The sequence below is a fragment of the Glutamicibacter sp. GQ173 genome (genome assembly GCF_059759215.1).
The window spans coordinates 1-112760 of sequence record NZ_JCAXDT010000002.1 but is presented as its reverse complement, the minus strand read 5'-3'; the positions used below and the strand labels follow the sequence as shown (position 1 = coordinate 112760).

Genomic DNA, 112760 nt, shown 5'->3' with positions numbered 1-112760 from the left:
GACGCAAGTGATGACACCGGCGGCTTCGGTGCGCAGCATGATGAAAAATGGATCGCGGTTAAGCGGTGATACGCTGGCGAGCCACCCGGTTCCGAATGAGCCAAAAAGTAGCAGCGATGCACCAATGACGCCGCTGAGCAGCGTCCTGTTAATGCCAGCCTCGGGCTGGGAGCGCACTGCTTCTACGTTGCTGGATGACACACTGACACCTCGTGCTGTAGCGGACAAAAATCTGGTAAAACTTGGCCAACCACGCATCGGGATTCGCCATGCGAACAGGTGATTCAACGGCCGGGAATCTCAGACGATTTTAGCATCGCACCGCCTCTCAAAGCAGGTAGGACACTATTTCCAAGCGCGCAATCACGCCGTGCGCTGCCCCACAGCCTGCCAGCGCGTGTAGATTGGTCATGTGGCTAGTAATTCAGAAAAAATTGTATGGATCGACTGCGAGATGACCGGCCTGGATCTGGTTAACGACGCATTGATCGAGGTAGCAGTACTGATCACCGACTCAGAGCTGGTGGTCGTTGATGAAGGAATCCAGGTAGTCATCAAGCCTGAGCCCGCGGCATTGGCCCAGATGGACGACTTTGTACGCAACATGCATACAGTCAGCGGCTTGCTCCCCGAGCTTGAGCAGGGCATCACCATGGACGAAGCCCAGCGCATCGTCCTCGACTACATCAAGCAGCATGTGCCCGAGGCCAAGAAGGCCTTGCTCGGCGGCAACTCGGTGGGTACCGATAAGAACTTCCTGGCACGGGACATGCCAGAAGTCATCGAGCACCTGCACTACCGAATCATCGACGTCTCCACGCTGAAAGAGCTCAGCCGACGCTGGTACCCGACTACCCACCTCGAAGCCCCGGTGAAAACCGGCAACCACAGGGCGCTGGGTGACATCCAGGACTCCATTGACGAACTTCGCTACTACCGCGAGTCCATCATGGTTCCAGCCCCTGGCCCCACCGTGGAAGAAGCCCGGTTGATCGCTTCCAAGATTGCTCCGAACAGCTAGCAGCAGCCGCGATTGGGCTCCTGGGGTGCAGGTGACGCACTGCACAGCACCTTCAGGAGCTTCCAATTGGCATACAGCCGAGAATTATGTGTATAGTATTTCTCGTTGCCAGATACTGATCCAGCGTTCAAAAGCGTTCTGACTAGTATCGAAGCAAACATGGTGGGTATAGCTCAGTCGGTAGAGCGTCTGGTTGTGGTCCAGAAGGTCGCGGGTTCAAACCCCGTTACTCACCCCAGGTCAGAAGGCTTGATTCGAAACTCCGGTTTCGAGTCAGGCCTTCTTTGCTTTCCCCGGAGCCTTCGCCAGCAGATTCCGCCCAAGAATAAACCCAGACGATTCAAGAGCAGTTACGGCCTCGGAGGCGCCATCCGAGAAGCGGATCAACAAATTCCAGACGATGCAGCCGGGTCCAAACGCTTTCATTCAAAAAACTTTGCATCGATGTCGGATAACCAAAAATTCGATGCGCCCGGCGGAAATCCCCATTGGGCAATTCAATAATTGAGCTGCTGGTCACATGCAGCCCGATCCCCCCATTCCTGATTGGTATTCAACCCGCAATTACGTGTATAGTATTTCTCGTTGCCAGATACACGACTTTTAGCCCTAAAGCTTCTGACTAGTATCGAAGTAAACATGGTGGGTATAGCTCAGTCGGTAGAGCGTCTGGTTGTGGTCCAGAAGGTCGCGGGTTCAAACCCCGTTACTCACCCCAGATCAAAAGGCTCGATTCAGAACTCCGGTTTTGGATCGAGTCTTTTGCTTTCCCGGCCTATCGCACCGCACCCAAGAATCGCAGGTCAAACCTACCCTGCCGTCGTGCCCGTGCCAGAAGCTCGGCCCCGCGTCCCCTTCCGAAGCATCAGCAAAACGTAAAGCACCCGGATAGTTGCAAGGGCAACGACAATTCCGATTGCACCCCAGAGCATCGACGGATCAGCGGCATAAAGAGTCGGAATCACCCGACCGGGCGCGAAAACAGCAATAGCCCCGGCGGCCATGGCGCCGATCCACGAAACAATCGTGTTTCCGATATGCCCAGGAATATTGCCCCGACGAATATTTACCATTCCGAAAGTTGTTGTTCCAAAAGTAAAAATTGCCAGCGCCTGGAAAATCGTGAATCCCCCGCTAATGGTATAGATGAACATCCCGCTCACGCAGACAAAATACATGGATATAACCCATGTGCGTCCGACCACCCGGTCGCGGAAGTCCTTGCGCCTACGACGAATTCTGACCGGCGCCAGCAGAATAACGAGACTGGCTGAAATCGCATGAACAGCAATAATGATGTTCTCCATGGCCATAATGTAATTCCGATCGGTTCGACGCGCACCCTTGCCAGCGCAATCCGATGGCTCGGTGAATGCACAGCTCCCGTCGCTTCGCCACCAATAGGTACAACTGGCGCACTATCATGGCAACCCTCGGCGAGCGCCATGCCGTCCTAACAGCGCCTGTTGGGCGCACCGCGTCATTGGCACAAATGAAGTCGCGAAGAACTTTGTGATTATCTACCCGACTCGCTCTGGTTGCCCCGAGGTCTACAGCCAGTACCAGTGTCCAGATGCCCACTGCCATTACTCGTAAACTCTTGGCCGCGCTGGACATCAAAGAAATTGTCCAGCCCCTTAGCTCCCCCCGACGTTCGGCCTTTAGGCCACGCCGTGATTCAAGCCCGCCACCTGGCCAGGTTGCCATCACCCGCTGTTCGGCAAGCGCGGGCTTGAATCGATTTCATAGCTGGTCCATTGGACCTTTCCCGCAGGTTAAGTCATATTTCAGAAACCTGCAGACGGCATTCGAAACTGTATTCGAATGCGTTGTGCTTTTGGGTCTAACCCCGTATTTTTCGAGACATCTGGCGTTATTTGGCGACTTGAGCACGTGGGTTAGCGATTCTATTAGCCATGAATTCGTGCAAACAACCATAATGGAACTTGTACTTTGGCAAGTCTCTGAGTTGATTGCCTGCGTCCTATCCACTGAAAGGTACTCCCCCTGTGAAACGCGCGCTTTTTGAAGAGGACCACGAACAGTTCCGTGAGTTGGCTACGGAGTTCAACACCCGTGAAGTCTCTGGCAAATACGCCCAGTGGGAGAAGGACCACCAGATTCCTCGCGAGGTATGGCAATCAGCAGGCGAGAATGGCTTGCTGGGCTTGGCGGTTCCCGAGGAATTCGGCGGCATGGGCATTGATGACTACCGCTTCCGCGTGGTCATGGACGAGGAGTTTGTGCGTGCTGGCCACCTGGCTGTCGCGTTGGCCTTCCACTTGCACGACGATCTCGTGCTTCCATACCTGCTGGCCTACGGCTCTGCGGAGCTCAAGGCCAAGTGGCTGCCTCGCATGGTTGATGGCTCCACGATCACTTCCTGCGCCTTCACGGAGCCGGGGGCTGGGTCGGATCTGCGCGCGGTGCGCACCAAGGCGGTGCGTGATGGCGAGGATTGGCTGCTGAGCGGCCAGAAGACTTTCATCGGCAACGGAGCCTTCGGCGATGCCGCTCTGGTCCTTGCCCGCACCGACGGCCAGAGCAGTCGCGCGTCCGAGGATTCCTTCTCCCTGTTCATGGTGGAGCGCGCTGAGGGCTACACCAACGGCAATCCGTTCGACAAGATGGGTCTGCGCGCTTCGGATACTGCCGAATTGTTCTTTGACGAGGTCCGGGTATCTGATGCGGACCGCATTGGCGAAATCGGCCAGGGGCTTCGCTACGTCAAGGAGCAGTTGCCACAGGCTCGCCTGGCAATCGCCGTGGCAGCAGCAGCCATCTGCACTGCGTCTTTCGAGCAGGCCCTGGAGCATGCGAAGAACCGATCGACCTTCGGGCAGGCGCTGACCCAGTACCAGAACATCAGGTTCGAATTGGCTAATCTGAAAACTGAGTCCCATGTCACTCAGGCTTTTGTTGATCAAGCAGTACTGGCGTTCAACGACGGCGAATTGGACGCGCACGAAGCGGCTGAAGTGAAGCTTTGGGCTAGTGAGAGCGCAAAAAAGCTATCCGATAAGGCCCTGCAGATCCATGGTGGCTACGGCTACATCATGGAATACCCCATTGCCCAGTCATTCACCGCGGCCCGCCTGTTGACCATTTTTGGTGGCACAAGCGAGATCATGCGTGAAACTATTGGACGAGCACTTTAAGCACTTTTGAAAGGACCTGATCACGTGCCTATCCGGCAGATCACAGTTTACGGAGAACCTGTTCTACATCGTCGCGCGGTGGAAGTCACCGAGTTCGACGACGAACTTCGCCAGCTCGTTGCAGATATGCATGTGACCATGGACGAAGCACACGGCGTGGGACTGGCCGCTCCGCAGATTGGCATCGGTCTACGCCTTTTCACCTACGTCTATGCCGACCAGGACTCTGCTCCTGAGCGCGGTGTGATCATCAACCCCAAGCTGACCCTCTCCAAGGTTTCACAGGCGCCAGCTGATTTTGATGACGAGTCCGAAGGCTGCCTGTCCGTACCCGGGCTGAACTACCCGCTCAAGCGTGCCGAATACGCCAAGGTGGAGGGCTTTGATGAATTTGGCCAGCCGATCGCTTTTGAAGCCCACGACTGGTTCGCCCGCATCATGCAGCACGAATACGACCACCTTGATGGCTTTCTGTATGTAGACAAGCTGCAGCCGCGCTGGGATAAGCGATGGAAGAAAGCCAAGAAGGCGCTGGGCTGGGGCGTACCAGGGAACACCTGGCTGCCCGGGACCGATGAGGATCCTTTCGGCCATTAGCCTTCCGGCTGCCTATGCAGTATTCCTGAAGTCGATATACCGCTGATGTAGCGCCGCACCGAGAGCATCGGTCGGCGCTACATTTGCATTCCATAGGCCACGGGCCCTGCCTTGTTCAAGCCAGAAGGCGTTGAACATTCCATTCTTCCCTGGCGTGATCTGCTTCTGCATCGATTCATCGGCCATCAGGCTGCGATCGGCCCAGGAGAGATAGTACTCGTCAAAGGGTCCGAGCAAACGAGTGGGAAGGTGCGGGGCGCCTGATGATTCGCAGGCTTGATGCGCTGCTGAGCCCTGGACCACAAAAAAGTCCTCGCCGCGCTCGTTCTTTCCCACGCTGACCAGTTCCCGACCCAGTTCTGCGGCCGCCGTGCGGATGGTTGTCAGCGTTTGCCCGGCATACCAGGCGGCATCACGCAAGGTGGCAGGAGCATGGGAGCCCAGGTAGCGCAACAGCAATTCCTGTATCGGGCTATCGGGAACATGATGCTTGCTGATCCATTGCCCTGCGAGCACGAAGTCCTGGGCTGCCAACTTGGCGCCTTCCGGAATCGGGCCGAGGCAAATCAAGCCGTGCAGCACCAATGCGAGCAGCAAGTGCGTGCCACGCTGATTGCGCGTGCCGATTCCTTGTTGCTCCAGCTGCTCAAAAATCGCGGTCCTGCTGGCCTGCCCCGCTTCCGCCAGATAGGAGTGGATGATCCGGGCTGCTTGTTCAATGGCCGCAGGGTCAATCTGCAATTCTCGATGCCTGGCAGCAGCTGAACGCAAGGTGCGTTCCTTGGCCAGTTGCACCAGCCATTGTGCGTCTTGGGGCAGGCAGCAATGCAGGGTTCCGCGCATGGTCCATGAGCGCACGAGCAGGCCGTCATTAAAGAGCTGGTCGACCTGTGCCCTGCTTGGCATCGGATCAACGCGCTGGGCCAGCGCATAGCGACCAGCAATAAAGTCTTGCGACTGGGCAGCCATCAGGTGCCCGGCGGCTTCTAGCGTGGATCTGGCAGGCGCGGATAGCAATTGGCTGGCCATCCGGGCCGATAAGAGCCTTTCGCGTTCCATCTGCCTGCCTTCCGCCATGGTCCCTGGTACAGAGCGTAACAGCCAGGGGCGCTTGGCAGTGCCGGCGGGATCTTGCCGCGAGGATGCCACGGCTGGTTAAAAGACTTCGGGACCATGCACCTGCGCACTGTGCGCGGGCATGGTCCCGAGGTTATGGCGATACGGCCTTAGACGGTGACTGCTTCAGCCTTCAGGGCTGGAACTGCTACCGGATGGGTGCCGGCGATCGTTTCGATCACGCGCACCACCTGGCAGGAGTAGCCGAACTCGTTGTCGTACCAAACGTACACAACAGCGTTCTTGCCCGAGACGATGGTAGCCAGGCCGTCGACGATGCCGGCACGGCGCGAGCCGACGAAATCGGTGGAAACAACCTCAGGCGAGTCGATGTAGTCGATCTGCTTGTGCAGGTTCGAAGTCAGCGAAGTTTCGCGAAGGTAGGCGTTCAGCTCTTCCTTGGTGGTTTCGCTCTCCAGGTTCAGGTTCAAGATGGCCATGGAGACATCCGGGGTTGGTACGCGGATGGCGTTGCCGGTCAACTTGCCTTCGAACTCTGGCAGGGCCTTGGCCACAGCTTTGGCAGCACCGGTTTCGGTGATCACCATGTTCAGCGCAGCGGCGCGGCCGCGGCGTTCGCCCTTGTGGAAGTTGTCGATCAGGTTCTGGTCGTTGGTGAACGAGTGAACGGTCTCGACATGTCCGTGGCTCACGCCGAACTTGTCGTTCAGCGCCTTGAGCACTGGGGTGATCGCGTTGGTGGTGCACGAGGCAGCGGTAACGATCTTGTCCTCGGCGGTGATCCAGGAATCATTGATGCCGTGAACGATGTTCTTCAAGTCGCCCTTGCCCGGTGCGGTCAGCAGAACGCGGGCAACGCCCTTGGCCTGCAGGTGCTGGGACAGGCCGGCTTCATCGCGCCAGCGGCCGGTGTTGTCGACGACGATGGCGTTGTCGATGCCGTGCGCGGTGTAGTCGACGGTGGTCGGGTCATTCGAGTAGATGACCTTGATCAGGGTGCCGTTGGCGAGGATGGTGTTGTTCTCCTCGTCGACGGTGATCGATCCTTCGAAGCGGCCGTGGACCGAGTCGCGGCGCAGCAGCGAAGCGCGCTTGACGATGTCATCGTCCGAGCCCTTGCGGACCACGATGGCGCGAAGGCGCAGGCCGTAGCCCCCGCGTTCGATGAGGATGCGGGCGAGCAGGCGGCCAATGCGGCCGAAGCCGTAGAGGACGACGTCCTTTGGTTCTGCATCAGTGGCACCCGACTGGCCAACTTTGTCGCCAAGTTCGTTGCTCAGGAATGCGTTCAGGTCAACAGAGCCGGATTCCTTGAACTTCTTGTTCAAACGGCCAAGGTCAACGGATACCGATCCAACATTCAGCGTCTCGATCTCGTCGAGGATTGCTTTGGTTGCCTTCAGGCTTAGCTCTTCGCCATCAATGCGGCGTACTACGCGGTGCGCCTTGATGATGTCGATGGCGGACTGGTTGATCAGCTTGCGGCCATATACGGAGGGCACCACATTGTTCTTGCGGTACAGGCGTCCGATCAGTGGAATCATGGCCTCGGCGAGCTCTTCGCGCCCGCTCCATTCTTGCTGGGCAACGACAGACTGCTGGGTCACAGAAAATCCTTCCAATTCAGCCGACTCGCAGATCCATAAAGTCGGTTGGCACCGTGGGAAGCACCATTGCTTTTGCGGTGGTACGAGGTCTACAGGATCATCCTCGCAAGTACTAAGTACGCCTTCCATTCTAAACGGCGCAGAAAAATTCAGAGCACGGGGCACTGTGAAACTTCTCACCCGAATGTCTGGAGGGGATGAATGGGATGGCCGATACGCCGGGTTTTGTCGCGCCGAAGCGGGACGGTCATCTATCTACGACTGCCGTTGCCGGCAGCCTCTAGCGGTCCACCCGACTGCATGGGGCGAACAGCCCTCATAACGCAGTCTGTCTGACCTTGCTCCGAGTGGGGTTTACCGAGCCATTCCGGTCACCCGGAACGCTGGTGGTCTCTTACACCACCGTTTCACCCTTACCAGGAAGCCTGGCGGTCTATTTTCTGTGGCACTAGCCTGCGGGTTACCCCGAGTGGGCGTTACCCACCACCCTGTTCTGTGGAGCCCGGACGTTCCTCGGGGCAATAACTTGCCACGCGACCGTCTGGCCATCCCATTCGTTAACCATTCTAGCCCCGGCAGTTCGCCCCAGCTAACAGCAGCTGCGAGCCTTTCGACACAGGCGAAGTCAAATGCCGCCTGGCCAAAGGGTCAGGTCGTGCCGTTATTCATCAACAGGGATTCCTCGCTGTCCTCGGATAAGCTGGAAGGCGTGCTTATTTTGTTGCCACCTTCAGAAGGTAAAACCGCTCATGCTGAAGGTTCCCCGTTCGACCTGGCTGACCTCTCGTTTCCTGAACTGAGCGATGATCGCCATCAAGTGCTCGGAGCCTTGGCAGAGGTTTCTGCCCGGGCGGATGCCATGGACGTCTTGGGTGTTGGTGCTTCTTTGGCAAACGAAGTCGCTCGCAATATCAATTTGCACATAGAACCTGCCGCCAAAGCCCACGACATTTATTCTGGCGTGCTCTTTGAAGCGCTGGGCTATTCGACGCTCAGCCCTGAAGCGCAACGGCGCGCTGATCAGAGCATCGTCGTAATTTCCGCACTATGGGGTGCGGTGCGCTTTGCCGACCGCATTCCCCCATACCGGCTGTCCATGTCCGTGAAATTGGAGCCCCTGGGCAAGCTCGCCAGCTGGTGGAAAAAGCGGCTCGCCGCGATTCTCGATGAAGCCGCTGCAGACCAGTTGGTCGTTGACGCCCGCTCCAGCACTTATGCCGCCGCCTACAAGCCAAGTAACGGCAACAGCGTTGCCATCAATGTTTTCCAGTTGCGCAACGGCGTGCCGAAAGTCGTTTCCCATTTTGCCAAGCACACCCGCGGCGAAGTTGCCCGGTTCCTGGTTCAGCAAGAGACCGAGCCAGCGACTGCCAATGAGCTGGTCCAGCTGATTAGAACCAGGTGGGAGGCGTCCCTCGTTGAGGACAAGAAGGGACGAGCACTGAACATCTTGCTGCCCGAGGACCATCAGTTCACCACCGCCAAATAGCTCAGCGGACTCCGGCCGTTTCCTGAAGATTCCGCTGGGACGGCTACGCCCATCGTCGGCAAGGCGCAAAACCGCCGGGCCTTTTAGTTTTCACCTGAGGCCGGTGCTGCGACCAGCTCCACTTCGAAGCCGGCTTGATCCTCTAAATAGGCCGCGTAGTGATCGGGGCCTCCGGCATGCGGATGCTTATCCGCAAACATCATGGTGAATCCATGGTTCAGTGCATCAGCTGCAACGGTTTCAACTAGCTGTGCGCTCGGCAGGCTAAAAGCCAAGTGGTTCAACCCCGGCAAACGCCGATCATGAATTACATGCCGGACATCCGGCCCTGATTCCAAAATGATGTAATGGCTGCCGTGCTGATAGCTTATGCCGTTGTCCCATTGCGATTGGATGCGATAGCCAAGTCGCGTCAGCAGCCAGCCCAGCGATGCCGTACTGGTTGCTAAATCGTCGACCCAGATTTCCAAATGATGCAGCATGCCCCTGCCCAACCAAGTAGTCCGTCTAGTGGCTAATGATGCCACGCCATTAGGCCTGCGACCGGTACAACCAATCGATCGCCATCGCCGGGCAGTCAACCAGGGGGTTGATCCGCCGATGCCTTGGCGCCTAGCACTCAATACCGGTCAGTTAATCCAGGCTAACCGTTCTCATGCTTTGCACGATGCGAGTATTCGAAGTCTTCTGCCTGTGATTCACTGTCAAAAATTGGACTCACCGCTCCGCATTCCGGACAGAAGCCCTGACTCCCTCCCGGAAGTGAATCCAGGAGGGTATCCAGAAGCTTTGCTCGCGGCGATCTCAAGCCGTTTCTCATGAGGAGCAGCCAGACAATCAAGTTGACCGCTTTTATGCCCAACTATGGAGTCAGGACAAAGTCCCATGGATCGCTATTGACCTGTGAAATTTCAATCTCCACGGCATGCCCCAAATCATTGAGCACGTTCCCCAGGGCGCGGGCTCCCGCCGAGAGCCACACCCACTCGGAGGCAAAGTGCGATACATCGATGAGGTACGGGAACCCGCCATTGGCTGCTTCGCGTGCTTCGCTCGCCGGGTGGTGGCGCAAATCTGCCGTGACGTATACATCGGCTTGGTGTGAACGCACTGCGTCAAAGAGCGAATCGCCGGCGCCGCCGCATAGCGCGACTTTTCGAATAATCCCGGTACGGTCTCCGGCAACACGCACACCACCGGCCACAGCCGGCAGCACCGTGTAAACACGTTCCGCGAAATCCTCGAGCTTCATCGGCTTCTCCAAGAAGCCCACACGGCCCAAGCCTTCTTCAGGCAGGCCGTCCTTCGAATCGACCAGCGGCACGCAATCCTTAAGCCCAAAGGCATCGGCCAGCGCGTCGTTTACTCCCCCGATGGCGCTATCGGCATTTGTGTGCGCTGTCAGCAATGCGGTCCCAGTTTCGATGAGCCGATGTATAGCTTCGCCCTTGAAGCTCGTGCCAGCCACCTGGGTCACACCACGCAGGAGCAGCGGGTGGTGAGTAATCAGCAGATCGGCCCCACGCTCGATCGCATCTTCAATCACTTCCAGCGTTGGGTCCACTGCCATGACGACCTTCGAGACCGGCTGGCCGGTACGACCGGTTACCAGTCCTACGGCGTCCCAGTCCTCGGCCAGGGAATGTGGCCAAAGCTCTTCCACTGCCTCAAGGACATTACCCAAAGTAGTTGGCGCCGAGGATGTGGATTCCTCGGACTGCATCACTTCTTCATCGGTAACGGGCTTAAGCGCAGCAGCGTCCGGGTTTTGATTCTTCTTCCCCGGTTCTTGCGAGTTATTTGCCTTGCTCTGCATATCAACAACCCTACGCGTTGCCAGCAGGGTTGGAACAGAATGCAACGCCGCATCGTTATGAACTATGTGAGTATTCTCAGCCTTCAATCACCCCATCATTTCAGTCCATCACTGCAGCTCGAAGACACCAAGCTGACGACCTTCGTCCTGGCCGGCGGTTGCTTCTGGTGCCTGGATGCGGTTTACCAGCGCACGCGTGGCGTCCATGCAGTCATCTCCGGATACATCGGCGGGCACACCAGCAATCCGGACTATCGACAGGTCTGCTCCGGAACCACCGGCCACGCCGAGGGCGTTGCCGTCATCTTTGATCCACAGATCGTGCCCGCTGAAGTCATCTTGGACATGTTCTTCACCGTTCACGACCCAACTACGCTCAATCGCCAGGGCTACGACGTGGGCACCCAATATCGTTCGGCGATGTTCCCGCTCGATGATCAGCAGCGCGAGCAATTCATTGCGGCGAAGGACAAGTTTGCGTCCTTTTACACTAATCCGATCGTCACTACCATAGAAGAGTCCAAAGATTTCTACCCGGCAGAGCAAATACACCAGGATTATTACTCTGCGAACCAAGATGTCGGATATTGCCGCGTGATTATTGACCCGAAACTCGCAAAGGTCAGGAAATATTACGCTCAATGGCTAAATGAAGCCTAGCTTGACGAATCGACTACTAGGGTTGGATATGAACCTCCAAGGTGTCCGCGCTATTGAGCCGGCATCTGCAAGTAACTCGCCGCCAGCAATCGCGGCCGCAATGAGTCACGTAAGGACTGCATAGAAGATGGGCAAAATCTACAACAACGTCACCGAAGTTATCGGCCGCACCCCGCTGGTGAAGCTGAACCGACTTGATGAGGGCCTGGCCGGCAACATCGCCGTGAAGCTGGAATTCTACAACCCAGCCAACTCCGTCAAGGACCGCATCGGTGTAGCCATCGTTGACGCCGCCGAGAAGTCCGGGGCACTGAAGCCAGGCGGCACCATCGTTGAAGGCACTTCCGGCAACACCGGTATCGCCCTTGCCATGGTCGGCGCCGCCCGTGGCTACAAGGTCATCCTGACCATGCCAGAGACCATGTCCACCGAGCGCCGGGTCATGCTGCGTGCCTTCGGCGCAGAGATCGTGCTCACTCCGGGTGCCGACGGCATGCGCGGAGCAGTGGAGAAGGCCAAGGAAATCGTTGCGACTTCTGACAACGCCGTTTGGGCACAGCAGTTCGCCAACACCGCCAACCCGCAGATCCACTCGGACACCACCGGCCCAGAAATCTGGGACGATACCGAAGGCAAGATCGACGTCCTGGTCGCAGGCATCGGTACCGGTGGCACCATCACCGGCGCCGGACGCTTCCTGAAGGAAAAGAATCCGGACCTGAAGATTGTTGCTGTGGAGCCCAAGGATTCTCCAATCCTCAACGGCGGCAAGCCAGGCCCGCACAAGATCCAGGGCCTGGGCGCGAACTTCATCCCAGAGGTTCTGGACACCGAATTGTACGACGAAGTTCTTGATGCCAGCATCGAGGACTCGGTTTCCACCGCCCGCGCGCTGGGCGTCAAGGAAGGCATCCTCGGCGGCATCTCCGCTGGTGCGGCGGTATGGGGCGCACTGCAGATTGCTGCTCGTGAAGAATACGCAGGCAAGCAGATTGTTGCCATCATTCCAGACTTCGGTGAGCGCTACATTTCCACCCTGCTGTTTGATGACATCCGCGGCTAAATAAGTTTCGGCAAACTAGAATAAATCGGCGCGAGCCACCGTTGGGTCTAATGAGAGACCTAAATCGGTGCGGCTCGTGCCGATTTGCTGTGTGACGTCTTCGGATTCCAGCGCAGCGAACCGCAACCCCTAAGGTAGTTTCCATGAGTTTTTTCTCCCGGCTGCGTGAAGACCTGGCCACAGCTCGACAGCATGATCCTGCGGCGCGCAGTGATACCGAAAACTTTTTCGTGTATTCAGGGTTGCACGCCATCTGGATGCATCGGCTGGCCCACAAGATGTGGCAAAACCCGTCCCTGAGGTGGCCGGCACGCTTGCTGTCCCAGGCGACCCGTGCGCTCACCGGAATCGAGATCCACCCAGGCGCCACCATTGGCCGCCGCTTCTTCATCGACCACGGCATGGGCATCGTCATCGGCGAGACCGCTGAAATTGGCGAGGATGTCATGATTTACCACGGCGTCACCCTCGGCGGCCGATCTCTGGCCAAGGTCAAGCGCCACCCGACCATTGGCGACCGCGTTGTCATCGGCGCTGGCGCCAAAGTGCTCGGCCCAATCGTGATCGGTGCCGATTCGGCAATCGGCGCCAATGCCGTAGTCGTCAAGGATGCGCCAGAGGGCTCGATCGTCACCGGAATCCCTGCGCAGAATCGCCCGCGCAAGCCCGAGGAGCGCAAGCCCGCGGTTGACCCGGCAGAGTACATCGATCCAGCAATGTGGATCTAGCCCCACAGCAGGCAAACAAGTAATGGCCGATGTTCGCACCTAATGGTGCGAACATCGGCCATTGCGTTGCCAGCGCTACTCGCCTAGCTGGTGAGCTTTGTTCTGGCTGCCATCAGCCAGTTCAACGATTTCATCTTCGTCGCTTTGCGGCTGTGCCCCGAGCTTGCCCTTGGTCAGTTTCTGCATGATCATCGCTACGGCGCCATCACCGGTCACGTTGGTTGCGGTGCCGAAGCTATCCAAAGCAATGTAGGCGGCGAACATCAGGCCGACTTCCACTTCGCCGAAGCCGAGCATCTGCCCCAGCAGGCCCGCGGCGGCGGCAATCGCGCCGCCAGGAACGCCAGGGGCGGCAATCATCATGACGCCGAGCATCAAGATGAACGGGAAGTAGGCTCCGAAGTTGACGTCTCCACCGGTAAGCAGGAGAACCGCGATGGAGAAGCAGGTAATCTTCACCATCGAACCCGAAAGGTGGATGGTGGCGCACAGCGGAATGACGAACCCGGCTACTGCGTCGGATACACCGTTCTTTTTCGCCGAGGCCAGTGTGACCGGAATGGTCGCTGCCGACGACGAGGTGCCCAGAGCGGTGAAGTAGGCATCGCGCATGCCCCACAAAGCTGCCAATGGGTTGCGCTTGTTCATTGCACCAGCAATCGAGTACTGGACCAGCAGCACTACGAGGGTCAGGGCCAGGGAGACCACTGCGACGAGCAGGAACTTCGAGACGACGGTGATCGCGCTGCCGCTGGCTGAAAGGTCCAGGAAGATGCCGAAAATGAACAATGGCAGAGCTGGAACAACGATGCGGCGAATCACCATTTCGATGATGGTGCGGAATTCAACCACGCCACGGAAGAGCACCTTCGAGCGGAAGGCGGTCATGCCCAGGCCAAGGATGAAAGCCAAGACCAGGGCGGTCATTACATCCAAAGCTGGTGGCAAGACGATTTCGGTCGCCGAGTCCCCCGCGCTCTTGGCAACGGAGACGAATGGCTCGAAACCTGAGCCCGATCCCTCACCGATGGCTTCGAGCCCGCCGCCGGACAGCGACTGGGTAAATACCCAACGGCTCACGAAATAGGCAAGGAGTCCGGCGCACAGAGTGGATCCGTAGGCGATCGCCGCAGTGATGCCAAGCCACTTCCCTGCCCCTTTACCGAGTTCAGCGATGGCCGGGGCAACGAGGCCAAAAATGATCAGCGGAACCACGAAGCCCAGGAAACCCGAGAAAATCGAATTGTAGGTCAGGAACAAGCTTCCCAACCATACCGGCATTACCGGGCCCAGCAGGATGCCTAGGACGATGGCGACTAGCACCCAGCCAAGCAAGGGAATAGATTTCAGCAGCTTCATGAAGGTCCTTTTGATGGTTCGGGATCATGCGTCAGGTCGAGATGCCACTAATGTGTCGTAGCACACGCCTCGATAATGATAATGCGGCGAAGAGCAACCCGGAAATCTTGTGAATCACTAGGGAATTCCAAGGGTACCGCCTATTTTCGAAGATTCGCCACAAGATCTTTGCAATTCATTCGCAATGTTCGAACTTCATCGTCATCGCGTGTGCGCCGCAGAACAAATGAAGCAAAGGATCCACCCGGTTGCCGGCGCAGAATTAAGGAAAAATCCAAAATCTGCACAAGACTTCGATCCTCGCACCCTGACGGCGAGCGCAAACGCCGGGAGGCCAAGGGTCTTCACGAGCGGCAACGGTCATCAGGGTGTCGGTGAAGCCGGGTATCCGCCGGGCTTACCAGTTAGTAAAGTTGGCGTTATGAACCTGCATCCTGCCGACGCCCATGACATGATCCGAGTCCGTCAAGCCAGGGAAAATAACCTCAAAGGCATCGACGTTGATATTCCCAAGCGCCGGATTACCGCATTTACCGGTGTTTCAGGATCCGGAAAGTCCTCGCTGGTCTTCGGGACGATTGCCGCCGAGTCGCAGCGGCTGATCAACGAAACGTACACTTCCTTCATCCAGAACTTCATGCCGTCCATGCCGCGCCCCGATGTCGAGGTCCTGGAAAACTTGTCGGCGGCCATTGTGGTGGACCAGGAGCGAATGGGTTCTAATTCTCGCTCCACGGTCGGCACGGCGACCGATGCCTACTCGCTCTTGCGCGTGTTGTTCTCGCGCTACTCGTCACCGAGCGCCGGCGGAGCGGGAGCGTATTCGTTCAACCTTGGCCAGGGCGCCTGTCCGGTGTGCGAGGGGTTCGGCACGGAAGCCAGCATCGATCTGGATGAGCTCCTTGATTGGGATAAGACCCTGAATGAAGGGGCTATCAAGGCTCCGAACTTCACCCCGGGCGCTTGGCTGTGGCAAACCCTGACCGCTGGCACGCAAGTCGATCTTGATGTGAAGCTCAAGGACCTGTCCAAGCAGATGCTCGATCGGTTGCTCTATGCGGAGGACGGCAAGGTCAAGCTCAACGGTGCGAACATGAGCTATTCCGGGCTGATCACGCGCATCAAGTCCAACTACATTCTTTCCGGCCGTGAAATCAAGCAGGCTCATATCCGCGAGTGGATTGACCGCATTTCCACAACCGCACCGTGTGCTGCCTGCAATGGCTCCCGGCTGGGCGAAAAGGCCCGTGCTTCAAAAATCAACGGCTTGGGCATTGCCGACATGGCGGGCATGCAAGTTTCGGAATTAGCCGGAGAACTGGCGAGGATCCAGATTGCCGATGCTGCTCCGCTCCTCACGAATCTGGGCGCGGTCTTGACTTCGATGGTCGATCTGGGACTGGGCTATCTTTCACTGGATCGGCCTGCAGGCACGTTATCCGGCGGCGAGGCCCAACGCGTTAAGATGATCCGGCATCTTGGCAGTGCGCTGTCGGATGTTACCTATGTCTTTGACGAACCTACCGTGGGATTGCACCCCCATGACATCCAGCGAATGAACGTCCTCTTGGCCAACTTGCGAAACAAGGGAAATACCGTCCTCGTCGTTGAACACAAGCCTGAGGTCATCAGGATTGCCGACCATGTCGTGGACCTGGGTCCAGGTGCGGGTATACATGGTGGCACCCTGTGCTATAGCGGTGACGTGCCCGGCCTACTGGCCAGTGAATCACTGACAGGCCAGCACTTCTCCACGCGTGTTCCGCTCAACTCTCGCCCCCGTACCTCAACTGGCGCCGTGGAAATTCGAGGCGCTTCGACACATAATCTCAAGAATGTGAATGTTGATGTCCCCACCGGTGTGCTGTGCGCCGTCACCGGAGTCGCCGGATCGGGCAAGTCCACGTTGATCCACTCCACAATTTCCAAGCGTGAAGACGTAGCGGTCGTGGATCAGGGCGCCATTCGTGGTTCGCGGCGTTCGAACCCGGCAACCTATACCGGGATCATGGATCCTATTCGCGCGGCTTTTGCCAAAGCCAACTCGGTCAAGCCGGCATTATTCAGCGCAAATTCCGAAGGGGCCTGCCCGAATTGCAAGGGTGTCGGCTTCACCTATACCGATTTGGTGTCCATGGCTGGAGTGGCCCTGCCCTGCGAGGTGTGCGAAGGCACCCGTTTTACCGCTGAGGTCTTGAACTACACTCTGGATGGCCTCAACATCAGCGAGGTTCTGGATTTGAGCATGGAGCAGGCACTGGAACAGCTGAAGATCCCCAAGGCCAAGCCGATGCTGACCAGGCTGAACCAAGTTGGCCTTGGCTACCTCAAGCTTGGACAGCGCTTGAATACGCTCTCTGGTGGAGAGCGCCAACGGATCAAGCTGGCAATCAACCTGGGCAAGGGATCTGGCACCTATGTGCTCGATGAACCAACCACCGGTCTTCATATGGCCGATGTCCAGAACTTGCTGGGCTTGCTCGATGAAATGGTCGACGAAGGCAACACAGTTATCGTCATCGAGCATCACCTCGCCGTTGTTGCCCATGCCGACTGGGTCATCGACCTGGGCCCGGGCGCGGGCCACGAAGGCGGGCAGATCGTTTTTGAAGGCACCCCGGAAGCACTGGCAGCATCCGGCACGCTCACCGGAATCCACTTGAAGCAGTATGCGGACGGCGCAAAATGAGCTACACGCTAAGGAAACCGGAGCTCGAGGATGCCATGGAGCTTGCTGCCCTGCATGTTGCGTGCTGGAAACAGGCCTATAGCGAATTGTTGCCGGAAGGCTTTTTCAATGCCGCCCATCTTCAACAACGAATCGGCATGTGGCAAAGGATTCTTGGCAATCCGAATCCAGAGTTCCATCTTGCCCTGGCCTGCAACGAGGACGGTGAGCTGATTGGCTTTTCCTTCGCTGCACCGTGCTCGCAGGACGCTGCCGGCGTTCCTGAAGGTATCGAACGTCAACTCTACAATCTGTATCTGCTCAATGATCATCACGGGTCCGGCGCGGGCCAACAATTGATCGATGCCGTACTCGGCGATCAGCCCGCCATGCTGTGGGTGGCAGAGCAAAACCCCAGGGCCATCGCTTTCTACAAGCGCAATGGTTTCGAATTTGATGGCCAGGCGGTTCAGGATCCGACGGCCCCGCTGATCACAGACGTGCGCATGGTGCGCCTGCCCGAGCTGGTCTGAACCAGAAGCCACGGCTCCCAGGACATGGGCTAACGAGGCGCGGGGCCAACCAGATGCTTCTGGCTGGCCCCGCGTTTCGCTGCTATTTGGCGCTCGATCTACTAGATGCGAACCAGCATCTTGCCGATGTTGGCTCCACCCATCATGTCCAGGAAAGCCTGAACGGTGTTTTCAATGCCGTCGACAACGGTTTCGTCGTATGCGACCTTGCCTTCAGCGAACCACTGTCCCATCAGCGCGGAGAATTCTTCGCCGTAGTTCAGGTAGCTCGACAGGGTGAAGCCCTGCAGCTTCAGGCCGCGGGTGATCAGGTTGGCCATGTTCTCTGGGCCTGGGGTTGGTTCGGTGGTGTTGTAGCTGGCGATGGCACCGCACAGGGCTGCGCGGCCGCCATCGTTGAAGGCTGCCAGTGCTGCTTCGAGGTGGTCGCCGCCCACGTTGTCGAAGAAAACGTCAATTCCTTCAGGAGCGGCTGCCGCCAGCTGCCCACGAACGTCGCCGTCCTTGTAGTTGAAGGCCGCATCGTAGCCGTATTTGCTGGTCAGCAGCTCGACCTTTTCAGCGCTGCCCGCGGAACCGATGACGCGCTTGGCTCCCATGAGCTTTGCGATCTGGCCGGCTGCGGTGCCCACAGCACCGGCTGCACCGGAGATGAATACGGTTTCGCCTTCAACAAGACCTGCGATGGCCTTCAGGCCAACGTAGGCGGTCAAACCTGTCATGCCCAGAATATGCAGGCGCAGCGAGCTGGGCACGCCCGGCAGGTCAGGGATTTCCTTGAAGCTGGCTGCGGGAGCTTGGACCAGATCCGACCAGCCGAGCTGGTGAAGAACCAGGGTGCCCACTGGAAGGGAGCTGTCTTCCGAAGCGATGACCCGCCCTACCGCGCCGCCGGAGATCTGTTCGCCGATCTGGAATGGCTTCACGTAGGAGCGGGTGTCGTTCATGCGTCCACGCATGTATGGATCAACGGAAATGAATTCATTGCGCACCCGGACTTCGCCGGCCTTCAGCCCTGCGAGTTCGACATGCTCAACGGTGAAGTTTTCATTGGTTGGCCATCCGGTGGGGCGGCTTGCGAGATGGATCTGGGTACTGGTGGTTTCGCTCATGGTGATGAGTACCTTTCCGTAATCGAATTTTTTCGGGTCTGAAAACTTAGAGTGCCAGGCCGGCGACTAGTGCGATGACAGCGAGCAGCGGGAATACGCCTTGCTTGATTGCTGCCGAAGCCTTTGACGGGCTGGAGATGATCAAAACCAAGGCTGCAAGCAGCATTGAGCCGGTTCCTGTGAAGACCAGAGTGGAGCCGATAGCCGGCTGCCCTGCGATGTGGAAGATGATGCCGGCGAATGTGGCGATCGCGAGGAACAGGTTGTAGAAGCCCTGGTTGAACGCCATCTCCTTGGTCGCCTCGGCCTCGGCCTCGGTGGAACCAAATGTGGCGCGAACCTTGGCGGTGGTCCACCACAAGGATTCCATGAAGAAAATGTACACGTGGATCAATGCGGCCACGGCGGCCAACACAAGTGCGGTGATAATCATGAGGCAGAGCTCCTGGAAGTCTGAGAGGAACAAGCATTCTGTAACGTCCATTTCAATATATACTGTAATGGTCGTTTCCGAAAGTAGAGAGGTGTGTGATGGCAAGAACACTAGCCTTCGACAGTTCCGCCGTCGTCAAGAATGCGCGATCGCTGTTTTGGGCCAAGGGATTCGAAGCAGCTTCCATCCCGGAACTCGAAGCAGCCACAGGCCTGAGCCGCTCCAGCATCTACAACACCTTTGGCTCAAAACGAGGCCTCTTTGACGCAGCGGTCCAAAGCTACCTGGACGAAATCGTCCGCCCGCGCCTGCAGCCGCTGACCGCCGACCATGTCGAAGCCAATGCACTCATCGATTACCTGGACGGGCTCAATTCCGTTTTCAGCCAACCAGATGCGCTGCCAACAAGCAATGGATGCTTGTTGATTAATACGGCCAATTCCCCGCTGTCAATTGATTCGCACGTATCCAAAGTCATTCAGGCTTATCGCGAAGAACTGGAAGCCGCATTTAACCGTGGCATTCATGCGAGCCAGAGCGATCTCGATCCAATCGTCCAACAGCGCCTCGCCTCAACGGTCACAGGCCTCGTCGTTGCAGCTTTTGCGCTTGTTCGCATTGCTCCGGCACAGGCCCGCACGTTGCTGGAAGACGCCAAGACCCTTGTCGCCTGCGAACGATAGACCCGGCGCTTTGCCATGAACGGCACTGAACCCCGCTGCCCCAGCTCATGATTGGGGCAACGGGGTTCAGCTACCATGCCAACCCTGCAAGTTATGGATTTTTACTGGCCGCCAGGACCGCCGCCTTGGCCACCCATGCCGCCGCCCATTCCGGACTCGAATTCTCCAGCGGTCGCAGTTGCCACCTTCGTTGCGTCCGTGATGCTGCCGGCCCCCAGACCCGCGTCGACATCGGCCGTTCCTCCGGTGTAGATGCTGTAGGTGTCCCCGTCTGCGATCTCAGAGCTGGAATACACCACGTTGGCTGTTGCCTTTGAAGTCACAAAACTGGCAACCACGCTGCCACTGGAATCAACAATGTGAATGGCGACGCCTGCATCGACGGTCGTTCCCAAGGAAGCCTGGACACCGGACTGCTTTGACGTCTCGCCTAGGCCTTCTGCCATGCCATCGCTACCCGCGGCAAACAGCACACCCCCGTCGACCGAGATATCGCCATTCGAGTCCAGCGCCCCGTTGCCGCCACTGGTTGGGCCATTGACAACAGTAGTGCCACCGGTAATTGAGATGTCCCCATTAGAATCCAACCCGTCGCCCTCGGCTGAGATGGTGACCTTGCCGCCAGAAATATTCAGGTGGGCATCCTGTGCGGCATCCATTGCCCCGCCACCACCCTGAGCAGCATTCTCGGAGCTGCCAGCAGTTGCGTTGACACCGTCGTCACTGGCAGTCACGTTCACCGTTGCGCCGGTCAGATTGATAGTTGGCGCTTCCAGCCCCTCATTTGATTTGGCGACCGTGGCAGCTCCCCCACTGAGCGTCAAAAGCTGCTCGGCCTTGATGCCGTCGTCACCGGCCGAAACGTTCAGCTGACCGCCATACTGATGGAGCCAGCCCCGGTCAGCATCTGTGTCATTTGTTGACTTGATGCCATCCCCAGTGGCGGTAATATCGACGTTTCCGCCAAGCAGCGCGACGTAGTCCTTGCCCTTGATTCCATCATCTGCCGACGTAACTGTCAGTTGGCCCGAAGCGAGCACCAGCCCGTCTTTGCTCACAATGCCGTCATGGTAATTTCCCTTGACATCCAAGGAACCCTCACCAGCAATGGTCAGGTCCGCCATCGAGTAGATCGCTGCATTCGCAGCATCTTCGGCGGTATCTGAATAGGTACTGGCATCCGATACGGAGTTGCTCGTGCCTTCTTCAAGGTAGAGGAGGGTCTCATTGGACTCATTAACCTGGATTGCCGAACCGGTCGAGCTGCTAATCGACGCATTGTCCAAGATAATTCGGACCACGTCTTCCTTGCCGGCAGCAACAACCACCTTGCCGTCGCTGAGCGAACCAGAAAGCCGGTATGTGCCTGCTGCGTTAATGGTGACGGTATCCTCGTCCACGGAGACACTATCCGAGTCAGTCCCCGAAACCTTCGTGCTTCCATCCGAGAGGTCTACTTTAGTTTCCTTATCGGCATCCCACTGCAGATCGTCCTCGTCAAAGTGGGTGTCTTCCGAAACGTCCGTTGCCGAAACCGTTGAATCACCACTCGCCGAGCTAGTGCTTTCGGCGACTTTGGCTGCGCTACTGGCACTGCTGGTTGCATTGATGACATCTGAGACCGTGGTTCCGCTGCCGCTACTCGCACAACCGGTCATTGCCAGTGCAAGCGATAAAGCGGCTACTGAACTTAGTGCCTTGGCTTTAAATGAGTGTTTCATGAGCATTCTTTCTTAATTCAAAAAAAGATTGACAGTAATTTATTACTGTTTGCTGGAGGGTATATGACTATCTTTCAATACCTGTCTGTGGTGAATCTGTATTCACCAAATGCCCCGCTTGTGAATTTTGAATTGGCGCCTCCCGCTGACGTCGCTGTCGAAACAAGAACCGCTTTTGGACTGAGAAACTCGCCAGGAACAAGACAATCTCCGTGACAAACTTTGCGAACAGCAGAGGGATTCCAGCAGTTGAGAGCAGTGAAAGCAACTCATAATTCAACGCCAGTAGCACCAGTGCCAGCAGCGCGTACCGAGCCACAGTTGACCGCATCGGCAACGAACGGCCTTCGGCGAACACCAATTGTCGATTGATCCAATAGTTCACCGCTGCGCTTCCGAGTCGCGCCAGGACCACTGCCGGTAACAAGTTATTGAATATCGCCGTGAACACCATTAGCAGGACAGTATCCACCACGAACCCTGCCAGCGAAGATGCAGAGAACTTCAGCAGTGGCGCATAAATCCGTATCGAATCCCTGATGGGCCGGAAGTGTGAACTCTCATTGTCGTTGAGGTAGATGGTCTGTATCTTGACCGGTTCAAGAGCGATATTCTTCCTGCGCGCTTCAAGGAGCATTTTCAATTCGTATTCATAGCGCTCGCCGTCCACGCTTCCCAGCCATTCAAGTACTTCCGCTGGGAATCCACGCAGTCCAGTTTGGGTGTCATTAAGCCACGCACCGGTGGATAGTGCGAAGAATAATGTGGTGACCTTGTTCCCCAATCGGCTGCGCAGGGGTATTTTCCCGGAGAATTCACGTTCGCCAAGAACGATGCCCTTTTTGCTGCCCACTTCCCTTGCCACAGCGTAAATATCCTCGGCAGCATGCTGACCGTCGCAGTCCGCCGTCACAACATCATGCCCAGGGAAGTTTTCGGCGATGAAGCTGAAACCGGTCTTTAGCGCGGCCCCTTTTCCCATGTTGACCGGATGCTGGATGAGGACCGCTCCTTGGCGCTGGGCGTAGGTGAAAATTTCCTCCGATTCTGCTCCGCTGCCATCGTCAACAAGGACCAGAATCGTTTCGTTGCTCTGCAGTTTTAGCGACTCAATGAGCTGGTTGAGCTTTTCGTCGGGTTCATATGCTGGGATCAGGAGAATCATTGTGTCTCCCCCTGCCCCGCGATAAAGAGAATGTCAGAGGTGCCTCGCTCTTGATCGCGTCCCAGAGGATTGTTAACCAGCTGCCCGTTGAAGAACATGGTCGAAGATCCGCCGCCGTCAATGTTGTAAGCAGTTTCGCACCCGAGATCCAGCATGATTTGGGCCAGTTCCGGCATCGTCACCCCGACGCTATAGCCTTCCGAGCGACCATCGACAACGACGAAAACGAAATGCTTCTCATCAATGATGCCAACGGCAGTTCGTGGTTGTTGACCCTGGATCGAGTGGTTGCCGAAGTTGGTATCAACCTCGACCTGGTCAATGCCGTCAACTTGTTTCGAGTTCTTGACGACGGCAGGGCCGAAAGACAGAGTTTGCCAGACGCCCTCGGAGACCAGCGTGTCTGCGTTGGTAGTGGTTTCGTCGTAAACCTTGGCGCTGCCATCCTTGTAGAATGCCAGTCCTTCACGGGCGCCTTTATCCCTGTAGGCCACGCCGTTGCGAATGACAATGCCCGTGTCCCGGAATCCGTAGTAGTCGCCGTTGATGGCAAATACTGCTGAGTTGTTCTCTGCGATGACACTGGTGGTCTCAGTGATGTTCTCGCCAAAGCTGTCCTTGGCAAAGGCAGAAGCCAGCACGGTTCCTTGTTGAAGCTTGAGATCGGCTGCAAAGTACGTCACTTGATTACTGCCACTGCCCGTGACGGTTTTGGTGATATTGATATTGGCAAGATTCGAGGTGTAGCTGGTATCAGTGACACTTGCCGCAGTCTCGGAAGCGGTCCTCGCAGATGTTGCGGCGGCACTAGTGACACCGGTTTGCTCAACATGCTCGATAACAAATCGATCCAGCGCCCATCCGGCACCACCGCCTGCTGAGGCGAGTACCGCCAGCGAACCAAAGAGAACCGTTCGGCGTGATGGCTTTTTACTCGTAGCCGCTTTTTCGTGGGCTAATTGCTCGGCTCGCGTATTTTGTGATTGAGGAGAATTCGTCATGGAAAAATTTATATAGACGCTACCTGTCAGCAGTTATCGATATACATAGGTGTTTTCCATGAACGGGAATTCAAGAAAGATTTCGTTGGATGTTTCCGGGGGGAAAATTTGCCTTTGTGACACTGATCCTATTAAGAAAAACCGGCCCCCTTTCTAAGTAATTTCTTAGAAAGAAGGCCGGTTTAGGCTGTGAAAACTCTAGTGAGTGTCCTCTGCAGCAATCTCGGAACGGTCACCGCTCCACAGAGTGTGGAAGGTGCCTTCCTTGTCAGTGCGGCGGTAGGTGTGCGCACCGAAGAAGTCACGCAGACCCTGGGTCAATGCTGCCGGCAGGCGGTCGCGGCGCAGGCCATCGTAGTAAGCCAGCGACGAGGAGAAGACTGGTGCCGGAATGCCGAGCTGAACTGCCACGGAGACAACACGGCGCCATGCAGGAACTGCCTTGGCGATTGCTTCGGCAAAGGCTGGAGCGAACAGCAGGTTGACTGGCTTTTCGTCCGCCGAGTAAGCAGCAGTGATGTCCTTGAGCAGGGCCGCACGGATGATGCAGCCTTCACGCCACAAACCTGCGATCTCGTCCAGCTTCAGCTCCCAGTTGTATTCACCGGCAGCCGAGGTGAGCATGTCGAGGCCCTGTGCGTAGGAAACCAGCTTCGATGCGAACAGGGCTTGGCGCACGTCTTCGACGAAGTTCTCTGGCAGGGTGACCTCGGTGGTGTCTGCGGCGAGCACCTTCTGGCCCACAGCGCGGATGTCACGCTGGGAGGACAGCGAGCGAGCGAATACCGATTCGGCGATGGCCGAAACCGGCGAGCCCATATCCAGGCCGGACTGCACGGTCCAGCGGCCGGTGCCCTTCTGGCCCGCGGAGTCCTGGATTACGTCGATCAGCGGCTTGCCGGTGGCAGCGTCGGTGTGGCCCAGGACCTCAGCGGTGATTTCAATCAGGAAGCTGGAAAGCTCCCCCTTGTTCCACTCGCTGAAGATTTCGGCCTGTGCGGCAGGTTCGATGCCTGCAGCGCTGCGCAGCAGGTCGTAGGCCTCGCCGATAACCTGCATGTCGGCGTATTCAATGCCGTTGTGGACCATCTTCACGAAGTGGCCCGCGCCGTCGGTGGAAATCCATGCGCAGCAAGGAGCACCGTCGTCGGCCTTGGCGGAAATCTTTTCCAGCATCGGGCCCAGAGCCTTGTAGGACTCGGCCGAGCCGCCTGGCATGATCGATGGGCCCAGCAGTGCGCCCTCTTCGCCACCGGAAACTCCAACGCCAACGAAGTGGAGGCCCTTTTCGTTCAGGGCTGCTTCGCGGCGACGGGTATCGGTGTAGTGCGAGTTGCCTGCGTCAATGACGATGTCACCTTCATCAAGCAGCGGAACCAGCTGGTCGATGACGGAATCCACCGGACCGCCAGCCTTGACCATAATCAGGACGCGGCGCGGGGTTTCAAGATTCGCGACCAGCTCCTCGAGGCTTTCGGTGCGGATGAAGTCGCCTTCATCGCCATGCGCCTCAAGCAGTGCGTCGGTCTTTCCGACCGAGCGGTTGTACAGGGCGACAGTGTATCCGTTGCGGGCGAAGTTGCGGGCGAGGTTTGCGCCCATCACGGCCAGACCTGTGACACCAATCTGTGCAGGCATAAAAATAAGTCTCCATCAATTACGGGGAGGTGTGCCGTTAACAGAGACCATAAACCATGGCCCCTGAATCACGACCACGTGACCTTCCCATCCTACTAGGCACAGCACCCTGTTTCCCAGAGGACTACCAAAGTTAAAACATATTTATTCTGAGTATTCGGTGGGCGCAACCCTATTTGTTCCTAGCCGTTAGCTAAACTATCCCTATGGCAACTAGTCTGCACGCTCATGTGGTTGAGCATCTCGGCTCCCGCATCGTCAGCGGACAAATCCCCCGCGGCTCGATTATTCTTGCCGCGGATCTTGAGCAGAAGCTCCAGGTCTCCCGTTCGGTGATCCGCGAAGCGGTTCGCGTGCTCGCCCAGTGCGGCCTGGTGACCAGCACCAAGCGCGTGGGCATTCGAGTTCTGGGGGCGGAAAGCTGGAACCCCTACGACGATCACGTCATTCGCTGGCGCCTGGCCGGCGATCAAAAAGGGACGCAGCTCCGCTCCCTGACCGAGCTTCGCATTTCCGTCGAGCCCATGGCCGCTGAACTGGCCGCCGAGGTCGCCCCGGAAGCCATGCGCAAGGAGCTGATGATGATCTCCGCTCAAATGAATCACTATGGACGCCAAGGCGACCTTCGCCGATTCCTGGAACTGGACATTCGCTTCCATGCCCTGGTGCTTGCCGCTTCAGGCAACGAGATGTTCGCCAATCTCTCCACGCCCATTGGCGCGATCCTGCGCGGTCGAACCGAACTTGGACTGATGCCAGAGCGCCCGCACGAAGAGGCGCTGCTCTGGCACCAATCGGTAGCCGATGCCATCTCCAATTCCGATTCGGCCGGTGCCCGCAAGAACATGGAAAGCATCATGCGCCGCACCCATAACGAGATATGCAGCCTCTGGGAGGGCCAGCCGCGCCTGTTTGTCGACCCAGCCAAGGATGCTCGCTAGATCAGCGCACCGATTCATGCTTTCAGGACAACCAAAAATCCGCCGGCCCAACGAATATTCGTTGGGCCGGCGGATTTTTTCGCTAGAGAGGCAGCTTGCTAGGCAAGCGCAGTTGCAATGCCGTAGAGCACCATCACGAAGGCGAAGCCGACAACCGAAACCAAAGCCTGCCCGACCGTCCACACCCGCAAAGTCGTCGATACGTCCATCTGCAGGAAGCGGGACACCAGCCAGAAGCCGGAGTCGTTCACGTGGCCGGCGAACACCGAACCGGCGGCCAACGCCAGAACCATGGTGGCCACCTGGAAAGCGGTCAATGAGCTATCAGCCAAAATTGCCGGCTGAACGATGGCGGCCGCGGTGGTCAATGCCACGGTAGCCGAGCCCTGGGCCAAACGCACGATGGCTGCGATCAGGAAGCCCGCGATGATCAGTGGCATGCCCACCGACTGCAGCGAATCCGCAATAGCATTGCCGATGCCGCTGGCACGAAGCACTCCACCGAACATGCCGCCGGCTCCGGTGATCAAGATGATCGAGCATACCGGGCCGAGAGCCGAGTCAACGACGGTCTCAACCAAGGTCTTGTCCTTGCCCTTGCGGAAGCCGAGCAGGAACATTCCGAGCAAAACAGTGATCAGCAGCGCTACCGGGGTCTCGCCAAACAGGCGAAGCCAGGTAACCCATGACGCTTCTGCATCAACGATGCCGGCGCTGCCGAGCATGTTCAGTCCGGTGTTCATGAAGATCAAGATCAGCGGCAGAAGCAGCAGGCTGAAGACAGTTCCTACCGATGGAGAAGACTTGAAGTCATCCTTGCCAGTGCCGTTGCCCAGTGCTGCATCCAGGATGTTTGGTACTGGGATGTCGAATTTCTTGCCAACGAACTTGCCGAACAGGTGGCCGGAGAAGAACCAAGTCGGGATGGCGACAATTAGGCCCAGAACGAGGACCAGGCCAACATTCGCTTCAAGCAGACCCGAAGCCGCCACTGGGCCTGGATGTGGTGGTACGAAGATGTGCATCACAGAGAATGCAGTTGCCGCTGGAATCGCGTAGTACAGAACAGATCCACCCAGGCGGCGTGCCACGGTGAAGATGATTGGAAGCATGACCACGAGGCCAGCGTCGAAGAAGATGGGGAAACCGAAGAGCAGCGATGCCACGGACAGCGCCAGCGGAGCACGCTTTTCGCCGAACTTGGAGATGAGCCAGTTGGTCATCACCTCGGCGCCACCGCTGGTTTCCAGCATTCGGCCGAGCATCGCACCAAGGCCCACGAGCAAGGCGACGCTCGCAAGCGTTGAGCCGAAGCCGCTGGTCAAAGTGGTGATCACCGATGCCGCAGGAATGCCTGCGGCAATTGCCGTCAGCAAGCTGGTGAGAACCAGAGCCACAAAAGCGTGGATCCGGAAGCGGATAATTAGGACCAGCAGCACGGCGACCGCCGCTACCGCGAGTCCGAGGAGACCGGGCGTACCCAGCGTCCAGTTCATTTCGAGCTCAGTTGTCATTGTCGTCCTTGATCAATGGTTATTCATGCCAGTTACTGGCATGTGGCTTATGAGAGGTGCGCTACTCCGAGGTCAATTACAAGTTGACGCACGATATCCTCAGGAGAATTGGAAATGTCAGCGGTGAGAACCGCTTCATCAGCGGTGGGAAGCTCCAGGGTGGCCAATTGGCTGTCCAGCAGCGAGGAAGGCATGTACTCGTGGGAGCGTGCGTTCATTCGATCGCGAATAACAGTTGGCACACCTGCCAGATGCACAAAAATGGTTGACGGCTCCAAGGAACGAATCAAATCGCGGTAACTGCGCTTCAGGGCGGAGCACGCAATAACCAGCGGTTCTCCCTGGTTGGTTCCTTCAGCAAGCTTCTGGCCAATGACTCGCAACCAAGGTTCGCGGTCCTGATCATTCAACGCTTCGCCTGTGGCCATTTTCTGCTTATTGGATTCGGGGTGCAGGCTATCGCCGTCGACGAATTGACGATTCAGCTCATCCGCCAGCATCTGGCCGATAGTCGTCTTGCCGCTGCCCGAAACACCCATAACGATGATGGCTGGGACCAGTTCACTCATGTATTCACTCCGTCGTGCGCAAACCTAATATCAGACTTAAGGATTGTTTGATTGGATAAAATCTGATTTAACAAGCGTATGAGCGACAGTGACCCGTGTCAACCATTTCACAGGACTCGAACCTTGACTTCTTGAAAGCCGGAGATCAGACATCATTTACAAGTAGAAACATCGCGAACCTTCAAGTTAAACTTGAATCTATGTTGTGAAAAGCCCGAAAATCAACAGGCCTTCTATAGAACCCCAGCTCAAAGCAATGTAATGTCTGGATTAAGTGGTCAAACCCGATCACTAGAGATTCTGACCATTGGAGCGAATCATGGGATTCATTGGATGGATAGTTTTGGGCCTGATTGCTGGCGCTATCGCAAAAGCAATCCTGCCAGGCAAGCAGGGTGGCGGATGGATCGCGACCTTGTTGCTAGGGGTCGTCGGCGCATTGCTCGGCGGCTGGATTGGCAGCCTTATCTTTGACAAGGGAATGAGCGGGTTCTTCTCACTTTGGAGCTGGATCCTGGCCATCGGCGGTGCATTGATTGTCTTGGTCGTTTGGGGATTCATCACCAAGAAGCGCGCCTAGCCGGCGATTTTTATACTTGTCCTCTGCGGCATTGAAGAAACCCGCCCAGTGAACTGGGCGGGTTTCTTCGTGATTGGCATCCTGCGCCAGGCACAGTGGGAACCTAGCATTCTGCCGTAGACTTCGAAGACTGGGGATCGCTCCCCGAGCACTACGTTAAGGACTCCCGTGGCCATTGATCCCATGACCCCCACCGCAGAAAATCGAGCTCCGAAAAAATTCTTGCCCATCGGCACCGAACGAACGCGCTGGCGCGGATTGATTCATGCATGGTCAACTCCGGGAATCATCATCATGAATCTAGTGCTCATCGTCCTGGCCGATGGTCGCCTTGCCGAATGGACCAGCGCAATCTTCGCGATATGCTCCATCCTGCTCTTTGGCACCTCCGCGCTCTACCACCGTGGAAATTGGACCGACAAGGTCATGGGTCTTTTCCGTCGAGCGGATCACGCCAACATATTCCTGCTCATCGCCGGCACCTACACACCGGTTGCAGCGCTGACGCTCCCGGGCAAACAGGCAATCATCGTCTTATCCATCATCTGGGCTGGAGCAATAGCCGGGATCGCCATCAAGACCATCTGGCCCACGGCGCCGCGCTGGGTCGGCGTGAGTCTATACATTCTTCTCGGGTGGGGCGCGCTAATGCAGCTGCCAGCTTTTTGGGCGGCAAATCCGGCAACCATGATCCTGATCCTTGCCGGTGGGCTCGCATATACGGTTGGGGCCGTTTTTTATGCCACCAAACGCCCCAACCCCTTGCCGGCAATCTTCGGTTTCCACGAACTATTCCATGCCTGCACAATCATCGCTTTCCTCTGCCATTGGACAGCCGTTCTGCTCGTCGCGCTTTAGACCGGCACAATACGTAGACTCGTGGCCGCCAACTCACAAGAGCCGGCGGCCACGTGCGCGTTCAGGGGACGCTAGCGCTGAGCGTAGCGCCGACGGACGAAGAACAAGCCGACCAGCGAAATCACGGCGATGGCCATGTAGTAGATACTTGGCGCATCCAGCGAACCGGTCACCTTGAGCAGCCAGGTCAGCACCAGCGGAGCAATGCCCCCGAGCAAGGTCACGCCCACGTTGTAGGCAACTGACAATCCGGAACCACGGATAGCCGCTGGGAACAGTCCCGAGAGCAGCGCGGGAAGCGGTCCGAAGTAGAAGGACATGATGACGCCAAGCAGCGCGATCACCACCACCATGACCCCGACTGTGGGCGTGGAAGTCATCAGCTTGAACAAAGGATAGGCAAGCACGAAAGCGGCTACTGCCGCATAGGTCATCACCTTTGCAGGGCCAACGCGGTCTGCCAGATGCCCGACAAGCGGCACCCCGCACAGCGTGATGACGCCAGCTGCGATGCCGCCCAAGAATGCCGCATCGCCCGGGATGCCCAGGTTATTCACGGCGAAGGTTGGCATGAACAGGATCAAATAGACAGAAATCGTGGCGACACCAATGACCGCAGATCCAGCCAGCAGCCGACCGTAGTGCACTTTGAAGAGGGTCCCCAGCGGGAACTTTTCTTTCACCACGGATGTGAACTCCTCGGTCTCTTCCAGCCGAGCCCTGATGTACAGCCCCACCGGACCAATCAGCAGGCCAACGAAAAATGGCACACGCCAGCCCCACGCTTCCAGATCCTGTGGACTCAGGCCAGTAGTGAGGAAATATCCGAACCCGGAGGCGAGCAACATCGAAGCGCCCTGGCTGGCCACCTGCCACGACGAGTAGTAGGCCTTTTTATGCGGAGCCGTTTCGATCAGGAATGCGGTCGAGGTTCCGAATTCGCCGCCGGCAGAGAATCCCTGAATCAGGCGGGAAAGCAGGATGATCAACGCGCCTGCCACGCCGACCGACGCGTAGGGAGGAGCCACGGCCATGATCAAGGTGCCCACCATCATCAGCCCAAGCGTGAGGGTGAGCGCCTTCTTCCGTCCCTTGCGATCCGCATAGCTTCCCAGCACCATCCCGCCCAGCGGGCGGATCACGTAGGAAATCGCGAAGGTCGCGAAGGTGAGGATCAGCGCGAAAGTCGGATCCGACTCGGGATAGAAAACCTTGGCAATAGTGGTGGCAAAGGTGGCATAAACAATGATGTCGAACCATTCCAGGGCCGCGCCAATGGAACTGGAAATGACCGCCTTGCGGGCCATCGCGATCTGTTGCACGGTGGCTGGACTTGCCGCGCTCATCGGCTCAGCTGCGCAATCAGCGAGTCAATGAAGTTCTCGCACTCGGCGATCTGGTCGAGCAAGATGTATTCATCCGGCGCATGTGCCTGGGCGATGTCTCCGGGGCCGCACACGACGGTCGGAATGCCCGCGGCCGAGAACAAGCCCGCTTCGGTACCGTAGGTTACCTTCTCATCGGTGGCGATCGCCCCGCAGGCTGCCGCGAGCGCGACAATTTCCTCGCCCGGCTCGGTATCCAGGCCGGGAGCACCCGCCTGCTGCTCGAAGCTGACCGAGCACGAAGGATTCTTCTCGCGCATTTGGGCTTCGAGCTTGGCGGCCTCGTCACGGAAGCGGGCCGTGAGCTGCTCGCGATCCACCACAGCCAATGAACGGTACTCGAAGAACACCACCGCTTGCGAAGGAATGGTGTTCACTGCGATGCCGGCATCAAACTTGTTCACGTTCATGGTGGTGGACGGCTCGATGAATGCTGCGTCCTGCGGCCCGCTGGTACGCAGCTCCTGGGACACTTCCTCGACAAAACCGGCAAAGCGCAGCGCGTAGGAAATTGCGTTCACGCCCTCGGAGGGTAGCGACGAGTGCGCGGCGACTCCGTTGAACTGCACGCGGAACACATTCATCGACTTGTGCCCGCGAATCGCCCGCATGCTCGACGGCTCCCCGACAAAGCATCCGCGGGGTGCCAATCCATCGTCCACGATCTTGTCCACCAAACTCACCGCGCCGACGCAACCGACCTCTTCGTCGTAGGACAGCGCCAGGTGAATTGGCTCGGAGAGCTGTGCGCTGGTCAGCTGGTCGAGCTTGGCCAGGATCACCCCCAGATACCCCTTCATATCGCAGGTTCCACGGCCGTACAGCTTGTCGCCTCGTACCTGGGCGTCAAATGGCTCGCTGCTCCAGTCCTGCCCGTCGACCGGCACGACGTCGGTGTGCCCCGAGAGCACAATGCCGCCAGTGCGGCCGCCATCGCTTGCAGGAATGGTGGCCAGCAGGTTGGCCTTGGTGCGCTCTTCATTGAGAATCAACGTGGACTCCACACCGTGCGCTCGAAGTTTTCCGGCGACACTTTCGATCAGCGGCAAATTGGTGTCGCGGCTCGTGGTGTCCACCGCGATCAGCTCGCGGATTTCTTTCATGCTTGCTTCGGTGGGTGCAGCCATTACAACTCCCGGGTACTCGGCTTCGTTACACAGTTTTCATGCTGTCACACCTAGTCACTAGCGCATAGTAGATGTCCAACAATGGCGTTGGGCTCTTGGCCGCCAACCCGTGCGGCTCGCGGATCGCCGCCGAGTACGCCAATGGCACCCGCTCTCGCGGGTGCCATCAGTTCGCTGCTTCTACCTGCCCAGATTATCGCGGGCATCCTTGGCGGCGTCCTTGACTGCTTCACCAGCCTGCTTGGCCTTCGCTGCCGCTTGGTCCTTTATACCCTCGGCTTGCAGCTCCTCGTCGCCGGAGGCATCGCCCGCGGCTTCCTTGGCCTCGCCCGCAGCCTCCTGGGACTTGTTCTTGAATTTGTCTAGCAAACCCATCAGACGTACTCCTCACGCGGTTGGTCCAACGTCGTACGTTCTCGACTTTACCGAGTGAGCACTCGAGCCAGCTGGCCAGCGCCTGCGCATTGGCTGGAATTTTTTCGACGAACCTGCGCCGGCCTCGGTCGGCGGATAAGCTGTGCGCTCGCCGGGCCCCGCGCCCCTAAGCCTGGCCCAGGACCGCCACCAGGAAGTCCTCGCCTGGTTCGCGCAGGGTCCAGGTCGAGTAGCGCTGCTGAACCGCCAGCCCTGCACGTACCGCGTCGGCGGTGAAATCCTCGAATGCATAGCCACGCCCGGCACCAAATCCGATGACCAGGCGGCCATCGGCAGCCAGATGCCCCCGCATTTTCTGCAGTGCCGGCAGGCGTTCAGCCTCGGACAAGAAAGTCACGACATTGCCGGCCGAGACGATCAGGTCGAATTCACGAAGATGCCCGGCACCGTCATCCACGCTGAATGAGGCGAGATTCCCGACCTGCCACTGCGCCAGCGGATAGTCTTCGCTGGCGACGTCGATCAGGTGCGCATCGAGGTCGATCCCGACCACCTGGTGCCCCTGCTCGGAGAGCCAACCGCCGATGCGTCCGGTGCCGCAGCCGGCATCCAGGATCCTACTGCCGCGTTCGGCCATCGCGTCGATGGTGCGCGCTTCACCGAAGATGTCCTTGCCTTCGGCGGCCAGATTCCGCCAGCGCTGCGCGAAGTTCTGGGAATGGTCGGGGTTGGCCCTCAGATTGGCGAGCCAGAGGTTTTCGTCAGGTGCACTCATGCTTCCATTTTCCCACGGCACACCCGTAAACCAGCCGTTGGCTGGCGCTTCGCTTCGGCCCTCTTGGAGGATTTCGCCCTGTCGCGGATGGTCCGCCGCAGACGTTGCGCCAGGGCCCTGCAGGAGCGCGCCGCATTCCACTTATTGGTCTGCACACGTGGCCTTGCGGTTGTAGTCCATGGCGGCACGTACCCAAATAGCAAGCTGGTCATCAGTGACGATGGCTTCAGCGGCAACCTGGATCCAGCCCTGGCCCATGCTGCGGCCGCGCCCCATTTCTGCTTGGGCGGCCCCTGGCCAGCCCAGCACCTCCTCGTGGCGCCCGCCGTCGACTCGCACGAGCAGTCCCCCGTTTTTGTGGACGCTGACGAGCATTTTCTCGTTGACCATCAGGGACCTGCCGCCGAACATCGAGACCTCCCGCACCGCGGGCTCGGCTGCGAGCATTGACCTCAGGCGTGCAACGACCTGGGATTGCTGGGGAGTCATGGCATTCACTTGTTCAGGCCTGCCCGGTCGGCCGGTAGGACATACGGTCAAAAATCAGCACGCTGTGCACGATCAAACCGTCTTCGACGGTGAAATACTCCGCGGCCGGGGTCGTGGCAGTGACGGCGGTCTGCGGGTAGTAGAACAGGGCCACCCGATCGCCTTCGGCGAATTGCGCGATCTCACCAATGCCGGTCAGCATTGGAGCGAAGCCGCCGATGAAGTCCCGGTAGGCGTTGATACCTTTCAGATCAATTCCCGGGGCGCGGCAAACGATGTCCTTGGAAACGCAACTCATGGCCGTATCGATGTCTCCGGTGGTCCATGCTTGGTGATATTTCTTCACGATCCCGTGCGCGGTACCCTGGTTCATCGGATTCTCCCGTTCTTCCTTTTGCGCAAGCAGCTTGTGTGGTTTCTATTTTGGCAAGGGATGTCAAGGACCGCACCTAAATCGCCGCATGTTCCTGCCATGGCCATACCGGGCAGGGACTGCGCCTAGATGTGAGCACGGCCAAACAGGAGAGCTTCGGGCGAATCCCAAAGCCAAGCTCAATGCGGGAGTCGCCATCCGGGTGCGAGAACAGTAACTCGGCTTTTGATGCTCCAGCGAGCAGGTCCTCGCTTCTGCCGCGTTGACGGCGGCATGCTGCCCCATCCGGGCAGCCAGGCCGCGCTTGGTGATCAAGCATTTGAACAACTTCTCTTGAGAAGCGGCCATGCCTCTGCTGTCGCGGATCCCAGCCATAGCTTTCCACTTTTCCGGATTCGGTCAACGGTTTGAGGGCAGCGAACTGTCCCGGCCAAACACCGTCCAAATACGAACGAACGGCCGCAAACCCGTCGGAGATTCCCTGCAATTCGCATCGGCTAGCGCGCGCGACGACTCGCCAAGGCCCGTGGCTGATGCTGAACTTTCCATGGCGCCTCCTACAGCAAATGGGCCCAGCGTAACAAAAATGCGCGCTAGTGCTCATGAAAGTCAGCGTATCTGGAGAAGGGGAAAACGATCATTTGCCGAAAGGAGAGCCGAGATCTGCCGCGGCAAAGAAATTCCGCGTTTATCGGGCAATTGTGCAATCATCACCCGATGCATCCCTGACGCACGCGAAGCGGCGTTCTCGCTGGCGGATTGGAAGAGGTGAAAACGCAAGCGGCAGGTGTCGCATATTTTTTTGATGTCTGGCCCGAGCGGCTTGCAAAGTCCAGGCAACATTTTTATTCGTTTGTTGGCAGTCGTCGATGCCGATTCGGGGCCTATAGGCAATAAATGGTGTCTGAAAACTTGATCCTGCCCCGGCACTCCGGGGCAGAATCATGTTTTGCATGGATTTCGTTCCCATAGGTGTGACCCTTAATAGAAAAAACACCCACCTATGTAGTATCTGCCAAAGTCCTCAAAAGAAGAACGGGAAACGCAACGGCAAGCAACGATGGCGATGCATTAGCTGCAATGCCTCGACCACTCATCAACGACCAGATACGACCCAACGCAACGTCCTCATCGGCTTCGTCAACTGGCTGCTGAGCAAGCAAACCCAAGCCGACCACGCTGGCGGCACTGGCAGGACCTTCCGCTACCAAACCCAGTGGTGCTGGGACGTGTATCCGTACCTGAACCAGACCGGCGAGGTCTTTGACGAGATCCAGGTCGACGGGATCTACCTGCGCCCAGGCTGGTGCCTGCTCATCGCTATCGCCAACGGCAAAGTCATCGGCTGGCAATGGTGCGACCACGAAAAATCAGCTGCCTCGATCGCGCTGCTCAAACACTTCCCACAACCGAAAGTCGTTGTCACCGACGGTGGCTCAGGACTGCTCAAAGCGCTGAAAATGCTCTGGCCCGGAGTGGAAGTCCAACGATGCCTAGTGCATATCCAACGCACCATACGCACGTACCTGACCCTGAAGCCACGAATGGAAGCAGGCAAGTCACTACGGCATTTGAGTTTGCAATTGACCAGGATCAAAGACCAGGACGAAGCCGCCCGTTGGGCGGTTGCCTTAGCTGAATGGCAGTCAAAGTATCAGTATCTGCTCGATGAGCGCACCTACGCCAAAGACTGGGCTGGGCCCTGGCCCAAAGGCATCAGTCAGTCCCGGAAGTCCTGGCCGACCCACGAGCGACTACTCAAGGCCTATAACGCGATGAACTCTGTTTTGAAGCGTGGCCATCTGTTCACGTATCTGAAGCCGGAGCTCATTGGTCTTAGTGTCAGTACGACAACGAACATGATTGAAGGAGCGATTAATTCCGGGATCAGGGAGATGATTAGGCTCCACCGTGGCATGCCCATTGAGCATCGCCGGCGTGCGTGTGAATGGTTTTGCTGGACGCACGCGGATTCGTTGGAACGTCCGAAGCTGCCTTTGGTCATCAAGGAATCAGAGCTCTTGCTGAAGGAGCGGGAGGCGGCCAGGAAACCTGTTCCGGACCTGGTTGGTCCTGAGGTTTATGGCACTGCTTCTATTGCTGAGGAGGGTCTTTATGCTCGGGCTGGTTGGGGTGGGCGTAGCCGCTAATTCAAGGTTTTGAGGTGGTCTGGTCCGGGTGACATGCCCGGGCCAGACACCATTTATTGCCTATAAGCCCGATTCGGCGAACTTTGAATACAGAAAAACCGCTTCAAGCACTCCAGTCAGGAGTATTGAAGCGGTTATCTTTTTGGTGGGCCCTACCGGGATCGAACCGATGACATTCACGGTGTAAACGTGACGCTCTACCATCTGAGCTAAAGGCCCTCCTGCAGTTTCAAACTAGGAATTTTCGTTCCTTCGTCCATCCTCTGCAACAAGAAATAATTTAGTACACCCGGGACTGACTTGGCAAATTGAACAAGGCAATTTCACAAAAGAGTGCCGAGTGTCACTATCACCCCATGCGGATTTCCACCACGCTGCGATTAAAGCTGGGCTGAAGGTCGCAACGCTTCAGCGATCGCTAAATTGTCCGCACCGTGAGCCAGACTGGGCCCATGAAGAAATCACTCGCATTCGTATCACAGTCGCTATGCATTGCGCTATCAGCTTGCGGCGCGCAGACACGCCCCAGACTCCCCCGAATTCGGCAGCATCGCCCACTGCCACGCAGCGCCACGCTACCGAAGCTGCAGATTTAGCTGGAAATTGGAATCAGACGAATTCATTGGATCCCGACGCGTACCAGGCAGCGACGATCGACGAGGACTCCATCACCATTAATTAGGTGACGAATAGCGGGGACACCGCGTAGCTTTATTGGGTCGGAACTTCTAAACTATCGGGGAGAGCAACGGAATCCCACTCATGGACCTCGAAACGCGATCGCAAATCCACAGATAGCGCAATCTTGACCTCGGGTGACGACACCAAGAAATTCACGTTCAAAGATGGCGAGATTTCCTATGAAGCGAAACCTACCGCTCACAAGGCGGTTGCTCTGCCGTTGAGCTACAAGGGCATTGCCGGTTTGCATGGTAGTTAGTCATGCTCACGGCGGATTGCAAGAGGGCTAGCCATCCACCTCCCGGTATCACCGATAGTAGTTCCGACTGTCGGGCGGAAAACCGACCATGCAACCCAGAGGGACCCAAGCATGGTCGCAGGAGCGATCACTAATCGCGTCGCGCCACCGGCAGGACTCGAACCTGCTACCTGCGGTTTTGGAGACCGCCCCTCTACCTGTTGAGCTACGTTGACTTATCTCGGTTTCAGTTCGGCACCGGGTAGCCGTTGATGCTCCGACGCTTCTCGGCGGTGGTCACCGTCTCGCCGCTTATATGCGTGACCGGGCCCAGCTCTGCTGGGTCAGCGATGATTAACCTCCCAGGGATCATTCATTCTGCATCCTTGTCGGGATTGCGTGCGACTGGCAGGATTTGCACCTGCGACCTCTTACGCGCTCTACTACTGAGCTACAGTCGCTGCCCTTCGCTTCCGGGGGGCTGAGATTCGAATATTCATCTATTTATTGTCCTTGGCGGGAACGTGCGCTGCCGGGAATTGAACCGCAGTAACACCCCTGGAGTGTTAGCCATCCATCGCTCCCCCGGGCTCGTGTTCCTGGGGGCATGAAATTGTGCGGTGGTTTTGGGACTTTAGCCGGCCATTGCCTCTAGCTCGCACAGGTCAGGATGCGGCTCGCTCTCAGCTGTTCCACGCAGTAGGAATGGGTCCCACTCTAACGCGCGGGATAGGTATCTACGTGGAGAAAACCTATCTTGATATATACGATAGATACAAAACCCGATTTTGCCTAGTCTGACTAGCCATATATCCTGTTAAACTGGCCGTTTCTTGTATGGCTTTGAGGACTTCGGCTGGTGTGTGTCCCTCGTGTCACGCGACGATATCGCATGTTGGTGCGAGTTTTCCTCGTCTCACCCATGATTTGGCAGTGTTGTAGCTGGCAGGGTAGCCGGCTTCCTTCAAGGCTTTGAGGATTTGTCGTAGTGGTGCCCGCACGTGCCAGGCCTCGGTGATGCGGTTGCAGATCTGGTCCGCGGTGTCGTGTTCCCGTTTGCAGGTCTTGCGCCGTCCGACCGTTGATGTTTCGTGCCCTTCGATGATGCCGTCGCATCGGGTCGCTGCGCCGACTTCGGTGAAGTCGAGCGCCCCGCACTCCCCCAAAGGTCGCTTTGAACGCGGAATGTCTGCAGCCGATATGACCGCGCGCTCCAAATCGGCCGGCTCCCAGTACAAGTCGCCCACATCTTCACGCTTGATCTACTGGATGGCGACAGCGTGCAGGTACTCGGCCACCTTCGTGGGAGTCGTGAAGATGCGCAGCTTATTGTGCTCCACACTCTCCATTGGCCCAGTGCGCGAGCTCCACCAGGCGCTTCACGTACTTCCCCAGGCGCTCTTCCATGTCCAGGTTCATCGGCGCCGTCGGCTCCCCGGTGCCCGATGAACCGTTACTGGGCCGGACACCCATGTTCGCCAACGTCTGCCCAGCAGTTTTCAACGTATCCGAAACATGCAGCAGAAGCTCACGGAGCATCTGAACATGCTTGTTGCACAAGTATATGCCCTCCGGTGTTTGGTAATCACAAATAATGCAGTTCAATCTTTTGACTTCCTGTATTCCAAAAACGCTTTCAGTGATGACTCAAGGTTTTTCAAAGCCTCAGCTTCGGAGATATTCCGACGGTGCAAGTCGTAGGAGGTTTCACGAATAGAGATAAACAGCTTGGTCGACTCCGCCACCGCGCCGATTACAGCGAAAAGATTCGGAGTCAATCTTGGCACCACTTGCTCTTGATCTTCCCGGCTCAGGACGTGGTAGCACCAGATAATGTCGCTTTCTATTTCAGTAATAATCTTTGGTACAACGTTGCTATCAAAGATTTTCTTGTAGCTGATCGTCCACAACTCCGCATGCAGCGAAGCTTCACGAGCTAGTGCTCTCGCTGTTTGGACGTCGTCCTTTGAGGTGTCAACGAAAACAAGGAGACGCAGAGCTTTGATAAATTCTGCGAGTGCCGGAAGTCGTTGTTGCTCCAATGCTATTTCTCTTGTGAGCTCCAATTGATCCTGCGATGTATTCCAAGCTTTCCAAGCGTAACGAGCCATGAAAATGGTTATGACCATGGCAAAGAATGCTCCGATTGAACCTACTGCCAACCACATGAGCTCTAGCCCTTTTGCTGAATCAATGAGGCTTGTACTGCAGTCGATGAGTTCGACTTTGACAGCGTTAGGGTCTGCTATTTGGCATGTGATTTCGTCAGCTCTAATCATTCTCTGATTCTATTTGTTTCGCCCGGTGATTAGGACTAGTTGGGTGGGATCGAGGTCGTAGGGGTCTTGGTCGAGTTCTGTTGGTACCCAGATGCGGGTTACGTCGGGCCATTGTCCTATGGCGAGTATTTCGGTGGAGATGGATCGTCGGGTTTCTCGGCAGAACATGCTGATGGTTTTGCCTTGATCGATGCCGGATAGGCGGCGCGCTTCAGCTTTGATTGGCATGGCTACCGTGCCTTATCCCAGTCGCATGAGAGCCCACCCTGATAGCTTCGCGAGTGGACAATGCATGTCACCTCGCGGCCGTCTTTCAGGATGATGTAACGTTCGTAGAGTGTCGTTGGTTCGCCCGTTTCAACGTTCGCGGCACCACTAGCACACCCGGCCACTAGTAGTCCGATGATTGCGAATGCTGGGATAAGTCGCTTGACTGTTCCTCCTGGATGGTTATTGGTGCGTCGGATCCTGCGCACCTGTGGCGAAGTTCCCCTTTTGCGTCTCGCCAGCTGATGATGATCAGGCCAGGATCAGAGATAGCCGGTCCTGATTGCTAGACGGTGCTTGGTATTCCTCTGACGAAGAGGCGATCTCAGGGTTTGAGTTCTTTGACGGTGATGTTCACGTGTTGTCCTTGGGGTGGTTGATTCGGCGGTCGAGGTAGAAGCGTCCTTTTCGAAGGTCCTCATCTCGGAGGTTTTTCTTTCCTGCGCGGGCAATGCATTTGATTAAGTTGAACAGGTATGCGTCTGCGTCTAGGCCCCAGGCTTCAGCGACTTTGTTGTCTTCGTAGGGGTCGTCGGGGCCGCCAGCGTATTAGGGGTGCACTACGGTTTGAGTTGCGAGCTCTCCCGGGCGTGCGACGCGGTAGGACTTCAGTCCGCTGGGTGATATGCGGTGCCCTTCGTGTATGGTTTCTGCTGCTGACGATAGCGCCATTGTTTAGTTGCTGCCTCGGGATTGTTCGTTGCAGTGTGCGCATTGCTGCGTTTTCCAGTAGTGCCAGCAGATGATGCAGAGCATGTCGTCGCCGGTTGCTGGTTGCCAGTCGTGTTTGGTTTTGCCGCAGCGGGCGGTGGCCGGTTCGCCTTCTAGCCAGGCTTGGGCTTGTCCGCGGCAGAATCGATGGGAGAGGTTGTCTTCGCTGGTGGTGGTGTGTTCTGGGTGGGTTAGGGTGTCAACGGCAGTCATTCTCACTGCCTTTGTATTCGGGATTACGAATCCACGTCCTTGTTGCCGTGTCGTGGTCAAAATCTATTGCAAGGTCCACCGCGGGAAGCGAACCAAGAGGGAGAGCCGGATGATCAGTTAAGCCAGGTACGAATTTCACTGGTTTGTATGCCCAATGCACGAGCAACGCTCCGGCGATGAATCCGGCGCCGCCCGTGCCGATTGCGAGGAGGCTGAGGCTAGTCATCATTGCAGTTCTCGCAAGCGCATGATGCCCCGTACCCCAAGGCTTCTTCTTCTTCTTTTGCCTCTAGGCTTGCGGTGCGGAGCATTCCTACCAGTTGCACGTGAGGCATTTCGCTGTTGCCACACAAGAACCCGTCACGGGTGCCGCGTTCGTCCATTCCCGCGGTAGTGAGGAGTACGACTGCCCCGGTGACGATGTGTCCTTCTGGGATGATCATGGGCACTTCTAGGCCGTAGATGTTGATGTTGTTGATGATTGGTTCGCTCATGGTGTTTCCTCTCCGCAGTTTTGGCAGGGTTTGAATTCGAGGTGTGTGCAGACGATGTGGTCTAGTCCGTTTTCTTCACTGCTGCCGTCCGTGGCCCATGGGTCCAGGTGGGTGGTGGTGACTGTAATTGCTGGGCCTTCCGCGTGGTTCCACAGTGCTGGCATTTGTAGGTGCGCGACCATGCGCAGACCCTGTACCAGGCGTGCCCGAACAACTTGCAACGGGCGGCGGCGGTCCAATAAGCCATAAATATGAGGACTGCCGCGCCTGCAGTGAATGCGACGATCTGTGGGTGCTCATAGCTTCACGACCCTGACGAGCGCTTCGGATGATTTCACTTGGTGATCGCAGTTGAGGAGGGTTTCCCCGAATTCAAGGAGGGCGCGCAACGTCCTGTACCGACCGTCGCACATGAGGTACGACTCGGTGTAGTGGCATTTGTGGCATTCCCAGTGCATTGAGTAGGCGGCGGATGCACCTGCCTGGTGTCCATAGTGGCCTTGCGGGTGGCCTTCTCCTTCGCATGGGAGCGGGATGTCTACGTTTTCGGTGAGTTGAGTGAACGCGTAGGTGTGTTCGTGGGTTTGGGTGGTCATTGTTGTTCCTGGGTGAGTTGGCGTAGTGCGTTGGGAACGATTTGGGGTACGAGTCTGGCTTGTGCTGGGGTGAGGTTGAGGCCGTCGAGGATTTGTTGGATGGCGGTGAAGACGAGTTGGCCTTGTTCTTCGGCGAGGCGAATTTTGCGTTCTTCGACACCTGCTTTGACGGCCATGCTGGCCCATTTCGCCAGTTGTTCTTCTGCTTGGCTGAGTGCTTGCCATTTGATGTTGATGCCAGCCCCATCGGTTTTGAGGTTGGTTGGTTCGCCTTTTTCTTCGCCTCGTTCGTGTTTGGTTTCGCCGAACTATAGGTCTTCTTCGGGGAGGTCTTTCACTAGTGAGCAGAGCCATGCGACTTCGGCGGCTTTTTGGTTGATGAGGTTGAGGAGATGTTCCACTGGGTGCCGGTTGATGCCGTCGGGGTCGATGCATCCTAGGACTTCCACGGCTTCTGCTTCCATTGCTTGTACTGTTGCTGCGTCTTGTGCTGTGGGTGACTTGCCGCCGTGTTTGCCGCAGCGGGTTCCGCCGTGGACGGGTGGTGCTTGGCAGGGTTCGCCTTGGCCATGGCGTTGTCCGCGTTTCTTTGCCCTGGCGCGAATTGGTGGTCGCCTTTGTATCGTTTAATTGCGGTGGCGAGTTGTTCGGGGCTGATCTTCGCCGCCAAGAGCTATTCCCGGTACTCTGCGGTGATGTGGTGCAGGTTTGCCTGTGGTCGTGCGTAGCGGGCGCGCAGTGCGCGGATTGTACTGTTATCCACTTCGCCTGGGGTGAAACCCTGGACGATGATGCGGCCAAAGATGCCATCATAAGGCATTAGCTGCTCGGCGGAGAGCGCGGCTTTGGCGAACTCAAGGATCACTTCGAGGTATGCGTCTCGCTCCTCGCCTTCAACACCGACGTAGGCCATACGATTTTGGAAGTCAGTTAGTTCGGTCTGGTGGCGACGGCTGTCAAGGGAAACGATGTTGGGGCTAAGGCCGACGAGGGCGGCGTGTGGTTGGTGGTCGCCTACTTCGCCTTGGTACGCCACGTCGTGCGGGTCTGGGGTTACGTGCGCGGGGCGTATTTGCTTCGCTTCCTCCCACACCGAAGTCGCCCAATCATCCGGTAGCACCATCGCACCAGCGTGCCCAGGATAAACCGTGAGAATAGTTGCAGGGATCTATGCGTCTGCTGATTCAACTTGGCACTTATCCCCTGCGTTGAGTTTCTTCACCGTGGCCACCTAACCTTTTCTAGAATGTCCGCGATGACGGACCCTGCGTATAACCCCCATTTCTCACGGCGCCTGAGTTTGGGGATTAGCTTTGGCCCTACGACGTGTGCTGCGTGCACTGGTGTGGGGGTGTTGTAGGTGTATTCATTGTGGAGGATTCCGGGTTTTCCGGGAATCTCATGGAATACGACGTCGTCTGGTTCTACCTGATTCCATTCTAACTGGTTATATATCCGATTCAAATAGCAGAATCGGGCTAGATTAAGGGCTTCTTGTTGAGGATTTCTGCGGCCTGGTTGAGTGGGTCGGTGGTGGTCATTGTTTTGGGCCTCCGTGTTTTTTGCATCCGGAGTAGGTGGGGTGCGGGGTTCCGGGTCTGAAGTCGTTGTTGCTGATGATGTCGTGTCCGGCGCCGCGGTATTTGTAGGGTTTGATGGTTCCTGTGTGGCGGTGGAATTCTTGGGTTGTGAGGGCTCGTGCGTAGTTTGGTTTGTAGTTGTTGTCAGTGTCAGTGCTCATGATTTTTACTCTCTATTTTGTGACTGGAATATGAATTAGCTAGTTTCACTGATTAGAGCCATAATTAAAAAATTCATCTACATCTAAGGTAGGAAGAAATGACCAAGAACCCTCTGCTTACTATTGCCGACGTAATTCATTCACTGTCGACAAGATCGCGGTCTAACACGTCCACGAGAGAAGATCTGGAGACCGAACTCTTGTCGCTTCTAGATGGGCGCCAAGGTGAGTCCGCCGTTGTCGCGTCCAGGCGACGTGCGTACGAGGCCCAGATGGTAGCTGAAACATTTTTCGGTGCCAGCAGCGACGGATCTAACAACTACGTAAATCTGGAAAAGTTGAACGAAATCGTTTGGTCGGTTCCTGATGACGTGTCCCGATGCTTGACGGGCGATTACTCCAGAATGCATCACAACGATGTGGATATTGTGCGAATGGCCGCTGGTTTCACGGAAAGAGACGGGCTATATCCTGGTGCTCGCGAACAGTACGACTTCGCTTGGCTCTTCGAGATTCTCGACGATATCGATTCGTCACTTCCGATCTCATCAATCCCCAAACAACTACAAACTGGCATATCACGCCACATCATGATCATGCGTGGCACTCTCGCAAGCGATCTGGTTCCTCTAGATACCGTAGTTCAGCAACTTGCAACACTTTCTGGCCTCCTTTTCGCAGCTGCACAAAATGAAACAGATAAGAAGAAAGCCAAGAAATTCTTTAAGTGGGCCGCCCGTATATCTGCAGGAGTTGTTATTGACATCGCCACCGGAATCCCAATCAGTACTGCAACGAACTTCGTAATGATGGCCCTTGAAGCCGGGGATTCCGACGGGTCGGACGACGAGTCTGATGACGATTTGCAGGATCTCGGTGAAACAATTTCCGTTTAGTCATTGGGTATTCCTGCTGTTTCGTGGTGGTTTTCGCAGTCTCGGGCGAGGCTGGGGACGAAGTGGATGCGGCCGCGAGTTGCGCATTGGTGGGGCTTCTCCGTTGGCGCGAGACTCTCGATCATGCACCATTACGGAGGCTTCGCGTTACGATTGTTAACGAATGTCCAGACACCGGTGAGCGGTAGAGAAAACTCAAAATCCGTCGCACCTGCTAACTGGCTACTTCCAAATTTGGCTACGGTTGCGGGTTCGCAATAGAAGTGGGAGAACAAATGGAAATTCGCGAGCAAGTCTTCATTAGCTCCACATACATAGACCTCAAAGATGAACGAAATAAAGTCATTCAAGGCCTTTTGGAAGCTGACTGTTTTCCCGCTGGAATGGAGACTTTCCCCGCATCCGACGATGATAAGTGGGACCTTATCAAGGGAGTAATCGACGATTCCGACTACTACTTGCTGATCATTGGCGCGCGTTACGGTGCAGAGGATGAAGAAAGCCAACTTAGCTACACCGAGAAAGAATACGATTACGCCGTGGAGCAGGGGAAACCTATCATGGCTTTCATCCACGCTAATCCCGGCTCGATTGCCGCCGACAAGACCGATCAGAATGACGCCAAGCGGGAGAAACTGGAAGGGTTCCGCACCAAAGTTCAATCTCGGATGGTGAAGTTGTGGAACAACGGCGATGAGTTGCCTGGCTATGTGGCACAAGCTCTTATGAAGTTGCGCAAGAACAAGCCTGCTATTGGCTGGGTCCGCGGTAACCATGCAATGACACCTGAGGTGGAGCTTGAGATTAGTGAACTCAAGCGTGAAGTTGCGTCTCTCCGAAGCGAGCTCGCCCAAAAGTCTGGCACCCCGAGGATCGCCGATGATCTGGCGGAGGGAAACGATGAAATTAGTTTGGAAGTCTTCGTAGACATTTGGTCTAAAGAGAACGAGAAAAGTGACGAAGTTCGCCGGAAAGGTAAATGGAACATTCAGGTAACTTGGGATCAGATCCTGTTTGCCATTGGGCCGGCGCTCTTCCAGGAACTGGATGAAGTGGGCATGAAGTCCAAATTGGAGCAGATGTGCACGCAAGAGCTGTGGGGCGAGAATAACCGTCCTGAGGGTATTGTGAGGCTCGCCCAATTGTCGTTGTATGATGACGGATTCAGTGCGGTCTTGGTTCAATTTCGCGCCCTGAACTACATCGAAAAAGGCACGCAACGCAGGCCGCCAAGCGATGGCGGGCGCTATTGGGTCCTTACGGAGGAAGGATCCGACCGCCTAATGAAGCTTCGCGCGATTCGCCGAAGCAGTGCTGCCGAAGATCTTAGCGAGCCTAGTGCAGGAACTAACTGAACCGCCATAGCTCGCCTGCACCTTGACATTCGCGCCCATCAGAGGACTCCTTGATCTTGTCAGCTTCGTGTTCCAGCCAGTCACAAACCTCGCCAGCCACAAACTCGTCAAGCACCAACGGCCACTGCTTTGCCATGCGGTCTCGTGCTTTCAAGTGCACAGCCGCCTCTCGTTCCTGCATGTGCTGGTCGAGCACCTGAGCGACGTGGTTGTGGCGCATCTGTCTCGGATGCGAGAAATCACCGACGCTTTCGCCGTACTGGTGTCCGCATTTGCAACGGTTTTCCACATCCGTAAAGTCAGCGGGCTGATAGTGGGGTGTGCTACGAGGATTTCCATGATGGACATCGTGTGTCCCTTCGTTTTTGCTGACTTCTTTTCCTACTGCCCGTTAGTGTTTTTCCTTGTGCCTCTCAGTCCAGATGCTGAACGAAATTACTCGATCCTTGAGGATGAAGTTATGGGTTTTATTGGTTGGATTGTTCTAGGCCTTATTGCTGGTGCGATCGCCAAGGCGATCAAGCCAGTTGAGCAGGGTGGCGGCTGGCTCGCTACCCTCGTGCTGGGTGCTGTTGGTGCCATTGTTGGTGGCTGGATCGGCTCCGCGTTGTTTGACGTTGGTGTCGATAAGTTCTGGTCGCTTTCGACGTGGTTGCTGGCCATCGGCGGCTCGCTGATCGTACTCATTATCCGGGGACTGATCACACGCAAGAAGGCGTAATCTGCACTATCGGACGGGGTCTCACTCTTCGGGGTGAGGCGCCGTTCTTCATGCTTAGGCATCGTCTACGATCGGGCGGTATAGGACTACATGGTTGCGCTCTGAGATGTCGTCTGAGCTTTCGAATCCGTTAGCTCCAGTTGCCAGCCAGCCTGACGCGCACCGCTCGCGAACAACTCTGAGCTTCACCGAGCGAATGACCGTCTCCTGTGGCAATGTCTCAAACTCTTCCGCGCTGCTCACTATCGGCTGGGCGACGGCGAGGAGTGGCTTCAGCAGTTCGATAACCTTGTGTGTGGCGTTCTCGTCTAGCCTTACGTGTGAGCCAAAACTTCCGTATGGAAGGTCTTTTTGCATGATCAGGCGGGCGAGAGCGCTTCTTCGTTTAGCGAGGTGCTAGAGATCAGAATGGCCTGCTTTCAGGTTTAGCTTCGAGGCCGAGACGCTCTGCAACGTCGAACGCACTTAGATTGAATGCCTGCTGGGTGTCCTGCATCCATCCTTGCAGTTCAAGGACTTTCAGTAGGTTGGCGGTGCGCTGTTCGTAGGCCAAGGCAAGCGTGGTTGTGCGTTGTCTACGAGTAACGACTCGATCTGCTGGGTTCCCGAATCGTCGCTGGATAGGATTGTTACGCTGAGTCCGAACGCTGCATTCTCAGCGTGCGGGTTGCCGGGTAGATTGCTCAATTTTTTTCCTTTTCACCTTTGATCGGTGGCTTGCCTGCGGCGATACTTTGTTCATGGATATCGATATTGAAGTTCGGTACGTGGGCAACGACGATATTTACACCGTCGCATCACCCACGGTTCCAGGTACTTCTTTGGAAATGCAGTCACTTGAGGAAGGCTCTAGTCTTGCGCATCCTCGGGACGGTGCAGTCGCGGGAACAGACGTTGATTCGATGGTTGTTGCTAACGTCGTCGAAATGGATGACGGAGACTGAATACCCGAACTCATTCCCCGTTCGCGGTGGTGCGTGCTTGCTTGTCGACGTAGTCAACGGCCTCGGCAAGTATGGCAAATGCTTTCTTCGGCCTCGCGGCGGGATGACCCACCATCTGCGAGTGAACGGGCCCATTCGTACTTTACAGCGTGGTTCACTCATTCGGCTCACCGAACAACGCTTCTTCGAGCTTGTCGCGAAAGTAGCTGACCGGGTACTCGGCTTCTTGGCCGTGATCGAGGCGGGCGAAACCAATGGCCTCGCCCATTTCTTCGGCCATGTCCCGCACTCTTGCTACCTGCGCCTTAGCCTATTCCAGTTGGATGAGGAGCGCGAGGACGGTAGGCGGATCAAACGTGGCGATGAACTCGGCATCGACAAGACGATCCGGTCCTATTGACACCGCCGGTGGATCATAATCTGGGTCACCGAAATCTGCAGTTGTGAATACTGCATGTCCCAAAGACCCATAGTTGTCCCACGGCCCGGGGGGTTGCTGCTTCTGCGATCTTGCGCAGCGCAGTGAGGTCTATTTCCTGGGTCACGCCGCGTCACCTGTTGGTACGTGCTTATTGGCGATGCCCCGGTATTGGCGGACCTGTTCCGGGGTGGCCCATCCTTCGGCGATGAGAATCGGGATGATGGCGTTGAGGTTAGAGAGTACTGCTTCGCGGATCCGATGCTTTTCGATGGGTGGCCTTTCGTCCCATGAGTGCATGTGTGGGTGGTTTCCGGTGACGTGTAACCAGTTGACTTCGTGAATGACGATGGTTTCCACGAGTTCTGTGGTGATGTGCTGGTTCATGAGGTCACCTGCTCGCGTTGGCATCCGCACCGGTAGTACTGGTAGTTGCGGTTGGTCTTGTCCTTGCGGGTTGGACACACGTCGGATTTGTTGTGTTCCCGTGCTGCGCGGCGTTTGGCTGCGCGTTGGGTATTTGGTCGCTTGCTCATTTGTTTGACTCCTGCTTGGTGTGGTTAGGCCCAGCGGTCCAAATCCCACATGGATAAGTGGATTGGGGTTGGTGGCGCCGGGTCGACGACGCCCTTAGCTTGACCTTTCGCTTTCGCTGCCCGGGCTGTGGCTTGGGCTTCCCAGTCGGTGTGGTTCATGCGGTAGTCCCGGTGGTGTGTCGGGCGTGCGCCGGCGTTCCACAAGTTGCGGGCGTAATGATTGCAGAACATCAGCAACGAGACTCCCCCAAGGATTCTGTACGCGAACACATGCATGGCCTGTGCCCCGCATTGGTCGCAACGGTCCAGCAGAGTGAGGGCTTCGGGGATGGCAAATTCGATAACCACATCCAATTCCACATGCATGTCACGAATGGGTTTCACTGCGAGGTCAGACGGTTTCATTTGGTTTTCCTCAACTCGGTAAGCTCCGACAGGAGCGTATTGATATCCGATTGCTGCCTGCGGACCGTGCCCGTCAGGCTGATGATGATCTCCGCTGCCTTAGTTGAACTGGATGTTGTGGGCGCGAGTATCCCCACGCCCACAACAAATAACTAGCATCCCGCCGGTTTGCGGAAACCTTCAACATCAGAAGTCCAATGCCACCCACCACAATGCTCTTAGAACCGAACTGGGTTGTCATGACGGGTCTCAGCAACAATCTCCCTATACAACTGCCGGATCGTGCCCTTATCCGGCGCCCAAACCTTCAAACAATACTCATCACGGCAAGCAGGACGCGGACTCCGCTTGAAATACTGGTTCTGACTCACGACTCAGCGTCCAACACATCAAAGATTTCAGTCTGGACTTCGATGGGCTCAACCTGTTCTTCTTGCGCACTCATTAGTTTGTCCCGATGCCGCGGAATTCGATGGGCCGGCCTTGTTTTTGTGCGTCGAGGTTGCCTTGGACCATGCCGTCGGTGATGCCGTAGTTGGTGTAGACGACGGTCGCTGCAGCGTGCTTGCCCCATGCGAGGCCGGCGCTGCTCCCTTTGGCTCGTTCCCCCGGGATCGTGTCATCTAGTACGCCGGATTAGGTGTAGAGCAAGTGGGATGCGATGGGCGCTTCACCACGTGCCACGCTGTCTGCCAGGGCCCGGCGGGCATACTGTTCGTTGCGTTCAATGTCGCCTGCGCACGGGGATTCAATGATTACGAGTCGCATTGTCCATCTCCTTCAAAATCGAGTTGGTCTTGATCCGGCGCGAACTGCCGGGGTTTGGGCTGGTTGGGTTTTCGGTGTGGTTGGTCTCGCTATCCGATATCTGGGATGAGCGACGTTTCTGGACTCGTGTAGGTGCTGGTGCGTGCGCAGGCGGGGTTGTTACATTGGATCCTGTCGCCGTACCGCTTGCCCCCACGCCCCGCAATAACCGCACCTAGGGTGCCGTGACTCGAAAGATGACGTCATGAAGTGATCTGCTTGTTGATATCGACGTTCCCGATATTCGGCGCTTCGCGAAACGTTTCATGCGCAGGCTGCCTGATGGTCGCCCCATCACTTCGGGAAGTGCCCACATTATGATCAACCAATTCATTTTCCTTTCAAGTAAGCTGAAGTGCATGTTATGGGGACTCTCGCAAGAAACATGGCTCGAATTATGGTCAGGCGCAATTGGTGCTTTCGTCTCTGCTGTAGCCGCAGCGCTCGTCGCGTGGGGCGTGGTCGTTGCAACTAATCGACATCAAGCTCGCCTGGCGTTCGTCACCACCAAACAAGCGGCCCTGGAAGCCCAACGGTCACGAGCAATTGAGGTGGTTTTTGAGTTCATGACGCTACTCGACGATTCGATCTCTAGCTTGGATAACATGTCCAAGGATTCGTTCAGACCCACATATAAACGCATGTTTGCACTTGTGCACAAGCTCGGATTAATTGGCGGCCTCGCTATGAATCTGAGAAATCTACTGTTTATGTGGCCGCCGCTAATTCGCGAATTGATACATCAGATCCTCGAAGAGAACGATCCCGAGCTACGTCAAGCAACAATCGACGCGCTCGTCAACGCTCACTCGGGCTTCGCAGTAGCCATGCCCGTTTTCCTTGGAGATGAACCATTCGACGAAAAGGAAATGATCGAATTCATGATGAACACCTACAGAGTTGGAGAAGATGTCCTAAAGGACACCAGTAGACTCTGAGCGGCCCTCGCCATTCCCACTTGGCGCATTTGCCTGCACTAGTCCGTTGCCATGAGTTACGCGTTCATATGACCTCCTTGATTGTCCACAGTTCCCTTGTCGGTCGCCTGCCTCGGTAGCGTTTAAGGCAACAGGCGCAGATCCAATACCAGTACGATGGCGACATATCGCACGCTGGCCCAGCACCACTCTCGTCGAGTCGCGACGTTGAATCGCAGTACGCGCAAAAGTCATGGTCATACTTGCTCGGTCCACTGGCGACGATGAACGGGACCTGTACCTCACGCTCACGTTCAAGTCGGTCCTGAATGCTCAATTGCCCGTCCGTCACGCGCCCGCCAAACTCCCTACCGCGATGATCCCAAGGTCACGTGCGGCTAGCGGGGTTACTGCGTGGCCAGCTTGCTTGACCGACTCGCGCTTGTTGCCGGTCATGATGTAGTCCTTCGGGAACGCCATGCCGCGGCTGATTTCGTGGGGTTCCAACCTGCGGAACTCGCATTCGTTGATGTCCTCCACCGCCCACTCGGTCAGTCCGTGGTGGTTAGCTCCGGCCGTGAGTGTGCCCAGAGGATCCGAAGCTGGTCGGGAACTGTTCTGCAGCTGGTTCTCCGCGGTCCCGCGCATCGTGGTGACCATCGCGAAACGATCTACAGTCGGGATCGTCGGGATGACCTTCGACACCGGGTGAGTTACCCCATCTCCGTAGTACTCCATCAGCATGTGATGCCCAGGCGTAGTCAGCAGCCCAGTCTCGTTCCGAGTAGTCTGCGTTCGCATAACATCATGAAGCCACTGCGCATACTTCCCATCCCGGCCATCAACTGGGATCAGTAGTGATTCGTGCAGTCCTCCTGCAACAAGAGTCCGGAGCGTGCCGTTCACCGTGTCTGATCGAGTCGAATCTGACCCGCTCAAGTTACCGGCTCATGACCGGTACCCGTGGGGCTGGCCTTTGCGGAAGCGGTCTAGTGCGCTGTGCGGGATGCGCCATGGTGATGTGCGTCCGCCCATGTCGGATTTGTAGGCTCCGGGGAACTTTCCACGGTTGGCGAGCATGCGAATCATCGTCGGGCTCTGCTGAAGCTCTTCCGAGGCTTGTTCGACTGTCATGTCAGACACGCTGATTCCTTTCTTGAAAGATTTTCAACTGGCTATGCGTCCAATTGAGCTAGACGCTTTCGGGTAAAAAATAAGTAGGAGATTGACGCCAAGCGCATCTGCCGATCGCTTGCGCCTTTTCCGGTTTGCAGGTGGTGCGATAACCGGAGACCAGATGGGCGATAAAAGCTGGCGACACCCCGGCTCTTTCGGCGAGTGTGCACTGTCGCATCTTCCTGCTATCAAGAGGTTTTCCGGCCAAGACCGCCTGCTTGCCCTCTTTGGTGAACACGAAGGTTTGAATGTTTCATCTGATATGAGCTGCATGTACCCAAACCCTTTCCACGGGTTTGCGGTGCGGAACGGTGAACTCAAGTCGGGCCTTTCTGTAAAGATGTTTGCGCTTGTTTCGATAGATCTATCATCAATTCTCAGTAAGGAAATGGCAGGTCTAGATGGACGCTTTTTTGCTTGAATTCACGAGGGCTGTTTGAAAACTCGCAGAGAATCAGTAAACAAGTAAGGCGAGATGGGACAGAATAGGAAGTAAAGACGTCCATTTCAACTGGATTGCAGAACTTCGGGCTCGGGAGCAGTTTAGGAAACATGAACAAAGCACCTAAAGACGAAACGCTTGCCGAGCTCATCGCAAACCGCAAGCGAGACAACTCCTACGAAGGACTCGCAATCCAAAGCAATGGCATCCTAACCCGTAGCAACCTCCAAAGAATGGCAACCCAGCAGCTGACAGACCTGCCCACCGTAAAGGTCATCCGCGCGCTGGCAAAGGTTCTAGTAGTTCCCGAATCACGGGTCCTGGCTGCGGCCGGCGTAACTGTCGGCATCACTCCTGAGTGGGGCCGGGATCTAGTTATCTACGGTGGAAAGAACCTTCACAAGGAGTCTCAGCGAATGCTCCTGGACATGGCTGAGCACTTGCGCTGGTGGGCCGAACAAGTGGATTCCGTCGACGCAGAACCAGACAACGTGACCCCTCTACGCGCCGTGAAAGAGTCGACTCCTGACTGGTCCCAAGTGGTTGCGGATAGTTCTGCTTCTTCTCGTGCCAAGGGAGAAATTAATCCCGAGCGCCCAGAGGACACCGTCTACCCTTAGGGTTCAGACAACTATCCAACCGATGGCTTATTTCTCGTAGCCTAACTGCATATTCGAACGTATATTCGAAGAACATCTTATCTCGCATACGAGCCCGGATTGTGGAATCCGAGCTTCCCGACAACTGGTGGGGAGTCTACGATCTATCCACAAACACGGTCTACCTGCGCTCCAGGCTTGCCCCGATTCAACGCAACTCAACGTTGCACCACGAAGTAGCGCACGCCGCTCTAGAGCACTCTGGTCACCACCCTAGGCAAGAACGCGCAGCTGAGGAACTGGCAGCGTCGTGGCTAATATGCCCGAACTAGTTCGCCGCGGCATCCAAAATATACAGAACCTCAACCTCCCTCGCCGCGGAGCTCGAAGTGCTCCCCCGAGACATCCACGCATACATGCGACTACTTCAGCGCACCCAAAAACAGGAGACACAATCATGGTCGCCAGAGTAGAAGACCGCTGGCTCTCAAAAAAGAAAGACAGCGAAGGAAAACGCAAACGTAAAAGCACCTATGGTGTCGGAAACCGCTGGATGGCAATCTGGGATGACCTCGACGGAATCGCGAGAACAAAGAAGTTCCCCACCCAAGAGCAAGCACAAGCATTCCTGGACGACGTAACAGCCGACAAGAATACCGGAAACTACCTAGACGCACGCGAAAAATTCATTGGCGATCTTATGGGCCAGTAGTTTTCCGCATCAGTCCGTTGGAAGGCATCGACGCGCAATGCAGCAGAGTCCGACATACGTGCGCACCTGAAACCGCAATGGAAAGACTGGACTGTTGGCGCTGTTCGCAAGCGCGATGTTCAAGACTGAGTTGGCAGAATCGACTTGGCGCCACGTACGGTCGGAACGATCCACGGACGATTTCTAACTTTCATGTCCTGGTGCGTGGAGGACCGGCTGATTGGCAAAAATCCTGCCGCTAAAGCTCAGCCCCCGAAAGGACGTGCACGCGAGCACCTTTTCCTTTCAGTGCAACAGGTTACTGCTTTGACAGATGCGATTGATGAACATTTCAGGCCATTGATTTGGTTACTGGCAACGCGTGGTTTGCGTATTGGTGTAGCCGTAGAACCACGGGTGAAGGATCTGCAGTTGGATCGAGGGCGTATCCGAATAGAACGGTCAGTAGTGTTCTTGAAAGGTGGGCCTCCGGTTGTTGGCCCGCCCAAGAGCGGTAAGGCTAGCATTGTGTCGGTTGCACCGTCCCTGGCGAAGTTGCTTCAGGAACTAGTGCAGCATCGGCGGGGCAACAATCTAGTGTTCACTACTGTTCGCGGTTTCCAAATTCGACCCAACAATTTCAAACATCGTCAGTTTGACAATGACGTTACCAAAGGTGAATGCCGCCGCCGGGGCGGCGCGGGGCCTAGGAGTGAAAAAACCAGTTACTGTTCCCGAGGGACTGTGGGTTCATGATTTGAGGCGTACCGCGGCATCGCGGCTGATAAGGTCCGGCGCATCTGTGAAGGCGGTTCAACGGCAGTTGGAGCACGCTACAGCGTCGATCACACTGGACACTTACGCCGGCTCGCTCGATCAGGATTTGGATGATCTTAGTTCGCGTTTGGAATTGATAATCCGACCTGTACCTGTTGCTGATGCTGCATAGACTTACGTGTTTCTCACCTTTTGCTTACGTTTCGTTTAAGTGTTTAGTTCGGAGAAAGGATACGAAAGAGTCTCAAATACGGGTCTAGTACGCGTAAGTGCGTGACCTTGAAAACAGGTCTAAAACACAAGAAATCCCGCCCTAACCAACCTGTTTAGGTTAGTCGGAGCGGGATTACAATTGGTGGGCCCTACCGGGATCGAACCGATGACATTCACGGTGTAAACGTGACGCTCTACCAGCTGAGCTAAAGGCCCTAACCATGTTCGCTTTGGAAGCCAACGAGGAATAACTTTACCGAGATATTTCCCAACGCGCAAATCGAGGCGGAGGCTTTCCGCGTGAACTGGAGCACAGTGCCTGTTCCCCTGGTACTACAAGCCTTCGATAGCATCCATATAGTCTTGAATCGCGCGAGCTTCTGCCATCCCGCTGCGGAAAATCTTCTGCACCTGGCCGTCAACGACGAGCAGGGAGACGCGCGTAGCGACACCTTGAAGCTCATCAAACGCACCGACTTGCCGTGCAACGTCCCCATGGGGCCAGAAGTCGGCAAGAAGCTCGAATTCAAGATCTAGCGATTCCGCATAGCTGCGCAGGGTGAATTTATGGTCGACTGATACGCCTACGATGCGCACCTCGCGTTCGGCAAAGTACTCATGCTCTTTATTAAGCGCCGCCAACTCCGAACCGCAAACCCTGGAAAAGGCCCAGGGGAAAAAGACAACCAGCACTCGGCCTTGAGAAAGCCCGGTGCTGGTTATCGACTCACCGTATTGATTTTGCAGCGAGAAATCGAACAGGCGCGAACCTGTTTGAATCATTAGTTCTTCTTACGTGGGGCAAGGCGGACTGCAGACCAGTCCTCCGAAACACCTTCACTTGTAGTCACGTGCAGGCCAGCACTCGGTGCCTCCTGCTGAATTAGTGCTGGGGATACGTGGCCGTCGCGGCCCTGCTTCGGGGTTAGCAGCCAAACAATGCCGCTTTCCTCCAGGCAGTTCAACGCGTCCATCAACGAATCAACAAGGTCTCCATCGCCATCGCGCCACCAGAAGATAACTGCGTCGACAACGTCATGATCCTCTTCGGTGAGCAGCTCTGAACCAATCAGATCCTCGATCGAGTCACGCAGATCGTAATCCACGTCATCGTCGTAACCCAGTTCCTGAATAAGGTCTTCATTTTGGAACCCCATTTTTTTGGCGGGCTCCAGATTTGCCGATACGGCGTCGCTCACTTCATTCCTCCTGCTGGTGCAAAGCGTTACTACCAACGAAACACGGTTTTCCTGTTCCATTCAAGCGCTGCAGCAATAACACGCCGAACAAATATAACCCACGATACAGTGGCCCACATCATATCGACAGGAGCGTCAGGTCAATAGCTACTATACCGTATTACCCAAGTCACATAAAAAGTCTTATTTAAGCGCATTTTGGCTCAGAATTGTGCTCCCAAGCCCGCAAAAAGGACATTAGAGTTGCATATGAACCGACAGTGCACATCACTCCAGTGTTACTGCACCCGTTGTCCCAAAACCGTTGCATCGCAGTGGAAAACTGCAACGCAGCGGAGCCGCAATTCAATCAAGGAGCTTCCGTGGCTGTAGAGGAACACATCTCCCAGATCCGTAGCGGGTTGACTTACCAGCTTTCAGATCGGGATCCTGAGGAAACTCAGGAATGGATGGACTCGTTTGATTCTCTCGTAGAATCCCAGGGCACCGAGCGTGCTCAGTTCATTATCCGCTCGCTATTGCAGCGTGCAGGTGCAAAGTCCGTGGGTGTCCCCCATGTGACCACCACCGACTACGTGAACACTATTCCTGTGGACCAGGAACCAGACTTCCCGGGCGATGAAGCCATCGAACGCCGCTTCCGCGCATTCATGCGCTGGAACGCAGCCATCATGGTGCACCGCGCCCAGAACCCGGCCATCGGCGTTGGCGGCCACATCTCCACCTACGCTGGTGCAGCCACCCTCTACGAAGTGGGCTTCAACCACTTCTTCCGTGGCAAGAACCACCCAGGCGGCGGCGACCAGGTCTTCTTCCAGGGCCACGCCTCGCCGGGCATGTACGCCCGCGCCTTCCTCGAAGGCCGCTTGTCCGAAGAGGACATGGACGGCTTCCGCCAGGAGCACTCCAAGGAAGGCCACGCGCTTCCTTCCTACCCGCACCCGCGTTCGCTTCCCGACTTCTGGGAATTCCCGACCGTGTCGATGGGCATCGGCCCAGCTAACGCCATCTACCAGGCACAGCTGAACCGCTACCTGCAAAACCGCGGCATCAAGGACACCTCCGACCAGCAGGTCTGGGCCTTCCTTGGCGACGGCGAAATGGACGAGCCGGAGTCGCGCGGCTTCTTGCAGCTGGCTGCCAACGAAAAGCTGGACAACCTGAACTTCGTCATCAACTGCAACCTGCAGCGCCTGGACGGCCCGGTTCGCGGTAACGGCAAGATCATGCAGGAACTGGAAGCCTTCTTCCGCGGTGCTGGCTGGAACGTCATCAAGGTCACTTGGGGCCGCGAGTGGGATGCCCTGCTCGAAGCCGACAAGACCAATGCCCTGGTCGACATCATGAACCAGACCCCGGATGGCGACTACCAGACCTACAAGGCAGAGTCCGGCGCATTCGTGCGCGAGCACTTCTTCGGCCAGCGTCCGGAAACCAAGGAATTGGTTGCCGACATGACCGACGACGAGATCTGGAACCTCAAGCGCGGTGGCCACGACTACCACAAGGTCTACGCCGCCTACAAGGCTGCCGTCGAGTTCAAGGGCAAGCCAACCGTCATTCTGGCCAAGACCGTCAAGGGCTACGGCTTGGGTTCGCACTTCGAGGCTCGCAACGCGACCCACCAGATGAAGAAGCTGACCATGGAAGACCTCAAGGGCTTCCGCGATCACCTGCGCATCCCGATCACCGACGAGCAGCTCGAAGCCGATCTGTACTCGCCACCGTACTTCCGCCCATCCGAGGATTCGCCGGAGTTCAAGTACATGATGGAACGCCGCGCGGCCCTGGGCGGCTCGGTGCCGACCCGCCGCAAGGAAACTTCGGTCAAGCTCCCGCTGCCAGGCGACAAGGCATACGCCATCGCCAAGCGCGGCTCGGGCAAGCAGCAGGCAGCCACCACCATGGCTTTCGTCCGCCTGCTCAAGGACCTGATGCGCGACAAGGAATTCGGCCACCGCATTGTGCCGATCGTTCCTGATGAGTCCCGCACCTTCGGCATGGACTCGTTCTTCCCGACCGCGAAGATCTACAATCCAGGTGGCCAAAACTACCTGTCCGTGGACCGCGACCTGGTCCTGGCCTACAAGGAATCCCCTCAGGGCCAGCTGATCCACCCGGGCATCAACGAGGCCGGCGCCGTCGCAGCATTCACCGCTGCCGGCACCAGCTACTCGACCCACGACGAACCGCTGATCCCGATCTACGTGTTCTACTCGATGTTCGGCTTCCAGCGCACCGGCGACCAGTTCTGGGCTGCCGGCGACCAGATGACCCGTGGCTTCATCATCGGCGCTACCGCCGGCCGCACCACCCTGACCGGTGAAGGCCTGCAGCACGCCGATGGCCACTCGCCGATCCTGGCTTCGACCAACCCGGCCGTGATCACCTACGATCCAGCCTACGGTTACGAAATCGGCCACATCATGCGCTCCGGCCTGGAACGCATGTACGGCGGAACCCACCAGGATCCGAACGTCATGTACTACCTGACCGTGTACAACGAGCCGATCAGCCAGCCAGCTGAGCCGGAAAACGTCGACGTCGAGGGCATCATCAAGGGCATCCACCTGCTCAAGGAAGCCACCACTGACGGCCCGCGCGCACAGCTGCTGGCCTCCGGCGTGGCCGTGCCATGGGCGCTGGAAGCACAGGAAATCCTCGCCGAAGAGTGGGGCGTTTCCGCCGATGTCTGGTCTGTGACTTCGTGGAACGAACTGGCCCGCGACGGCCAGAACGCCGACGCCGAGGTGCTGATCGATCCTTCCAAGGCTCGCCGCACCCCGTACGTGACCAGCAAGCTGGAGTCCACCCCGGGCCCGGTCATCGCGACCACCGACTACATGCGCGCCGTGCCCGAGCAGATCCGCCCCTACGTGCCAGGTGAATTCCACACCCTGGGCGCGGACGGTTTCGGCTTCTCGGACACCCGTGCAGCGGCCCGCCGCTTCTTCAAGATCGATGCCCACTCGCTGGTGGTCCAGACCTTGCAGTCGCTGGTCGAGCGCGGCGAAATCCCTGCGGACACCGCAGTGAAGGCCCACGCCAAGTACGATCTGAACAACCCGAACGCTGGCAAATCCGGCAACGCTGGCGGCGACGCCTAAGCACCCACGGGTCGGCACTTGTGCCAGATCGGCTCCTGCCCCGCAACGGATTTTCCGCTGCGGGGCAGGAGCTTTTTAATCACCCTTCTTGGCATGGGCATGGCGGAGGAAAAATCACTAAGCTTGAGACCATGAGTCCCGAACTCGAAGCCGCAACGCCGAAAAACCGATCCAGCCAGCCGCAGCCGCCGAGCCCGCAAACGCTCAAGCGGCTCCAAAGCCATATCGGAGTCCTGTCCACCACGGCCTTGAAGTATCTTGACCAGCAGCTGCCCTGGTACCGCTCGCTGGATCCGAACGAGCGCGCGGCCCTGGGCCTGATCGCCCAAAAGGGCATCTCCACCTTTGTCACCTGGTACGAGGATCCGTCCTCCACCCCGTCGTGGGTGGTCACCGACGTCTTTGGGGCAGCTCCCACCGAGTTGACCCGTTCGATCTCGCTGCAAAAGGCCTTGGGGCTGCTGCGCACCATCGTGGAGGTGGTCGAATCCCAGGTTCCGGATATCGCCACGGAGCACGAGCAGGCCGCCCTGCGCGAGGCGGTGCTGCGCTACTCCCGCGAGGTGGCCTTTGCCGCCGCAGACGTCTACGCGCGCGCTGCCGAGACCCGCGGCGCATGGGACTCACGGCTGGAGGCCCACGTGGTTGATGCGGTGCTCCACGGCGAGCCCCATGAGTCGCTGGCTTCGCGGATTGCCGCCATCGGCTGGAAGTCGCAAAAGGACATCCGCATCTTGGTGGGCACCACGCCGGCAGCCAATTCGGCAACCTTCGTCACGACCTTGCGCCGGGTGGCCACCCGCTATTCGCGCGATTCGCTGGTGGGGGTGCTCGGCGACCGCTCGGTGCTGATGCTCTCTGATACCAAATTCGACGACGTCGACCTCACCCGCTTCACCCGGTTCTTCGGCCCGGGCCCGGTGGTGTACTCGCCGCTGGCAACCACGGTCAAGGACATGCACCATGCCGCGGTGGCCGCGGTCGCCGGCTACAGCGCAGCACGCGCCTGGCCGCAGGCGCCCAACCCGGTCAGCACCGATGATTTGTGGCCCGAACGCGCGTGCAATGGCGATCAGCTGGCACGCACGGCGCTGATCGAACAGGTGTATCAGCCGCTGCAGCAAGCCTCCAACGGGCTGCTTGAAACCCTCTCCAGCTATCTGGCGCTGGGGCATTCGCTGGAAGGCACCGCGCGCGAGCTCTTTGTCCATGCCAATACGGTGCGTTATCGGCTCAAGCGGGTCAGCGAGGTCAGCGGCTGGGACCCGCTGGTGCCGCGCGACGCTTTTGTGCTCCAGTCCGCATTGCTCTACGGCCGGCTCCACGAGTTCAACTTGTAGGCTTCACCCAAAGAATGGGCATGGCGCACAACACCATTTTGCTCGCTCATAGCGCATTACATGGGAATTCCGGTTGGGCATGGGATACTGTTTTGTAGAGTTCCTACAAATAGCCACCTTGAGCTTGGTACCGAAATGAAGCGCGAAAAGCTCCTAGAATTTGGAAAGCTGTAAGAGTGTTAGCAATCGTTTGCCCCGGACAGGGCTCCCAGACCCCAGGTTTCCTCGCCGAATGGCTCGAAGTTGAGGGTGTTGCCGATCATCTGGCAGCCCTGAGCGCCATTACCGAGCGCGACCTCACCGCCCACGGAACCGTCTCCGACGAAGAGACCATCAAGGACACCGCCGTCGCGCAGCCGCTGATTGTCGCCGCAGGCCTGGTGACCGCCCGTGCGCTGTTCGGCGACCACTTGCCAGCAGGCAGCATCCTCGCCGGCCACTCGGTTGGCGAAATCACCGCTTCGGCACTGGCTGGAGCCTTGGCTGAATCCGATGCAATGAACTTCGTCAAGGTCCGCGCCAATGCCATGGCCGAAGCGGCCGCAGCCACCCCGACCGGCATGGCCGCCGTGCTCGGTGGCGAACCTGAAGAGGTCCTCGCGGCCTTGGACGGTTTCGGGCTCACCCCGGCCAACGCCAATGGCGGCGGGCAGATCGTTGCCGCGGGAACCGCCGAACAGCTGGCCGAGCTGGTCGAGAATCCACCGGCAAAGGCCCGTGTGATCCCCTTGAAGGTTGCCGGCGCATTCCACACCTCGCACATGCAGCCAGCGGTGGGCACCTTGAAGGAATTGGCCGATACCCTCACGCCCGTTGACCCGAGCGTGAGCCTGCTCTCGAACTTCGATGGCCAGCCGGTCGCTGACGGCCAGGCCAACCTCGACTCCCTGGTAGCCCAGGTCTCCCGCCCGGTGCGCTGGGATCTGTGCATGGAGACCCTGGCCGAAGCCGGCGTCACCGGAGTCTTGGAACTGGCACCAGCTGGCACCCTGGTGGGTTTGGCCCGCCGCGGGCTGAAGGGCGTGAAGACCCTCGCGGTCAAGTCGCCTGCCGATATTGAAGCCGCCCAGGCCTTCATCGCCGAGCACACTGCCAACTAACCGGCAGAACTCAAAGATTTGCGCGCCAAACCAGTCATGATGCCACCGGCGGGCTCATCTCTGGCCTAAGCTTTAAACCGACGAAACTGCGGTGCGTGATTCATGCATCATCGTTTCAGCACATCGGCTCGCAACGGAAACCTGTCCGCAGGGATCTGTTTCAGCCACAAAGAACACCGGAGTCCTCCGGCAACTGAAGAAAAGGAGCCATCCATGGCTAGCAACGAAGAAATCCTGGCGGGCCTCGCCGAAATCGTCAACTCCGAGACCGGCCTGGACGAAGCAGACGTGCAGCTGGACAAGTCCTTCACCGAGGACCTGGACATCGACTCGATCTCGATGATGACCATCGTCGTAGAGGCAGAAGAGAAGTTCGACGTAAAGATTCCGGACGAGGAAGTCAAGAACCTGAAGACCGTAGGCGACGCTGTCAGCTTCATCGCTTCGGTTCAGGCCTAAGCTTTCGGCGTTAATCGCCACACCGTTGCGCGGGCAAGCCGTGCGCATCGGCCGGTACGTCAAGCCGGCCCCCTAAATTTCTTAATCGCACAGTAGAGAGTTTGATGATGGCGCGCAAAGTAGTGATCACCGGTCTCGGAGCCACCACCCCAATCGGCGGGGACGTCCCCACCCTCTGGGCCAACGCTTTGAAGGGCGTCTCCGGCGCCGCAACCCTGGATGATGCCTGGGTGAAGGAATACGACCTTCCGGTCACCTTCGCTGCGCGCGCTTCCGTTCAGCCAACCGAGGTTCTCACCCGCCCGGAAACCAAGCGCATGGATCCTTCCACGCAGTTCGCTGTCGTTGCCTCGCGCGAAGCATGGGCTGATTCCGGTCTGAGCAAGGACGACATCGACCAGAACAAGCTTGCCGTGGCCTTCGCTACCGGCATCGGCGGTGTCTGGACCCTGCTGAACGCTTGGGACACCCTGCGCGAAAAGGGCCCCCGCCGCGTTTTGCCAATGACTGTCCCGATGCTGATGCCCAACGGCCCAGCTGCTGCGGTATCCCTGGATCTGGGTGCCGCCGGTGGCGCCCACACCCCGGTCTCCGCTTGCGCTTCGGGCACCGAGGCCATGCACGTTGGCCTGGAACTGATCCGCTCGGGCAAGGCGGATGTCGTGATGGTTGGTGGCGCTGAAGCCGCCATCCACCCCATGCCAATGGCCGCTTTCTCCTCGATGCATGCGCTCTCGCGCCGCAATGACGATCCTGCCAAGGCCTCCCGCCCGTACGACATCGATCGTGATGGCTTCGTGATGGGTGAAGGCGCTGGCGCCTTGGTGCTGGAAGCCGAAGAGCACGCATTGGCTCGTGGCGCCCGCATCTACGCCGAGCTGGCCGGATCGTCGGTCACATCTGATGCACACCACATCACCGCTCCGGATCCAGATGGCTCGGGTGCTACCCGCGCGCTGAAGGCCGCCATGTTCGACGGGCGCATCCAGCCAGAGGACGTTGTGCACGTCAACGCGCACGCAACCTCCACCCCGGTGGGCGACGCTCCGGAATACACCGCCCTGAAGAACGCCCTGGGCGATCAGCTGGACAACGTCTGGGTCTCGGCGACCAAGTCGCAGATGGGCCACCTGCTTGGCGCCTCCGGTGCCGTTGAATCGGTCCTGTGCGCGCTGGCTGTCTACCACCGCACCACCCCTGTGACGATCAACCTGGATAACCAGGATCCAGCGATCCCGCTGAAGGTAGTCACCGGCCAGCCGGAAGCACTTCCAGCCGAGGGCACCATCGTGGCACTGAACAACTCGTTCGGTTTCGGTGGCCACAACGCAGTTGTCGCTATCCGCAGCGTCTAGCATTATCCCGGTTGCGTGCAACCGAATAGCCGATGGGATGGTCCAAGGGTTTCCTTGGACCATCCCATCCTGCTTTAATTCTCTGGCTACTTCGGCAAATCGTTGTCTGATCGCACCTGGGCTTGTTACGCTCAAGATCCGCCCACCTGGCGCGGGAACTTGTTACTTCGATCAGCTCAGGAGCCACTCTCGTGCGCACACTCATCGCAACTGCATTTGTCTCGCTCGACGGAGTCGTTGAAGCTCCGGGCGGCGAACCCGAATACCGCAATTCCGGCTGGACCATGAATAGCGTCGAGTTCGATCCAGCCGCATACGAGCTGAAGGGCACCGAACAGGCCGAAGCTTCGGCCATGTTGCTGGGCAGGATCAGCTACCAGGCCTTCTCCCCGATCTGGCCATCGATGACCGAGGAATTTCCGCACTATAACGCCATGCCTAAATACGTGCTTTCCACAACCCTGGCCGAGAAGGACCTCGTAGACAACTGGGGCGAAACAACCATTCTGCGTTCGATCTCCGACGTCGCACGCCTACGCGCGGGCGAGGGTGGACCCATCAGCATCCATGGTTCGGCAACCTTGGTTCGTTCCCTCCAAGAGCACCAGCTCATTGACCGGTACAACCTCCTGGTTTTCCCGGTCCTGCTCGGTGCAGGCAAGCGCCTGTTCAGCCAGGAAAGCATGGACGCGCAAAAGCTCAAGCTCGTGGATTCACAAACATATTCGAATGGTATCCAAAAGAATGTTTTCGACGTCGTCCGGTGACCTCATCGGGGGATGTATTCCTTCGTGATCAGTTCCAGATAATGTCCCGATGGGTCTAGCAAATAGACTCCCCTGCCACCGAGCTCATGATTGATTGCTCCGGGGTGCTGACGTTGCGGGTCGGCCCAATGCTCGTGCTGCGTTGCGCATATTTTTTGGTAGGCGCGGTCAAAATGCGCTTCGCTGAGCAGGAACGCATAGTGCTGAGGCGGAAAATCAATCGGTGGCTTCGCAAACTGCAGCAACACCCCATCGTCAAGGCTGATGTTGCAGAATGGCCCCCAGCTGGGGGCGGGCTTCGCTTCGAGCAAGTCAGTGTAAAACTCTGCCATGCGCTGTGCATCCGTTGAAGCGATAATTGTGTGGTTGAATTGCGCGGTCATCTGTCCCTTTCAAAATATGTCCGAAAATTCTGTTGCTTGAATCTTCCGGTGAAAGGGTGGTCCGCGGATCAGGGAACGACCAGATAGCCGTTCCGGGAGTGGCTGCCTAGAGCCTGACTGGTCTTCATCGCCCATGAGTCTAGCATCCTGGGCGCGCGCCTGACTATGTCTTCAGGGTAAAACCAAGAAGTGGGATCCCAATATGGAATCCCACTTCTCGTGGTAACAACCCCGCACCAACGGGGTCTAACTGAGTGCAGTTGTAAACTCACCCAGAGACATTAAAACCAGTTGCTAAACCACCTGGTTGAGCCATCGTACAGGTGCTTCATCTCCTGAGTGTCGGAAAGGCTCGAGCTCCTCGTCCCAGGCTTCGCCCAGTGCGATGGACATTTCTTGATAGAAAATTGACGGGTTTCCATCGCCCTTTTCATAGGCCCAGCGGATTCTTTCCTCGCCGACCATGATGTTGCCAGCAACATCAACGGTCGCGTGGAAGATCCCCAAGTCTGGAGTTACGGACCAACGGCTGCCGTCGGCGCCGGGGCTTGGATCCTCTGTGATTTCGAAACGCAGATGCTGCCATCCATGCATTTCACTGGTGAGCAGTGCGCCAGTTCCCTGAGGGCCTACCCACTCAATTTCGGCGCGACAAAATCCGGGTGCGACGTGCTGTTCGGTCCAGTCCATCTTGACTGGAGTTCCGAGCACGGACCCAATTGCCCATTCCAGGTGCGGGCATAGTGCAGCAGGGGCGGAATGTACAAATATCACGCCTCTGGTCATCGGTGCAGACATGCCATCCTCCGTTGCGGTGTTGATCGTCTTCCCCTACGTCAACATCGAACTGGTGCTATCGCCGCCGATAGTTCTATTTTGCCCGATGAACAGCACTTTTCGCCACCCAAGCGGGCTAAATTCACAGATTGGACGAAAATCTTTAGGCCCGAGGGTGTGCTTGGCGGTAACTTTGCCGCAATCGATCCACGGAAACATGCGTATAAAGCTGGGTGGTGGCAAGCGATGCGTGCCCGAGGAACTCTTGCACCGCACGCAGGTCAGCGCCTCCATCGAGCAAATGGGTGGCGACTGTATGGCGTAAGGCGTGTGGCCCGCTGGCGGAGGTATCGCCAAGTGAGCGCAAGGCGCTGGCAATGACTTCACGCGCCTGTCGAACATTCAGCCTGGAACCGCGAACTCCGACCAACAAGGCGTCCCCGGCCTGCTCTGCGGCCACGGCTCGTCGGTAGGAGCGTATCCATTCAATAATTACCCGCTCGGCAGGTTTGCCGAAGGGCACCATCCGCTCCTTATTGCCTTTACCAAGGACTCTCAACGTCCTTCGCTCAAAATCGATATCCGCGATATCCAAGGCAACCAGCTCACTGACACGCAGTCCCGACGCGTAGAGCAATTCTGCAATGACCCTGTCTCGACACTGGATCGCCCTGGCTTTGGGATCCTGGTCGGTTCCATCGCCCTTCTGCCTGGCTGCCTCGTTTTCATCTTTAGGACCAGCATGTTCCGACAGGAGCCTGTCGATCTGGCTGGGCTGAAGTATGTGCGGCAGCCGCCGCTCTTTTTTCGGTGCTGCCAAGCGCAAGGCCGGATCACTCTCAACCAAGTGGTTCTTCAATGCCCACGCGAAGAAGTTTTTCACCGCAGAGATACGGCGGGCCAATGTTGTCCGAGAAACTGCGGACTCATGCAGGTAAGCCAGCCAGTCTCGAAGCATTTGGACAGAAATCTGCTTCAGTGCCGGATCCCCGGCGTGAGCGTTGAGGAACTGTCCGAGGTTTCGGAGATCTACGTCGTAGGCGCGCAGGGTATTTTCGCTGCGGCCGCGTTCGTGCTGCAGGTACTCCAAATAGTCGGCCACGGGTTCGGAAAATTTTGCCGACGGACCGGAGGAATGCTTCGAGGCAGGATCGTGCTTCATCACCACCGAGCTTACCCGAAGGCGGCTATTTGCCCTGGTAGACCAGTTTCCACGATAGGCCATCGGTGCTGGCCAGCCCGAGTGCCTCCAGGCGGGCTACCGCCTGAAGCGTTTGGAGCATCGGCACACCACTGCGCGCTGAAATGTCATCAACCAGCAGCGGCTTGGAAAACGACATGACGTCGTAGACCATGCCTTCACCGCGGCCCAGCTGATCTGTTGATCGCTGGGGCACCAGATCCGCGCGTGAAGCCTGCGAGCTGCGGTCGGCGCCGACGAGCGCGAGGGCATCTTGCGGTGAAGCCAGCAGCGCGGCGCTTCCCTCGGCGATCAGCCGGTGGCAGCCGGCGGAATTCGGAGCGAACACGCTTCCGGGAACGGCTGCGACATCGCGGCCTAGCTCGACCGCATGGCTGGCTGTATTCAGTGCTCCAGAACGGTGTCGTGCCTCCGCGACGACAACCAACCTGCTCAAGGCCGCAATGATCCGGTTGCGGTTTAAAAATCGAAAACGAGCTGATGTAGTCCCCGGCGGGACTTCCGACAGCAGGACGCCCCTCGCGACAATTTGGTTGAGCAAGTTGCTATTACCTGATGGATAGAGCCGATCAATACCGCCGGCCATCACGGTGATGGTCGGCGGGTTCGGGTAGGCCCAGCCTTCAACTGTCAGCGCTGCCCGGTGGGCGCTGGCATCGATGCCGTAGGCTCCCCCGGAGACGATGGTGTACCCATGCGTGGCAAGGGTCCTGCCAAGGTCGAAGGTCACTTGGTCGCCATAGTCACTGGCATCACGAGAGCCGACGATCGCTACATTCGTCGCAACCTGTGCTCCGGCAAGAAGCTGCGGATCGCTGGCCCGCCACCATAGGCACAGGGGACGTCCCAGGTTGAGGTCATCAAGCTGAGTTGGCCACATTGGGTCCGTTGGGATCAGCAGTCCTCCGTTATGCCGGGCTGCGGTGTCCAAGGCAGCCGCGGGGTTGCTCAGCGGTAGCCTCTTGCGCCAACGAGTCAGTGCGGTTTTCAGGTCCTGCGCCATATTCGAGGAGGTCTTCACCCCGAGGATGTCGTCTACCTGGGGCTTGAGCCCCCATGGCACGAAATCTTCTCTTCGAATTAGTGCAAGCAGTTCCTGGGGGCTCATGAGTTCCAGCAGGGCACTCGCGGTGTAGTCGTTGGGCTCAATCAGCTGGTTCAAGAGCGCATATGTCAGCCGTTCCTGATTCGTGCGATCGCCCACCGGAGCAGGATTTGAATTGATGGACATTCGATGGCCTAACTATTTTCAAGACTTTGGCGCAGATGCGCTGCAACGGCCAAGTCGTCTTCGGTGGGAGCTGCGTGCTGTTGTTGGTCCGCGACTGTCCAGGCCACCCGCAGCAGACGGTGGATACCGCGCGCCGAGAGCCCGCGGCGAGCAGCAAGCTGTTCCAAAGCGGTCTTAGTTTTTGCTGGGTATCTCAGCTCGTGGCGCAGTACTTGCGTTGGAATTTGGGCATTGCAGCTAATGGCGAAGTGGCGAAGCCGCTCTTGGCTGCGCTCCCTTGTCGTGCGGACTCGTTCGCGAACTATGGCACTGGATTCATTCTGCGCGGGACTCAACAGCTGCGATTGGTGTACCGGATTCACTCGAACTTGCAGGTCAACACGATCCAAAATGGGGCCGGAGAGCCTGGCGAAGTAGCGCCGGCGGGCCATGGGCGTGCACGTGCAGCCGGTTCCCGTCCCGAAGTTCCTCCCGCAAGGGCAGGGATTGGATGCGAGGACGAGCTGGAATCGGGCGGGCAATCGCTGATGGCCACGGGCCCGGGCAAGGTTTATGTAGCCTTCCTCGATGGGCTGGCGAAGGGCGTCAAGTACGCCGGTATTAAACTGGGCGGCTTCGTCCAAAAACAGGATCCCGTGGTGGGCCCGCGTTATCGCCCCGGGAATCAGCTGCGCAGTTCCACCGCCAATCAGCGCGGACAGCGAAGACGTGTGGTGTGGTGCGACGAAGGGCGGGGTGCGCTGCAGCTGGTTGACCTCGTTCATTGCACCGCTGGTAATGGAATGCACTGCCGTGGCCTCCAGGGCTTGGCTGTCATCAAGCGGGGGAATGATCGTGGGCAGGCATTTGGCCAGCATGGTTTTCCCGGCGCCCGCCGGACCAACCATGATCAGGTGGTGTCCCCCGGCAGCTGCGAGTTCCAGCGCCAGGCGCGCTTCCTGCTGGCCGTTGACCAGCTGCAGGTCTGCCTCGTCATGGCTGGTGCTGGCCAGAGCGGATTGTGCCCGGGCGACGGCAGGGCCCGGATGATGCAAATGCGTAGTGATCAGTTCCTTCTGCGCGCCACAGAATTCCAGCACCTGCCCCAGGTGGCGGGCAGACTTCACCTCGATTCCCTCAACCAGCCGTGCCTCATTGCCATTTGCTTCAGCCACAATGACACGATCTAATCCATGTTCCTTGGCCAGTTGAACTGCGGGCAGGACACCAGGAACTGCACGCAAGGTGCCATCCAGGCCAAGCTCGGCCAGGTACAGCGTGGAGGGGCTGGCGAGCAATTGGCGATCGGCAGCCAGAGCGGCGACAAGAATCGCCAGATCAAAGCCGGAACCGTATTTGGGCAGGGTCGCCGGGGACAGATTAACCGTCAGTTTGCGGTTGGCCAGCGGAATGCCGGTGTTCCGCGCCGCCGCCTTGATACGTTCCCGTGCTTCATTCAGCGAGGCATCGGGCAGGCCCAGCATGATGAAGCCGGGGATGCCGTTTCCGAGATCGGCTTCCACTTCTATCAGCGACACGCTGACCCCGTGGATGGCCGCAGCGCTGGTTCGTGCCGTGCTCATGCTTGCACCGCTTGATGCAGGAGGAAGATGTACCCCGGGCCTTGAGGATAGACCTCGAGAATATCAACGCGGGGTTCGGCGATGAATGTCCGGTGGGCTTGGGCCCAAAGTATCAGCAGCCTGTGAAGCCTGCGGTACTTCTGCGCGGTGATGGCATCAAAGCCGGTGCCAAAGCGGGTTGAGGACCGCGTTTTAACCTCGACGGCCACAATCTGGCCGTTGCCGGCGCGAGCCACGGCATCCAGCTCGCCAGCAGAGCAGCGCCAGTTCCGGTCGAGGATCTCATACTGGTGATCGCTGAGGTAATTGGCGGCGGCCAGTTCCCCGGCCGCACCCAATCGTTGTGCCGCGGTGCGCATGATGGCTCCTGAATGTTCGGACTATTGGTCCTCAACATTTTCGGAGTTTCATGCCCGCGCGTGTGCCGCAGACAAGCGGAGTGTGGAAAACCGGCGCTAGGAGTCCAGCCCCTCCTTGGGGATCTGCAGCTCGTCGCGATTCAGTTCCTCGACGTTGACGTCCTTGAACGTCAGCACCTTCACGGACTTCACAAAACGCCCTTGCCGGTAGATGTCCCACACCCACGCGTCGGTGAGGTTCAGCTCGAAGTAGACTTCGCCGGCGTTGCTCAGCGTTTTGACGTCTACCTGGTTGGCCAGGTAGAACCGCCGTTCGGTCTCGACCACGTAATTGAAAAGCCCCACCACGGTTTTGTACTCGCGGTACAGCTGCAGTTCCATGTCGGACTCGTAATTTTCCAGATCGTCGCCAGCCATCACTTTGCTTTCTTTGTTGTGGCTTCACCATGGGCCGAGTCGGCCCGCGAAGTCAAGTTCCAGCTTTTGCGGTGGTAATCGCAGGGGCCCTGTGCACTGATTGCGGCGCGATGCGCGGCGGTTGCGTAGCCCTTGTTGATTTCCCAGCCGAAGTCGGGGTGGGACACGGCCAGATCGGTCATGATGTCGTCGCGTTCCACCTTGGCCAGGATAGAGGCGCCAGCAATCGCTTGGCAGGTCATATCGCCCTTGATGATGGTGGCCAGCGGCAGGTGCAGGCCCACCGGTTCGCGCTCGTCGGCGAGCACATCAAAAAGGTCGGGTTCCGGAGCGGTCAGCCAGTCGTAGCTTCCGTCCAGCAGGATGGCTTGGGGTGCGACGGCGCATTGCTCCACGGCGCGGGTTCCGGCCAGGCGCAGGGCGGCGGTGACGCCCAGGGCATCGATCTCCTGGGCGGAGGCATGGCCGACACCGTGGCCCACGGCCCACTCACGCACCTTGGGCACCAGCTCCTCGCGCGTTTCCGGGCGCAAGAGCTTCGAGTCGCGCAGTTCCGGGAATTCGCGCACGCTCTCGATGTCGATCACGGTAATGCCCACGGTAATTGGCCCGGCCAATGCGCCGCGTCCTACCTCGTCGACCGCGCCAACAAAGCGCACGCTGTGGCGCGCCGCCAGGGCGCGTTCATGGTCGAGGGTGGTGGGCTGGTTCCTGGTGGCTGTCATGATCGCTGGCAGGCTAGTTGCTGGCCGGGGCTGGGACGTTGGCGAAGACTTCACCGTGGGAGTCGATGGTGCCCCAGCGCGAGGTTGGCCACGAAATGATGGAGGCCCGGCCCTGGACCGAGTCCATATCCACGAATCCGCCTTCGATATCGGTGTGGAAGCGCGAATCGGCGCTGGCTGCACGATGATCGCCCATGACCCAGATCTTGCCTTCTGGCACGGTGATCGAGAATTCCATGTCCGATGGCTGGTTCCCGGTGTAGATGTAGGGTTCGTCGATGGCTTCGCCATTGATCATGAGCTTGCCGACCGCTGCATCGTATTCGACGGTGTCTCCTGGCATGCCGATGATGCGCTTGACCAGGTACTGCTCGTCGGCGGCGGGAAGGATTCCCACGAAGGAGAGCACGTTTTCGAACGCGGTGGGTGACTGCGCCAGTGGAGGCAGCCAGCCCAGGTCGTCACGGAAAACCACTACATCGCCGCGGTTCAGTTCAAAGGGGCCGGGGACCATCAGGTTCGCGAAGATGCGGTCGTTGACTTCCAAGGTGTGTTCCATGGAGCCCGAAGGAATGTAATAAGCGCGGAAGAAGAAGGTCTTGATCACGAAGGAGAGCGCCAAGGCGATAACCACGATGATGGCGATTTCACGGATGAAGCGCCATATCTTGTATAGCGGTCCCTTGTCCTGGGGATTTTCAGCTGGTGCGGCGCTCACAGTTCGATTAGTACCTTCCAATATCGCGTAACACACCCCATCTTACGTGCCAGCCGGTGGCGAATCGTTCATTATCGGCTTCGCCTGAACGGTGTGGGACGCAACAACGGCCAGCCCTTTGCGGGCTGACCGTTGCGAAATAGTGTTCTGCTCCCGCGCGGGCGGGTCATCGGAGAGGAAACCAGCTATGAGTTGGCGGGCGAGCCTATACCGCCGCTGGACTTGAAATCCACGGGGATATCGCCGACTGGCTGATCAGCTTCGATCAGCTTGGTGATCGCTTCGATCTGGCTCTTGTCCACCGAGAGCGTAATGCCGCCGGTTTCAGGATTCAACGAATAGGCGTGGATCGAATTGCGGATCGGGTTCTCCTGCTTGCCCTGCCACGTCATGATCTTTTCGATGGCCTGGCGCAGTTCCTGGCTGCTGTGCTTCACGATATGCCCGACGGCACCGGCTTCTTCGATCGCAGCGAGCTGGCCTTCATCAGTTGTCGACACGTGCAGCTTGCCGTTCTTGATCCAGCCCTGGACATAGTTTTCGCCGAGGTCTGCGGAAAGCTTGTCGTTGATCTTCAACAGTGCGTTTTGGTCCACGGAATTCTCGCTTTGGTTCTCGGAGGGCGCGGTGGGAGCAGGGGTCTGCGCGCCCGAGGACTCTTTGGTTCCTGGGTCCGTTCCTTGCCCGCAACCGGTCAACAGCAAGCTCGCCATGAGGGCCGTGGAGGCCAGCGCCAATGGAGTGCGGGATGTTCTGGAGTTGAAATTCATAATTGCACCTCGGTTTTTGCGTACCCATAGCCTTCTTGACTTCGAGGCTATAGGGCTTTTCGTAAAACAGTCAGTGAGCAACATGTGCACTAACTAAAAAGTGTCCCGCTACCTGTGGTGAAGTAGCGGGACACTTTCAGAGGTTCCTAGAACCTATGGGTAATTCTTTCCTTAGCCGTGGCGGCGGTTGCCGCGACGGAACAGGAGGAAGGTTGCACCGACCAGAGCCAAGGCGCCACCTGCAGCGATCAGTGGAGCGCTGCTCGAACCGGTGTCAGCCAGTGGATCGTCCTTCTTAGGAGTTTCCTTTGGCGTTGCCGACTTGGTTGGCTCGTTGGACTCGTCGTCCTGTGGAGCTTCCGAAGACTCTTCGGTCTCGGACTCGGAAGGCTCCTCAGTAGCAGTCTCAGTTGGCGTTGACGACTCCGAAGGCTCCTCAGTAGCAGTCTCGGTAGGCGTTGACGACTCCGAAGGCTCCTCAGTAGCAGTCTCGGTAGGCGTTGCCGACTCCGAAGGCTCCTCAGTAGCAGTCTCGGTAGGCGTTGCCGACTCCGAAGGCTCCTCAGTAGCAGTCTCAGTTGGCGTTGCCGACTCCGAAGGCTCCTCAGTAGCAGTCTCAGTTGGCGTTGCCGACTCCGAAGGCTCCTCAGTAGCAGTCTCGGTAGGCGTTGCCGACTCCGAAGGCTCCTCGGTTGGCGTAGGCGTAGGAGTCGGGGTTGGGGTAGGCGTTGGGGTCGGAGTTGGCGTTGGAACGGCTACAACGATGACGTTGCCGTTCGTGGTTGCCGACTTGTCGAAGCCCTTGTGCGCCTGCAAGGTGAACTCATATGCGCCAGTCTGTTCTGGTGCCGAGAACGTGAAGTCCCCATTGGAGTCAACCGTCACGGTGTCCACGACTTCGCCGTTGACGATTACGTCAACCTGGGTGCCTTCGGAAGCATCCGCGACGTTACCGGAGATGTCGCTTCCAGCTTCCACCTCTGAACCATTTTCAGTGGTGATGGCAGGCGCATTGATGAAGAGCTTGACCTGGTAGTCCTTGACTTCATCAATACGAGTCAGCGCGTCCTTCAGGCCGGTGTACATGGCGATGTCATCGTCAGTGTCTTCTGCGCCGTCTTCGCCAGGACCGTTAGCGGAGTTAATGCCGATGGCCTTGTTGCCGATCAATACGGCACCGCCCGAGTCACCCTGGTCCAGAACGTCCTGGCCCGGGTTATCTGCAGTGTATCCCCAGACGTCACGCAAGGTGCCGTCCATGCCCTGGACGAAGAAGATGCCCTCGCCGGTGATGGTCGAGCAGCTCCACCCGGTGGTTGCACCCGAAGAGCAGGCTTCAGCGCCAACAGCGCCGGCAGCTACATCAGTCACCTTGATAACCTGATCGCGCTCGTCGCCACCTGCTGGCCACTGCGAAACTGCTGCGTGAAGGTTCAGCGCAGGGTTGATCGCTTCAACCACCGAAATATCGGTGCCAGGATTCTCGGTATCTACGTCTTCCCAGGTCGCGTCAACCGGGTAGCCCGAGTTGCCAGGGCCGCCGAACTGGGCAAAACCGAATGTGCCCAATGCGTCGGTGTAGCCGAGGAAATCGTTCGGAGCGTTGGCTTCCAGGACATAGGTGTCGGTCATGGAACCGTCTTCGGTGCAGTGACCGGCGCTCAGGATGGCGTTCTTGCCGCTGGCATCCCAGGCGTTGAAGCCGATCGAGCAGCGTGAATCGGGAGCCTGGCCGTTCTGGCCGATCGCGTAGCCCATGCCGCCATAGATGTCTTCATTGGCTCCGGGCTTTGCAGCACCGTTGCCGTCCTTTTCCGATGGGGCAAAGACGACGTCCGAAGCTGCCACATGCTCTGCGAACTGCTCCAAGGACAATTCGCCCTCAGCGACTACCTTCTTGGTGATCTCGCGCTTCTGCCCCTCGATCGAGCCAGGGCCCGAGGCGATGATCTTGACGACCTTCTGCCCCTTGACCGTGGTTTCCACGATCGCGGTCAGGCGGCTCAACTCGGTGCTGTCAACATTGTCGACGAGCTCCTTGTAGACGCCCTCAGCGGTAGACAGGTTGTTCTTGTTGATTTCCAGGGAAACAGAAGCCTTGGAGGCTTCGACGATTGCCTTGGCCTTGGCAGCGTCCTTCTTGCTGACCTCGATCTCAACCTTGCCGCCCTCGACAGACGAACGAGCTTCGACACCCTCGTCTTCAAGATTCTTGTCTACTGCGGCAGCGGTCTCGCTGGACTTCGAGTCTTCCAGGTACTCGTCAACCGACTTGTCCAGGTCGCGCTCGATGGCCTCCGGCAGTCCGGTGGTATCCACCGAGTTTTCCGTGGCGGACGAACTTGCGCTGTTGGCCTCGATTGAGGAGGCCGACGGAGAAGGCGAACCCTTCGTCTCCTGCGCGGCAACGGCCGGCATGAAGCTGCTGCCAACTACCAAGGCGGTAGCGGCTGCAGCAACGAGGCCACGTTGCGCAGTCTTGTTATTTGGATTTGGCATTAATGCTTCTCCCACATTTATGGTGCGAGTGCCCTCGCGGCCCTTACCTCTGGGCGCGCTTCTAGGCACAGGTGTTGTTACCAAAATGAAACACTAGCCGCTTGACACTATGGTTTTCAAGTGCCGAATCAAACGAAAATACAAACCTCGCCAGCCAAATCACCTAGTCAATAGGCGTGGCCGAGCTTCGACCAGATCACATTTCAACGGAGAGGCCCATTGGTTTAATATTGGAATTATCTTTCTACGCCCTAGTCAGAGTCGCCAATTCTGTGAGTACGCGCAAAAGTTGCATACGAAACTCACAGGATCAGCTTGGTGCCAACGAACGACTTGAATATTTGCATAATTAAAAAGCAACTGTGCCGGATGGGGAGTTCTCCCCATCCGGCACGGTTAATCAAAGGTACATATTCAGCAAATCAATCGATGGCTGCCTTCTGGCTCAGCGGCCAGGCAATGCTCGTTGCCTTGCCGGTGACGCGGTCAACGCTGACCATTCCCCCGCCGCTGGCCCCGAGCAATGAGCGCGAGTCCTTGGACGTGGAGCGGTGATCGCCCATGACCCACAAGCGGCCTTCGGGGACCTGGACCGAGAATTCCTGGTCGCTCGGTGCGTTGCCGGCAAAGATATAGGGCTCGCTGATGGGCTGGCCGTTAACGGTGATCTGGCAGTTGGACCCCTTGCATTCGACGGTGTCTCCCCCAACGCCGATGACGCGTTTGACGTATTTACTGCCGGTTCCTGTCAGGCTGAAGGCGCCGAGCAGATCGTCGGCGAAACCGGCCCTGGCGTAGGGCAGGAAGGAACCGCGCCCGTCAAAGACGATTACGTCCCCGCGCTGCGGTGGCGCGTCCCGGTAGGCGCGGCGGTCAACGGCGATGCTCTGGCCCGGATTCAGGGTCGGCTGCATGGAGTTGGAGTCGATATGGTAGAGGTCGATCACCGTCGCGCGGAAGATGATGGTGCTCGATAGGCCAAGAATGATGGCGAGTACAGCGAAGCGCCAGACCCATGAAAAGGCCCGGCGCTTCACCATTGCTCGCTCGCTGCGGGCAATCTGGTTCATCGAAGAACGCAGATTACTTCTTTGCGTTGAAGTCACGCTTCTCGCGGATGCGAGCAGCCTTGCCGTGACGATCGCGCATGTAGTACAGCTTTGCACGACGAACGTCGCCCTTGGTCACAACCTCGATCTTGTCGATGATTGGGGAGTGAACCGGGAAGGTACGCTCAACACCGGTGCCGAAGGAAACCTTGCGGACGGTGAAGGTTTCGCCAACGCCCTGGCCCTGACGGCCCATAACGTAGCCCTGGAAAACCTGGACGCGCGAGTTCTTGCCTTCGATGATGTTGACGTGCACCTTCAGGGTGTCGCCAGGACCGAAAGCTGGGATGTCTGAACGCAGCGAAGCTGCATCGACGGAGTCAAGAATATGCATGTTGCATCTCCTAGGATCAATGCCGCAGGTCACCGAATCCTCGTAGCGGGGCCCATCGCCGGCCTGAGGCCTGGCGAACTCCCCGGAACGTTTACCACCGACTGGCTCTAGCAGTCGATGCGGCGGTTCTTATAGATCCGGTCTTCCCCCTGCGGCAGGAGCCAGACAAAAACACGCCAAGAGACAATTATGCCGTATCACTGGGGTTCGCGCGAGTCCAGCCAAATTTCTGCTGCCGTGATGTTGGCCTCTTGCCCGGCTTTGGCCAGGCAGGCTTCAGCTGTCGCTGCTCTCCCCGGTGCCTGCCCCGGTGGCCCAATCCAGTTCGGATTTCGGCGTGATGGCCCCGTCAACCACAGCAAATCCGTTGTGCCACAGGGCATCGCGATCACGGCGATTCAAGCTCTGGACATCCATCTGGGTGATCAGGTCCGGGCGGCGGGCGGCCGTGCGCTTGATCTGCTCGTCGCGGCGGAACCGGCCCACGCGCTGGTGGTTTCCGCCAAGCAGGACCTCGGGAACTTCGCGGCCCCGCCATGCGGCAGGCTTGGTGTAGACCGGGTATTCCAGCAGGACATCCGAATGGGATTCCTCCACCAGGGATTCCGGGTTGCCAATGACGCCGGGAATCAGCCGGGCGATAGCCTCGACCATCACCATGACCGCTACTTCTCCCCCATTAAGCACGTAGTCGCCGATGGAAACGGGAATGACGTTGAAGTTCTCGTGCGCGTAGTCGACAACGCGTTCGTCGATGCCTTCGTAGCGTCCGCAGGCGAAGACCAGGTGCTCTTCTTCCGCGAGCTCATAGGCCATCTGCTGGTTGAACACCGCACCGGCCGGCGACGGGACGATCAGGGTCGGCTTGGGACCCTGGGCACCGGCAGGGCGCACGGAGTCCAAGGCCCGGCCCCACGGCTCGGGCATCATCACCATGCCGGCGCCGCCGCCGTACGGGGTGTCGTCCACCTTGCGGTGCTTGTCCTCGGTGAAGTCGCGCAGGTTGGTGACCTTCAAATCCAGGATGCCGTCTTCGGCGGCCCGGCCGATCAGCGAGAGCGAGAGCGGCTGCAGATACTCGGGGAAAATCGAGATGACATCTAGGCGCATGGTTTAGTGCTCTTCCTCGTTGGAGTCGTCGTCACTGTTCAGGGTCAGCAGTCCGGCTGGCGGGGTGATGACCACGATGCCAGATTCCGGATCGACCTCCGGCACGAATTCGTCAACGAAAGGCAGGTACACCTCGTTGCCTTCGGTGTCCTCGAAGACCAGCAGATCCTGCGCAGGGTTGGTGCGCAGTGCGGTGATGACGCCGACCTGCTTGCCCTCGAGCATGACCTTCAGGTCGAGCAGCTCATGCTCGTACCATTCATCCGAATCGTCCTCGGGCTCGTCGGAAACCTCGATTTCAAGGCGGGCCCCGCGAAGGGTTTCGGCCTGGTTGCGGTCGTTGATCTCCTGGAAGGAAAGCAGCAGGATGGTCTTGTTCCAGCGGGCGTTCTTCACGGTGAGGCTCTTGACCGGACCGTCGATCACGATCAGCTCCTCGCCTGCGGTGAAGCGCTCCTCGGGGGTGTCGGTCTGGACCTGAACGGTAACTTCGCCACGGATACCGTGGGGCTTGCCGATGCGGGCAACCTGCAATCGCATAGTCTGCTGCTCTTTCTGCATTGTGTGGGGGTGAAACACGAAAGGAGTTTCCGTCACCAGTGGGACGGAAACTCCTTTCGAGATGAAGCCAACGAAGTGTTGGGCTGCAGTTGCTTAGCCGCGGCGACGGTCGGTGTCGATAACATCAACACGAACCGATTCCTTGGCCAGCGCTGCCATGACGATACGCAATGCTCGTGCGGTGCGTCCCTGGCGTCCGATCACGCGACCGAGATCCTCAGGGTTGACCCGAACTTCGAGCAGATCGCCGCGGCGGGTGGACTTCAAGGCAACCTTGACGTCTTCCGGCTCCTCGACGATTCCGCGCACCATATGATCCAGCGCATCAACGAGCACTGTTACTCAGCCTCGGTTGCTTCGGCCTCTGCCTCTTCAGCAGCTGGCTTCTCAGCCTTCTTGGTGATGGCCTCAGGAAGGATCACCGAACCCTTTTCAGGAGCAACGAATGCTGGCTTAGGCTCGGCAACCTTGTAGGTGCCTTCCTGGCCATCGATGCCCTTGAACTTCTGCCAGTCACCGGTGATCTTCAGCAGTGCGTGTACCTGCTCGGTTGGCTGAGCGCCAACGGACAGCCAGTACTGTGCACGGTCCGAATCGATCTCGATGATCGAAGGGTTCTCGGTCGGGTGGTACTTGCCGATCTCCTCGATGGCACGGCCATCGCGCTTGGCGCGGGAGTCCATGACAACAACGCGGTAGAAAGGTGCGCGCATCTTACCGAAGCGCTTCAGACGAATTTTAACGGCCACTGTAGTGGTCACTCCTGTTTCTCAACATGGTCGAGCACGATTTTTGGCACCTGTGGGGCAGGCCTTACTTCTCGCGCTCTAAAAAGGACAGGATTCGAAGCGGAGAGAGGGGCCACAACAAATCGAGTACCCTGCAATTATGCCAGAGAGCTTAGTTGCTGGCCAACTCTTTTCTGCTGGCGAGTCGACCTGCGCCCATGAGCTTGATCACGTAGCGCGTGATGAGCTGGACTGTGCGCCAATCCGTGGTGAATCAATTCTACTAGCGGCCCCTGCATTGCGGAATGTCCGACACAAAGAGCTCCGGTCGCTGGGCGCTGGATACTCTGGCCTGCGCGCTTGGATTTGCCGAAACAAGGTGCCAGGAATCTTCGCGTAACCGTGTATTTTCTTCACAAGCTGCTTGAGGGGAAAAGATCGTACTTGTCTAGCTGTTTTTTAGTCCTCCGCAGGGAGCCTTTGCATGCCGAGGCTAACCAACGCCGAAATACTTAAGCCAATACCGACAGGCCGGTATTGGCACGCGTTTGTTTAGGCTAACCTTATTGAGGTTTGAGTGCTCGCCCGCTGCCTCATCAAGGGATGTGCGCGCAGTGCAAGAACTGCCATGAAGGGAACGCCTCTTCGCGGTCTCCACACTTTCGAGAAAGCAACACACCATGCTCGGAAACTTCCTGATCGGCCTGCGCGAGGGACTTGAAGCCGTCCTCATCGTCGTCCTGCTTATCGCCTACCTGACCAAAACCGATCGGCGCAATTTGCTTCCGCGTATTTGGGCTGGCGTGGCGTTTGCGGTCATCGTGTCATTGGGCTTTGGTGCATTGCTGACGTTCGGGCCGCGCGGACTGACTTTCCAGGCGCAGGAAATCATTGGCGGCGGGTTGTCGATTATCGCCGCCGGCCTGGTGACCTGGATGATCTTCTGGATGGCCGGCGCCTCTAAAACGCTCAATCAAGATCTGAAAAACCAGGTCGACAAGGCGGCAACCGGTTCAGCATGGGGATTGGTCATGGTCGGCGCGCTGTCGGTCGGACGCGAAGGGCTGGAAACAACGCTGTTCATCTGGGCCGCAGCGCGAAGCACCGGGGAAACTTGGCAGCCGCTGCTCGGAGCGGTGCTGGGGCTGGTTGGCGCAATCGCCATCGGGTTGCTGCTCCACCGCGGCATCGTGAAAATTCAGCTCTCCAAGTTCTTCACCTGGACCGGTGCCTTGCTGGTAGTTGTGGCCGCCGGGGTCTTCTCATACGGGGTGCACGATCTGCAGGAAGCCGCAGTGCTTCCCGGGATCCACGCACTTGCCTACGATTTCAGCGCCGCAATCCCGCCGTCAGGCTGGTTGGGCACGGTGTTGCAGGGCGTCTTCAACTTCATCCCTGCCACCCCATGGCTGGCGGCCATCGCCTGGTGGGCCTACCTGGTGCCAGTGATGTTCTTCTACCTGCGCAAGACCGCCTCCCCGCCACGTGCGGCCAATACCAAAGCAGCTGCGGCCAGCTAAGCCGCGGCAGCGAAATTTTTCACACCCAACCTCGTGAACTCGCCTTCACGCTTCATCACCGACCAAGGAATCACCCACATGAAGAAACTTCTTGCACCCGCCGCGCTGTTCTCGCTCGGCGCCCTGGTTCTGACCGGTTGCACCGACAACAACGTCTCAGCCGCCTCCGACGGCTCCATCAACGTGGTGGCCACCGACGATTCGTGCACCGTATCCACCGACAACGCGCCCGGTGGGACACTGAAGTTCAATGTGAAGAACGACGGAAGCAAGATCAACGAGTTCTACCTGCTTGCCGATGACGGGCTGCGCATCGTGGGAGAAGTCGAAAACGTTGGGCCAGGGGTCAGCCGGGATCTCGTAGTGCTGGCACCGGAAGGCAGCTACTTTGCCGCCTGCAAGCCAGGAATGGTCGGCGACGGCATCCGTTCGGCCTTCACTGTGACAGCGGCGGCCGATGGGCAGCAGGTCTCCGCAGACCGCGCCACATTGCAAAAAACCGCAACAGACCAGTACACCGCCTACGTCAAGGACCAGGCCGAACAGCTGCTGCGCGGCACCAAGGACTTCGCTGCAGCTTTTGCCGCCGGCGACGAGAAAACCGCCAAGCAGCTCTACGCGTCAACCCGCATGCATTGGGAACGAATTGAACCAGTGGCAGAATCCTTCGGCGACCTTGATCCGATCCTCGATGCCCGCGAGGCAGACCTGGCCGAAGGCGACCAGTTCACAGGTTGGCACCGCGCCGAAAAGGATTTGTGGGCACCAGAGAAGTACACCAAGATGACCGGGAAGCAGCGCCAGGAAATTGCCGACGGCATGGTGGAAAACACCCAAAAGCTCCACGATCGCACCCTCAAGCTCAGCTTCACCCCAGACCAGCTGGCTAACGGCGCAAAGTCGTTGTTGGACGAAGTTGCCACCGGCAAGGTCACCGGCGAGGAAGAGACGTTCTCGCACACCGACCTCTGGGACTTCCAGGCGAATATGGAAGGGGCCAAGATCGCCTACCAGGACTTGAAGCCGCTGCTGGAAGGAACCGACGACAAGCTGGATGCCCAGCTTGAGAAGAACTTCACCTCATTACAGGGGCAGCTGGATCAGTACCGCGACGGCGAGGGTTTCAAGTACTACGACGAGCTGAGCACCAAGCAGGTGCAGGAACTGGCGGCCGGTGTAGACGCGCTCTCCGAGCCGCTGTCCAAACTGACCGCCGCTGTCATCAAGTAGCCCCTGCATCAGCACCATCTAGACCAAGGATCAGCATCGTGCCCAAAAATTCTTCCACGTCCACGTCCGAGCCGTCAGATGTTGCTCAGACCGGCGCGAAGGAATCGCGCCGCGGGCTGTCCCGGCGCCTGTTGCTCACCAGTGCCGGGGCAGGAACTGCCGGCCTGGCTGTCGGCGCGCTGGCCCATGCCGGGCTGGCTGGACGAAGCCACGCTGCCACGGTGGTGGACACCGTGGAATTTTACGGTGCCCACCAGGCCGGAATCACCACCGCCGCCCAAGACCGGATGCATACCGCAGCTTTTGACGTGACCAGCGATGATCGCGAGGCGCTGATCTCCATGTTGCGCTCGTGGACCGATGCCATCGCTGCCATGACCCAGGGCCAGCAGGTGGGTGCCGATGATCCGGCGGCAGGTTCCTATGACGCACCGCCGTCAGATACCGGCGAGGCAGCAGATTTGAGCGCCGCCAACTTGAGCGTGACCATCGGATTTGGGCGCAGCCTGTTTGTGGGAACGCACGGCAAGGCCCGCTTCGGCCTGGACGGAAAACTGCCCGAAGCGCTGATCGAACTCCCCCACTTTTCCGGGGACCAGATCGAGGAAGGGCGCAGCGACGGGGATATCGTCGTGCAGGCCTGCGCCGATGATCCGCAGGTTGCGGTGCATGCCATCCGCAATCTGTCACGCTTGGGATTTGGCACGGTACGAGTGCGCTGGAGCCAGACCGGATTCGGGCGCACCTCGAAAACCACCAGAGCCCAGCAGACTCCGCGCAACCTCTTTGGTTTCAAGGACGGCACGGCCAACCTTCTGGCGGATAACCAGGAACTGCTCGATCAGCACGTGTGGGTGGGAAAAGATTCCACCGATCAGCCGTGGATGGCGGGCGGAAGCTATATGGTGACCCGGCGGATCCGCATGCACGTGGAGACTTGGGATCGCTCCGCGTTGCGCGAGCAGGAAAACGTGGTCGGACGCGTGAAGTCCACCGGTGCCCCATTATCGGGCGGCGAAGAATTCAGCGAACCCGACTTTGCCATGGCCGGTTCTGCCGGGCCGGTGATTCCGGTGGATTCGCATGTAGCGGTTCTGCATCCTTCCCAACACGACGGTGTGCAGATGCTGCGTCGCGGGTTTAACTATGTGGATGGCTCGGATGGTTTAGGGCGCCTTGATGCCGGGCTCTTTTTCATCGCCTTTGTCAACGATGCGCGCACGCATTATGTGCCCTTGCAGGAGGCCATGAGCTCCACGGATGCCATGAGCGAGTATCTGCGGCATACCTCCTCGGGCCTCTACGCGATCCTGCCCGGCATCGGCCAAGGACAGTACCTCGGCCAGCAGCTGTTCGATTCCTGACTCCGGCGGTTTCGTCGGAGCCCGCGTTCGCTGGGCCTTGCTGGCTGAGCGGTGCCTCCCCGCGTTACCGAACCTCGATCCGGCGAGTCTCCGGGCCATTGGTAATGCCACCGGTTCAACAATGACTTGAGCTTGTTCTTCACCGCCGAACAAGGGTCGGCGCCAGCTTTGAGCCTGCATCCGGTCGTAGTGCGCCTTTGGCAATGGACCGCGGCGGGACACCACTCCCGCCCAGTGGAACAACGCGTTATTCAACTTCCTGATACCTGATCGCGACGAAAAGCCACCCCGAATCGACCTGCCCGGCCGTCGCGGACTGAGTCGCAGATCCATTTCGATCGTCTGCGGCCAGTATGGTTCCCTTGAACTCGTAGTCCAGCGCCGGATGAATCTGGCGCAGCCTTCGATCGGCTCAGCAACGTGCCTCGAGCCTGCAGCTATGCGGCCAAATGGATCCGGTTTCGTTGCGGTCGCTGCAGCGGATCCAAGTGATTGGGCAGGATGATGTGCGCCAATCCGCCAATCGATACAAGGGTCAGCAGCTTGGCGTGAATGGCGTGATGGTGCGCGCGGCACAAACAGCTTCCGTTGCGCGTGGAAGTGCAACCGCCATGCTCCCACCAGGTGTCGTGATGGTACTCGAGCATTTCCGGACCTGCGGTGCAGCCCGGGACAATGCAGCCTCGATCGCGGGCAAAAATGGCGCGCTTCATCGCTTCGGTGAAGAAGCGCTCGGATCGGCCCAGATCCAGCGGTTGCCCGTCGGGTCCGAAAATCACCCGGAAGATTTCACCTTGGCAGATCAGCTGGCCGGTGTCCGCCGGCCCCAGCTTGACGCCGTGCTCCGAAATGGAGGTGAGGTTGTCCGGGTTTTTCAGGTCGGCCAGGGAGCCAAGCTTGATATGAATGGCAATTCTGGGGGCCACTGTTTTTCCGGTGCGCGATGATCCACGGTTCTTCAGGGCGGCGATCAACGCGTTCAATCGGCGCTGGGGCACTGGCACCTCCAAATCCGCGAGCGGACCGGCATCGCCAGGCTGCTGCTGCCCGGTATCGGCGGTATCCGGGTCAGCATTGTCTTGCTCTTTCTGCTCGCCCTGCGGCAAGATGGTTTGCTGATCTTCCGGAGGTTGCCCTGCTGGTTCCTGGGCCCAGAGTGGCATGGGCTCATCACTGCTGAACAGGTCGTCCCGGGCGACTGGGTGCTCGCCTGGGCGGTCGTCTGGGCGATCGCCGCTGCGATCCTCCTGCGCCGCCGACGAGTCCTGGGCGCCGCGGGCCGATTTGCCGGCATTCGTGCGCGGGTTATCGCTTTGCCCTATCACCGACCGGATTTCCTCGCGCTGGGCGCCAGCGACGATGAGCTCGTAGCGGTCGCATTCCCCGATGGTGCCACGCGGGTAGAAGCCGGGCTGCGGGGACTTGATGGTTTTGCGGGCAAGGCGCTCGGCGGCGATCAGCTCGGAAACGCGGGATTGGGCGGTGGCCAGGTCCGGCTCCTGGAACAGCTCGACAATGTGCGCCTCCAAGGTGCGGCCGTCGGCGTGGGTGGCGGTGGCATCCAGCGGCAGGCCTTCGAAGGCGGTGTCGGCCGGTTCGAATTTATCCAGGGCGCGGGCGGCGCGGGCCACGGTGCGCGGGTCGAGCACCGGCGAGCCGGTGTAGAGCTGGGCCAGCTTGGCCAGGCGCGGGGCGATCGTGGAGCCGTCGATGGCCCGACGGGCGATGAGCAGGTGGGCATCACAGACGCGGTGATCGGCTTCGTGGAAGTTCAGCCCCAGCCAGCTGGCTATGAAATCCGCGGTGCCGCGATAGTGTGCGCGCTGCGAATGCAGGTTGGCCGGTCGGCTGAAGTCCGTGGTGCCCTCGCGGGCCGCGGCCAGATCCTCGTCCGCCAGCAGGTGCGCGGCGGTGGATTCCAGGTGGATGGCGCACTGCAGCTGCTCGCGCACGGTGTAGCGGAAGAGGGTTTCGATGAGCCGGGCGTGGGCGGCGGCGGCGCGCGGGTCTTCGCTGGAGCGCAGGGCGTGGGACAGTTGCCCCAGCAGGGCGCAGCAGGCAGCCATGATCTCCAGGAGCACCGCGCACGCACCGCGCGGCGGTCCCCCGGTGATCGTATGGCGCAACGCGGTGAGCGTGCCGGCCAGCTGGTGAATTCCCATGGACCCATGATGGGCGCCGGCGCACAGATCGGGCGCAGAAAAAGTCCGGCTGTGGGAAAGTGCCGATCCGGCGCCGCGCTAGCTAGCGGCGCGCACCCGGGATTGGCGAAGGACCAGGAAGATCAGATAGGGCGCGCCGATGACCGCGGTGGCCACGCCGGCCGGCAGGACCACCGGGAAGCTGCGGGCGGCGGCCAGGTCGGCCAGGAGCACGAAGATGGCGCCGATGAGCGCGCTGTGAAGCACCGTGGGAATGGTGCTGCGCGCAATGAGCCGGGAGGCATGTCCGCTGGCCAATGCGACGAAGGCCAGCGGGCCGGCAATGACGGTGCCCGCAATAGCCAGCAGTGTCGCCAGTCCCAGCATCAGCACCCTCTCGCGCCCCAGGTTCATGCCCAGCGCCCGGGCGGTGTCGGAGTCCAGGGCCAGCACCTGGCGCTGCTGGTGCAGCATCCCGGCCAGTGCCACGCAGAGCACGATGGCCACCGGCGCGAGCAGCAGATCCGACCAGGAGATGGCGTTCACCGTTCCGGCCAGCCAGGTCAGCGCCTGCTGCGCGTTGTAGACCTCGCCCAGGGTCAGCATCCAGGAGGTGGCCGCGGCGCACAATCCGCTGAATCCCAGCCCGACCAGAACCAGCCGGTTGCTCTCCAGGGAACTGTGCCAGACCAGGGCGAACACCAGGGCGGAGACGAGCAATCCCCCGGCGGTGGCCGCGAGCACCAGCCCGTGGCGCAGGAAGAATTCGGGCAGGCCGGTAACCTGGCTGGTCAGCGCCAGCACGCTGACCGCGCCCAGGGCGGCCCCGTTGGTGACCCCGAGGATGTCGGGGCTGGCCAGCGGATTGCGCGCGACGGTTTGGGTCAGCGCCCCGGCAACCCCGAAGGCCACCCCGGCGAGCACCGCGGCAGCCGTGCGCGGCAGGCGGAATTCGATCACCGCCAGTTCGGTGCGCGGATCGGGGGCCGCGCCCAGCAGGCTGGCGATGACATCGCGGATCGGGATCGGGGTGCCACCGATGGCCAGGTGCAGGCACAGCGCCCCGAGCGCCACGGCCAGCAGGCCCAGCGCTGTGGTCATGGCGCGCCGCGATCGGCGCCGGGCCGCCGGAGCAGCGTCGTGGATGAATAAGCGGGTGCTCATACGGACACCGGCTTGCGGCGGCGGGCCACATAGATGAAGAAGGGGGCGCCGATCAGTGCGACCACCACTCCGACCGGCAGTTCGCCGGGGCGGGCCAGCACCCGTCCGATCACATCGGAGAGGCAAAGCAGCAGCGCGCCGCAGGCCGCGGAGCCCGGTATCACCCAGCGGTAGTCGGCACCGAAAATCCGGCGGGCCACGTGCGGGACGAGCAGGCCGAGGAACGCGATCGGCCCGGCCAGGGTGACCGCCAGACCCGAGAGCGCCACGATGGCGGCCAGGCCCAGGGTGCGGGCACGCGCCGCGGTGACCCCGAGGCTTCGCGCCGAATCCTCGCCCAGGGTCAGCGCATTCAGCCCGCGGGCATTGGCCAGGGCCAGCACGCTGCCCAGAACCAGCAGCGGCCACAGCGCCAGGAAGGAATCGTAGCCCTGGACCACGGAGCCGACCTGCCAGAAGCGCAGGGTTTCCAGCGCCGCCTCGCTGAGCAGCACAATCGCCGAGACCACCGCCGCGCACAGGGCGGTGACCGCGGCCCCGACCAGCACCAGGGTGATCGGCGAGCTGCCCCGCCCGTCCACCCGCCCGATGCCAAACACGACCAGGGCCGCCAGCAGCGCGCCGCCCAGGGCGAGCACCGCTTGGGTCCACGGGGCCAGCGGGCCGGTGAAGACCGCAACGGCCACGATGGCCAGCGCAGCGCCCTGGTTGATGCCCAGCAGGCCAGGCTCGGCGATCGGGTTCCGGGTGTGCCCCTGGATGAGCGTTCCGGCCATGCCCAAGGCGGCGCCGGCGGCCAGCGCGGTGACCGTGCGCGGCCAGCGGATCTCGCGGATGGCGATGTCGCTGGCTGAGCCGTCGGGCGCAAACAGGGCGTGGCCCAGTTCGGCCGGGGTGGACGTGCGGCTTCCGACCCAGAGGCTCAGTGCGACGACGGCGAACAGCCCCAGGGCCAGGGCCAGCAGGCTGGCGGTGCGCAATGTGGTTCGTGGAATGGCTCGGCGCTCTTTGTCATATGGCAGGGATGCGGGTTTATGTCGTGCGGGGTTGACCGCAGTGGCCTGGGCCATGCTACTGTTCAACCTGCGCATTGAGCTTACCCTTGCCTAACCTCCGGGTGCAAAATTACATAATGCCGCAATCAATAAATCTTCATCACGGAAAGCACTCGCATGCACATTCGACGAATTCTCCCCCTCACCGCGGCCCTGGCCGCTGCCGCCCTGGCCCTGAGCTCTTGCGGCGGCGCCAGCACCAGCGAGCCCTCGGCCAACGCCACCTCGGCCTCCGACGGGCAGTTCCCGGCAACCATCAAGCACTTCCGCGGCACGACCGAACTGCCACAACGCCCGCTGCGCGTGGCCGCGCTGGATCCCTCCTATGTTGATGCCACGATGCTGCTGGGCGCCGAATTGGTCGCCTACACCGAATACCGCTCCTCGGGCAGCCCCTTCCCGGAATACCTCGGCGATGTCTCCGAGCTGACCGACGAGGCGGTCAACATCGGAACCACCACCGAGCCGGACCTGGAAAAGCTGCTGGCCACAGAACCGGATGTCATCATTTCCGCCGATGTCCGCCAAGGCGCCATGTACGACCAGCTGAACAAGATCGCACCGACGATCTTCTCCGAATCCACCGGGCCCACCTGGAAGGAGAACGTGGTCCTGCTCGGCGAGGCCCTGGGCAAGAAGCAACAAGCGCAGGAGGCCGTGGCAGCCTACGAAGAACGCGCAGCCGCGGTCGGCAAGGAAATCCTCGCCAAGGATGCCGCTGCCACCTACTCCCTGGTGCGATTTGCCGGGGAAGACACCGCCCGCTTGTACTCCAGCGATTCGTTCATCGGCGAGATCATGTCGGATATGGCCATCCCGCGCCCGGAAGGCTCGCCGGATACCACCGAATCCATCTTCGTGCCGCTCTCGCCCGAGGAAATCCTCAAGGCCGACGCGGGTGTGATTTTCCAGTCCACCTGGTCGCCTGAAGGCGCTGAAGGCGATGCCTCGCGCGACCAGGAAAAGAAGTTCACCTCCAACCCGCTGTGGAAGAAGCTGAAGGGCGAAGTGGTTCCGGTCGACGACTCCATCTTCCTGTCCTCGGTCTCGATCCAGGGAGCGAATGAAGTGATCACCCAGGTTGCCGAGCACTTCGACGTGGATCCGCAGCTGCCGTAGCCCTCCGGAAGTGCGCCCCTTGGCCTCGACCCGTTCGCGGGCCGGCGCCAAGGGGCTTTTGCGGTTGTGCGCGAGCTATGCCGGGGCACCGAAGCCGCTGCCACCTGGCGGGAAAATGCGTGCGCGGCCCTGGCCCCGCATCGGCGAGCGGCTAGACTCGGTGGCAGCGGCCAGCGCGGTCCCCGGCCGGGGATCAGGCCTTGGCCAGCACCGCCCATTGAGTTAAGCCAAAGGATCGACCCGTGGCATCACCCAGCGAACATCTAGACGCCTACATGGTGACGTGGAAGCTCGAACGCGAATTCGGCGGCATGACCACGGTGTGCACCCAGCGCGCCGGGCTGTTCGCCCAGCGCTATGGCCGGGCGTTCGTGGTGACGTTCAACCGCGCGCCGGATCAGCATCGTGGATGGCGCGGTGATCGCATCGAATTCGGTGGTGGCCAAGGATCTGGTGCCCTATACGGTGGTGGGCGGCGTCCCGGCACGGGTGATCCGCGATCGCTTTGAGCCCGAAACGGTGCAAGCGCTGCAGGCCTCGGCGTGGTGGGAGTTGGCTTCGGAGGATCTGACGCGATGCGATGCCAGGTCCCCGGACCTGTTTGCGGCGCAGGTGCTGCGCGGCCGCGAGCATGGCCAGTTCCAGCCGCTGCAGACACAGCCGTTGACCGCCGGGGTGATTTCAGAACATCTGGACACCACGGCTGCCGCGGGCTGATTCCCTGGGCGCGATGCCCGGCTAGGCGACGGTGACGCGCAGCTGGTTGTTCCACGGATCCTTGAAGCGCAGTTCGGCCCCGGTGTGATGGTGGGCGATTTTTGCAAAGCCCAAGCGCTGTGCCAGCTTGCCGATTTCCTCGGTGGTGGGCACGTTGATCAGCACTTCGCCCAGGCCCAGGGTGTCCTTGCGGGGACCGGCGCCGAGGGAGTTCCAGACGTTCATCGCCATATGGTGGTGGTAGCCGCCAGCGGAAACGAAGAGCGCCTGGTTGCCCAATGCGGTGGTCTGCTCAAAGCCGAGCGTGTTGACGTAGAACTGCCGTGCGGTGGCAACATCGCCAACCTGCAGGTGGACGTGGCCAACCTCGGCGCTGGCCGATTGCAGGGAACTGGCAGCCTGCTCGCTCAGGTGCGTTTCGAGGTAGTTGTTGGGATCAAGATAGATGGTGTCCATGCGCACCTCGCCGTTGTTCCAGGTCCACGTGTCGCGGGGCCGGTCGAAGTACAACTCGATGCCGTTGCCCTCGGGGTCGGTGAAGTAGAAAGCCTCGGAGACCAGATGATCCGAGCTTCCGACAAATTTCCCCTGATCGAACTGCGCTGCCGAAAGCACGGTAGCGGCCAGGTCGGATTGGCTGTTGAAGAGCAATGCCGTGTGGAACAACCCTGCTTCGCTGCGTGCTGGAAGCTTCAGCCCGGGGGCGTTGCGCAGGTTGACCAACTCCCGGCTCCCGCGACCCAGCCGGGTGCCTTCCGCAGTTTCATCCAAAACCGCCAGTCCCAATGCCTGTTGGTAGTACTCGCTCATGACCTTCATGTCGCCAACCTTCAGCTGCACGGCGTTCATGTGGGTGGTTGCGGCGAGCTTGTCTTCTTTGAGCATGGTCATCTCCAGCGCCTTCTTTCCAATCAGGACTTCCTGTTGGCCATAACACTACTACGATTTACTTGATGCTTCAAGTAAATTCTGGTGTTCCGGCGATCACGCAATTGAGCGCATCGGATGCACCCCGGCCACAAGCTGGATAGGGGTTGCAAAAACCGAACACACTCGATCCTGCTGAAAAACCGACAAAGAAACAAGGACTCGAATTCCTTTTTAGCGAGCCCTCTAAAATAGAGATAAAATGCTAATAAGCGAGCAACTTGAAATTGCAATGAATGCGTATATTCTAAGAAAGTCACTAGATTTCTCAATCAAATTATTGGGGAATCATCACTTGCGCTTCAAGGATCCACTCAATAATGAACAAAACAGCTGTCTGGACATCAGCAATTCTCGCCGGCACACTGGCGACAGGCACTGTCGTTTACGCTAGCACTCGCAACTCTGACGCTCACGGAACCGTGACGCGAGTAGTCGACGGCGATACGGTGGACATGAGCATTGCCGGAAAAGAAACGCGAGTGCGGCTATTGAATATCGATACGCCGGAAACGGTCGACCCAAACAAGCCAGTCGAATGCATGGGCCCAGAAGCCTCAGAACACCTAGAATCCTTGCTTCACGCTGGCGACAAAGTTGATTTGAAATACGATGTCGAGCGAGAAGATCGTTACGGAAGAACTCTGGCTGCAGTCTACAAAGATGACGAATTCATCAACCGGGCAATCGCAGCAGCAGGAATGGGAATTGCCGTAAAATTCGAGCCAAACACGTGGTTCTACCAAGAAATCCTTGACGCCCAACGCTCCGCCGAACGCAATGCCAGCGGACTCTTCAGTGCCCAGATCGCATGCACCATCCCGGCTCAAGTGACTGAGGCTTTGGAAACAATGAACCAAGTACCCAACGCATCGGCGTCGACCATAGAGGAAGCCGAATCCTTCGCCGAAGAGGCAGCATTAGCGGGCGCAGCCGGCGTCGCCGTCAACAAAGCGTTGGAATTGATAACACCTGAGAGTCATCCTGTGACAGCCGCGCTACTGGCTACTAAATTCAAAAACTCGGCTGCCGAAGTACGTGAAAATACCGACAAAACTCAACGGCTTGCAAACAAGCACAGGGAACGCCTTGACGACCTCATTGCCAAAGAGGAACAACGCAAGGCGGCCGAAGAAAAGGCGAAACGCGAAGCGGATGAATCGCGCAAAGCTAAAGAAATAGCCAAGCGCGAGGCGGAACAACGAGCTGCTGAAGCACGGGAAGCCGAGCAAAGGGAAACGCGACAAAAAGCAGCTCAGCGCCCGAAGACAACAGCGCCCAAGTACAACAGGCCAAAATACGTAGCACCGAAACCCAAAGCTCCAAATGTTCAATCCCCCAGGAAACAGTCGGTGCCTGAAAACTACAACGGGCCTCGATGCTACGCCCCTGGCGGTAAAACTTGGAAGCCCTGTGGCTAGCAGCAATTGAAAGCAATAGCATAGAGGTCGCTTTGCTTTCAGAACGGATTCACGCACGGCAGTAGCAGTGCGTGAATCCGTTCCAATGCGCCGAGCACTGGAAGATTTTCGACAGAACGACTGCTTGCGATGACGAAGACGCCAGGCTCAACTCAACTGCACTGCCCACGCCGCCAACGCTTTCTTTTACTAGGACTTCAAAGTAGATTATTAGGTGACCCGCCTCACATCCTTGCGATATCGAGGCACCAAGGCGAAGATCTTCCCAGGAACAGAAGGTTAGTTGTGAGCGTTACCGATGAATTCAGAGCTGCCCGCGATCGACTTCTGGAATTGCGCAACGATTACGAACAGGCGCGGGCCGAGTTCCGCTGGCCTCAGTTCAGCGAGTTCAATTTCGGCTTTGACTGGTTCGACCAGGTTGCCAAGGATCCGCAGCGGGCGGATACGCCGGCGCTGATCATCACCGAACGAGACGGCAGCTCAATCAGGCGCACCTGGTCCGAGCTCTCCGAGCGCTCCACCCAATTGGCCCGCTGGCTCGCCGACCAGGGCGTGAACCGCTCGGATTCCATTGCCATCATGCTCGGCAACCAGGTTGAGCTCTGGGAGTCGATGCTCGCCGGAATCAAGCTCGGCGCCATCCTGATCCCGTGCACCACGCAGCTGACGCCCACGGATCTGGCCGACCGGATCGATCGCGGGCACATCCAATGGGTGATCACCAATGAGGCCGAGATCCAGAAGTTCGACACCGTGCCCGGGCACTACACGCTGATCCAGATCGGCGGCAGCGTCCCAGAAGGAAATCTCGACTTCGCCCAGTCCCACCAGGCCGAGGCCAGTTTCCAGCTCGGTTCCCCCACGCGCGCCAATGAAACCCTCTTGCGCTACTTCACCTCTGGCACCACCTCCAAGGCCAAGCTGGTTGAGCACACCCATACGTCCTACCCGGTGGGCCATTTGAGCACCATGTTCTGGATCGGGCTGGAACCTGGGGATGTTCACCTGAATGTCGCCTCGCCCGGCTGGGCAAAACATGCGTGGTCCAACCTGTTTGCGCCATGGATCGCCGAGGCGACCGTTTTCCTCTATAACTATGACCGCTTTGACCCGATCGCGCTGATGAATCAGATGGATACCGAAAAGGTCACCAGCTTCTGCGCGCCGCCAACTGTATGGCGCCTGCTGATCCAGGCGGATCTGGGCGCCTTGAAGACGGCGCCGCAAAAACTGGTTTCGGCCGGCGAACCGCTGAATGCGGAAGTCATCGACCAGGTGCACAAGTCCTGGGGACAGGTCATCCGCGATGGCTTTGGCCAAACCGAAACCACGGTGCAGATCGCCAATCCTCCGGGCGAGCGAATCACCATCGGCGCCATGGGCCGCGCAATGCCCGGCTACAGCATCATCCTGCGCGACCCGGCCACGGGCGAAGTTGGCGACGTGGGCGAAATCTGCCTGGTGACCGAACCGCGCCCACTGGGGCTGATGAAGGGGTATTTCGAAAACCCGGAGAAGACTGCCGAGGTGTTCAGCGACGGCGTCTATCACACCGGCGATATCGCCGAACGGGATGTGCGAGGGGTGCTGACCTATGTCGGGCGCGCGGACGACGTCTTCAAATCCAGCGACTACAAGATCAGCCCATTCGAGCTGGAGTCGGTGCTGATCGAGCACCCCGGGGTCGCCGAGGCGGCAGTTGTCCCGGCGCCGGATGAACTGCGCTTGAGCGTGCCGAAGGCCTACATTGTTCCAACCAGCAGCGCGCAGCCCGGTCCCGAACTTGCCGAGTCGATCCTCGCGCACTGCCGCGAGCACCTGTCGGCCTTCAAGCGGGTGCGGCGCATCGAGTTCGCCCAGCTGCCCAAGACCATCTCGGGCAAGATTCGCCGCGTGGAACTGCGCCAGGCCGAGGAGCGCCGCTTCCAGGGTGGCGATCCGGCCGGCACCGAATACAAGGACACCGATTTCCCTTCGCTGAAATCCTAGCCTCGGAAATTCCGCGTCCCGGCGGGTCCCGCAGCCATAGGCTGCGGGACCCGTTTCCTTTTAAGGAACAAGCCCCAAAGGACTTGTGACTCGAGCACGACACGAAGTTTACATTGTGAGTTACGACCCATACTATGAATCAGAGATTCGTGACCCAGCTCACTTTGCCCCCGTATTCAATGAAGATCGGAACCCCATGTCAGATACAGCGATTCTGATAAACACCGCCGTGGCCGTGCTCGCCACGGTGCTGCTGATCGTGAAATTCAAGGTCAATCCCGTTATCGGCTTGATTCTCGGCTCCCTGTATCTGGGGCTGAGCACCCAGCTGGGAATCACCAAAACCATCGAAACCATCACCCAGGGCTTCGGCGACATCATGGTGGAAGTCGGCCTGCTCATCGCCTTCGGCGTGCTCATGGGGTCGATCCTGAACCAGGCCGGAGCCATCCGGCGCCTAGTTGAAAAACTGCTCAGCGTCTTTGGCCCGAAATACCTGCCGTATTCCATGGCGGTAGCCATGAGCACCGTGCTGCAGTCGATCTTTGTCGACGTGCTGCTGGTGATTTCCGCCCCGCTGGCACGGCGCATGGCGCCAAAGATCGGCCCCATGGGCACCGCCCGCCTGGCCACCGCAATGGCCATCTCGCTGGAGTGCGGCATCATCTTCATGGTTCCCGGCGTCGGCTCGCTGGCCGTGGCCGGCGTGCTCGGCGTGCCGCTGGGCACCATGCTGATCTGCGGGCTGCTGCTGGTAGTGCCCACGGTCCTGCTGGCCACCATGGTGATGTCCTTCATCTTCCGCCGCGGGTTCTGGAAGCCCGAACGCGACGAACAGCGTGTCTTCGAAGAAGACGACTTCCCGCAGGCCAACCCAACTGGCCCCGGGCAGATTGCCCGGACTCCCTTCGCCAACGAGGACGAACAGGCCAGCGCCGTGAAGCTCGCGGTGGGCCAGGAGCGCAAGAAGGAAACCTCGCTGCTGCTGCTTTTTGCGCCACTGCTGCTGTCGCTGCTGCTGATCGCCATCGGCGCGGTGACCGAAATTGCGAAGATCCACAATGACGTGCTTGAACTGGTCGGCAACCCGGTGGTCGCGCTGCTCATCGGCCTGATCGGCACCACCATTGTGGGACGCGGCGCCATCGGCCAGAAGGGCGTCGAGGAAGCCATCACCACCGGTTTCAAGGAAAGCGGCCAGATCCTGCTGCTCACCGGTGCGGGCGGTTCACTGGCTGCCACCGTGGCCGCCGCCGGCCTGGGCGATATCCTCGGCGGATTCTTCAGCGCCAGCGCCGTCGCTCCCCTGGTCGTCGTCTGGGTCATCGCCGCGGTTCTGCACATCGCGGTAGGCTCGGTCACCCTCTCGGCCATCACCGCCGCAGGCATGCTCGCCCCGATCGCACCGGCCCTGGGATTGGATCCGGTGCTCATCGCGCTGGCCGCCGGAGCAGGCTCGCTGTTCATGATCCACGTCACCTCCAACACCTTCTGGCTCCTGCAATCCCTGCTGGGCCAAACCGTCCGGGGCGCCCTGAAATCCGTGACCGTCGGCGTCTCCGTCGCATCGGTGATCGCACTGGGACTTGTCCTGGTCATGAGCATCTTTATCTAATTCCAGCCAGCAGATCCAAGGAGCTATCCATGAGCCGCTTAGAGGCCAACACCCCGGCTATCGCCCCGCTAGAAGGCATCCGCGTTCTGGAACTGGGCAACTACATTGCCGCACCCACCGCAGGGCGCCTGCTGGCGGACTTCGGTGCCGAAGTCATCAAGGTCGAACGCCCCGAAACCGGCGACGAACTGCGCAACTGGAGGCTGAAAAAGGGCAGCGTGTCGATGCTCTACCGCACCATTAACCGGAACAAGAAATCGGTGGTGCTTGATCTGCGCAGCGATGCCGGACGGGCCGCCGTGCTCGACCTGGTGCGTGAATGCGACGTATTGCTGGAGAATTTCCGGCCCGGCACCCTGGAAAAATGGGGCCTGGGCCCCGAGCAGCTCAGCGCCGCCAACCCGAATCTGGTGATCACCCGGATCTCCGCCTTCGGGCAAACCGGCCCGCTGGCCGAACGCCCCGGCTTTGCCGCGGTCGCCGAGGCCTTCAGCGGATTCCGCAACCTGGTCGGCGACCCGGACCGGGCGCCGGTGCGCGTGGGCGTATCCATCGGAGACTCCATTGCCGGACTCTATGCCGCCTTCGGGGCAGTGATGGCGCTCTTTGAACGCGACCGCAAGAGCACCACAACCCAGCCGCTGCCACTGGATCACCGAATCATCGACGTGGCATTGCACGAGGCCATGTTCTCCATGATGGAATCGCTCATCCCCGACCAGGGCGCCTATGGTGAATCGCGCACCCGCACCGGCGGGCGCATGGAAGGCATCGCTCCCTCCAACGCCTATCTCTGTGCCGACGGAGCGAGCATCGTCGTGGCCGGAAATGGCGACGGAATCTACCGCCGGTACATGGAAGCCATCGGACGCCCCGACCTGGCCAGCGATGAATCCTTGAAATCCAACGCCCAGCGGTGGGAACAACGCGAAATGCTCGATGAGGCCATCGGCGCATGGAGCAGCACCTTGGACTCCACGGCGGCATTGGAAATCCTCGACGCCGCCGGAGTGCCGGCCGGTCCCATCTACACCGCCGCGGACATTGTGAATGAGCCGCAGTACCAGGCCCGCAACATGATCCAGAACTTCAGCGTATCCACCGGCGAGGAAATCCTGCCCGAGGTTGGATTCCCCGGAATAGTGCCGGTGATGGGATCCGCTTCCCTGCCCATCCGCAGCCTCGGCCCGGACCTGGGCGAGCATACAGGCGAAATCCTGGGCACCCTGCTGGGCTATAGCCCGGAAGAAATCATCAACGCCACCAACAGCGAAACGAGCCAAGCATGAGCTACTCCTTCTCCCCGGCAGCGACCCTGCGCGATGTCACCTTGCGCGACGGCCTGCAGCTGACCGGAAAGCTGCTGGACACCGAGCAGAAAATCGCGACCGTCCGGGAACTGCTGCGCCTGGGCGTCAAGGAAATCGAGCTGGGCTCGATGGCCCGCGCCGACCTGGTGCCTCCAATGGCCAATACCCTGGCCGTGGCCGAGGCGCTGACCGCGGAGGAACTGGCCCACTGCTGGATCTGGGTGGCCACGCCCGGACATGTCGCCAAGGCGGCGCAGGCCGGAATCACCAACTTCCAGTACTGCCTTTCGGTGTCCGACGCGCATAACCAGGCCAACATCTCGCGCAGCACAGAAGCAAGCCTGGAGGCCCTGCCCGAGGCCATCAGGTACGCGCAGGCAGTCAACGGCAGAATCCAGCTCTGCCTGGCCACCTCATTCACCTGCCCCTTTGACGGCCAGGTTCCCGAGTCGCGGGTGCTGGAGATCGCCAATGACCCCCGGGCCGAAGGAACCTGCGACATCGTCATCTGCGACACCTTGGGCCAGGCGGTCCCCGCCCAGGTGGCCTCGCTGATCAGCAATGTGCGCGCAAATTCGCCGCAGCGGCGCATCGTCTTCCACGGCCACGACACCTGGGGACTGGGAGTGGCCAATACCTTGGCTGCCATCGCGGCCGGGGCTGATGTGGTGGACGGCGCGTTGGGCGGATTGGGCGGATGCCCCTTCGCGCCAGGGGCCAGCGGCAATACGTCGAGCGAGGATATCCTCTTCGCTACCCGTCCCCAGTGGCTGACCCCGGAACGCTTTGGCGAACTGGTGCAGCTTTCCGAATCGCTGCTGGCCCAGCTGGGCGAGCCAAACCGGTCGAAGTCGGCCCAGGGAGCCCGGTCCAAGGCCAAGGCCTTCGAATGGGTCATCGCTTCGGAGCCCAGCGCCATGGACAGCGCCCGGTCCTAGGAACCGCGAACGATCAGCCCATCGCCTCGCCGCTATGCGGGGCGGTGGGTTTCCCCGGGGAAACGCCCGCCAATCAAACGGGTCATCCGCTCGGCCGTTTCCAGCAAGGGCTCAACCCAGCTCTCGCAGACCGCTTGCGGCATGCGCAGGGTCGGCCCGCTAATGGTCACGGCCGCCACCAATCGGGCCGCCGAGTCGAAAACCGGTGCCGACAAGCCGGAGGCGCCGCTTTCACGCTCTCCGATGGTGATGGCAAAACCATCAGCGCGGGTCGCCTCTACAGCCGCCTGCAAGTCGTCAAGGCCGGTAATCGTCGAGGAGGTCAGGGACTCCAGCGAGCCCTCAACCAGTCGCTGCATCAGCTCCGGTTTCCAGGCCAGCAGCACACGCCCGGCAGAGCCGGCATGCAGCGGTGCCAGCTCCCCCAGGTGCATTTCCCGGCGCAGGACGTGGCGGGTTTCGGCGATGCCAACGCAGACCCGGTACACCGCTTCGGCACGGAAAAGGCAGGCCGTTTCCCCGGTGCTATCCCGGAGTTCTGCGAGCAGCGGGCTGATCACGTCGAGCACTTCCTTGCCGCGCGTGGCAGGGGCAGCCCAGTACGCCATCTTCATACCAATGCGATACCCATCCCCCTCGCGGTCCAAGAAGCCCTGCTCCACCAGGTTGGCCACCAGCCGCTGGACTGTGGAGGCCGGCATGGAGGTGGCCTCGCGCAAATCAGAGAGGGTCAGAACCGGCTGGCGCAAGGAAAAGGAATCAAGGATGGCGCTGATTTTTCCCAGCACAAGAAGCGGATTCTGTTTCTTGGCGGGACCTTGTTCCTTTGGCATATTTCAGACGCTAGACCATCACAGCCATTACCGTCCAATTCTTTCTCCCACTGCGCATCAAGGGCCTCACTGCTGGATTGATCAGGGTGGCATCAAGGGAAAACCAGGCATCTGGATCTCGCCTCATGCACACGGTCAGGCGGCGCTTCGTCCTGCTGGTCGCTACCGTATATTGGGTGGCAACGAACAATGACGGCTGCTGGCGATGTCGCCCCGACGCAAAGGACTGCGATGAGCAATACCGAGAAGTTCCGAGCCGCACGCGACCTGCTTTTGGACGCCCGCGATGACTACCGCAGGGCCCGGACTGAGTTCGCCTGGCCAGAGTTCACCGACTTCAACTTCGCCTACGACTGGTTCGACGCCATCGCGCAGGATCCGCAGCGCGCCAGCGAACCGGCGCTGATCCTGGCTGAACCAGATGGCAGCACAGCCCGGTATAGCTGGTCCGAGCTCTCCGCGCGTTCCACCCAGGTGGCCCGCTGGCTGAGCGATCACGGGCTGCGGCGCGGCGAGGCGATCATTGTGATGCTCGGCAACGAGGTGGCGCTGTGGGAAACGATGCTGGCCGGCATGAAGCTGGGTGCCGTGATCATCCCTACCACCACCCAGGCCACCAGCGAGGATCTCGCCGACCGGTTCGAACGCGGCAACGCGTCATGGGTTATCGCCGGAGATGGCCAGCTGGAAAAGCTCCACGCAGTTCCAGGGTCCCGCACCATCGTGCAGGTGGGCGGCGTCCCCGAGACTGGAACATTGCATTTCGAGGATTCGCATCACGCACCCATCGAGTTCTCGCTGGATACACCAACTCGTGCCGACGAGAACTTGCTGCTGTATTTCACCTCCGGAACCACCTCCCAGCCCAAGCTCGTGCAGCACACCCATTCCTCGTATCCGGTAGGCCATCTGGCAACCATGTTCTGGATAGGGCTGGAACCCGGCGACGTTCATTTGAACGTTGCCTCACCCGGCTGGGGCAAGCACGCCTGGTCGAATTTCTTTGGCCCGTGGATCGCCGAGGCCACCGTCTTTGTCTTCAACTATGACCGCTTCGACCCGGTGGCGCTGATGGGCCAGATGCAGAAGGAAAACGTTACGAGCTTCTGCGCGCCGCCGACGGTCTGGCGCTATTTGATCCAGGCGGATCTTGCCATACTGAAAAGCCCTCCGCGCAAATTGGTTTCGGCTGGCGAACCGCTGAATGCCGAAGTCATCGACCAGGTGCGCAATGCGTGGGGCCAGGTGATCCGCGACGGCTATGGGCAGACCGAAACCACCGTGCAAATCGCCAATTCACCCGGGGAGTCGCTCAAGGTGGGTGCCATGGGCCGCCCGATGCCTGGATATGATGTCGAACTGCGCAATCCAACTACCGGCCAGCTGGCCGAGGTTGGCGAAATCTGCCTGCGCTTGGATCCACGTCCGGTGGGCCTGATGAAGGGCTATTTTGATGATCAGGCGAAGACCGACGAGGCAATGCGCGACGGGCTCTACCACACCGGGGATATTGCCGAACGCGATGAGGAAGGGATCCTGACCTACATCGGGCGGGCTGACGATGTCTTCAAATCCAGCGATTACAAGCTCAGTCCTTTTGAACTGGAGTCCGTGGTTTTGGAGCATCCCGCCGTGGCCGAAGTTGCTGTTGTCCCTTCACCGGATCCGCTGAAGCTTTCGGTGCCCAAGGCCTTTGTCATTCTGGCTTCCGGCTATGAGCCCAGTGCCGCCACCGCGAAAGATATCCTCGGGTTCTGCCGTGAGCATTTGGCCCCGTACAAGCGGATTCGCCGCTTGGAGTTCTCGGATCTGCCCAAGACCATATCCGGGAAGATCCGCCGGGTTGAATTGCGCCTGGCCGAAGAAGAGCAGCATGCGGCCGGCAAAGTCCCGCCCAATGAATTCCGCGATACCGACTTCCAGGACTGAAATATCGCAGCTTGCGATGCTTGGGTGCATTCAATGCACTAGGGCACCGGCGGGGACAGCGCGATTGAGCTGCTCCCCGCCGGTGCCCTATGAAGATCTGCCAGTTATGGCTCAGAAATCTCGTTTGGCCTTCGCGGCATCAACAATTCCCTTGCCCAGATAGAACGCTCCGTCAGCGTACCAAGCGAACATCAGCAGCTGGCGGGCTGGCTTGGGAAGCCATGCGAACTTCTCGCTCTTGGCCAATACTGCATGAACGCCCAGCCCAGAGGCCAAGACGAAAGCGCCGGAGCCGATCAAGGCCTGCGGGTTCCACCCGGCACGGAAGAGCACCCGCTTGAGCCCGGTGGCTTCGCGTTCCTGCTCGCTCAAGGCGGCGCGCAAGCTCCGGAAAGGTCCGCCGGTGGAAATGACACGGCGGTCTTCCGGAATCGGGCGGCCGGTCAGATAGTCAACGCTCCGCGGATCGAAGCCCAGCAAGGCGACAAAGCGCTTCATGCCCGCCAAATCAACCGGGCCCTGCAGCAGGCCCAAAGCCTCGTCTCGTGCTATTGGGTCAGAGACCAGTTCATCCAGCAGTTGCACGGTCTCGTCATCGATGCCCAAGAGCAGCCCATCAAGTTCCTTCAGGCGCTGCGCGGCCGGAGAATCCGTCTCGGGCTCAAGAATGACCTGGCGTTCCAGATCCAGAACCATCATCAACGACGGGCCATAGAGCTCGCGCCGAGGGCGCTTGGCTTCAACGGTGGCCATGATGACATTGCCGGTGCGGGCCAGCGACAGGAATGGGCGGTTGGAGCGAGCGATTCCAGGCGAGAAGACCGGCTGGGCAGGCATTGCCATGAGTCCGGAATCGGTGTTCCATACGGTGATCTGGTTATCGTCGAAGCCGGCGGCGAGCACCAGTTCCGAGGCCTTCAGCGTTGCCCCGTGAAGCAGCTCATTGGTGGCCCCGAGATCCCCGAGAATGTCATCATCGGGGGTTGGTCCGTCGATCTCGTCGCCGTCGACCAGCACGTAGTCGGCCTCGGTCGAGTTCTTCAATTCGTGCACCAGCTTGGTGACCCGGGAACCTTCGCGCAATTTGCCCTTGGCATCGATGCGGTAGAGCACCGCATCCCGGGCTTCGCTGACAGTTGCGACCTCGGCGAGTACCTCGGTGGAGTTCTCTCGCTCGACGGCTCCCCCAACGAATCCCAGCAATCGGCGGTCGGCCAATGCGGTGCGCACGACTTCGGCGGCATCTGGCTTATCGCCCATGAAAATGAACTCTAGGTTGAGGTAGTTGAACTCGGTTGAATCCACGAAGAGTAGCCCCTTTGGTCAATTGAAGATGGCAATATGTCAATCATAGGCGGTAACCGGTACCCACTTGGAAGAGAACGTACGGGCCAACGCTAGCGGTAGCGTCGGCGACGGGTGCGGAACCAGCGCAGCGCTCCGAAGGCGGTATTCCCGGCGGCGTCCGCATAGCCAAGCACCAGTAGCAGCACGATGGCCCAAGGCGGCATCCAAGGCTCTTGCCAATTGGTTCCTGCCAGCATCAGCGAGAACACCAATGCCTCCGCAAGGCCCAGCGCCAGCTGCGCCACAGGCTTCCACGACGAAGCGTTGTACCACCGCGGCCGGGCATTGATCTTTCTGAATTCGGCAATCATGGCTCGGACCACGGCCTTGGCCATGCCCACCGGCTCGACCTGCCGCGCGTTCTCGGGAAGAACTGCATCCTCCAGGTAGCGGGCCAGCGCTGGTTCATGCCCAAAGGCTTCCAGCACCCGCTGCACCGATTCCAGGCTGCCGGTGCCGGCCAGCACCTGCTTAAGCCTTTCGATCTCTTGGGCGCCCACCGATAGCCCAGCGAGCTCATCAAGCTCCTGCTCATCGATGCTGTCCTGGTTGGCTATCAACCAGTCCAATTCCCTTCTGGCGGGACTTTGCTCCGCCGGCCAGAAAGCGGGGCTGGCTGCGACTGGCCAGATATGAACCCAGGCTGGAAGCCCGCCGAGCTTAACCGCCTGCTTGCGGAACCAGAAGCTCGCGGTGAATCGGGCTCCGGTGCGGCTGAGCATAATCGCCGGATGCTGGCTCGACGAAATAACCCCGCCCACCAAAAAGCCCTCGTGCACGGCCACTGCTGCGGCCCCGGGCCCCGGCGGCAGAAGCTGCCAGCTGGTTCTGCTCGCGGACGCCCACACGCCCATGTCCGGCTCGTTCAGCGCGCCGATGACCAGGGTCCGCCCCGAAGGCATGGCCTCGAGCCGCGGATCGTCGATGGGTTCCCCGCTTTGCACCTCGACGTCGTCCTGGTCGACATATAGCGCACCGGTGCCCAGCTTCAACGCCAGCGCGAAATCCTCGACCTGCTGGCCCAGCCTCAGGCTGCCTCCCGCGTTGGCCAAAAACAACAGGCCTTCGGGATTTACCGCGATGCTGATCTCGATAATGGACAGTCCATTCCAGGGCACTGGGATGGAGACCACAGAGATAACCTCACGGGCGGCCAGCAGCTCCCGGACCTTGGCTTCGGCCTGCCCGGCGTTCGGTTCTTCGAAGATAAGAGTCAGGGCGGCGACCAGCGTTTGCTCCTGGTCGCCGCCCTGCAAGGACTCGTGACTATTTGTTGCCAAGGTACTTTTCGAAGCCGGCTGGCAAGTTCAGGCTCGATGGATCGAAGTCCTGGTTGGCGCCCTGTCCGAAGGAGGCCCCGGCTGGTGCCGAAGACTTCTTGTTCTTGGCCTCCAGCTCGGCCTGTGCGGCCTTGGCCGGGTTTCCGAACTTCTGCTGCTTCTTGCCCTTGCCCTTGGCCTTGGCCTTCGCCTTGCGGGCAGCGCCCTTGCCTGCACCTGGCATGCCCGGGATGCCGCCGCCGGCGGCCATCTTCTTCATCATCTTCTGCGCTTCGGTGAAGCGCTCAAGCATCTGGTTGACCTCGGAGACCGAGACGCCCGAACCCTTGGCGATACGCGCGCGGCGCGAGCCGTTGATGATCTTCGGCGCGACACGCTCATGCGGGGTCATCGAGCGGACGATGGCTTCCACGCGGTCGATCTGGCGCTCGTCGAACTGCTCTAGCTGCTGGCGGGAAATCTGCGCGCCGGGCATCATGCCCAGCAGCTTCTTCATCGAGCCCATCTTCTTGATCTGGGCCATCTGGGCGAGGAAGTCGTCCAGGGTGAAGTCTTCCTGGTCGGCGAACTTCTTCGCCATCCGCTCGGCTTCGTCTTTGTCCCAGTTCTTCTCGGCCTGCTCGATGAGCGTCATGACGTCGCCCATGTCCAGGATGCGCGAAGCCATGCGGTCCGGGTGGAAGATCTCGAAGTCGTCCAGGTTTTCGCCGGTGGAGGCGAACATGACCGGCTTGCCGGTCACCGAGGCTACCGACAGGGCGGCGCCACCGCGGGCATCGCCATCGAGCTTGGAGAGCACCACGCCGGTGAAGTCAACGCCCTCATGGAAGGCCTGGGCGGTGTTGACCGCGTCCTGGCCGATCATGGCATCGATGACAAAGAGCACTTCGTCCGGGTTGATGGCGGCGCGGATATTCGCGGCCTGGGCCATCATCTCGGTGTCCACGCCCAGGCGGCCGGCGGTATCGACAATCACCACGTCGTGCAGCTTGGACTTGGCTTCGGCGATGCCGTCGCGGGCAACGGCGACCGGGTCGCCGGTTGGGGTGTCGAACTCCGAGGAGACGCCCGGGTGCGGTGCGTAGACCGGAACGCCAGCACGCTCACCGTTGATCTGCAGCTGCTTGACAGCATTGGGGCGCTGCAGGTCGCAGGCCACCAGCATCGGGGTGTGGCCCTCGGACTTCAGGTGCTTGGCCAGCTTTCCGGCCAAGGTGGTCTTGCCGGCACCCTGCAAACCGGCGAGCATGATCACCGTTGGAGGGTTCTTGGCCAGGTTCAGGCGGCGGGTTTCGCCACCGAGGATTCCAACAAGCTCCTCATTGACAATCTTGACGACCTGCTGGCCCGGGTTCAGGGACTCGGAAACCTCGGCACCCAGTGCGCGTTCTTTCACCTGGGCCACGAAGGCGCGGACCACCGAGACGGCAACGTCAGCGTCGAGCAGGGCACGGCGGATTTCGCGGACTGTACCGTCGATGTCTGCTTCAGTCAGGCGGCCCTTGCCGCGCAGGTTCTTGAAGGTTGCTGTCAGGCGATCGGAAAGTGAATTAAACACGTGCCGGGCACTTCTTTCGATAGGTCTTGTGGTGCGCGTCAAAAACGCACAGGACTCGACTTATAAGAATATCAAGAATCACGGCACGATCTAACCAGTTCCATATCACCTCGCGGTGCGTGCCCGTAGCCAAGGGGTGTCCTGGGCGACGGGCGCGCAGCTGGCGGTTGCTACGGAGCGCTCACTGCTGGCTTGGTGGCCACGGCTGTACTGCGCGGTTCTCCGGAGGCTGGCTTCGGCGGGGCCTTGCTAGCGGCCTGCTTGACCGGCGGTACAGCTGCTGCAGGCTTCTTAGGCGGGATCGGAGCTGGAGCGGCCTTCACTACCGGCACCTTGGCCTTGGCAATAGGAGCCTTGGGCTTGGCAACAGTAGCCTTGGCCTTAGCCGCCGGGGCTTTGGCCTGGGCAATTGGAGCCTTGGCCTTAGCAGCCGGCACCTTGGCCTTAGCGACCTGCACCGTGGACTTGGCGACTGAAGCCTTGGCCTCGTCAATTGGCGCCTTGGATGAGGAGGCAGCCGCCTTGGCCATTGGCTTCTTTGCCGGCGCGGCGGTGGCCGCTTGAGCAGGCTTATTCTTCACGGGCTTCGTGGCAGGCTTGGCTTCCGGCGCAACAGGGCGGGCCGGTGCCTCGGATTCAATTATTTTCCCAGCGGTCAACTTGGTTGCCGGCGGCGTTTTCTTGGCTGGGTCCTCATGTGATGGCTCGGCCTTAGGCAAGATTCCTGTTGGCGCCTTTTCCGGAACTTTGAGGATCACTTCCAATGTGGCTGTTGGATCAGGCGAAGGCTCCCCTGCTGGTCCTTCGGTTGGCTGGGAATCAGCGATTGGCGCCTGGCTGGCCTCGGTGGGCGGCACGCTGGGCGATGTGCTCGGTACGGGCTTCGGCGATTCAGGCGATGATGATGGCTGCACCGACTGCGATGGCGATGGCGCAATGCTCGGCTTGGATTCTTGCGTCGGCTCTGGAGTCAGCGAAGGCTTTGCACTTGCCGCAGCGGTTGGCGTGGCACTCGGGCTGGATGTCGCGACAAGGCTCGGAGATGCGGTGGGCTTGGCCGTGCTCGGTTTTGGCGTGGGCACCGGTGTAATTGTCTGTGCGTGCTCCGTCGGCGACGGCGAAGCGCTCGGTGCCACAGGCCGTGTGGGCGTTGCTGGCGGCGTGCTTATCGGGCGTGGCTTCTCGGCCTGCTTGGTTGGCGCCGTGCGCTGTGGCTGACGAACCTTTGGAGCCGTAGTTTTCGTCTTGTCCGTCCGGTGCTTCGAGGCTGGCGATGCCGCGGGCTTCGAGCTCGATGAACCTTGGGCGCGAACCGGCTTCTTTGCTGCGTGCTTGGCTTCGTGCAACGGTGCTTTTGCGGGGTGCTGCACTGCAGCATGCGAGATGCGAGCTGGTGGACGCTGGGGACTTTGGCCGGCAAGGAATCGGCTGGCCGCCACCGCCGGAGCATCCGGGAGAAACATCGAAGCGAATTGCCCTGGGCCCATGGCCAGATATTTGCTCGGGTCCTGCCACTGGCCATCGACGATGACCTCGAAGTGGACGTGACAGCCAGTGGAATTGCCGGTGGTGCCCGCCAAGGCAATGACTTGGCCTTGGCTTACCCTTTGCCCTACACCAACGAGGATCAGGGAATTGTGGCTGTATCCGGTCTGGATCCGATTGCCGTGGTCGATGGTGACGCGATTTCCTGAATGGCCAGCCCATGAGGCGACCGCAACAATACCGTCCTCGCTAGCTCTCACCGGTGAGCCGCAAGCTATGGGATAGTCCTGGCCGATGTGGATTTGCCGGCCAGGACCCGTCGGATTTCCGCGCCATCCGAAGGGGCTGGAAATCATGCTCGTAGACACAGGACGCATTAGCTGGAAAGACAACAGGTTTGGCCTGATCAGCGCATTGCTTGCGGCTACCCGATAAGCCGGTTGCGCCTGCGCTGCCGCAGCGGGCTGGTTGTCTAAAGCTTGCGGGCGGATGCCACCGGTGGCTAATCGGGAGTTGGCCTGCCCAATCGCTGCGCTCTTGATAGCCGAGCTGAGTGTGCCGACCGCGCCGAGCAGTGGCTTCTGCGACTCAGGTGCAGTCACCAGCAAGAGGCCCGGCGGTGCGATGGAGGTTTGCTCAATGGCCAAGTCGCTGGAGGCCACGCGAGCTGGCGGTGGCGCCGTCGCGCTGCTCAGTCCCACAACCGCTGCGATCCCCAAAGCAAAATATGCAAATCCATGAGTGGTTGTCGGCGCCTCTAAAGGCACAGAAATATCCAAATCGTGATGACGTCGCTTCATAACTTGCCAGTCCCCCAAAACCGCAAATCAACAACAGGCTCTCAGGATAGTCCCAGAAGCATGCAATGACCATAGTTCGTCTTGACTATTAAAAACCTCCGCGAAACCAACTCTTGGTTTCCAAGCTCTGCAGGTATCCGCTGTGCACGAGGGATAAGTCCGGAAGCCTGGGCAAGCTGGCCCGTTTAACTGCTTAGCTGCGAAGAACAACAGGCCCAGGCAGGGCCACCGTTGCTAGCTGGACGCCACCTGCAGATCCGTAGACGCGGATTGGTTGCGTGGCGGCGGTGCCCTAGGGTTTCGAAGCGAACCAGGAATTCCCGAAACAATTGGAGAATCGAAGCCATGGCGCCATCGACGATCGACCAGGACACTTTGCATCGCTACCTCGACCGGCATCTGCTGGGCTCCGAATCCGGGCTTGATCATTTCAAGGCTGCGCACGGCACTTGGGCCGGAACTGCCTTCGAAGAACGATTTGAATCCCTGCACCAGCAAGTGCAGGCGGACCAAGAGGACCTGAAGAAGATCATGGCCACGCTCGGCTGCAGCCCGCGCCCAATCGGAAAACTCCTGGCTCCTGTGGCCCGGCTTGCCGGGAAGGCCAACCCCTTCAACCCCTTGCGGCAGCACACGCAGGCCGCTGCACAGGTCCAACTGGATGTTCTCACCGGATTGCTCAATGCCAAGCTGCGCATGTGGCAGACGCTGCTGCTCATGCTCCCTCACGAGCAGCGCCTGGATCGGGGACTGCTTCAGGACCTTTCGCGCCGGGCCGATTCGCAGATCAAGCAGCTCGTGGCATTGAGCGACGAGACCTGGGCCGATCGCTTTGCCCCGCAAGAACATCATGATGGCGATGGGCACAGCCGCTGATGGACCGGTGAAATGCGGCCTGGCAGGAAGCGTAATCGGCGCGCTGGGGTTCGTCTCGACCTGCTTGCCCTGTCATGCGCTGGCTCTACCACCAGCCTGTTTCCCTGCTGGGATCAGGAATTGGACCAGCATAAGCAGCAACCATCGGTGGTTGGAATCAAATTTTCTGCCCCTGGTCGCAACCGCGGTTGCTTCCTGGTTGCGTTACTGCTACGTGGCAAAAATTACGCATGATTGCCCGCCCGGAGCTGGGCTAGGCCACGGCTGCCTGCCCCGAGGCAGGGCAGAGCGCTTCGGCCAATTCCAGCCATGTGCGCGCCACACGGGATCCTCACGGCAACACAGATGCTCCGACTGCAGGTTCCACTGCGTTGACGGGACACCACGCCAAATCCGGGACGAGATTCATATGCTGCGCCATGCAACCACTCAGCAATCGTCCAGCCAAAATAACCCGTGGCGAAGTCCGTTCTATAGTTCAAATTGTCAGTATCAGATCAATTCAGAAAGCAGGAACCATGGGTATTGGAGACAAGATCAAGAACAAGGCCCAGGAAGCATCTGGAAAGGCCAAGGAAGCCTTGGGAGATGCCACCGACAACGAGCGTCTGCAGGCCGAAGGCGCCAAGGACCAAGCCGCAGCCAAGGCCAAGCAGGCTGGGGAACATGTCAAGGATGCTGCCAAGGACATCAAGGATGATCTCTCCTAAGATTCGCTGACCCAGTTGCGTCCCATGGAATGATTTCCATGGGACGCAACTTTGTGTTCAGCGAGTTTTCACGGGCGCTATCCCCTGTTCCCATCCTGCAGGACAGCACGACCGATGCGCGGTAGTTCAGCGGTTGAATGGCCCTAGCCGGCACATCCAGGATTCCTCGATGGTGGCTTGCTGGCTGCAGCAACCCGGTTCCCGACTATCGGCGCCTATCGCGCAAGACTGCGCCTTGGCCGGCCATAGGCAGAAACCGGATGCCCGGGGCAAGCAAGTTATCAATTGTCCCGGCTGAACACCGGCGCCTAGCGCGCAGCCGGGAACCGTTCCCACGCACGATGCGTGGATAGCAGCCGCGCGGCACTGTCGGCCACCGCGGAGACCTCGACCACGCTGACTCCCGGAGCCTCATCTGGCAGGCCCACGGAACGGAGCAGGCCAGAGGACTGTCCAGGCAGGCAGATGATGGCCTTGCAATGGCGGTAGGCCTCGTTGATCAGCAAGCCCGCCCGCGGATCGACAAGATCCCCATCGTTGCCGGCATCCCCGGCCTTGGCATCCAGCGGCGCCTCGGCATCCGGGGCCGGAGGCAGCGTCCCGACCAGCACCAGCGCGTCGAATTCAATGGACCGAGCTGTCAGGTAGGTCCGGTCAATTGCCACTCCTCCAGCGATTTCTCCGCCCCTGGCCGAAACCAGCATTGGGGCCATGCCGCGCTCGCGCAGCGCCGATCGGATGGCCAGCACATCATCGTAGTTTTCTCGGTCGAACACGACCCCGATCTTTCGCCCATCCACCGGCCAGCTCCTGCCGATCTGGGATAGCGCGGGGCTTCGCTCGGGTTCGCCAAGCTCCTGTGCCGCCGGTGCCGGCAGGCCCAGAGCCCTCGCCACGCCAGCGGCCAGCCCGGTGTCGATGTTAGCCAGGCAATCCACCTGCCGCTGGCGCACCTGGACATCGGTGCATTTGCCCAGCTCGAAGGTGTAGGACTGCTGCACGTGCGCCCGCTCAACGCCCGAAAGGCTGAGGTAGAACAAGCGGGCCTGGCTGTAGTGATCCGAGAAGCTGGCCGGTTCACAGCGTTCTTTCCTGCCGGCATCGATTGGCTGCGGGAACTCCAGGGGCGGCAGCTGCCCGGATCCGAGCTGCGCAATGTACGGACAGCCGCCATCCAGCGAATTCGGCTTATAGGGAGCTATTCCCTCGGGCACCCGGTGCTGGTGCAGCCCATCCCGGAACATGTCGTTGACCGATGCCTGCGGCTGGTTGACAGGGATCTGCGCGAAGTTCGGGCCGCCGAGTCGGGTGAGCTGGGTGTCCAGGTAGGAGAAGAGCCGTGCCTGCAGCAAAGGATCATCGGTGATGTCGATGCCCGGCACCAGGTGCCCGGGATGGAAGGCGACCTGCTCGGTCTGCGCGAAGTAGTTCTCCGGATTGCGGTCGAGCACCATCTTGCCAAGCGGCTGGACTGGAGCCAGTTCCTCGGGGACGAACTTCGTAGGATCCAGCAGGTCGATCCCCTCAAAGCTCGAGGTGCCGTCATCCTCGAAGATCTGCACACCCAGTTCCCATTCGGGCAAAGCGCCAGCATCAATCGCTTCGGCCAGATCGCGGCGGTGGAAATCCGGATCTGCACCGCCGGCCAACTGCGATTCCTCCCAAACCAGCGAATGAACGCCGAGCTTTGGCTTCCAATGGAACTTCACCAGAGAAGACTTGCCCAGCGCGTTGACCATGCGGAAGGTGTGCACGCCAAAGCCTTCCATCATCCGGTAGGAGCGCGGGATCGCCCGGTCGCTCATTTGCCACATCACATGCGCCTGCGCCGGGGTATGCAGCGAGACGAAATCCCAGAAGGTATCGTGGGCCGATTGCGCCTGCGGGATTTCCCGATCGGGATGCGGCTTGGCAGCGTGCACCAGGTCGGGGAATTTGATTCCGTCTTGGATGAAGAACACCGGCATGTTATTCCCCACCAGGTCGAAGATCCCCTCGTCCGTGTAGAACTTCGTGGCGAAGCCGCGGGTATCGCGGGCGGTATCCATGGAACCGCGGGAGCCAACCACAGTGGAGAACCGCACGAAAACGCGGGTGGTGCGCCCGGGTTTCAAGAAGTCGGCACGGGTCAGCTCCTCGGCGTTGCCATAGCTGGTGAAGAAGCCATGGGCACCGGCACCGCGGGCATGGACCACGCGTTCTGGAATGCGTTCATGGTCGAAGTGCATGATCTTTTCGCGCAGGTGGTGGTCTTGCAGCAAGGTCGGACCGCGTTCACCGGTCTTCAGGGAATGGTCGGTATCGCTGACCGGCGCGCCTTGCGATGTGGTCAGGATATCGCTGTCCCGGCCCGGCACCGTTTCCGGCTGCTGCCCTTGGTCAGTTGGATGCTTCGGCTCATTGGCCATGGCGTTCTCCTGGCTTCTCGGGAAATCTGGCTGGATATTCTCCACGCTAGAGGCCATCGGCTCGCGGTCTCCAGCCGTTCCAGCGATTCCCAAGGTTTACACATCTGCCCCTGGATACGCCGCTTAAAAGCGGAAACCGCCGGTGGCTGCATGGCCCACCGGCGGCCTCCTGGACACCGAAATCGTGTCCTACCCCTTGATGATGTATTTGTTATTTTTCAGCTCCCACCCCTTTACTTGGATGCCAGCTGGTATCCGGCCTCGTTGTGCTCAGCCTCGTCGATACCGGCGATTTCAATATCGGCCGATACACGCCATGGGCTGAACTTGCCGATGACCGTGGCGATAATCCACGTCATGCCGGCGGAGAAGACTAGAACCACAAGAAGCGTCATGAACTGTGCGAAGAGCTGTGCGAGACCGCCGCCGTAGAACAGGCCGCCTGCGCTTTCCTCGTTAGGCAGTGCAAAGAATCCAAGGAAGAGGGTGCCGATGATGCCGGCGACAAGGTGAACGCCAACCACGTCAAGCGAGTCGTCGTAGCCGAGCTTCCACTTCAGGTTCACTGCCCAGGCTGCACCGGCACCAGCCAAGACTCCCAGCAGCAGTGCTGCCCATGGGGCTACGTCTGCACACGAAGGGGTGATTGCTACCAGGCCTGCAACGAGACCGGATGCTACGCCTACCGAGCTTGCACGCTCGCCACGCAGTTTTTCAACGAGGATCCAGCCGAGAACTGCGGCACCTGGTGCTGCGAAAGTATTGATCCAGATCAAGCCAGCTTGCTCAATGGTGGTGGCCGCACCAGCGTTGAAGCCGAACCAGCCGAACCACAGGAGTCCTGCGCCAAGCATGACCAGCGGAGTGTTGTGCGGCTGCGGGCGATCGTGGAAGTTGTGGCGCTGGCCGAGCTTGAGCGCGAGAACCAGGGCCGCGATACCGGCGTTGGTGTGGACCACAGCACCACCGGCGAAGTCGATGGCTTCGCCGAAGACCTTGCCGAGGAAGCCATCTGCGGACAGCAGGCCGCCGCCCCATACCCAGAAGGCGACCGGCGCGTAGACCAGGGTGACCCACAGCGGGATGAAGAACAGCCATGGGGCGAAGCGTGCGCGGTCGGCGATGGCGCCGGAGATGATGGCCACCGAAATCATGGCGAAGGTGCCAGCGAATCCTGCCGAAAGCAGGTCAGCCTGTTCGGTATTGTGCATGGCGAAATCGCTGATTGGATTTCCGATGATTCCAGCGATGGTTGGCTCGCCGGCGGAGAACGAGTACCCCCATAGCACCCAAACCACTGCGGTGATTGCTGCGGCGGAGAAGCTCATCAGCATCATGTTGACGACACCGGTAGCGCGCGTCATGCCGCCATAAAAAAGTCCCAGTGCCGGCGTCATCATCAGTACAAGTGCGGCTGCTATCAGGATCCATAAGCTGGCTACGTCCAACTCCATCTGGATCACTTCCCCTCAAGGTGTTTGGTTTATCGGTGGCGAGTCGGGCCCTGCTGCAGGTTTGCGGTGTCCTTTGGCCCGGTGTTGAGACTATTCTTCGCTAGCCATGTTTCGGTTCGCTCGCTGCCGCATTTCAGGAATGTATCCAAGAGCGCTTCGGGGTAACGTTTACTTCTCGAACCGGTTTCCGGCATGTTTCAAAGCCTTCACGAATGGCCGGTATCCGTGTGAATGCAGGGCGAAAGAAAGCCTGGAAGTGGACGCGCTGGCATACTGGGGTCGTGGACCGATCTTTCTTCATGCCTGATGCGCTCAGCGTGGCCCCTCGCCTGCTGGGCTCGATTCTCAGTGTCAATTCTCCCCAGGGACTGGTAAGCCTGCGGATCACGGAAACCGAAGCCTATTTGGGGGTCGGGTCCACCGGCCCCTACGATCCGGGCAGCCATTCCAAGGATCGAAAAACTGCCCGCAACGCCTCGATGTTCCTGCCACCGGGCCACGCCTATGTGTATTTCAGCTATGGTATGCACTTCGCGTTGAATCTGGTGTGCTCGCAGGAACACGCGGCTTCCGGTGTTTTGATACGTTCAGGAGAGATTGTCCAGGGGATCGACCTGGCTCGGGAACGAAGATATGCCAAGCAGAGTCCGAGCCCTGCATCGAATTACGTCAAGGATGCGCAGTTGGCCCGCGGACCTGGCAATCTCGCGGCGGCTTTGGGTATTACCCGTGAATCGCATGACGGCTTGGATTTGCTGGTTGAGCCATTTCACATTGTCCAAAGCCGAGTGGCAGACAGTGATATTGCCAGAGGACCTCGTGTCGGGGTGGCCGGAGTCGCAGGAGGGCCTGCTTATCCTTGGCGATTCTGGCTGAAAGGTGACCCGACGGTTTCTGCCTTCCGCCCAGGGAGGGACGCCCCGGTGCCCCCAGCAAAACCACGGCGATAAAAAGAGCTGGCGCTGAACCAGGAA

114 protein-coding genes, 5 tRNA genes, 1 other RNA gene and 2 pseudogenes (1 of these 122 running past the window's edge) are annotated in these 112760 nt (G+C 59.0%); 49 read left to right on the top strand and 73 right to left on the bottom strand.

The annotated features are described in order from the left end of the window. A protein-coding gene (mptB, locus tag AC6CHO_RS04450) for a polyprenol phosphomannose-dependent alpha 1,6 mannosyltransferase MptB (RefSeq protein WP_498213897.1) crosses the window boundary here: on the bottom strand, positions 1 to 201 show its beginning. The gene continues 1326 nt to the left of window position 1, outside the view; 201 of the gene's 1527 nt are visible here — the first part of the coding sequence; the start codon lies at positions 199 to 201; its stop codon lies off the left edge, out of view. 211 nt (positions 202 to 412) lie between these two features. On the opposite strand from mptB, the gene orn reads away from it, so the two are divergent. From orn to AC6CHO_RS04435, 3 genes are all read left to right on the top strand, one after another. Next, a complete protein-coding gene (gene orn / locus AC6CHO_RS04445) occupies positions 413 to 1021 on the top strand; it encodes an oligoribonuclease (protein WP_498213896.1) in 609 nt (202 codons plus the stop codon). A gap of 162 nt (positions 1022 to 1183) precedes the next feature. Then, positions 1184 to 1259 (top strand) — tRNA-His (locus AC6CHO_RS04440). 404 nt (positions 1260 to 1663) lie between these two features. Continuing rightward, positions 1664 to 1739, top strand: a tRNA-His gene (locus tag AC6CHO_RS04435). Between the two features lie 91 nt (positions 1740 to 1830). Here AC6CHO_RS04435 and AC6CHO_RS04430 read toward each other — a convergent pair. Further along, entirely contained in the window at positions 1831 to 2328 is a 498-nt protein-coding gene (locus tag AC6CHO_RS04430) for a DUF2306 domain-containing protein (protein ID WP_498213895.1), read from the bottom strand. Between the two features lie 702 nt (positions 2329 to 3030). On the opposite strand from AC6CHO_RS04430, the gene AC6CHO_RS04425 reads away from it, so the two are divergent. Beyond that, positions 3031 to 4179 (top strand): acyl-CoA dehydrogenase family protein, encoded by a 1149-nt coding sequence (locus AC6CHO_RS04425; RefSeq protein WP_498213893.1) that lies wholly within the window; start codon positions 3031 to 3033, stop codon positions 4177 to 4179. Positions 4180 to 4203: 24 nt separating this feature from the next. After that, positions 4204 to 4776, top strand: a complete 573-nt coding sequence (gene def, locus AC6CHO_RS04420; RefSeq protein ID WP_498213892.1) for a peptide deformylase — start codon at positions 4204 to 4206, stop codon at positions 4774 to 4776. Between the two features lie 12 nt (positions 4777 to 4788). On the opposite strand, the gene AC6CHO_RS04415 is transcribed toward def, so the two are convergent. From AC6CHO_RS04415 to rnpB, 3 genes are all read right to left on the bottom strand, one after another. Beyond that, the gene (locus AC6CHO_RS04415) at positions 4789 to 5835 is read right to left on the bottom strand and encodes a winged helix DNA-binding domain-containing protein (protein WP_498213891.1); all 1047 of its coding nucleotides are present in this window, start codon (positions 5833 to 5835) and stop codon (positions 4789 to 4791) included. 167 nt (positions 5836 to 6002) lie between these two features. After that, a complete protein-coding gene (locus AC6CHO_RS04410; protein WP_498213890.1) occupies positions 6003 to 7460 on the bottom strand; it encodes a glyceraldehyde-3-phosphate dehydrogenase in 1458 nt (485 codons plus the stop codon). Between the two features lie 198 nt (positions 7461 to 7658). Continuing rightward, an RNA gene (gene rnpB, locus AC6CHO_RS04405) (RNase P RNA component class A) lies at positions 7659 to 8013 on the bottom strand. A 102-nt stretch (positions 8014 to 8115) separates the two neighbouring features. Between rnpB and AC6CHO_RS04400 the strand changes: the two genes are divergently transcribed. Further along, positions 8116 to 8949, top strand: coding sequence for a YaaA family protein (locus tag AC6CHO_RS04400; protein ID WP_498213889.1), 834 nt, complete (start codon positions 8116 to 8118; stop codon positions 8947 to 8949). An 83-nt stretch (positions 8950 to 9032) separates the two neighbouring features. Here the strand turns inward: AC6CHO_RS04400 and AC6CHO_RS04395 are convergent, their stop codons facing one another. Both AC6CHO_RS04395 and AC6CHO_RS04390 read right to left on the bottom strand, forming a co-directional pair. Next, positions 9033 to 9431 (bottom strand): VOC family protein, encoded by a 399-nt coding sequence (locus AC6CHO_RS04395; RefSeq protein ID WP_498213887.1) that lies wholly within the window; start codon positions 9429 to 9431, stop codon positions 9033 to 9035. Between the two features lie 380 nt (positions 9432 to 9811). Continuing rightward, positions 9812 to 10672: a Nif3-like dinuclear metal center hexameric protein gene (locus AC6CHO_RS04390; protein WP_498214135.1), complete on the bottom strand. Its 861-nt coding sequence runs from the start codon at positions 10670 to 10672 to the stop codon at positions 9812 to 9814. 225 nt (positions 10673 to 10897) lie between these two features. Here AC6CHO_RS04390 and msrA point away from each other — a divergent pair, with 225 nt between their 5' ends. The 3 genes from msrA (at position 10898) to epsC (ending at position 13216) form a co-directional block, all read left to right on the top strand. Further along, complete coding sequence (gene msrA, locus AC6CHO_RS04385; protein WP_075972588.1) at positions 10898 to 11425, top strand: peptide-methionine (S)-S-oxide reductase MsrA; 528 nt, start codon at positions 10898 to 10900, stop codon at positions 11423 to 11425. A 127-nt stretch (positions 11426 to 11552) separates the two neighbouring features. Further along, positions 11553 to 12488 carry a cysteine synthase A gene (cysK, locus tag AC6CHO_RS04380; RefSeq protein WP_498213886.1) on the top strand — a complete coding sequence of 312 codons (936 nt, stop codon included), beginning with the start codon at positions 11553 to 11555 and terminating at the stop codon, positions 12486 to 12488. Between the two features lie 143 nt (positions 12489 to 12631). Then, positions 12632 to 13216, top strand: coding sequence for a serine O-acetyltransferase EpsC (gene epsC / locus AC6CHO_RS04375; RefSeq protein WP_444664023.1), 585 nt, complete (start codon positions 12632 to 12634; stop codon positions 13214 to 13216). 75 nt (positions 13217 to 13291) lie between these two features. Here epsC and AC6CHO_RS04370 read toward each other — a convergent pair whose 3' ends face one another. After that, positions 13292 to 14575 (bottom strand): dicarboxylate/amino acid:cation symporter, encoded by a 1284-nt coding sequence (locus tag AC6CHO_RS04370; protein ID WP_498213885.1) that lies wholly within the window; start codon positions 14573 to 14575, stop codon positions 13292 to 13294. A 421-nt stretch (positions 14576 to 14996) separates the two neighbouring features. On the opposite strand from AC6CHO_RS04370, the gene AC6CHO_RS04365 reads away from it, so the two are divergent. Together AC6CHO_RS04365 and AC6CHO_RS04360 are read left to right on the top strand one after the other, a co-directional pair. Then, positions 14997 to 17264 carry an ATP-binding cassette domain-containing protein gene (locus AC6CHO_RS04365; protein WP_498213884.1) on the top strand — a complete coding sequence of 756 codons (2268 nt, stop codon included), beginning with the start codon at positions 14997 to 14999 and terminating at the stop codon, positions 17262 to 17264. Further along, positions 17261 to 17776: a GNAT family N-acetyltransferase gene (locus AC6CHO_RS04360; RefSeq protein ID WP_498213883.1), complete on the top strand. Its 516-nt coding sequence runs from the start codon at positions 17261 to 17263 to the stop codon at positions 17774 to 17776. The genes AC6CHO_RS04365 and AC6CHO_RS04360 overlap by 4 nt, the downstream gene beginning before the upstream one ends. 101 nt (positions 17777 to 17877) lie before the next feature. On the opposite strand, the gene AC6CHO_RS04355 is transcribed toward AC6CHO_RS04360, so the two are convergent. Then, positions 17878 to 18888 carry an NADP-dependent oxidoreductase gene (locus AC6CHO_RS04355; RefSeq protein WP_498213882.1) on the bottom strand — a complete coding sequence of 337 codons (1011 nt, stop codon included), beginning with the start codon at positions 18886 to 18888 and terminating at the stop codon, positions 17878 to 17880. Between the two features lie 46 nt (positions 18889 to 18934). Then, positions 18935 to 19321 (bottom strand): DUF1304 domain-containing protein, encoded by a 387-nt coding sequence (locus tag AC6CHO_RS04350; protein WP_060703376.1) that lies wholly within the window; start codon positions 19319 to 19321, stop codon positions 18935 to 18937. A 98-nt stretch (positions 19322 to 19419) separates the two neighbouring features. Here AC6CHO_RS04350 and AC6CHO_RS04345 point away from each other — a divergent pair, with 98 nt between their 5' ends. Then, positions 19420 to 20004, top strand: a complete 585-nt coding sequence (locus AC6CHO_RS04345) for a TetR/AcrR family transcriptional regulator (RefSeq protein ID WP_498213881.1) — start codon at positions 19420 to 19422, stop codon at positions 20002 to 20004. Positions 20005 to 20105: 101 nt separating this feature from the next. Here AC6CHO_RS04345 and AC6CHO_RS04340 read toward each other — a convergent pair whose 3' ends face one another. From AC6CHO_RS04340 to gnd, 4 genes are all read right to left on the bottom strand, one after another. Further along, a complete protein-coding gene (locus AC6CHO_RS04340) occupies positions 20106 to 21725 on the bottom strand; it encodes a carbohydrate-binding domain-containing protein (protein ID WP_498213880.1) in 1620 nt (539 codons plus the stop codon). 67 nt (positions 21726 to 21792) lie between these two features. Further along, positions 21793 to 22890: a GtrA family protein gene (locus AC6CHO_RS04335; RefSeq protein ID WP_498213879.1), complete on the bottom strand. Its 1098-nt coding sequence runs from the start codon at positions 22888 to 22890 to the stop codon at positions 21793 to 21795. After that, the gene (locus AC6CHO_RS04330) at positions 22887 to 23891 is read right to left on the bottom strand and encodes a phosphodiester glycosidase family protein (RefSeq protein ID WP_498213877.1); all 1005 of its coding nucleotides are present in this window, start codon (positions 23889 to 23891) and stop codon (positions 22887 to 22889) included. The genes AC6CHO_RS04335 and AC6CHO_RS04330 overlap by 4 nt, the downstream gene beginning before the upstream one ends. Before the next feature lie 198 nt (positions 23892 to 24089). Further along, complete coding sequence (gene gnd / locus AC6CHO_RS04325) at positions 24090 to 25529, bottom strand: NADP-dependent phosphogluconate dehydrogenase (RefSeq protein WP_498213875.1); 1440 nt, start codon at positions 25527 to 25529, stop codon at positions 24090 to 24092. 206 nt (positions 25530 to 25735) lie between these two features. On the opposite strand from gnd, the gene AC6CHO_RS04320 reads away from it, so the two are divergent. Further along, entirely contained in the window at positions 25736 to 26470 is a 735-nt protein-coding gene (locus tag AC6CHO_RS04320; RefSeq protein WP_060701526.1) for a FadR/GntR family transcriptional regulator, read from the top strand. 98 nt (positions 26471 to 26568) lie between these two features. Here AC6CHO_RS04320 and AC6CHO_RS04315 read toward each other — a convergent pair whose 3' ends face one another. Both AC6CHO_RS04315 and AC6CHO_RS04310 read right to left on the bottom strand, forming a co-directional pair. Further along, positions 26569 to 27984 (bottom strand): GntP family permease, encoded by a 1416-nt coding sequence (locus AC6CHO_RS04315; protein WP_060701525.1) that lies wholly within the window; start codon positions 27982 to 27984, stop codon positions 26569 to 26571. A gap of 47 nt (positions 27985 to 28031) precedes the next feature. Further along, positions 28032 to 28553 carry a gluconokinase gene (locus AC6CHO_RS04310; protein WP_498213874.1) on the bottom strand — a complete coding sequence of 174 codons (522 nt, stop codon included), beginning with the start codon at positions 28551 to 28553 and terminating at the stop codon, positions 28032 to 28034. Positions 28554 to 28872: 319 nt separating this feature from the next. On the opposite strand from AC6CHO_RS04310, the gene AC6CHO_RS04305 reads away from it, so the two are divergent. Both AC6CHO_RS04305 and trhA read left to right on the top strand, forming a co-directional pair. Continuing rightward, positions 28873 to 29133 carry a GlsB/YeaQ/YmgE family stress response membrane protein gene (locus tag AC6CHO_RS04305; protein ID WP_060701523.1) on the top strand — a complete coding sequence of 87 codons (261 nt, stop codon included), beginning with the start codon at positions 28873 to 28875 and terminating at the stop codon, positions 29131 to 29133. Between the two features lie 168 nt (positions 29134 to 29301). Further along, entirely contained in the window at positions 29302 to 29991 is a 690-nt protein-coding gene (trhA, locus tag AC6CHO_RS04300) for a PAQR family membrane homeostasis protein TrhA (RefSeq protein WP_498213872.1), read from the top strand. A 71-nt stretch (positions 29992 to 30062) separates the two neighbouring features. Here the strand turns inward: trhA and AC6CHO_RS04295 are convergent, their stop codons facing one another. The 6 genes from AC6CHO_RS04295 to AC6CHO_RS04270 all read right to left on the bottom strand — a co-directional run bounded on the left by AC6CHO_RS04295 (position 30063) and on the right by AC6CHO_RS04270 (position 34515). Further along, positions 30063 to 31337 carry an MFS transporter gene (locus tag AC6CHO_RS04295; protein ID WP_498213871.1) on the bottom strand — a complete coding sequence of 425 codons (1275 nt, stop codon included), beginning with the start codon at positions 31335 to 31337 and terminating at the stop codon, positions 30063 to 30065. Further along, positions 31334 to 32503 (bottom strand): acetylornithine deacetylase, encoded by a 1170-nt coding sequence (gene argE, locus AC6CHO_RS04290; protein WP_498213870.1) that lies wholly within the window; start codon positions 32501 to 32503, stop codon positions 31334 to 31336. Before argE ends, AC6CHO_RS04295 begins: the two co-directional genes overlap by 4 nt. 180 nt (positions 32504 to 32683) lie before the next feature. Beyond that, positions 32684 to 32878, bottom strand: coding sequence for a CsbD family protein (locus tag AC6CHO_RS04285; RefSeq protein ID WP_498213869.1), 195 nt, complete (start codon positions 32876 to 32878; stop codon positions 32684 to 32686). A gap of 166 nt (positions 32879 to 33044) precedes the next feature. Beyond that, positions 33045 to 33653: a class I SAM-dependent methyltransferase gene (locus AC6CHO_RS04280; RefSeq protein ID WP_498213868.1), complete on the bottom strand. Its 609-nt coding sequence runs from the start codon at positions 33651 to 33653 to the stop codon at positions 33045 to 33047. 141 nt (positions 33654 to 33794) lie between these two features. Beyond that, the gene (locus AC6CHO_RS04275; protein ID WP_498213867.1) at positions 33795 to 34142 is read right to left on the bottom strand and encodes a TfoX/Sxy family protein; all 348 of its coding nucleotides are present in this window, start codon (positions 34140 to 34142) and stop codon (positions 33795 to 33797) included. A 13-nt stretch (positions 34143 to 34155) separates the two neighbouring features. Beyond that, on the bottom strand, positions 34156 to 34515 hold the full coding sequence (locus AC6CHO_RS04270; protein WP_498213866.1) for a nuclear transport factor 2 family protein: 360 nt from the start codon (positions 34513 to 34515) through the stop codon (positions 34156 to 34158). 953 nt (positions 34516 to 35468) lie between these two features. On the opposite strand from AC6CHO_RS04270, the gene AC6CHO_RS04265 reads away from it, so the two are divergent. Next, positions 35469 to 36665 carry an IS1249 family transposase gene (locus tag AC6CHO_RS04265; protein WP_498213865.1) on the top strand — a complete coding sequence of 399 codons (1197 nt, stop codon included), beginning with the start codon at positions 35469 to 35471 and terminating at the stop codon, positions 36663 to 36665. Positions 36666 to 36808: 143 nt separating this feature from the next. Here AC6CHO_RS04265 and AC6CHO_RS04260 read toward each other — a convergent pair. From AC6CHO_RS04260 to AC6CHO_RS04220, 9 genes are all read right to left on the bottom strand, one after another. Continuing rightward, a tRNA-Val gene (locus tag AC6CHO_RS04260) sits at positions 36809 to 36884 on the bottom strand. A gap of 1100 nt (positions 36885 to 37984) precedes the next feature. Next, a tRNA-OTHER gene (locus AC6CHO_RS04255) sits at positions 37985 to 38045 on the bottom strand. A 414-nt stretch (positions 38046 to 38459) separates the two neighbouring features. Then, positions 38460 to 38831: a hypothetical protein gene (locus tag AC6CHO_RS04250; RefSeq protein WP_498213864.1), complete on the bottom strand. Its 372-nt coding sequence runs from the start codon at positions 38829 to 38831 to the stop codon at positions 38460 to 38462. A gap of 79 nt (positions 38832 to 38910) precedes the next feature. Next, positions 38911 to 39123 (bottom strand): hypothetical protein, encoded by a 213-nt coding sequence (locus AC6CHO_RS04245; RefSeq protein ID WP_498213863.1) that lies wholly within the window; start codon positions 39121 to 39123, stop codon positions 38911 to 38913. A gap of 62 nt (positions 39124 to 39185) precedes the next feature. Then, positions 39186 to 39863 carry a hypothetical protein gene (locus AC6CHO_RS04240; protein WP_498213862.1) on the bottom strand — a complete coding sequence of 226 codons (678 nt, stop codon included), beginning with the start codon at positions 39861 to 39863 and terminating at the stop codon, positions 39186 to 39188. A 9-nt stretch (positions 39864 to 39872) separates the two neighbouring features. Further along, the gene (locus AC6CHO_RS04235) at positions 39873 to 40091 is read right to left on the bottom strand and encodes a hypothetical protein (protein WP_498213861.1); all 219 of its coding nucleotides are present in this window, start codon (positions 40089 to 40091) and stop codon (positions 39873 to 39875) included. Positions 40092 to 40484: 393 nt separating this feature from the next. Beyond that, positions 40485 to 40604, bottom strand: coding sequence for a DUF3310 domain-containing protein (locus AC6CHO_RS04230; protein ID WP_498214133.1), 120 nt, complete (start codon positions 40602 to 40604; stop codon positions 40485 to 40487). A 201-nt stretch (positions 40605 to 40805) separates the two neighbouring features. Continuing rightward, complete coding sequence (locus AC6CHO_RS04225) at positions 40806 to 41054, bottom strand: hypothetical protein (RefSeq protein WP_498213860.1); 249 nt, start codon at positions 41052 to 41054, stop codon at positions 40806 to 40808. Between the two features lie 218 nt (positions 41055 to 41272). Further along, the gene (locus AC6CHO_RS04220) at positions 41273 to 41548 is read right to left on the bottom strand and encodes a hypothetical protein (RefSeq protein ID WP_498213859.1); all 276 of its coding nucleotides are present in this window, start codon (positions 41546 to 41548) and stop codon (positions 41273 to 41275) included. Between the two features lie 691 nt (positions 41549 to 42239). Here AC6CHO_RS04220 and AC6CHO_RS04215 point away from each other — a divergent pair. After that, positions 42240 to 42458: a hypothetical protein gene (locus tag AC6CHO_RS04215; RefSeq protein ID WP_498213858.1), complete on the top strand. Its 219-nt coding sequence runs from the start codon at positions 42240 to 42242 to the stop codon at positions 42456 to 42458. Here the strand turns inward: AC6CHO_RS04215 and AC6CHO_RS04210 are convergent. The 3 genes from AC6CHO_RS04210 to AC6CHO_RS04200 form a co-directional block, all read right to left on the bottom strand. Continuing rightward, positions 42453 to 42608, bottom strand: a complete 156-nt coding sequence (locus tag AC6CHO_RS04210) for a hypothetical protein (protein WP_498213857.1) — start codon at positions 42606 to 42608, stop codon at positions 42453 to 42455. The genes AC6CHO_RS04215 and AC6CHO_RS04210 overlap by 6 nt on opposite strands. A gap of 209 nt (positions 42609 to 42817) precedes the next feature. After that, entirely contained in the window at positions 42818 to 43057 is a 240-nt protein-coding gene (locus AC6CHO_RS04205) for a hypothetical protein (RefSeq protein ID WP_498213856.1), read from the bottom strand. A 624-nt stretch (positions 43058 to 43681) separates the two neighbouring features. Next, positions 43682 to 43885, bottom strand: a complete 204-nt coding sequence (locus AC6CHO_RS04200) for a hypothetical protein (protein ID WP_498213855.1) — start codon at positions 43883 to 43885, stop codon at positions 43682 to 43684. A gap of 272 nt (positions 43886 to 44157) precedes the next feature. On the opposite strand from AC6CHO_RS04200, the gene AC6CHO_RS04195 reads away from it, so the two are divergent. The 4 genes from AC6CHO_RS04195 (at position 44158) to AC6CHO_RS04180 (ending at position 47801) form a co-directional block, all read left to right on the top strand. Further along, positions 44158 to 44781 carry a hypothetical protein gene (locus AC6CHO_RS04195; RefSeq protein WP_498213854.1) on the top strand — a complete coding sequence of 208 codons (624 nt, stop codon included), beginning with the start codon at positions 44158 to 44160 and terminating at the stop codon, positions 44779 to 44781. Between the two features lie 275 nt (positions 44782 to 45056). Continuing rightward, on the top strand, positions 45057 to 46136 hold the full coding sequence (locus tag AC6CHO_RS04190; RefSeq protein ID WP_498213853.1) for a DUF4062 domain-containing protein: 1080 nt from the start codon (positions 45057 to 45059) through the stop codon (positions 46134 to 46136). 460 nt (positions 46137 to 46596) lie between these two features. Continuing rightward, entirely contained in the window at positions 46597 to 46857 is a 261-nt protein-coding gene (locus tag AC6CHO_RS04185; RefSeq protein WP_498214132.1) for a GlsB/YeaQ/YmgE family stress response membrane protein, read from the top strand. 740 nt (positions 46858 to 47597) lie between these two features. Next, a complete protein-coding gene (locus tag AC6CHO_RS04180) occupies positions 47598 to 47801 on the top strand; it encodes a hypothetical protein (protein ID WP_498213852.1) in 204 nt (67 codons plus the stop codon). A 154-nt stretch (positions 47802 to 47955) separates the two neighbouring features. Here the strand turns inward: AC6CHO_RS04180 and AC6CHO_RS04175 are convergent, their stop codons facing one another. The 5 genes and pseudogenes from AC6CHO_RS04175 to AC6CHO_RS04155 form a co-directional block, all read right to left on the bottom strand. After that, a complete protein-coding gene (locus tag AC6CHO_RS04175) occupies positions 47956 to 48081 on the bottom strand; it encodes a hypothetical protein (RefSeq protein ID WP_498213851.1) in 126 nt (41 codons plus the stop codon). 261 nt (positions 48082 to 48342) lie between these two features. Continuing rightward, positions 48343 to 48606, bottom strand: a complete 264-nt coding sequence (locus AC6CHO_RS04170) for a hypothetical protein (RefSeq protein ID WP_498213850.1) — start codon at positions 48604 to 48606, stop codon at positions 48343 to 48345. After that, the gene (locus AC6CHO_RS04165) at positions 48603 to 48755 is read right to left on the bottom strand and encodes a hypothetical protein (protein WP_498213849.1); all 153 of its coding nucleotides are present in this window, start codon (positions 48753 to 48755) and stop codon (positions 48603 to 48605) included. Before AC6CHO_RS04165 ends, AC6CHO_RS04170 begins: the two co-directional genes overlap by 4 nt. Before the next feature lie 24 nt (positions 48756 to 48779). Further along, a complete protein-coding gene (locus AC6CHO_RS04160; RefSeq protein ID WP_498213848.1) occupies positions 48780 to 49160 on the bottom strand; it encodes a DUF7455 domain-containing protein in 381 nt (126 codons plus the stop codon). A 444-nt stretch (positions 49161 to 49604) separates the two neighbouring features. Continuing rightward, positions 49605 to 49928, bottom strand: a pseudogene (locus AC6CHO_RS04155) (DUF7768 domain-containing protein). 398 nt (positions 49929 to 50326) lie between these two features. Here AC6CHO_RS04155 and AC6CHO_RS04150 point away from each other — a divergent pair. Continuing rightward, positions 50327 to 50905: a hypothetical protein gene (locus tag AC6CHO_RS04150; protein ID WP_498213847.1), complete on the top strand. Its 579-nt coding sequence runs from the start codon at positions 50327 to 50329 to the stop codon at positions 50903 to 50905. Positions 50906 to 51232: 327 nt separating this feature from the next. On the opposite strand, the gene AC6CHO_RS04145 is transcribed toward AC6CHO_RS04150, so the two are convergent. Together AC6CHO_RS04145 and AC6CHO_RS04140 are read right to left on the bottom strand one after the other, a co-directional pair. Further along, positions 51233 to 51685, bottom strand: coding sequence for a DNA cytosine methyltransferase (locus AC6CHO_RS04145; RefSeq protein ID WP_498213846.1), 453 nt, complete (start codon positions 51683 to 51685; stop codon positions 51233 to 51235). A gap of 147 nt (positions 51686 to 51832) precedes the next feature. Next, on the bottom strand, positions 51833 to 52018 hold the full coding sequence (locus AC6CHO_RS04140) for a helix-turn-helix domain-containing protein (RefSeq protein ID WP_498214131.1): 186 nt from the start codon (positions 52016 to 52018) through the stop codon (positions 51833 to 51835). Between the two features lie 91 nt (positions 52019 to 52109). On the opposite strand from AC6CHO_RS04140, the gene AC6CHO_RS04135 reads away from it, so the two are divergent. From AC6CHO_RS04135 to AC6CHO_RS04115, 5 genes are all read left to right on the top strand, one after another. After that, a complete protein-coding gene (locus AC6CHO_RS04135; RefSeq protein ID WP_498213845.1) occupies positions 52110 to 52481 on the top strand; it encodes a hypothetical protein in 372 nt (123 codons plus the stop codon). Between the two features lie 131 nt (positions 52482 to 52612). After that, positions 52613 to 53122 (top strand): hypothetical protein, encoded by a 510-nt coding sequence (locus tag AC6CHO_RS04130; protein ID WP_498213844.1) that lies wholly within the window; start codon positions 52613 to 52615, stop codon positions 53120 to 53122. Between the two features lie 101 nt (positions 53123 to 53223). Further along, positions 53224 to 53433, top strand: a complete 210-nt coding sequence (locus AC6CHO_RS04125; RefSeq protein WP_498213843.1) for an ImmA/IrrE family metallo-endopeptidase — start codon at positions 53224 to 53226, stop codon at positions 53431 to 53433. A 125-nt stretch (positions 53434 to 53558) separates the two neighbouring features. Then, on the top strand, positions 53559 to 53813 hold the full coding sequence (locus AC6CHO_RS04120) for a hypothetical protein (protein WP_498213842.1): 255 nt from the start codon (positions 53559 to 53561) through the stop codon (positions 53811 to 53813). 640 nt (positions 53814 to 54453) lie between these two features. Further along, the gene (locus tag AC6CHO_RS04115; RefSeq protein WP_498213841.1) at positions 54454 to 54741 is read left to right on the top strand and encodes a tyrosine-type recombinase/integrase; all 288 of its coding nucleotides are present in this window, start codon (positions 54454 to 54456) and stop codon (positions 54739 to 54741) included. A 181-nt stretch (positions 54742 to 54922) separates the two neighbouring features. Here AC6CHO_RS04115 and AC6CHO_RS04110 read toward each other — a convergent pair. From AC6CHO_RS04110 to AC6CHO_RS04100, 3 genes are all read right to left on the bottom strand, one after another. Further along, positions 54923 to 54998, bottom strand: a tRNA-Val gene (locus AC6CHO_RS04110). A 117-nt stretch (positions 54999 to 55115) separates the two neighbouring features. Then, positions 55116 to 55565, bottom strand: a complete 450-nt coding sequence (locus tag AC6CHO_RS04105; RefSeq protein ID WP_498213840.1) for a redoxin domain-containing protein — start codon at positions 55563 to 55565, stop codon at positions 55116 to 55118. Beyond that, complete coding sequence (locus AC6CHO_RS04100) at positions 55565 to 55939, bottom strand: DUF3052 domain-containing protein (RefSeq protein WP_498214130.1); 375 nt, start codon at positions 55937 to 55939, stop codon at positions 55565 to 55567. The genes AC6CHO_RS04105 and AC6CHO_RS04100 overlap by 1 nt, the downstream gene beginning before the upstream one ends. Before the next feature lie 404 nt (positions 55940 to 56343). Here AC6CHO_RS04100 and aceE point away from each other — a divergent pair, with 404 nt between their 5' ends. From aceE to AC6CHO_RS04070, 6 genes are all read left to right on the top strand, one after another. After that, on the top strand, positions 56344 to 59088 hold the full coding sequence (gene aceE, locus AC6CHO_RS04095) for a pyruvate dehydrogenase (acetyl-transferring), homodimeric type (protein ID WP_498213839.1): 2745 nt from the start codon (positions 56344 to 56346) through the stop codon (positions 59086 to 59088). Positions 59089 to 59219: 131 nt separating this feature from the next. Then, complete coding sequence (locus tag AC6CHO_RS04090) at positions 59220 to 60428, top strand: PucR family transcriptional regulator (protein ID WP_498213838.1); 1209 nt, start codon at positions 59220 to 59222, stop codon at positions 60426 to 60428. Positions 60429 to 60604: 176 nt separating this feature from the next. Continuing rightward, positions 60605 to 61528: an ACP S-malonyltransferase gene (locus AC6CHO_RS04085; RefSeq protein ID WP_498213837.1), complete on the top strand. Its 924-nt coding sequence runs from the start codon at positions 60605 to 60607 to the stop codon at positions 61526 to 61528. 213 nt (positions 61529 to 61741) lie between these two features. After that, complete coding sequence (locus tag AC6CHO_RS04080; protein WP_060701512.1) at positions 61742 to 61987, top strand: acyl carrier protein; 246 nt, start codon at positions 61742 to 61744, stop codon at positions 61985 to 61987. 107 nt (positions 61988 to 62094) lie between these two features. Then, a complete protein-coding gene (locus AC6CHO_RS04075) occupies positions 62095 to 63342 on the top strand; it encodes a beta-ketoacyl-[acyl-carrier-protein] synthase family protein (RefSeq protein ID WP_498213836.1) in 1248 nt (415 codons plus the stop codon). Positions 63343 to 63533: 191 nt separating this feature from the next. Next, positions 63534 to 64109 (top strand): dihydrofolate reductase family protein, encoded by a 576-nt coding sequence (locus AC6CHO_RS04070; protein ID WP_102597712.1) that lies wholly within the window; start codon positions 63534 to 63536, stop codon positions 64107 to 64109. Between the two features lie 2 nt (positions 64110 to 64111). On the opposite strand, the gene AC6CHO_RS04065 is transcribed toward AC6CHO_RS04070, so the two are convergent. The 17 genes from AC6CHO_RS04065 to rpsP all read right to left on the bottom strand — a co-directional run bounded on the left by AC6CHO_RS04065 (position 64112) and on the right by rpsP (position 78614). Next, on the bottom strand, positions 64112 to 64492 hold the full coding sequence (locus AC6CHO_RS04065) for a VOC family protein (protein ID WP_498213835.1): 381 nt from the start codon (positions 64490 to 64492) through the stop codon (positions 64112 to 64114). Between the two features lie 294 nt (positions 64493 to 64786). Beyond that, positions 64787 to 65290, bottom strand: a complete 504-nt coding sequence (locus tag AC6CHO_RS04060) for a DUF3145 domain-containing protein (protein ID WP_060701508.1) — start codon at positions 65288 to 65290, stop codon at positions 64787 to 64789. Positions 65291 to 65432: 142 nt separating this feature from the next. Then, complete coding sequence (locus tag AC6CHO_RS04055; RefSeq protein WP_498213834.1) at positions 65433 to 66431, bottom strand: tyrosine recombinase XerC; 999 nt, start codon at positions 66429 to 66431, stop codon at positions 65433 to 65435. A gap of 25 nt (positions 66432 to 66456) precedes the next feature. Next, entirely contained in the window at positions 66457 to 67701 is a 1245-nt protein-coding gene (dprA, locus tag AC6CHO_RS04050; protein ID WP_498213832.1) for a DNA-processing protein DprA, read from the bottom strand. A gap of 8 nt (positions 67702 to 67709) precedes the next feature. After that, entirely contained in the window at positions 67710 to 69263 is a 1554-nt protein-coding gene (locus AC6CHO_RS04045) for a YifB family Mg chelatase-like AAA ATPase (RefSeq protein WP_498213831.1), read from the bottom strand. After that, positions 69260 to 69622, bottom strand: a complete 363-nt coding sequence (locus AC6CHO_RS04040) for a YraN family protein (protein ID WP_498213830.1) — start codon at positions 69620 to 69622, stop codon at positions 69260 to 69262. The genes AC6CHO_RS04045 and AC6CHO_RS04040 overlap by 4 nt, the downstream gene beginning before the upstream one ends. 96 nt (positions 69623 to 69718) lie before the next feature. Next, entirely contained in the window at positions 69719 to 70039 is a 321-nt protein-coding gene (locus AC6CHO_RS04035) for a DUF2469 domain-containing protein (protein ID WP_022876618.1), read from the bottom strand. Next, on the bottom strand, positions 70039 to 70764 hold the full coding sequence (gene rnhB, locus AC6CHO_RS04030) for a ribonuclease HII (protein ID WP_498213829.1): 726 nt from the start codon (positions 70762 to 70764) through the stop codon (positions 70039 to 70041). Before rnhB ends, AC6CHO_RS04035 begins: the two co-directional genes overlap by 1 nt. Positions 70765 to 70777: 13 nt before the next feature. Beyond that, on the bottom strand, positions 70778 to 71482 hold the full coding sequence (gene lepB, locus AC6CHO_RS04025) for a signal peptidase I (RefSeq protein ID WP_498213828.1): 705 nt from the start codon (positions 71480 to 71482) through the stop codon (positions 70778 to 70780). A 185-nt stretch (positions 71483 to 71667) separates the two neighbouring features. Further along, positions 71668 to 72252 carry a hypothetical protein gene (locus AC6CHO_RS04020; RefSeq protein ID WP_498213827.1) on the bottom strand — a complete coding sequence of 195 codons (585 nt, stop codon included), beginning with the start codon at positions 72250 to 72252 and terminating at the stop codon, positions 71668 to 71670. 171 nt (positions 72253 to 72423) lie between these two features. Then, a complete protein-coding gene (locus AC6CHO_RS04015) occupies positions 72424 to 74751 on the bottom strand; it encodes an LPXTG cell wall anchor domain-containing protein (RefSeq protein WP_498213826.1) in 2328 nt (775 codons plus the stop codon). Between the two features lie 422 nt (positions 74752 to 75173). Continuing rightward, positions 75174 to 75821 carry a signal peptidase I gene (gene lepB / locus AC6CHO_RS04010; protein WP_498213824.1) on the bottom strand — a complete coding sequence of 216 codons (648 nt, stop codon included), beginning with the start codon at positions 75819 to 75821 and terminating at the stop codon, positions 75174 to 75176. 13 nt (positions 75822 to 75834) lie between these two features. Further along, the gene (gene rplS / locus AC6CHO_RS04005; protein WP_444664100.1) at positions 75835 to 76194 is read right to left on the bottom strand and encodes a 50S ribosomal protein L19; all 360 of its coding nucleotides are present in this window, start codon (positions 76192 to 76194) and stop codon (positions 75835 to 75837) included. A gap of 276 nt (positions 76195 to 76470) precedes the next feature. Beyond that, positions 76471 to 77304, bottom strand: a complete 834-nt coding sequence (gene trmD, locus AC6CHO_RS04000; RefSeq protein WP_498213823.1) for a tRNA (guanosine(37)-N1)-methyltransferase TrmD — start codon at positions 77302 to 77304, stop codon at positions 76471 to 76473. Positions 77305 to 77307: 3 nt separating this feature from the next. Next, positions 77308 to 77844: a ribosome maturation factor RimM gene (rimM, locus tag AC6CHO_RS03995; protein WP_498213822.1), complete on the bottom strand. Its 537-nt coding sequence runs from the start codon at positions 77842 to 77844 to the stop codon at positions 77308 to 77310. 114 nt (positions 77845 to 77958) lie between these two features. Then, positions 77959 to 78201 (bottom strand): RNA-binding protein, encoded by a 243-nt coding sequence (locus tag AC6CHO_RS03990; RefSeq protein WP_060701494.1) that lies wholly within the window; start codon positions 78199 to 78201, stop codon positions 77959 to 77961. Between the two features lie 2 nt (positions 78202 to 78203). Next, complete coding sequence (gene rpsP / locus AC6CHO_RS03985; protein ID WP_060701493.1) at positions 78204 to 78614, bottom strand: 30S ribosomal protein S16; 411 nt, start codon at positions 78612 to 78614, stop codon at positions 78204 to 78206. A 659-nt stretch (positions 78615 to 79273) separates the two neighbouring features. Between rpsP and efeU the strand changes: the two genes are divergently transcribed. The 3 genes from efeU (at position 79274) to efeB (ending at position 82707) form a co-directional block, all read left to right on the top strand. Beyond that, positions 79274 to 80113 (top strand): iron uptake transporter permease EfeU, encoded by an 840-nt coding sequence (efeU, locus tag AC6CHO_RS03980; protein WP_498213820.1) that lies wholly within the window; start codon positions 79274 to 79276, stop codon positions 80111 to 80113. 78 nt (positions 80114 to 80191) lie between these two features. After that, complete coding sequence (gene efeO, locus AC6CHO_RS03975) at positions 80192 to 81343, top strand: iron uptake system protein EfeO (RefSeq protein ID WP_498213819.1); 1152 nt, start codon at positions 80192 to 80194, stop codon at positions 81341 to 81343. A 38-nt stretch (positions 81344 to 81381) separates the two neighbouring features. Beyond that, positions 81382 to 82707, top strand: a complete 1326-nt coding sequence (gene efeB, locus AC6CHO_RS03970) for an iron uptake transporter deferrochelatase/peroxidase subunit (RefSeq protein ID WP_498213818.1) — start codon at positions 81382 to 81384, stop codon at positions 82705 to 82707. Between the two features lie 437 nt (positions 82708 to 83144). Here efeB and AC6CHO_RS03965 read toward each other — a convergent pair whose 3' ends face one another. The 3 genes from AC6CHO_RS03965 to AC6CHO_RS03955 form a co-directional block, all read right to left on the bottom strand. After that, positions 83145 to 84869, bottom strand: a complete 1725-nt coding sequence (locus AC6CHO_RS03965; protein ID WP_498213817.1) for an HNH endonuclease signature motif containing protein — start codon at positions 84867 to 84869, stop codon at positions 83145 to 83147. Positions 84870 to 84947: 78 nt separating this feature from the next. After that, positions 84948 to 86012, bottom strand: a complete 1065-nt coding sequence (locus AC6CHO_RS03960) for a FecCD family ABC transporter permease (RefSeq protein ID WP_498213816.1) — start codon at positions 86010 to 86012, stop codon at positions 84948 to 84950. Next, positions 86009 to 87082, bottom strand: a complete 1074-nt coding sequence (locus tag AC6CHO_RS03955) for a FecCD family ABC transporter permease (protein WP_498213815.1) — start codon at positions 87080 to 87082, stop codon at positions 86009 to 86011. Before AC6CHO_RS03955 ends, AC6CHO_RS03960 begins: the two co-directional genes overlap by 4 nt. A gap of 102 nt (positions 87083 to 87184) precedes the next feature. Here AC6CHO_RS03955 and AC6CHO_RS03950 point away from each other — a divergent pair, with 102 nt between their 5' ends. From AC6CHO_RS03950 to AC6CHO_RS03940, 3 genes are all read left to right on the top strand, one after another. Then, on the top strand, positions 87185 to 88186 hold the full coding sequence (locus AC6CHO_RS03950) for an ABC transporter substrate-binding protein (RefSeq protein ID WP_498213814.1): 1002 nt from the start codon (positions 87185 to 87187) through the stop codon (positions 88184 to 88186). 242 nt (positions 88187 to 88428) lie between these two features. Further along, positions 88429 to 88695 (top strand): hypothetical protein, encoded by a 267-nt coding sequence (locus AC6CHO_RS03945; protein ID WP_498213813.1) that lies wholly within the window; start codon positions 88429 to 88431, stop codon positions 88693 to 88695. Further along, positions 88604 to 88903, top strand: coding sequence for a hypothetical protein (locus tag AC6CHO_RS03940; protein WP_498213812.1), 300 nt, complete (start codon positions 88604 to 88606; stop codon positions 88901 to 88903). The genes AC6CHO_RS03945 and AC6CHO_RS03940 overlap by 92 nt, the downstream gene beginning before the upstream one ends. Positions 88904 to 88924: 21 nt before the next feature. On the opposite strand, the gene AC6CHO_RS03935 is transcribed toward AC6CHO_RS03940, so the two are convergent. Continuing rightward, positions 88925 to 89794, bottom strand: a complete 870-nt coding sequence (locus tag AC6CHO_RS03935; RefSeq protein ID WP_498213810.1) for a VOC family protein — start codon at positions 89792 to 89794, stop codon at positions 88925 to 88927. A 356-nt stretch (positions 89795 to 90150) separates the two neighbouring features. Between AC6CHO_RS03935 and AC6CHO_RS03930 the strand changes: the two genes are divergently transcribed. From AC6CHO_RS03930 to AC6CHO_RS03910, 5 genes are all read left to right on the top strand, one after another. Beyond that, the gene (locus AC6CHO_RS03930; RefSeq protein WP_498213809.1) at positions 90151 to 91251 is read left to right on the top strand and encodes a thermonuclease family protein; all 1101 of its coding nucleotides are present in this window, start codon (positions 90151 to 90153) and stop codon (positions 91249 to 91251) included. A 285-nt stretch (positions 91252 to 91536) separates the two neighbouring features. Beyond that, positions 91537 to 93243, top strand: coding sequence for an AMP-binding protein (locus AC6CHO_RS03925; protein ID WP_498213808.1), 1707 nt, complete (start codon positions 91537 to 91539; stop codon positions 93241 to 93243). 196 nt (positions 93244 to 93439) lie between these two features. Further along, a complete protein-coding gene (locus AC6CHO_RS03920) occupies positions 93440 to 94858 on the top strand; it encodes a GntP family permease (RefSeq protein ID WP_498213807.1) in 1419 nt (472 codons plus the stop codon). 29 nt (positions 94859 to 94887) lie between these two features. Further along, positions 94888 to 96147, top strand: a complete 1260-nt coding sequence (locus AC6CHO_RS03915) for a CaiB/BaiF CoA transferase family protein (protein ID WP_498213806.1) — start codon at positions 94888 to 94890, stop codon at positions 96145 to 96147. Continuing rightward, positions 96144 to 97106 carry a hydroxymethylglutaryl-CoA lyase-like TIM-barrel protein gene (locus AC6CHO_RS03910; RefSeq protein ID WP_498213805.1) on the top strand — a complete coding sequence of 321 codons (963 nt, stop codon included), beginning with the start codon at positions 96144 to 96146 and terminating at the stop codon, positions 97104 to 97106. The genes AC6CHO_RS03915 and AC6CHO_RS03910 overlap by 4 nt, the downstream gene beginning before the upstream one ends. 32 nt (positions 97107 to 97138) lie before the next feature. Here the strand turns inward: AC6CHO_RS03910 and AC6CHO_RS03905 are convergent, their stop codons facing one another. After that, entirely contained in the window at positions 97139 to 97939 is an 801-nt protein-coding gene (locus AC6CHO_RS03905) for an IclR family transcriptional regulator (RefSeq protein ID WP_498213804.1), read from the bottom strand. 231 nt (positions 97940 to 98170) lie between these two features. Here AC6CHO_RS03905 and AC6CHO_RS03900 point away from each other — a divergent pair, with 231 nt between their 5' ends. Continuing rightward, positions 98171 to 99868 (top strand): AMP-binding protein, encoded by a 1698-nt coding sequence (locus AC6CHO_RS03900; protein WP_498213803.1) that lies wholly within the window; start codon positions 98171 to 98173, stop codon positions 99866 to 99868. Positions 99869 to 99979: 111 nt separating this feature from the next. Here AC6CHO_RS03900 and AC6CHO_RS03895 read toward each other — a convergent pair whose 3' ends face one another. From AC6CHO_RS03895 to AC6CHO_RS03880, 4 genes are all read right to left on the bottom strand, one after another. Further along, positions 99980 to 101173, bottom strand: coding sequence for a hypothetical protein (locus AC6CHO_RS03895; protein WP_498213802.1), 1194 nt, complete (start codon positions 101171 to 101173; stop codon positions 99980 to 99982). Between the two features lie 92 nt (positions 101174 to 101265). Beyond that, positions 101266 to 102495 carry a hypothetical protein gene (locus AC6CHO_RS03890; protein WP_498213801.1) on the bottom strand — a complete coding sequence of 410 codons (1230 nt, stop codon included), beginning with the start codon at positions 102493 to 102495 and terminating at the stop codon, positions 101266 to 101268. Next, positions 102482 to 104053 carry a signal recognition particle protein gene (gene ffh, locus AC6CHO_RS03885; protein WP_498213800.1) on the bottom strand — a complete coding sequence of 524 codons (1572 nt, stop codon included), beginning with the start codon at positions 104051 to 104053 and terminating at the stop codon, positions 102482 to 102484. The genes AC6CHO_RS03890 and ffh overlap by 14 nt, the downstream gene beginning before the upstream one ends. A 170-nt stretch (positions 104054 to 104223) precedes the next feature. Beyond that, positions 104224 to 104772: a hypothetical protein gene (locus AC6CHO_RS03880; protein ID WP_498214140.1), complete on the bottom strand. Its 549-nt coding sequence runs from the start codon at positions 104770 to 104772 to the stop codon at positions 104224 to 104226. Between the two features lie 46 nt (positions 104773 to 104818). Between AC6CHO_RS03880 and AC6CHO_RS03875 the strand changes: the two genes are divergently transcribed. Continuing rightward, entirely contained in the window at positions 104819 to 105271 is a 453-nt protein-coding gene (locus AC6CHO_RS03875) for a hypothetical protein (RefSeq protein ID WP_498214139.1), read from the top strand. A gap of 344 nt (positions 105272 to 105615) precedes the next feature. Here AC6CHO_RS03875 and AC6CHO_RS03870 read toward each other — a convergent pair. Next, positions 105616 to 105894: pseudogene (locus AC6CHO_RS03870) on the bottom strand (M23 family metallopeptidase); the annotation flags it as partial. A gap of 789 nt (positions 105895 to 106683) precedes the next feature. On the opposite strand from AC6CHO_RS03870, the gene AC6CHO_RS03865 reads away from it, so the two are divergent. Beyond that, complete coding sequence (locus tag AC6CHO_RS03865; RefSeq protein ID WP_498213799.1) at positions 106684 to 107214, top strand: hypothetical protein; 531 nt, start codon at positions 106684 to 106686, stop codon at positions 107212 to 107214. Between the two features lie 518 nt (positions 107215 to 107732). Then, positions 107733 to 107924, top strand: coding sequence for a CsbD family protein (locus tag AC6CHO_RS03860; protein WP_060701468.1), 192 nt, complete (start codon positions 107733 to 107735; stop codon positions 107922 to 107924). 308 nt (positions 107925 to 108232) lie between these two features. On the opposite strand, the gene AC6CHO_RS03855 is transcribed toward AC6CHO_RS03860, so the two are convergent. Together AC6CHO_RS03855 and AC6CHO_RS03850 are read right to left on the bottom strand one after the other, a co-directional pair. Then, positions 108233 to 110389 (bottom strand): catalase, encoded by a 2157-nt coding sequence (locus AC6CHO_RS03855; RefSeq protein ID WP_498213798.1) that lies wholly within the window; start codon positions 110387 to 110389, stop codon positions 108233 to 108235. A gap of 176 nt (positions 110390 to 110565) precedes the next feature. Then, positions 110566 to 111786 (bottom strand): ammonium transporter, encoded by a 1221-nt coding sequence (locus tag AC6CHO_RS03850; protein ID WP_498213797.1) that lies wholly within the window; start codon positions 111784 to 111786, stop codon positions 110566 to 110568. Between the two features lie 281 nt (positions 111787 to 112067). On the opposite strand from AC6CHO_RS03850, the gene AC6CHO_RS03845 reads away from it, so the two are divergent. Continuing rightward, on the top strand, positions 112068 to 112736 hold the full coding sequence (locus AC6CHO_RS03845; protein WP_498213796.1) for a DNA-3-methyladenine glycosylase: 669 nt from the start codon (positions 112068 to 112070) through the stop codon (positions 112734 to 112736). Positions 112737 to 112760 lie beyond the last annotated feature (24 nt).

Coding starts and splice junctions, on each gene's coding strand:
- AC6CHO_RS04430 (WP_498213895.1), bottom strand. CDS start 2,328: ATGGAGAACATCATTATTGCTGTTCATGCGATTTCAGCCAGTCTCGTT.
- AC6CHO_RS04415 (WP_498213891.1), bottom strand. CDS start 5,835: ATGGAACGCGAAAGGCTCTTATCGGCCCGGATGGCCAGCCAATTGCTA.
- AC6CHO_RS04395 (WP_498213887.1), bottom strand. CDS start 9,431: ATGCTGCATCATTTGGAAATCTGGGTCGACGATTTAGCAACCAGTACG.
- AC6CHO_RS04390 (WP_498214135.1), bottom strand. CDS start 10,672: ATGCAGTCCGAGGAATCCACATCCTCGGCGCCAACTACTTTGGGTAAT.
- cysK (WP_498213886.1), top strand. CDS start 11,553: ATGGGCAAAATCTACAACAACGTCACCGAAGTTATCGGCCGCACCCCG.
- epsC (WP_444664023.1), top strand. CDS start 12,632: ATGAGTTTTTTCTCCCGGCTGCGTGAAGACCTGGCCACAGCTCGACAG.
- AC6CHO_RS04370 (WP_498213885.1), bottom strand. CDS start 14,575: ATGAAGCTGCTGAAATCTATTCCCTTGCTTGGCTGGGTGCTAGTCGCC.
- AC6CHO_RS04365 (WP_498213884.1), top strand. CDS start 14,997: ATGAACCTGCATCCTGCCGACGCCCATGACATGATCCGAGTCCGTCAA.
- AC6CHO_RS04360 (WP_498213883.1), top strand. CDS start 17,261: ATGAGCTACACGCTAAGGAAACCGGAGCTCGAGGATGCCATGGAGCTT.
- AC6CHO_RS04355 (WP_498213882.1), bottom strand. CDS start 18,888: ATGAGCGAAACCACCAGTACCCAGATCCATCTCGCAAGCCGCCCCACC.
- AC6CHO_RS04350 (WP_060703376.1), bottom strand. CDS start 19,321: ATGATTATCACCGCACTTGTGTTGGCCGCCGTGGCCGCATTGATCCAC.
- AC6CHO_RS04345 (WP_498213881.1), top strand. CDS start 19,420: ATGGCAAGAACACTAGCCTTCGACAGTTCCGCCGTCGTCAAGAATGCG.
- AC6CHO_RS04340 (WP_498213880.1), bottom strand. CDS start 21,725: ATGAAACACTCATTTAAAGCCAAGGCACTAAGTTCAGTAGCCGCTTTA.
- AC6CHO_RS04335 (WP_498213879.1), bottom strand. CDS start 22,890: ATGATTCTCCTGATCCCAGCATATGAACCCGACGAAAAGCTCAACCAG.
- AC6CHO_RS04330 (WP_498213877.1), bottom strand. CDS start 23,891: ATGACGAATTCTCCTCAATCACAAAATACGCGAGCCGAGCAATTAGCC.
- gnd (WP_498213875.1), bottom strand. CDS start 25,529: ATGCCTGCACAGATTGGTGTCACAGGTCTGGCCGTGATGGGCGCAAAC.
- AC6CHO_RS04320 (WP_060701526.1), top strand. CDS start 25,736: ATGGCAACTAGTCTGCACGCTCATGTGGTTGAGCATCTCGGCTCCCGC.
- AC6CHO_RS04315 (WP_060701525.1), bottom strand. CDS start 27,984: ATGACAACTGAGCTCGAAATGAACTGGACGCTGGGTACGCCCGGTCTC.
- AC6CHO_RS04310 (WP_498213874.1), bottom strand. CDS start 28,553: ATGAGTGAACTGGTCCCAGCCATCATCGTTATGGGTGTTTCGGGCAGC.
- AC6CHO_RS04305 (WP_060701523.1), top strand. CDS start 28,873: ATGGGATTCATTGGATGGATAGTTTTGGGCCTGATTGCTGGCGCTATC.
- AC6CHO_RS04295 (WP_498213871.1), bottom strand. CDS start 31,337: ATGAGCGCGGCAAGTCCAGCCACCGTGCAACAGATCGCGATGGCCCGC.
- argE (WP_498213870.1), bottom strand. CDS start 32,503: ATGGCTGCACCCACCGAAGCAAGCATGAAAGAAATCCGCGAGCTGATC.
- AC6CHO_RS04285 (WP_498213869.1), bottom strand. CDS start 32,878: ATGGGTTTGCTAGACAAATTCAAGAACAAGTCCCAGGAGGCTGCGGGC.
- AC6CHO_RS04280 (WP_498213868.1), bottom strand. CDS start 33,653: ATGAGTGCACCTGACGAAAACCTCTGGCTCGCCAATCTGAGGGCCAAC.
- AC6CHO_RS04275 (WP_498213867.1), bottom strand. CDS start 34,142: ATGACTCCCCAGCAATCCCAGGTCGTTGCACGCCTGAGGTCAATGCTC.
- AC6CHO_RS04270 (WP_498213866.1), bottom strand. CDS start 34,515: ATGAACCAGGGTACCGCGCACGGGATCGTGAAGAAATATCACCAAGCA.
- AC6CHO_RS04265 (WP_498213865.1), top strand. CDS start 35,469: ATGGATTTCGTTCCCATAGGTGTGACCCTTAATAGAAAAAACACCCAC.
- AC6CHO_RS04245 (WP_498213863.1), bottom strand. CDS start 39,123: ATGCTCCGTGAGCTTCTGCTGCATGTTTCGGATACGTTGAAAACTGCT.
- AC6CHO_RS04240 (WP_498213862.1), bottom strand. CDS start 39,863: ATGATTAGAGCTGACGAAATCACATGCCAAATAGCAGACCCTAACGCT.
- AC6CHO_RS04235 (WP_498213861.1), bottom strand. CDS start 40,091: ATGCCAATCAAAGCTGAAGCGCGCCGCCTATCCGGCATCGATCAAGGC.
- AC6CHO_RS04225 (WP_498213860.1), bottom strand. CDS start 41,054: ATGACTGCCGTTGACACCCTAACCCACCCAGAACACACCACCACCAGC.
- AC6CHO_RS04220 (WP_498213859.1), bottom strand. CDS start 41,548: ATGAGCGAACCAATCATCAACAACATCAACATCTACGGCCTAGAAGTG.
- AC6CHO_RS04210 (WP_498213857.1), bottom strand. CDS start 42,608: ATGGAAGCAGAAGCCGTGGAAGTCCTAGGATGCATCGACCCCGACGGC.
- AC6CHO_RS04205 (WP_498213856.1), bottom strand. CDS start 43,057: ATGGCCTACGTCGGTGTTGAAGGCGAGGAGCGAGACGCATACCTCGAA.
- AC6CHO_RS04200 (WP_498213855.1), bottom strand. CDS start 43,885: ATGAGCACTGACACTGACAACAACTACAAACCAAACTACGCACGAGCC.
- AC6CHO_RS04195 (WP_498213854.1), top strand. CDS start 44,158: ATGGTAGCTGAAACATTTTTCGGTGCCAGCAGCGACGGATCTAACAAC.
- AC6CHO_RS04190 (WP_498213853.1), top strand. CDS start 45,057: ATGGAAATTCGCGAGCAAGTCTTCATTAGCTCCACATACATAGACCTC.
- AC6CHO_RS04185 (WP_498214132.1), top strand. CDS start 46,597: ATGGGTTTTATTGGTTGGATTGTTCTAGGCCTTATTGCTGGTGCGATC.
- AC6CHO_RS04180 (WP_498213852.1), top strand. CDS start 47,598: ATGGATATCGATATTGAAGTTCGGTACGTGGGCAACGACGATATTTAC.
- AC6CHO_RS04175 (WP_498213851.1), bottom strand. CDS start 48,081: ATGGCCGAAGAAATGGGCGAGGCCATTGGTTTCGCCCGCCTCGATCAC.
- AC6CHO_RS04170 (WP_498213850.1), bottom strand. CDS start 48,606: ATGAACCAGCACATCACCACAGAACTCGTGGAAACCATCGTCATTCAC.
- AC6CHO_RS04165 (WP_498213849.1), bottom strand. CDS start 48,755: ATGAGCAAGCGACCAAATACCCAACGCGCAGCCAAACGCCGCGCAGCA.
- AC6CHO_RS04160 (WP_498213848.1), bottom strand. CDS start 49,160: ATGAAACCGTCTGACCTCGCAGTGAAACCCATTCGTGACATGCATGTG.
- AC6CHO_RS04150 (WP_498213847.1), top strand. CDS start 50,327: ATGTTATGGGGACTCTCGCAAGAAACATGGCTCGAATTATGGTCAGGC.
- AC6CHO_RS04145 (WP_498213846.1), bottom strand. CDS start 51,685: ATGCGAACGCAGACTACTCGGAACGAGACTGGGCTGCTGACTACGCCT.
- AC6CHO_RS04140 (WP_498214131.1), bottom strand. CDS start 52,018: ATGACAGTCGAACAAGCCTCGGAAGAGCTTCAGCAGAGCCCGACGATG.
- AC6CHO_RS04130 (WP_498213844.1), top strand. CDS start 52,613: ATGAACAAAGCACCTAAAGACGAAACGCTTGCCGAGCTCATCGCAAAC.
- AC6CHO_RS04120 (WP_498213842.1), top strand. CDS start 53,559: ATGGTCGCCAGAGTAGAAGACCGCTGGCTCTCAAAAAAGAAAGACAGC.
- AC6CHO_RS04115 (WP_498213841.1), top strand. CDS start 54,454: ATGACGTTACCAAAGGTGAATGCCGCCGCCGGGGCGGCGCGGGGCCTA.
- AC6CHO_RS04105 (WP_498213840.1), bottom strand. CDS start 55,565: ATGATTCAAACAGGTTCGCGCCTGTTCGATTTCTCGCTGCAAAATCAA.
- AC6CHO_RS04100 (WP_498214130.1), bottom strand. CDS start 55,939: ATGGGGTTCCAAAATGAAGACCTTATTCAGGAACTGGGTTACGACGAT.
- AC6CHO_RS04090 (WP_498213838.1), top strand. CDS start 59,220: ATGAGTCCCGAACTCGAAGCCGCAACGCCGAAAAACCGATCCAGCCAG.
- AC6CHO_RS04080 (WP_060701512.1), top strand. CDS start 61,742: ATGGCTAGCAACGAAGAAATCCTGGCGGGCCTCGCCGAAATCGTCAAC.
- AC6CHO_RS04075 (WP_498213836.1), top strand. CDS start 62,095: ATGGCGCGCAAAGTAGTGATCACCGGTCTCGGAGCCACCACCCCAATC.
- AC6CHO_RS04065 (WP_498213835.1), bottom strand. CDS start 64,492: ATGACCGCGCAATTCAACCACACAATTATCGCTTCAACGGATGCACAG.
- AC6CHO_RS04060 (WP_060701508.1), bottom strand. CDS start 65,290: ATGTCTGCACCGATGACCAGAGGCGTGATATTTGTACATTCCGCCCCT.
- AC6CHO_RS04055 (WP_498213834.1), bottom strand. CDS start 66,431: ATGAAGCACGATCCTGCCTCGAAGCATTCCTCCGGTCCGTCGGCAAAA.
- dprA (WP_498213832.1), bottom strand. CDS start 67,701: ATGTCCATCAATTCAAATCCTGCTCCGGTGGGCGATCGCACGAATCAG.
- AC6CHO_RS04045 (WP_498213831.1), bottom strand. CDS start 69,263: ATGAGCACGGCACGAACCAGCGCTGCGGCCATCCACGGGGTCAGCGTG.
- AC6CHO_RS04040 (WP_498213830.1), bottom strand. CDS start 69,622: ATGCGCACCGCGGCACAACGATTGGGTGCGGCCGGGGAACTGGCCGCC.
- AC6CHO_RS04035 (WP_022876618.1), bottom strand. CDS start 70,039: ATGGCTGGCGACGATCTGGAAAATTACGAGTCCGACATGGAACTGCAG.
- rnhB (WP_498213829.1), bottom strand. CDS start 70,764: ATGACAGCCACCAGGAACCAGCCCACCACCCTCGACCATGAACGCGCC.
- AC6CHO_RS04020 (WP_498213827.1), bottom strand. CDS start 72,252: ATGAATTTCAACTCCAGAACATCCCGCACTCCATTGGCGCTGGCCTCC.
- AC6CHO_RS04015 (WP_498213826.1), bottom strand. CDS start 74,751: ATGCCAAATCCAAATAACAAGACTGCGCAACGTGGCCTCGTTGCTGCA.
- lepB (WP_498213824.1), bottom strand. CDS start 75,821: ATGAACCAGATTGCCCGCAGCGAGCGAGCAATGGTGAAGCGCCGGGCC.
- rplS (WP_444664100.1), bottom strand. CDS start 76,194: ATGCATATTCTTGACTCCGTCGATGCAGCTTCGCTGCGTTCAGACATC.
- trmD (WP_498213823.1), bottom strand. CDS start 77,304: ATGCGCCTAGATGTCATCTCGATTTTCCCCGAGTATCTGCAGCCGCTC.
- rimM (WP_498213822.1), bottom strand. CDS start 77,844: ATGCGATTGCAGGTTGCCCGCATCGGCAAGCCCCACGGTATCCGTGGC.
- efeU (WP_498213820.1), top strand. CDS start 79,274: ATGCTCGGAAACTTCCTGATCGGCCTGCGCGAGGGACTTGAAGCCGTC.
- efeO (WP_498213819.1), top strand. CDS start 80,192: ATGAAGAAACTTCTTGCACCCGCCGCGCTGTTCTCGCTCGGCGCCCTG.
- AC6CHO_RS03965 (WP_498213817.1), bottom strand. CDS start 84,869: ATGGGAATTCACCAGCTGGCCGGCACGCTCACCGCGTTGCGCCATACG.
- AC6CHO_RS03960 (WP_498213816.1), bottom strand. CDS start 86,012: ATGAGCACCCGCTTATTCATCCACGACGCTGCTCCGGCGGCCCGGCGC.
- AC6CHO_RS03955 (WP_498213815.1), bottom strand. CDS start 87,082: ATGGCCCAGGCCACTGCGGTCAACCCCGCACGACATAAACCCGCATCC.
- AC6CHO_RS03950 (WP_498213814.1), top strand. CDS start 87,185: ATGCACATTCGACGAATTCTCCCCCTCACCGCGGCCCTGGCCGCTGCC.
- AC6CHO_RS03935 (WP_498213810.1), bottom strand. CDS start 89,794: ATGACCATGCTCAAAGAAGACAAGCTCGCCGCAACCACCCACATGAAC.
- AC6CHO_RS03930 (WP_498213809.1), top strand. CDS start 90,151: ATGAACAAAACAGCTGTCTGGACATCAGCAATTCTCGCCGGCACACTG.
- AC6CHO_RS03920 (WP_498213807.1), top strand. CDS start 93,440: ATGTCAGATACAGCGATTCTGATAAACACCGCCGTGGCCGTGCTCGCC.
- AC6CHO_RS03915 (WP_498213806.1), top strand. CDS start 94,888: ATGAGCCGCTTAGAGGCCAACACCCCGGCTATCGCCCCGCTAGAAGGC.
- AC6CHO_RS03910 (WP_498213805.1), top strand. CDS start 96,144: ATGAGCTACTCCTTCTCCCCGGCAGCGACCCTGCGCGATGTCACCTTG.
- AC6CHO_RS03905 (WP_498213804.1), bottom strand. CDS start 97,939: ATGCCAAAGGAACAAGGTCCCGCCAAGAAACAGAATCCGCTTCTTGTG.
- AC6CHO_RS03900 (WP_498213803.1), top strand. CDS start 98,171: ATGAGCAATACCGAGAAGTTCCGAGCCGCACGCGACCTGCTTTTGGAC.
- AC6CHO_RS03865 (WP_498213799.1), top strand. CDS start 106,684: ATGGCGCCATCGACGATCGACCAGGACACTTTGCATCGCTACCTCGAC.
- AC6CHO_RS03860 (WP_060701468.1), top strand. CDS start 107,733: ATGGGTATTGGAGACAAGATCAAGAACAAGGCCCAGGAAGCATCTGGA.
- AC6CHO_RS03855 (WP_498213798.1), bottom strand. CDS start 110,389: ATGGCCTCTAGCGTGGAGAATATCCAGCCAGATTTCCCGAGAAGCCAG.
- AC6CHO_RS03850 (WP_498213797.1), bottom strand. CDS start 111,786: ATGGAGTTGGACGTAGCCAGCTTATGGATCCTGATAGCAGCCGCACTT.